This window comes from Streptomyces sp. NPDC000075 (assembly GCF_040301925.1).
GTDB lineage: Bacteria > Actinomycetota > Actinomycetes > Streptomycetales > Streptomycetaceae > Streptomyces > Streptomyces polychromogenes.
On the sequence record NZ_JBEPFL010000003.1, the window covers coordinates 166,692 to 281,578 of the forward strand.

Sequence of the window (114,887 nt, forward strand, 5' to 3'; positions counted from 1 at the left end):
CTTCACTCGCAGGGCGCCGCGCCAAGATCGTCTACCGGTTGACGGCAGCGGGTAAGGAGCACTTCGAAGAGCTCCTCTCCCACACCGGCCCCGACACCTGGGAGGACGAGTCCTTCGCCGCCCGCTTCGCCTTCTTCGGCCAGACCGAACGAGAAGTGCGGATGCGCGTGCTGGAGGGCCGTCGCAGCCGGCTGGAGGAGCGCCTGGAGAAGATGCGCGCCTCGCTCGCCCGCACACGGGAGCGCCTGGACGACTACACGCTCGAGCTGCAGCGGCACGGAATGGAATCCGTCGAGCGTGAAGTGCGCTGGCTGAACGAGCTCATCGAGAGCGAGAGGGCGGGACGGGACCAGAGACGACCCGGTCCGTCCGACGAAACAAAGTGAGACCTGCATCTCGCAGGCCTCGTTCCGAGAACAAACAGGGAGCAACCGGAATGGGTTCGGTTCGCGTAGCCATCGTCGGCGTGGGCAACTGCGCCGCCTCGCTGGTGCAGGGCGTCGAGTACTACAAGGACGCCGACCCGGCCAGCAAGGTCCCGGGTCTGATGCACGTCCAGTTCGGCGACTACCACGTCGGTGACGTCGAGTTCGTCGCCGCGTTCGACGTCGACGCGAAGAAGGTCGGCCTGGACCTCTCGGACGCCATCGGCGCCAGCGAGAACAACACCATCAAGATCTGCGACGTTCCGAACAAGGGCGTCACGGTCCAGCGCGGCCACACCCACGACGGTCTCGGCAAGTACTACCGCATGACGATCGAGGAGTCCTCCGAGGCCCCGGTCGACGTGGTCCAGGTCCTCAAGGACCGCCAGGTCGACGTCCTCGTCTGCTACCTCCCGGTCGGTTCCGAGGAAGCGGCGAAGTTCTACGCCCAGTGCGCCATCGACGCCAAGGTCGCGTTCGTCAACGCCCTCCCGGTCTTCATCGCCGGCACCAAGGAGTGGGCCGACAAGTTCACCGAGGCCGGTGTCCCGATCGTCGGCGACGACATCAAGTCGCAGGTCGGCGCGACCATCACGCACCGCGTGATGGCCAAGCTGTTCGAAGACCGCGGCGTCCGCCTCGAGCGCACCATGCAGCTCAACGTCGGCGGCAACATGGACTTCAAGAACATGCTCGAGCGCGACCGCCTCGAGTCGAAGAAGATCTCCAAGACCCAGGCCGTCACCTCGCAGATCCCCGACCGCGAGCTCGGCGAGAAGAACGTCCACATCGGCCCGTCCGACTACGTCGCGTGGCTCGACGACCGCAAGTGGGCCTACGTCCGCCTCGAGGGCCGCGCCTTCGGCGACGTCCCGCTGAACCTCGAGTACAAGCTCGAGGTGTGGGACTCCCCGAACTCCGCCGGTGTCATCATCGACGCCGTGCGCGCCGCGAAGATCGCCAAGGACCGCGGCATCGGCGGCCCGATCCTGTCGGCCTCCAGCTACTTCATGAAGTCCCCGCCGGTCCAGTACTTCGACGACGAGGCCCTGGCCAACGTCGAGAAGTTCATCAAGGGCGAGGTCGAGCGCTAGTCAGCGCCCCGGTCGGGTCCAGGGTCCCCCGGGACACCTGCACTTCGACGCTTCTTCCACCGAGGGTCTCCGGACTATGTGTCCGGAGACCCTCGGTGTATGTGACCCTTGCCCACATGCCTGTCGTACGTGATCTGCGCGTACTCCTGCGCCGGAGGGACTTCCGCAACCTGCTCGCCGTACGGCTGCTGTGCCAGGCGGCCGACGGGACGTACCAGGTCGCGCTGGCCACCTATGTGGTCTTCTCGCCGGAGAAGCAGACCTCGCCCGCCGCCATCGCCTCGGCCATGGCCGTACTCCTGCTGCCCTACTCCGCCATCGGCCCCTTCGCCGGGGTACTGCTGGACCGCTGGCGCCGCCGCCAGGTCTTCCTCTACGGCAACCTGCTCCGCGCGCTCCTCGCCTGCGTCACCGCCGTGCTGATCGTCGCGCACGTACCCGACTGGCTCTTCTACGCCTCGGCGCTGTCCGTGACCGCCGTCAACCGCTTCGTCCTCGCCGGTCTCGCCGCCTCCCTGCCCCATGTCGTGGAGGCCGAGCAACTGGTGACCGCCAACGCCCTCTCACCCACTGCCGGAACCCTCGCGGCCGTCGCCGGCGGCGGCCTGGCCTTCCTCGTACGGCTGCTGGCCTCGGGATCCAACGCCCTCGTCGTCCTGGTCGGCGCCGGCCTCTATCTGTGCGCGGGGCTGGTGGCCCTGCGGCTGGCCGCCGGCCTCCTGGGGCCCGATCACCCTCCCGGCGGGACCCGCCCGTCGGTCGCCGAAGGGGTCGTGCTCACCGTCCGGGGCATGGCCGAGGGGCTGCGGCACCTGGCCGAGCGACGGGAGGCCGCCCGGGCCCTCACCGCCATGACGCTGATGCGGTTCGCCTACGGGGCCCTGACCGTGATGCTGCTGATGCTCTGCCGCTACTCCTGGTCGGACGACGAGGCCGGCGGCCTGGCCCTGCTGGGGATCGCCGTCGGGGTCTCCGGAGCCGGGTTCTTCGCGGCCGCCGTGGTGACCCCCTGGCTCGTGGGCCGGCTCGGGCCCCTGGGCTGGATCACCGCCTGCGCGGCCGGAGCGGCCGTCCTCGTACCGGCCCTCGGCCTCTTCTTCGCCCCCGGTCCGATGCTCGTCACCGCCTTCGCCCTGGGCGTCGCCACCCAGGGGGCGAAGATCTCCACCGACACGGTGGTGCAGTCCCGGGTGGACGACGACTACCGGGGCCGGGTCTTCTCCGTCTACGACGTGCTGTTCAACGTGGCCTTCGTCGGGGCGGCCGCGGTCTCCTCGCTGATGCTCCCCGCCGACGGCCGGTCCGTGGCCCTGCTGATGACCACGGCCCTGATCTACGCCGGTGCGGCCGTGTTCCTGCGCCGCAGGAGTCGGCGGGAGCGATGTTTCACGTGAAACACGGGCACCGTTTCACGTGAAACATCGACGGGTCAGCCCTGGGAGGCCTGCTCGGCCCACCACTGCTTGAGGGCCGCCACCGCGGCCTCGCGCTCCATCGGGCCGTTCTCCAGCCGCTGCTCCAGCAGGAAGGCGTAGGCCTTGCCCACCGCCGGCCCCGGACCGATCTCCAGGACCTGCTGGATCTCGTTGCCGTTCAGGTCGGGGCGGATCGCGTCCAGCTCCTCCTGCTCCTGGAGCTGCGCGATCCGCTCCTCCAGGCCGTCGTAGGTCCGGGAGAGCGCGTTGGCCTTGCGCTTGTTGCGGGTGGTGCAGTCGGACCGGGTCAGCTTGTGCAGCCGGTCCAGGAGCGGACCCGCGTCGCGCACGTAGCGCCGCACCGCGGAGTCGGTCCACTCGCCGTCCCCGTAGCCGTGGAACCGCAGGTGCAGCTCCACCAGCCGGGACACGTCCTTGATCATGTCGTTCGAGTACTTCAGCGCCGTCATGCGCTTCTTGGTCATCTTCGCGCCCACCACCTCGTGATGGTGGAAGGAGACCCGGCCGTCGCTCTCGAAGCGGCGCGTACGCGGCTTGCCGATGTCGTGCAGCAGGGCCGCGAGCCGCAGGACCAGGTCCGGGCCGTCCTCCTCCAGCGCGATCGCCTGCTCCAGGACGATCAGCGAGTGGTCGTAGACGTCCTTGTGGCGGTGGTGCTCGTCACTCTCCAGCCGCAGCGCGGGCAGCTCCGGCAGGACCCGGTCGGCGAGACCGGTGTCGACCAGGAGCGCCAGACCCTTGCGCGGGTGGTCGGAGAGCAGCAGCTTGTTCAGCTCGGCCTGTACCCGCTCCGCCGAGACGATCTCGATTCGGTCGGCCATCGCCTTCATGGCCGCCACCACCTCGGGGGCGACCTCGAAGTCCAGCTGCGCGGCGAACCGGGCCGCGCGCAGCATGCGCAGCGGGTCGTCGGAGAAGGAGTCCTCCGGGGTTCCGGGCGTCCGCAGCACGCCGGCGGCCAGGTCCTCCAGACCGCCGTGCGGGTCGACGAACCGCTGCTCCGGCAGGGCCAGGGCCATGGCGTTGACGGTGAAGTCCCGGCGGACCAGGTCCTCCTCGATCGAGTCGCCGTAGGAGACCTCGGGCTTGCGGGAGGTGCGGTCGTACGCCTCGGAGCGGTACGTCGTGACCTCGATCTGGAAGTTCCGGGAAGCGTCCCCGACGCCGGCGGCCTTCTGGGCGCCGACCGTGCCGAAGGCGATGCCGACGTCCCAGACGGAGTCCGCCCACGGACGCATGATCTTCAGCACGTCCTGGGGACGCGCGTCGGTGGTGAAGTCGAGGTCGTTGCCGAGACGCCCGAGCAGCGCGTCGCGTACGGACCCGCCGACCAGGGCGAGGCGGAAGCCCGCCTCCTGGAACCGGCGGCCGAGCTCGTCGGCGACGGGTGCGACCCGCAGCAGTTCACTGACCGCGCGGCGCTGCACCTGACTCAGGGCACTGGGGTTGTCTTCATTGGCGTTCGGCACAACAGAAAAGGGTACGTGCCCCGCCCGCCGGGGGCCGCCCGGTTTCTCCCGGGCGGGACCGCGCCGGAGCCGGGAACCGGAACCGATCCGGAACGGATCTTGTGGAGCAAGGCGCGGCACTCGCGCACAGCGCGCCTCGTTACCATGCGTGGACGCAGAACCGACGACCACTGACACTTCGAGGGACTGGTGAGCGCGTGGCCGAGGCGGCAGAAATCCAGGGGGCGGCCTCCGTCCCTGCCCGGCGCCGATGGCTGCGGCGGGCGGTCGTCCTGCTGAGCGGGACGCCGGTACTGGCCGCTCTGATCTACGCCCCCGCCCCCGTGGCCCAGGCCGCCGAGTCCACCGTGGACGTCCAGCTGTCCGAGGTCTCGCCCAGTGCACCGGTCAAGAGCGACACGCTGACCATCCAGGGGACCGTGGTCAACAACGGCCGCGAGACGGTCAAGGGGGCCCACGTCGGACTGCGGGTCGGCCCCATGGTGGGCGACCGCTCGGCCATCGACGAGGTCGCGGACCGCAAGGGCTTCCGGCCGGGGGCGGACCCGGGCGAGATCGACCCGGCCTTCGCCGTGAAGATCGACTCCCTCCCCTCGAAGGTCGGCCAGCCCTTCACGATCAAGGTGCCGGTGAACAAGCTGGACCTGGGTGCCGACGGCGTCTACCAGCTGGGCGTCTCCGTCTCCGGGTCGACCGAGAGCCGCCCGTCCGAGCAGGTGCTCGGCATCCAGCGGACCTTCCTGCCCTGGCAGCCGGACCCGGCCGCCAAGCGGTCCTCCCTCACCTACGTGTGGCCGCTGATCTCCACGACCCGCGTCACCGCCGAGACCGGCTCGGACGAGGTCCAGACCCCCGTCTTCATGGACGACTCCCTCGCCGAGGAGCTGCGGCCGGGCGGCCGGCTGGAGCGGATGGTCTCGCTCGGCAAGGACCTGCCCGTCACCTGGGTCATCGACCCGGACCTGCTGGCCACCGTCGACGCGATGACCAAGGGCTACCGGGTGCGCGGCGCCGACGGCGCGAAGCCCGTCCAGGGCCGCAGCAAGGCCGTCGCCGAGCAGTGGCTGAGCTCCCTGGAGCAGGCCGTCCAGGGCAAGAAGGTCGTCGCCCTGCCGTTCGCGGACCCCGACATCGCCTCCCTCGCCCACCGCGGCAAGGACGTCTCCGGCACCCTGGGCCAGCTGCGGCCCGCCACAGACAAGGCGAAGCAGGCCGTCGAGACGGTGCTGCACGTGCCCGCCTCCACCGACTTCTCCTGGCCCGTCGACGGCGCGATCGACCCGTCGATCGTGAACGTCGCCACCTCAGCCGGCGCCCACAACGTCCTGACCCGCAGCGACAGCCTCCAGGAGACAGGCTCCCTCGGCTACACGCCGAGCGCCGCCCGCCCCATCGGCGCGGGCACCACCGCCGTGGTCGCCGACGCCTCCCTGTCCACGGCCTTCGAGGGCGACATGGCCAGCGCCGGGAACTCCACGCTCGCCGTGCAGCGGTTCCTCGCCCACAGCCTGGCGCTGAACCTGCAGAACGGCGACGAGCCGCGCAGCTACGTCGTCGCGCCCCAGCGCCGCCCCTCCGCCAGCCAGGCCGATTCGATGGCCATCGCCCTGCGCGGGCTCCAGGCGGCGCGCTGGACCCAGCCCTCCGACCTGGAGGCGGCCGCCGCCGCCAAGCCCGACCCCGGCGCCGCGACCCAGGTCCCCGGCGCGGGCCAGTACCCGGAAGCCCTGAGCAGGCAGGAGCTCCCGGTGTCGGCGTTCGAGAAGATCCGCACCACCCAGAGCACCCTGGACCACTTCAAGGTCATCCTCACGGCGCCGGACCGGGTCGAGATCCCCTTCGGCAACACCACCAACCGCGAGATGTCCACGTCCTGGCGCGGCCGCCCCGAGGAGGCCGACCGCTACCGCGACGAGGTGCAGTCCTACCTGGTGGGGCTGACCGACAAGGTCAAGGTCATCCCCAAGTCCGACGCCACCTTGTCCGGACATAGCGCGACGATCCCGGTCAGCGTCCAGAACAGCCTCGTCCAGGACGTACACAACCTGGTACTGAGGGTGAAGTCCGCCAACCCGACCCGTCTGATGGTCGGCGACGGCGGCGAATCGGAACAGGAAGTCACCGTTCAGGGCGGCCACAGCCAGACGGTAAAGTTCACCGCCAACGCCACCGCGAGTGGTCCGGTCGAGGTCACCGCACGCCTGTTCACGAAGGACGGCGTGCCGTACGGCAAGGAACGCAGGTTCACCGTCGAGGCCACCGAGATCACCCCCACCGTCATGCTCGTCATCGCGGGCGGCGTGCTCCTCCTCGTCCTGGCCGGCATCAAGATGTACGCCAGCCGCAAGCGGGTCGCCGCCCGGGCGGCCGCCGAGGAGAGCACGCAGCCGAGTGACGAGAGCACGGACACCGGACCGCAAAGCACAGAGGGGTCCGGAACGGGTGAGACAGTGGACCGTTGAGCGATGCCGTGGCCGGTCGGCCTGGGGACGATGAGGTGGGGTTGCGATGAACGCGCCGTACGACGGTGACCGCGCGCAGGGCGCTGGCGGGCCTGGGCCCTCCCAGGGCACTGCCCCCGGCACTCCGGTGCCCGGGCAGGTTCCGCCGCCCGCGCCCGCGCCGGACCACGACCCGTACGTCCAGGACGCCTACGACCGCGACCCGTACCGGTCGCAGGACCTGTCGGCCCAGGACCCGGTGGCCGAGGTCCTCTACGACCGGGCCTCGCACCCCCCGCCGCCGCCCGGCACCTTCCAGGAGCCCGGCCCGCTCTACGCGGCCCCGCAGGCGCCCTCGCACGGCCCCGACCCGCGCGTCTGGGCCCAGACCCCGCCGCCCGAGCCGGACGGCCCCTCCCGCCACCTGCCCTACGGCGACCACGCGGCGACCACGCAGTTCGTCGGGGTGGACTCGCTCGTGACGGCCGCCTCGGACGAGCAGCCCGAGCCCGACGCCTTCACCCACCTCTACCGCGACCAGCAGGCGGCCCCCGGCGCTCCGGCCGAGGAGGCCCCCGTCGCCGCGCCGGCCCCGAGCAAGCCCGCCGGCAAGGCGGCCAGCCTGCTCAAGTCCAGCGCGCTGATGGCGGCGGGCACGATCGTCTCCCGCATCACCGGCTTCGCCCGCACCCTGGTCATCGCGGGTGCCATCGGCGTCGCCACCCTCAACGACTCCTACCAGGTCGCCAACACCCTGCCGACGATGATCTACGTCCTCGTCGGCGGCGGCGCCCTGAACGCGGTCTTCATCCCGCAGCTCGTCCGCGCCATGAAGAACGACGACGACGGCGGCGAGGCCTACGCCAACCGCCTGCTCACCCTCGTCATCACGCTCCTGGGCGCGGTGACCACCGTCTGCGTCCTCGCCGCCCCGCTCTTCATCCGCATGATGTCCCCGACGATCGCCGGCGATCCGAAGCGCCTCGACGTCGCGGTGGCGTTCGCCCACTACTGCCTGCCCACGATGTTCTTCATGGGCGTCCACGTGGTGCTCGGTCAGATCCTCAACGCCCGGGGCCGGTTCGGCGCGATGATGTGGACCCCGGTCCTCAACAACATCGTCGTCATCGCCACGTTCGGCGCCTTCATCTGGGCCTTCGGCGGCTTCACCGCCTCCGGGGTCTCGGAGGCGACCATCACCCCCGAGGGCGTCCGCCTCCTGGGCATCGGCACCCTGCTCGGCCTCGCCGTCCAGTCCCTCGCGATGCTGCCCTACCTGCGCGACGCCGGCTTCAAGCCGCGCCTGCGCTTCGACTGGAAGGGCCACGGCCTCGGGAAGGCGGCCGGGCTGGCCAAGTGGACGTTCTTCTTCGTCCTCGCCAACCAGATCGGCCTCGTCGTCGTCACCCAGCTGGCCACCGCGGCCGGCACCGCCGCCGAGAAGGCCGGCCACGGCGGTACCGGCATCACCGCCTACAACTACGCCCTGCTGCTGTGGCAGATGCCGCAGGCCATCATCACCGTCTCCGTCATGACGGCCGTCCTGCCGCGCATCTCCCGCTCCGCCCACGACGGCGACGCCGCCGCCGTCCGCGACGACATCTCCTACGGCCTGCGCACCTCGGCCGTCGCCATCGTGCCCTGCGCCTTCGCCTTCCTCGCGCTCGGCGTCCCGATGGCCACCCTGCTCTACGCCAGCGCCGGCAAGGACGCCGTCAACATCGGTTACGTCCTGATGGCCTTCGGCCTCGGCCTGATCCCGTACTCGGTCCAGTACGTGGTCCTGCGCGGGTTCTACGCCTACGAGGACACCCGGACCCCCTTCTACAACACGGTCATCGTCGCGGCGGTCAACGCCGGCGTCTCGGCCCTCGCCTACTTCGTCCTGCCCGCGCGCTGGGCGGTCGTCGGCATGGCCGCCGCCTACGGCCTCGGTTACGTGGTCGGCGTCGGCGTGGCCTGGCGCCGCCTCAAGTCCCGTCTCGGCGGCGACCTCGACGGCGCCCACGTGATGCGCACCTACACCCGCCTGATCGGCGCGTGCGTCCCGGCCGCCGCGGCCGGCGGCGCCGCCGCCTACGGGGTCATGCACGTCCTGGGCAGCGGGGCCCTCGGCTCCCTCGCGGCCCTCGTCGCCGGCGGCATCGTGCTGGGGGCCGTGTTCCTCATCGCCGCCAAGCGCATGCGGATCGAAGAGCTCAACTCCATGGTCGGAATGGTCCGCGGCCGACTGGGACGCTGATGCGCACAACCGTCGGGCCCCATCGCGTGTCGTGCATAGCGCCGGACTGTGGGCACAATTGGCATGGCTTCGCAGACTGGCCGACAGCGCGCAACGGATGGGGAGGCAGGGACGACGGTGGCGGAACGTAGCACAGCTGCCGTCGACGTGGCCGACAACAGCGGCGACCAGCCGCTGGCCGCAGATGCGGCCAAGGCCACGGCCGACGGGGTGGACACCCAGAACGGACGAGCCGCGGACGAGCCCATGCCCGAGAAGGACGGCGAACGCAGAAGCGCGGCACCCGCGGCCGCGCCCGAACTCCACAGCGGCCACAAGCTCGCGCGGCGCTACCGCCTCGAGGAGTGCGTCACCCGTCTGGACGGATTCAGCAGCTGGCGTGCCATGGACGAGAAGCTGCGCCGGGCCGTCGGGGTCCACCTGCTTCCCGCCGACCACCCCCGGGCCCGCACCGTCCTGGCGGCGGCCCGCTCCTCCGCGCTGCTCGGCGACCCCCGCTTCGTCCAGGTCCTCGACGCCGTCGAGGAGAACGACCTCGTCTACGTCGTCCACGAGTGGCTGCCCGACGCCACCGAACTCACCGCCGTCCTCGCCGACGGCACGCTGGAGCCCCACGAGGCCTACCAGCTGGTCAGCCAGGTCTCCCAGGCTATGGCCGCAGCCCACCGCGAGGGCCTGGCCCACCTGCGCCTGACGCCGAGCGCGATACTCCGTACCTCCACCGGCCAGTACCGCATCCGCGGCCTCGCCGTGAACGCCGCCCTGCGCGGCATCACCAGCGACACCCCGCAGCGGGCCGACACCGAGGCCATCGGCGCGCTGCTGTACGCCGCCCTCACCCAGCGCTGGCCGTACGAGAACGACGCCTACGGCCTGCGCGGCCTGCCCAAGGGCGTCGGCCTGCTCGCCCCCGACCAGGTCCGGGCCGGCGTCCACCGGGGTCTCGGCGAGCTCGCCATGCGCGCCCTCGCCAACGACGGGGCCACCGCGTCCCGCCAGGAGCCCGCCTGCACCACCCCGGAGGAGCTGGCCAAGGCCGTCGCCGCGATGCCCCGCATCCGGCCGCCGGAGCCCGCCTTCACGGCTCCGCCGGAGTACCAGCACACCACCTACCAGCAGGGCAGCTACGGCCGGCCGGCTCCCGTCGGCATGCCGACGACGAAGATCGCCGCACCCGTCCCCCCGCCGCCCCCGCTGCAGAGCCGTACCGGCCGTGCCCTCAAGTGGGGCGTCGCCGCCCTGCTGATCGCCGCCCTGGGCCTGGGCAGCTGGCAGCTGGCCGACGCCCTCCTGGACCACGGCAAGCAGAACAACAGCGAGACCACCCAGCCCCAGCAGCAGGGCCCCGCCCCGGAGAAGAAGGCTCCTGCCTCCGCCCTCCCCATCAAGGACGCGAAGGAATACGCCCCCGACGGCACCCCGCAGAACGCCGCCGACGTCGGCAAGACCTACGACGGGGACACCTCCAGCTACTGGCGGACCAAGAGCTTCTCCGACGGCCCGAAGATCGTGATCAAGCCCGGCGTCGGAATCATCTACGACCTCGGCTCCGAGCAGGAGGTCAGCGAGGCCTCGATAGGGCTCAGGCACGGGGGCGACCACACCACGCTGACGCTCTACGCCGTCGACTCGACGTCGCCGTCGCTCAAGAACGCCACCGACTCGAAGAAGAAGATCGCGGGCACGACCACCAAGGACAACAGCGCCAAGCTGAGCACGGACAAGCCGGTCAAAACCCGCTACGTGCTGCTGTGGATCACCGAGATGCCCTACGCGGGCTACGACGACTACAGCGGCGCCGGCTACAAGCAGGGCATCACGGACGTGAAGTTCAAGGGCTGACGCACGGCAGGGGAGGGGCTCACCGTTGGACGAAGCCGCAGCCGGCGACCGCAGCGACCAGGAACTCCTGGCCCTGCACGTCGCCGGGGACCCGGAGGCCTTCGGCGAGCTGGTGCGGCGGCACCGCGACCGGCTGTGGGCCGTCGCACTGCGGACCCTCGGCGACCGGGAGGAGGCGGCCGACGCCGTCCAGGACGCCCTGGTCTCCGCCTACCGGGCCGCCCACACCTTCCGCGGGGACTCCGCGGTGACCACCTGGCTGCACCGGATCACCGTCAACGCCTGCCTGGACCGTGCCCGCAAGGCCGCCTCCCGCCGGACCGCGCCCCTCGACGACACGGACCGCCTGGAACGCCTCCTGGAGCCCCACGAGTCCGCCGAGGCCCCCGCGGAACGCCGGGACCTCCACCGCCAGCTCCTGGCCGCCCTCGCCACCCTCCCCGCCGACCAGCGGGCCGCCCTCGTCCTCGTCGACATGCAGGGGTACCCCGTCGCCGAAGCCGCCGCCGTGCTCGACGTACCCGTCGGGACCGTGAAGAGCCGGTGCGCCCGCGGCCGGGCCAAACTCCTCCCGCTCCTCACTCATCTGCGCACGAATGCCGGGGATAACACCGCCACCGAGCGGGGAAGGAACCGGACGCCGGGGGCACCCGTCCCATCTGCGGCAGACCCCAGGCATCCAGAACCAGACCCAGACCCTGTGAAGGGCGGAGGTGGACGACCGTGACCCCCACGACCGGAACTGCCGGCACGATCCGGCACCCGGAGGTCTCGGAGATCTCCGACCTGACCGAAGGGCTCCTGTCCCCCTCCCGCGCCGCCGAGGTCCGCCGCCATCTCGCGGACTGCGCCCTGTGCGCCGACGTCCTCGCCTCCCTGGAGGAGATCCGCTCCCTGCTGGGCACCCTGCCCGGACCGCCGCGGATGCCCTCAGACATCGCCGGGCGCATCGACGCGGCCCTCGCCGCCGAGGCGCTGCTCGACTCCACCGCCTCCCGGGCCGAGGCCCTGCCCGCTCCCGGGCCGCGCGCCACGGCGGACGTTCCTCCTGCCGCCGCCGGGGGCGCCCCCGACGGGACCGTCCCGGTCCGGGCCGGGCGCCGGCCCGCCGGTCACCCGTCCGGCGCAACCGGCCCCGGCCGTCGCCGCGCCCGCCGCCGGATCGCCGTCCTCACCGGCCTCGCCGGGGCGGCCGCCTGCGTCCTCGGCGTCCTCCTCTTCAACGGACTGACCGGACCCGGCGCCCACGACACCACGACGAGCAGCAACACCGTCCGGGCCGCCGGCTCCGCCGCCCCCGGCGAGTACACCGCTCAGGGGCTCCAGCAGAACGTCCGCCGGCTGCTGGCCGCCGGGCCCGCCGCGAACACCCCCAAGACCACGCCCGGGGACTCGAACCGGACCATGGAGCTGGAGAACGCCTCCCCCGGTCTGGCCCCCGCCGAGCGGCCTGGCTCGCCCGAGCCGGCCCCGGCCTCCGTGCCCCCCTGCGTGCAGCGGGCCACGGGCCGCACCGAGACCCCCCTCGCCGCGGAACCGGGCCGCTACGAGGGCACGCCCGTCTATCTCGTCGTCCTGCCGCACGCGGAGGACCCCGCACTGGTGGACGCCTACCTCGTGGCCTCCGGCTGCACGGACAGCCCTTCCGGAACCCCGGGAAAGCCCCTCGTCACCCGGACGTATCCGCGCGGCTGAAGGAAGGCGGGTGCGTCTCCCGGCACATTCGGAGGCAGAGGGTGACGGCCGGGGAATGCGGGCGCCGTAGGATCCGTTGGGTGGGGTGAGAGTCCGCACCGGCCCCCGGTAGGCACCACGAAGTCCGCAGAGACGAGGAAAGAACCCGTGAGCGACGTACGAAACGTGATCATCATCGGCTCCGGGCCGGCCGGTTACACGGCCGCCCTGTACACCGCACGCGCTTCGCTCAACCCCCTGGTCTTCGAGGGTGCCGTGACCGCGGGCGGCGCGCTGATGAACACCACCGAGGTCGAGAACTTCCCGGGCTTCCGGGACGGCATCATGGGCCCGGACCTCATGGACAACATGCGTGCGCAGGCCGAGCGCTTCGGCGCGGAGCTCGTGCCGGACGACATCGTCTCCGTGGACCTCACCGGTGAGATCAAGACCGTCACCGACACCGCCGGCACGGTGCACCGCGCCAAGGCCGTCATCGTCACCACCGGCTCCCAGCACCGCAAGCTCGGTCTGCCCAACGAGGACGCGCTCTCCGGACGCGGCGTCTCCTGGTGCGCGACCTGCGACGGGTTCTTCTTCAAGGACCAGGACATCGCCGTGGTCGGCGGCGGCGACACCGCGATGGAGGAGGCGACCTTCCTCTCCCGCTTCGCCAAGTCCGTCACGATCGTCCACCGCCGTGACTCCCTCCGCGCCTCCAAGGCCATGCAGGACCGCGCCTTCGCCGACCCGAAGATCAGCTTCGCCTGGGACAGCGAGGTCGCCGAGATCCACGGCGAGCAGAAGCTCTCCGGCCTGACGCTGCGCAACACCAAGACCGGTGAGACCTCCGAGCTGCCCGTGACCGGCCTGTTCATCGCCGTCGGCCACGACCCGCGCACCGAGCTGTTCACCGGTCAGCTCGACCTGGACGACGAGGGCTACCTCAAGGTCGACGCCCCCTCGACGCGCACCAACGTCCCCGGTGTCTTCGGCGCCGGCGACGTCGTGGACCACACCTACCGTCAGGCGATCACCGCCTCCGGCACCGGTTGCTCCGCCGCTCTCGACGCGGAGCGCTTCCTCGCGGCCCTCTCGGACGCCGAGCCCGCCGCCGCGACCGTCTGACCCGCTCCACCCCTACACCCCACCCCGCAGGAAAGAAGGAGGCCGCTGTGGCCGGCACCCTCAAGAACGTGACTGACGCCGACTTCGACGCCGAGGTCCTCGGCAGCGACAAGCCCGTGCTCGTGGACTTCTGGGCCGAGTGGTGCGGTCCGTGCCGCCAGATCGCCCCGTCGCTGGAGGCGATCGCGGCCGAGTACGGCGACCAGATCGAGATCGTCAAGCTCAACATCGACCAGAACCCGGCCACGGCCGCCCGGTACGGCGTCATGTCCATCCCGACCCTGAACGTCTACCGGGGCGGCGAGGTCGCCAAGACCATCGTCGGCGCCAAGCCGAAGGCCGCCATCCTGCGCGACCTGGACGGCTTCATCCAGGTCAAGGCCTAAGGCCCGCCCCCGGCTACGGCCGGGGATGTTTCACGTGAAACGGGGCCGCCCCCTCCCGGGGGGCGGCCCCGTTCGCATACCCGGGGGCCGTCACAGCGGCCGCAGTGCCGGTTCCTTCCGCGCCCTCGCCCCGCCCAGCAGCCGGTCCAGGGCCAGCTCCACGTCTTCCTTCCACGACAGCGTCGAGCGCAGCTCCAGCCGCAGCCGCGGATACACCGGATGGGGGCGTACGGTCTTGAAGCCCACCGACAGCAGGTGATCGGCGGGCAGCAGGCAGGCGGGCCTCTCCCAACGGGCGTCGCCGAAGGCCTCGATCGCCTTGAACCCCCGGCGCAGCAGGTCCTTGGCGACCGTCTGCACCATCACCCGTCCCAGGCCCTGCCCCTGATAGCCCGGCATGATCCAGGCCGTGATCAGCTGCACCGCGTCCGGGGAGACGGGGCTCGTCGGGAAGGATGCGGCGCGCGGCACATAGGCGGGCGGGGCGTAGAGGACGAAGCCCACCGGGACCTCGTCCACGTAGACCACCCGGCCGCAGGAACCCCAGTCCAGCAGGACGGCGGAGATCCAGGCCTCCTTCTCCAGCTCCGCGGTTCCCGCTTTCACGGCGGCCTCGCCGGTGACGGGATCGAGCTCCCAGAACACACAGCTCCGGCAACGCCTGGGCAGGTCCTGGAGATTGTCCAGAGTGAGCGGTACGAGCCGACGACCCATGACCGCATCGTAACCACTGCCCCCTGCTTCTTCGAGGGTGGACATCTCGAGAAACAGGGGGCAGTGGGAAAGCGGGAGGGGACGGGCTACTCCCCGGAGAGGCCCTGCTCCAGCACCCGGCCCTCGCCCGGCGCCAGGGTCCCCAGGATCCGCTCAAGGTCCTCCATCGACGCGAACTCGACGGTGATCTTGCCCTTCTTCTGGCCCAGATCCACCTTCACCCGCGTCTCGAACCGGTCCGACAGCCGCGTCGCCAGCTCGCTCAGCGCCGGAGACACCCGGCCCCCGGCCCGCGGACCCTTGGGCTTCACCGTGCCCGACGGCTCCGAGCCCAGCAGGGCGACGATCTCCTCGATCGCACGGACCGAGAGCCCCTCGGCCACGATCCGGTGCGCCAGACGGTCCTGCTCCTCGGTGTCCTCCACCGCCAGCAGGGCCCGCGCGTGACCCGCCGAGAGCACCCCGGCCGCCACCCGGCGCTGCACCTGGGGCGAGAGCTTCAGCAGTCGGAGGGTGTTGGAGACCTGGGGCCGCGAGCGCCCGATCCGGTCCGCCAGCTGGTCGTGGGTGCAGTTGAACTCCCGGAGGAGCTGGTCGTAGGCGGCCGCCTCCTCCAGCGGGTTCAGCTGCGCCCGGTGCAGGTTCTCCAGGAGGGCGTCGAGAAGGAGCTTCTCGTCGTCCGTCGCCCGGATGATCGCGGGGATGCTCTCCAGTCCCGCCTCACGGCAGGCGCGCCAGCGCCGCTCGCCCATGACGAGTTCGTAGCGTCCGGGGGCCCCTGCCTGCCGGACCACCACCGGCTGGAGCAGACCCACCGTCCGGATCGAGGTCACCAGCTCCGCGAGGGCGTCCTCGTCGAACACCTCACGCGGCTGCTTCGGGTTCGGGGTGATGGCGTCCAGCGGAAGCTCCGCGAAGGTCGCCCCGGCCACCTCCTCCGGCGCCGGCACGTTGACCGACTCGCCCGGCACCGATGTTTCACGTGAAACATCCCCGGCTACCGCTGGGGGTGTCCCCGTGCTCTGGCTCAGAGCGGCGAGCTTCGCCGCGGCGATGCCCCGCTCCGACGTCAGTACCGGTACGGCCGACGGGGACGTCGACCCCGCGCCCACCACCGGCGCCTTCTCCTGGGGAGCGGCCGGGATCAGCGCGCCGAGCCCCCGCCCCAGACCCCTACGTCGCTCACTCACTGGATCCCCTCCGCCATGCTCTGCGTGCTGTTCATGCCCGCGCCCATGTGGGCGTTCTGGGCGTCGTAATGGATTCCGGCTCCCCGGAGCGCGATCTCCCGCGCCGCCTCCATGTAGGAGAGGGCACCACTGGAACCCGGGTCGTACGTGAGGACCGTCTGCCCATAGCTCGGGGCCTCCGAGATACGCACCGACCTCGGGATGCTGGTGCGCAGCACCTCCTTGCCGAAGTGGGTGCGCACCTCCTCCGCCACCTGCGAGGCCAGCCTGGTCCTGCCGTCGTACATGGTCAGCAGGATGGTGGACACGTGCAGGGTCGGGTTCAGGTGGGCCCGCACCAGGTCGACGTTGCGCAGGAGCTGGCCCAGCCCCTCCAGCGCGTAGTACTCGCACTGGATCGGGATCAGTACCTCCGCGCCCGCCACCAGGGCGTTCACGGTCAGCAGGCCCAGGGAGGGCGGGCAGTCGATCAGGATGTAGTCGAGCGGCTGCTCGTACGCCTGGATCGCGCGCTGGAGCCGGCTCTCGCGGGCCACCAGGGAGACCAGCTCGATCTCGGCACCCGCCAGGTCGATGGTGGCCGGGGCGCAGAAGAGGCCCTCCACGTCCACCACCGGCTGGACGACCTCCAGCAGGGGCCGGCTGTCGACGAGCACGTCGTAGATGGAGGGCACGTCCGCGTGGTGGTCGATCCCCAGCGCCGTGGAGGCGTTGCCCTGCGGGTCGAGGTCGATCACGAGGACCCGCGCACCGTGCTGGGCCAGGGAGGCCGCCAGGTTCACGGTCGTCGTGGTCTTGCCCACGCCGCCCTTCTGGTTGGCGACCACCATGATCCGGGTCTCCGCAGGCCGGGGCAGGGGGACACCGGAACGGCCGATGCTGTCCACCGCCAGCTGTGCGGCACGGACGAGGGGGGTGTCCTCGTCGTTGTCGACGAGGGGTGAGGGCGCTTCCGCCCCGGCCATCGCCGGGGGTGCGCCCAGCGAAACATCGTCGCCTGGGGGTTCAGAGCGGGGACCGGGGACCGGATCGGCCATCGGCCCCGCGAGGTTGGCGTCGGACCGCACGGTGTCACTCTCCTCGGCAGCGGGCTCGCGATGAACAGAGCCTGCCATGCCACCCGGCTCGCGAACCAGCGGGGCCCGTGCTCCTGTGGATGAATCCACCGTTGTGGACAACTCCGTCACCCCCGCGTCGCGGCGGGGACGGGGGGCCGAGGCAGCCCGGCCGCGGCTGATGATTCCGTGCAGCAGAGAGCGACGTTTCACGTGAAACACGATGCCGGGACGGAGTCTTCAGCCCACTACGACACTCCGAAATCCATACCTATAGGGCGCAACCCACCTCGGATCGCGCCCCCGGCCCGGGCGTCAGCGGCGTCGGCGCGTCCGTCCGACCCGCGCCGCCTTGGCCCGCTTGGCCGCGAAGCGCACCCCGCCGGGGCTCTCGCCGACCTCCACCCGGACCACCGTGGACATGGGATCGACCACGCCCTCGCCGACCTGGAGCACTGAGGTCTTCACCACACCGAGCCGGCTGAGGGCGGCCTTCGCCGACACCAGCTCCTCCTCGGCGGTATCGCCCTTGAGCGCCAGCATCTCGCCGTAGGGCCGCAGCAGGGGCACGCCCCAGCCCGCCAGCCGGTCCAGCGGGGCGACCGCGCGGGCGGTGACCACGTGCACGGGCTGGACCTTGCCCAGCACTTCCTCGGCCCGGCCGCGCACCACGGTGACGTGGTCCAGCCCCAGCAGCTCGACGGCCTCCTGGAGGAAGGTCGTCCGGCGCAGCAGCGGCTCCAGCAGGGTGATCTTCAGGTCCCGCCGGACCAGGGCGAGCGGGATGCCGGGCAGACCGGCGCCCGAGCCCACGTCGCACACGGTGACGCCGGCGGGCACCACCTCGGAGAGCACCGCGCAGTTCAGCAGGTGCCGCTCCCACAGCCGGGGAACCTCACGAGGACCGATGAGGCCTCGTTTGACACCCGCGTCCGCGAGCAGCTCCGCATACCGCACAGCTTCCGGGAAAAACTCACCGAACACCGCGCGCGCCTCTTCAGGCGCCGGGGGAAGCTCTGCTGCCTCCGTCACGGGGACCGTCCTTCCGTACAGAACCGCTCACGCTGAAACCGTGGTCGTTCAACTGCCAGGCTTACAAACATCGGCCCCGCCTGCGACACAGGCGGGGCCGACTCACAACATTCCGGTCAGGCCGGAAGCACAACGACGAAGCGCTGCGGCTCCTCGCCCTCGGACTCGCTCTTGAGACCGGCGGCCGCCACGGCGTCGTGGACGACCTTGCGCTCGAACGGGGTCATCGGAGCCAGCTTCAGCGGCTCGCCCGAGGCCTTCACGTCTGCGGCGGCCTTGGCGCCCACGGCCGCGAGCTCCGCGCGCTTCTTCGCCCGGAAGCCGGCGATGTCGAGCATCAGCCGGCTGCGGTCCCCGGTCTCCCGGTGCACCGCGAGGCGGGTCAGCTCCTGAAGGGCCTCCAGGACCTCACCGTCGCGGCCCACAAGCTTCTGCAGGTCGCGGCCGCCCGCGTCACTGACGATCGACACCGAGGCGCGGTCGGCCTCGACGTCCATGTCGATGTCGCCGTCCAGGTCGGCGATGTCCAGCAGCCCCTCGAGATAGTCGGCCGCGATCTCGCCCTCCTGCTCGAGGCGGGTGAGGGTGTCGCCACTCTCAGCGGCGGCGGTGGTGGTGCCTTCCGTCACGGGAGGGACTCCTTCTACTTCTTGGAGGGCTTGCTGGGGGGCGTCTGACGCTTCGACTTCGTCTGCCGCTTCGGCTGCTGCCGCTTCGTCGCGACACCGCCGCTCGCCGCGTCGGCGTCCGCCGTGGCCTCAGAACTCTTGATCACGGAGCCGTCCGCCTGGGCGGCCATGCCCTGCTTCGACAGCGCGGTGATGAACTTGCGCTCGTTGTCGTTGCGGTCCGGGCCCTTGGCCACGATCGCCGCGACGATCTTCTTCTTGCCCCGGCCCTTGACGTTCCCGTGGGTGGAGACGTGCTTCAGGAGACGGGTCAGGTACTGGTCCTGCGCCTTGCTGCCCGGCGTCGGGTTCTGGTTGATCACGTACATCTGCTGGCCCATGGTCCACACGTTGGTGGTCAGCCAGTAGACGAGGACGCCGACGGGGAAGTTGATGCCCATGAAGGCGAAGATCAGCGGGAAGATGTACATCAGCATCTTCTGCTGCTGCATGAACGGCGTCTTGACCGAGAGGTCGACGTTCTTCTGCATCAGCTGGCGCTGCGTGTAGAACTGCGACAGCGACATCAGGACGATCATGACGGCGGTCACGATGCGCACGTCGGTGATCGAGGCGTTGAGGCTCGCGACCTTCTCGCTGCTGTCCATGAACTTGGCGGCCAGCGGGGCGCCGAAGATGTGCGCCTGACGGGCGCTCTCCAGCAGCGACTGGTTGATCACGCCGATGGTCTTGCCGTTGGCGATGGCCGCGAGCACGTGGTACAGCGCGAAGAAGAACGGGGACTGCGCCAGGATGGGAAGGCACGAGGAGAGCGGGTTGGTGCCCGTCTCCTTGTACAGCTTCATCATCTCTTCGGACTGACGCTGCTTGTCGTTCTTGTAGCGCTCCTGGATCGCCTTCATCTTCGGCTGGAGCGCCTGCATGCCGCGCGTCGCCTTGATCTGCTTGACGAAGAGCGGGATCAGGCAGATGCGGATCAGGACCACCAGGGACACGATGGACAGGCCCCAGGCCCACCCACTGTCCGCACCGAAGATCGCCCCGTACAGCTTGTGGAACTGGACGATGATCCACGACACGGGTGTGGTGATAAAGCTGAACAGACTGGCAATCGTGTCCACTAATCAGGCTCCTTGAGCATTGCGAGATCTACGCAACGCACTGCGCAGCTGCTCGTGCCAACGCGGGCGTTTACGGGGTGGGACGTGGTCCACACCACCGGGGGACCACGGGTTGCACCGCAGGATCCGCCAGGCGGTCAGGACCGTCCCCTTCACCGCACCATGCCGGTCGATGGCCGTGAACCCGTAGTGCGAGCACGACGGGTAATAGCGGCACACCGGCCCGAGCAGCGGACTGATCGTCCACTGGTACAGCTTGATCAAAACGAGCAGCGGGTACTTCATCGAGCCGCGCCTCCCAGCAGCCGCGCCAGAGCGGCGTCCAGGTCGCGGGCCAGCTCGTCGACGCCGGCGTCACCCGCTCCGGGCAGGGCCCGCACCACTACCAGGCTACCGGCGGGCAGCTGGGCCAGCCGGTCGCGCACGAGGTGGCGCAGGCGGCGCTTGACCCGGTTCCGGACGACGGCGACGCCGACGGCCTTGCTGACGACGAAACCCGCACGCGGCGAGGGATCAGTCTCCCCCGGCTCGTGCGGGTCCGTGGCACCGCTGGTACGTAGGTGGACGACGAGGAGCGGGCGACCGGCCCGGCGTCCTCGGCGTACCGCGCTCGCGAAGTCCTCGCGCCGCCTCAGCCGATTTTCGGGAGACAGCACGACGTCACGACCTGCGCGTTGTTACGCGGAGAGGGCGGCGCGGCCCTTGCTGCGGCGGTTCGCCAGGATGGCGCGGCCGGCGCGGGTACGCATACGCAGACGGAAGCCGTGGGTCTTGGCACGACGGCGGTTGTTCGGCTGGAAGGTGCGCTTGCTCACTCGGGGGCTCCAGAGAATGAATCGTTGTGGCGGTACATCGCCTGGCTGTCACCGTGCGCCCACGAGGAACTCGCGTGTTCGCCCGAGTGGACACCGCTAATTGATCACAATTAGTGATCTTCGCCCATCGGTAGGCAGGCGGCAGCAGCCATCGACAACTCGACCTCGCTACGGTACGCGGGGCTACGCCATCCGGTCAAACCGAGCGCCCTCTGCCCCACACTGTGCACAGGCTGTGGACAACGACTTGAACCGCAGCCACCGGGCTGACTACCGTTGCCTGATCCCTGATTTTTTGTCCCGACCGTCCCAAAGAACCACACATTCGTGGGACGCGGGACCTGTGAGAGAGCGTGCTCTGTGGCTGACGTACCTGCCGATCTTGCCGCAGTGTGGCCACGCGTGCTCGAGAAGCTGCTCGGGGAGGGTCAGCAGGGGATCGAGCCGAAGGACAAGCAGTGGGTGGAACGCTGCCAGCCACTGGCCCTCGTCGCCGACACCGCCCTGCTCGCCGTCCCCAATGAATGGGGCAAGCGGGTCCTCGAGGGCCGCCTCGCCCCGCTGATCAGCGACGCCCTCAGCCGCGAGTGCGGCCGCCCGATCCGGATCGCCATCACCGTGGACGACTCCGCCGGCGAGCCCGCGCCCCCCGCCCCGCCCGCCCCCTCCCGCGACTCCTACGAGCCGTACGGCGGCCCGCGCCCCGGCGCCGGCCCCGGCGAGGAGCAGCTGCCCACCGCCCGCCCCGCCTACCCGGAGTACCAGCAGCCGCGCCCTGAGCCCGGCGCCTGGCCGCGCGGCGGACAGGACGACTACGGCTGGCAGCAGCAGCGCTTCCCCGAGCGCGACCCGTACGCCTCCCCGCAGCCCGGCTACCTCCAGCAGCCGGAGCCCGGCGGCTACGACCAGGGCGGCTACGAGCAGCAGAAGTACGAGCCCTCCTCCTACGAGCAGCCGCAGTACGAGCCCCAGAAGTACGAGCAGCCGTCGTACGAGCAGCAGTCCTACGAGCAGCCCGCGCCGCGCCCGGCCCGGCCGACGCCCGCGCCGCCGCCGTCGGCCCCGTCCGGCGGCTCCACCTCGGGCCCGCTGGAGCCGACCGCCCGGCTGAACCCGAAGTACCTCTTCGACACCTTCGTCATCGGTGCATCGAACCGCTTCGCGCACGCCGCCGCGGTGGCCGTGGCCGAGGCGCCGGCGAAGGCGTACAACCCCCTCTTCATCTACGGGGAGTCGGGTCTCGGCAAGACGCACCTGCTGCACGCCATCGGGCACTACGCGCGGAGCCTCTACCCCGGCACCCGGGTGCGGTACGTGAGCTCGGAGGAGTTCACCAACGAGTTCATCAACTCCATCCGCGACGGCAAGGGCGACGCCTTCCGCAAGCGTTACCGCGAGATGGACATCCTCCTCGTCGACGACATCCAGTTCCTCGCGAGCAAGGAGTCGACGCAGGAGGAGTTCTTCCACACCTTCAACACGCTCCACAACGCCAACAAGCAGATCGTGCTCTCCTCCGACCGGCCGCCCAAGCAGCTCGTCACCCTGGAGGACCGGCTCCGCAACCGCTTCGAGTGGGGCCTGATCACCGACGTCCAGCCGCCCGAGCTGGAGACCCGGATCGCGATCCTGCGCAAGAAGGCCGTCCAGGAGCAGCTCAACGCCCCGCCGGAGGTGCTGGAGTTCATCGCCTCCCGGATCTCGCGCAACATCCGCGAGCTGGAGGGGGCGCTGATCCGGGTGACGGCGTTCGCGAGCCTCAACCGGCAGCCGGTGGACCTGGGCCTGACCGAGGACGTCCTGAAGAACCTGATCCCCGGCGGCGAGGACAGCGCGCCGGAGATCACCGCCGCCGACATCATGGCGGCCACCGCGGACTACTTCGGGCTGACCGTGGACGACCTGTGCGGATCCTCGCGCAGCCGGGTGCTGGTGACGGCGCGGCAGATCGCCATGTACCTGTGCCGGGAGCTCACCGACCTGTCCCTGCCGAAGATCGGGGCCCAGTTCGGCGGCCGCGACCACACGACCGTCATGCACGCGGACCGCAAGATCCGCGCCCTGATGGCCGAACGCCGGTCCATCTACAACCAGGTCACGGAGCTCACCAACCGCATCAAGAACGGCTGACGACGGCCCCCGGCAGGCGTGTCAGGGGGCTCCGCGACCGCAGGGAAACCTCCTGTCAGGGCGCTCCCGGATCGAACCGGGGGCGCCCTTCGTCGTTCGTGCGCCCCTGCTCTGTTCGAATACGCCCCCAGGAGGGGAGGTTGTCCACAGATTCCCCAACTTTCTTCCGTCCACAGCCTGAGGACAGCGGTCCTCACCCACAATCTGTCCACAGGAGTGCTGGTTGAGGGATCATCAGCCCAGGTCAGGCCGCTGTGGAATTGTGCGCAAGCGCCATCCACAGCCTGTGGACAGAAAAATCATCCACAGGCTCATCCACTCCTCTGTCCACCGCCGACTCACAGGTTGGTGCATCCTGTGCACAGGTTCCCGACGGTTCTCCACACGGTTGTCCACTGTTCGGCAACCGGCCCCCTTCCCTCACCGTCAAGAGTGAAAGCCGTCACACGGATGTCGACGTTTGGGCTGTGGACTTCTGGGGAAAAACTGGGGACACACCTGTGGAGTAGTGGGGGTCCCCTGGGGACGACCTGTGCAGAACTTTCCTTTCTCCACAGAGACACCGTGTTGTCCACCGGTGCCACCCACAGGGTGTGGGGATAAAAAACTGGGTCTGACCTGCGAGAACGAGCTTTTCCACCGTTTCCACAGGCCCTACTACTACCCCCATAGACAGTTAGCGCGGATTCGGTTTTCAAGCAGGTCCTGTGCACAACTCGTCGGACGGCCGCCCCGGCGCCTCGCTCCCGACTTGACCGCCAGCCGCAACGACTGTCGGCGCCGTACGTCAGACTGGTCCCCGGCATCGGTCGAGGCATCGACGACCGACGACGAAGGCCGGCAGACGAGCGAGCAACAGCAGGAGGCGGTTCCGGTGAAGATCCGGGTGGAGCGCGACGTACTCGCGGAGGCGGTGGCCTGGGCCGCACGCAGCCTCCCGGCCCGGCCGCCGGTCCCCGTCCTCGCGGGCCTGCTGCTCAAGGCCGAGGACGGCACCCTGTCCCTCTCCGGCTTCGACTACGAGGTCTCGGCCCGCGTCTCCGTCGAGGCCGACGTGGAGGAGGACGGCACGGTCCTCGTCTCCGGCCGGCTCCTCGCCGACATCTGCCGCGCCCTCCCCAACCGCCCGGTGGAGATTTCCACAGACGGTGTACGGGCGACCGTGGTCTGCGGCTCCTCGCGGTTCACACTCCACACCCTGCCTGTGGAGGAATACCCGGCGCTCCCGCAGATGCCCACCGCCACCGGCACCGTCCCGGGTGAGGTCTTCGCCTCCGCCGCCGCCCAGGTGGCCATCGCCGCCGGCCGCGACGACACGCTGCCCGTGCTGACCGGTGTCCGCATCGAGATCGAGGGCGACCGCGTCACCCTGGCCTCCACCGACCGCTACCGCTTCGCGGTCCGCGAGTTCCTGTGGAAGCCGGAGAACCCGGACGCCTCGGCCGTGGCCCTGGTGCCCGCCAAGACCCTCCTCGACACCGCCAAGTCCCTCACCAGCGGCGACACCGTCACCCTGGCGCTCTCCGGCTCCGGCCAGGGCGAGGGCCTCATCGGCTTCGAGGGCGCCGGCCGCCGCACCACCACCCGTCTGCTCGAGGGTGACCTGCCGAAGTACCGCACGCTCTTCCCGACGGAGTTCAACTCGGTCGCCGTGATCGAGACCGCCCCGTTCGTCGAGGCCGTCAAGCGCGTGGCGCTGGTCGCCGAGCGCAACACCCCGGTCCGCCTCAGCTTCGAGCAGGGCGTCCTCATCCTGGAGGCCGGGTCCAGCGACGATGCACAGGCTGTGGAGCGCGTCGACGCCACGCTCGAGGGTGACGACATCTCGATCGCCTTCAACCCGACCTTCCTGCTCGACGGCCTGAGCGCGATCGACTCGCCGGCCGCCCAGCTCAGCTTCACCACCTCGACCAAGCCCGCCCTGCTCAGCGGCCGTCCCGCGGTCGACGCCGAGGCGGACGAGGCCTACAAGTACCTGATCATGCCGGTCCGCCTCTCCGGCTGACGTCCGTCCCGTACGCCGCCGCCGGGCCCGGAACCGCGACAGCGGGTTCCGGGCCCGGCGCCGTGCGGAGCGGCCCCGCGCCACGCCCCGGCGTAGGCTCGGACCCGGCGGGCGACCCAGGAGAAAACGGCCGGAAACCACCGGTCCCCGGGGAGCCCCGATACAGACGGCCCCAACGCTTAAGGAACCCACCTGATGGAGCTCGGTCTCGTCGGACTCGGCAAGATGGGCGGCAACATGCGCGAGCGCATCCGCCGCGCAGGCCACACCGTCATCGGATACGACCGCAACCCGGACCTCGCCGATGTCCACAGCCTGCGGGAGCTTGTGGACAGCCTCCAGGCCCCCCGCGTGGTGTGGGTCATGGTCCCGGCAGGCGCCGCGACGCAGTCCACCGTGGACGAGCTGGCGGAGCTGCTCTCCCCCGGCGACATCGTCGTCGACGGCGGCAACTCCCGCTGGACGGACGACGAGAAGCACGCCGCGGAGCTCGAGGCCAAGGGCATCGGCTTCGTCGACTGCGGTGTCTCCGGCGGCGTCTGGGGCCTGGAGAACGGCTACGCGCTGATGTACGGCGGCGACGAGAAGAACGTCGCGGCCGTCCAGCCGGTCTTCGACGCCCTCAAGCCCGAGGGTGACTTCGGCGCCGTGCACGCCGGCAAGGTCGGCGCGGGCCACTTCGCGAAGATGGTCCACAACGGCATCGAGTACGCCATGATGCAGGCCTACGCCGAGGGCTGGGAGCTCCTGGAGAAGGTGGACTCGGTCACCGACGTCCGCGAGGTCTTCCGGTCCTGGCAGGAGGGCACGGTCATCCGTTCCTGGCTGCTGGACCTGGCCGTCAACGCGCTGGACGAGGACGAGCACCTCGACCAGCTCAAGGGCTTCGCCCAGGACTCGGGCGAGGGCCGCTGGACCGTCGAGGCGGCGATCGACAACGCGGTGCCGCTGCCGGCGATCACCGCGTCGCTCTTCGCCCGCTTCGCGTCCCGCCAGGACGACTCCCCGCAGATGAAGATGATCGCGGCGCTGCGCAACCAGTTCGGCGGCCACGCGGTCGAGAAGAAGTAACCGCACCACAGCACCACAGCACCACAGAGCACAGCAGCAGGAAGCCGGGGGAGGTCGGCGCCGTATGCACGTTTCGCATCTCTCGTTGGCCGACTTCCGCTCGTACGCCCGGGCCGAGGTCCCCCTCGCCCCGGGCGTCACGGCTTTCGTGGGCCCCAACGGCCAGGGCAAGACCAACCTCGTCGAGGCCGTCGGGTATCTGGCCACCCTGGGCAGCCACCGTGTCTCCTCCGACGCCCCGCTCGTGCGGATGGGCGCCGACCGCGCCGTCATCCGGGCCGCCGTGACCCAGGGCGAACGGCAGCAGCTGGTCGAGCTGGAGCTTAACCCGGGCCGCGCCAACCGGGCCCGTATCAACAGGTCCTCGCAGGTCAGGCCCCGGGACGTGCTGGGGATCGTCCGGACCGTGCTGTTCGCCCCCGAGGACCTGGCCCTGGTCAAGGGCGACCCGGGCGAGCGGCGCCGGTTCCTGGACGAACTCGTCACCGCCCGCTCCCCGCGCATGGCCGCCGTCCGCTCCGACTACGAGCGGGTGCTCAAGCAGCGCAACACCCTGCTGAAGTCCGCGGCCATGGCCCGCCGGCACGGCGGCCGCTCCATGGACATGTCCACGCTCGACGTGTGGGACCAGCACCTCGCGCGCGCGGGCGCCGAGCTCCTCGCCCACCGCCTCGACCTGCTCACCACCCTGCTGCCGCTGGCCGACAAGGCCTACGAACAGCTCGCCCCCGGCGGCGGCCCGCTCGGGCTCGCCTACAAGTCCTCCGCCGGCGAGAACGCCGACGGCGGCGGGGCCCGCACCCGCGAGGCGCTCTACGAGGTACTGCTCGAAGGCCTCGCCGGGGTGCGCAAGCAGGAGATCGAGCGCGGGGTCACCCTGGTCGGGCCGCACCGCGACGACGTGCTCCTGAGCCTCGGCGCGCTCCCCGCCAAGGGGTACGCCAGCCACGGCGAGTCCTGGTCGTACGCGCTGGCGCTGCGGCTGGCCTCGTACGAGCTGCTGCGCTCGGAGGGGAACGAGCCCGTCCTGATCCTCGACGACGTCTTCGCGGAACTGGACGCCCGCCGCCGGGAGCGGCTCGCGGAACTGGTGGCCCCGGGCGAGCAGGTCCTGGTGACGGCGGCGGTGGACGACGACGTTCCGGACGTACTGACGGGGACGCGCTTCGCGGTGTCCGGCGGTGAGGTGACCCGGCTGTGAGCGACGACGGACAGCAGAAGCGGAAGGCCGCCGAGCCCTCCGGCGTGGACCTCGCCCGGCAGGCCCTGGCCGCCGCCCGCGAGCAGGCCCGGGCCCGCGGCAACGCGGCGGGAGGCCGCAGGCGCCAGCAGCAGCCAGGGCTGCGCTCGGGCGCGCGGGCCGACGGCCGGGACCCGATGCCGCTGATGGCGGCGCTGGACCGGCTGCGCACCGAACGCGGCTGGGAGATGCCGATCGCGGTGGCCGGGGTGATGGAGCGGTGGGCGGAGATCGTCGGCCCGGAGATCGCCGCGCACTGCGAACCGGAACGGTACGAGGACCGGGAGCTCCTGGTCCGCTGCGACTCCTCCGCCTGGGCGGCCCAGCTGAAGCTGCTCGCGCCGCAGCTGGTGGCGCGGCTGAACGCGGAGCTGGGGCAGGGGACCGTGCGGATGATCAAGGTGCAGGGGCCGGGCGGGCGGCCGAAGCGGTACGGGCCCTTGCGGGCGCCGGGTGGCTCGGGGCCTGGGGACACCTGGGGCTGAGCCCCCCTGCGGGATGAGCCCGGCTGCGCCGGGACCTGGGGCTCCGCCCCAGACCCCGCGCCTCAAACGCCGGCGGGGCTGGATTCGAAGGCCGGCGATGCGGCGTCCCTCACCGTAGCCGTGGGTTGACAGGCCGAAGCGCTGGACGCCCGTGTGAGCCTCTTGGAGCCCCTCCCCGGATATGGGGAGTCGGAGAGAGGAGGTTCAGGGCGGCACATGCGGACTCAGGTACCGGCAAACCCCCATTCATGTCAGTGGTACCGGTAGACTGGAGACAATCCCGCCGGATTCGCGGGGTGACACCGAACAAACGCAGACGACGCAGATCGACGCGGCCGCTCCCGCCGGCGCACATGCTGGTCCGGAGTACGGGCTGCGCTGTGCCAGAAAGGGCGCTTCGTGGCCGATTCCGGCGACTCCAACGAGAAGAATTACGACGCCAGTGCGATCCAGGTCCTCGAGGGCCTGGACGCGGTCCGCAAGCGGCCGGGCATGTACATCGGCTCCACGGGCGAGCGTGGTCTGCACCACCTCGTCTACGAGGTCGTGGACAACTCGGTCGACGAGGCGCTGGCCGGGCACGCGGACACCATCGACGTGACGATCCTCGCCGACGGCGGCGTGCGCGTGGTGGACAACGGCCGAGGCATCCCGGTCGGCATCGTGCCGTCCGAGGGCAAGCCCGCGGTCGAGGTCGTCCTGACCGTCCTGCACGCGGGCGGCAAGTTCGGCGGCGGCGGCTACGCCGTCTCCGGCGGTCTGCACGGCGTCGGTGTCTCCGTCGTGAACGCCCTGTCGACCAAGGTCGCGGTCGAGGTCAAGACGGACGGCCACCGCTGGACCCAGGACTACAAGCTGGGCGTCCCGACGGCCCCGCTGGCCAAGAACGAGGAGACCGACGAGACCGGCACGTCGGTGACGTTCTGGGCCGACGGCGACATCTTCGAGACCACCGAGTACTCCTTCGAGACGCTGTCGCGGCGCTTCCAGGAGATGGCCTTCCTCAACAAGGGCCTGACCCTGACGCTGACCGACGAGCGTGAGTCCGCGAAGGCCACCGTCGGCGCGGACGACCCCGACGCGGACGCGACCGAGCCCAGCGCCCGCACGGTGAAGTACTTCTACGAGGGCGGCATCGTCGACTTCGTGAAGTACCTCAACTCGCGCAAGGGCGAGCTGATCCACCCGACCGTCATCGACGTCGAGGCCGAGGACAAGGAGCGCATGCTCTCGGTCGAGATCGCGATGCAGTGGAACTCGCAGTACACCGAGGGCGTGTACTCCTTCGCGAACACGATCCACACGCACGAGGGCGGCACGCACGAAGAGGGCTTCCGCGCGGCGCTGACCGGCCTGGTCAACCGCTACGCGCGTGACAAGAAGCTGCTCCGCGAGAAGGACGACAACCTCGCCGGCGAGGACATCCGCGAGGGTCTGACGGCCATCATCTCGGTCAAGCTGGGCGAGCCCCAGTTCGAGGGCCAGACCAAGACCAAGCTGGGCAACACGGAGGCCAAGACCTTCGTGCAGAAGGTGGTCCACGAGCACCTGAACGACTGGTTCGACCGCAACCCGGTCGAGGCCGCGGACATCGTCCGCAAGGCCATCCAGGCGGCCACGGCCCGCGTCGCGGCCCGCAAGGCCCGCGACCTGACCCGCCGCAAGGGCCTGCTGGAGAGCGCCTCGCTGCCGGGCAAGCTGTCGGACTGCCAGTCGAACGACCCGACCAAGTGCGAGATCTTCATCGTCGAGGGTGACTCCGCCGGCGGCTCCGCGAAGTCCGGCCGCAACCCGATGTACCAGGCCATCCTGCCCATCCGCGGCAAGATCCTGAACGTCGAGAAGGCCCGCATCGACAAGATCCTCCAGAACACCGAGGTCCAGGCGCTGATCAGCGCCTTCGGCACCGGTGTGCACGAGGACTTCGACATCGAGAAGCTCCGCTATCACAAGATCATCCTGATGGCGGACGCCGACGTCGACGGCCAGCACATCAACACCCTGCTGCTGACCTTCCTCTTCCGCTTCATGCGTCCGCTGGTCGAGGCCGGGCACGTCTACCTGTCCCGCCCGCCGCTGTACAAGATCAAGTGGGGCCGCGACGACTTCGAGTACGCGTACTCGGACCGCGAGCGCGACGCCCTGGTCGAGCTCGGCAAGCAGAACGGCAAGCGCATCAAGGAAGACTCGATCCAGCGCTTCAAGGGTCTGGGCGAGATGAACGCCGAGGAGCTGCGCGTCACCACCATGGACGTGGACCACCGCGTGCTCGGCCAGGTCACGCTGGACGACGCGGCGCAGGCCGACGACCTGTTCTCGGTGCTGATGGGTGAGGACGTCGAGGCGCGGCGTTCCTTCATCCAGCGCAACGCCAAGGACGTCCGCTTCCTCGACATCTGAGTCGGCCTCCGCTGACCGCCCGAAAGGACTTCTGACCGGCAATGGCCGACGAAACCACCCCCACCGCAGAGAATCCCGCGGAGGAGCAGCCCGTGCTGCGCATCGAGCCCGTCGGGCTCGAGACGGAGATGCAGCGCTCCTACCTCGACTACGCGATGTCCGTCATCGTCTCCCGCGCGCTGCCCGACGTCCGGGACGGCCTCAAGCCCGTCCACCGTCGTGTGCTGTACGCGATGTACGACGGCGGCTACCGGCCCGAGAAGGGCTTCTACAAGTGCGCCCGCGTCGTCGGCGACGTCATGGGCACCTACCACCCGCACGGTGACAGCTCCATCTACGACGCCCTGGTCCGCCTGGCCCAGCCGTGGTCGATGCGCATGCCGCTGGTGGACTCCAACGGCAACTTCGGCTCCCCGGGCAACGACCCGGCCGCCGCCATGCGGTACACCGAGTGCAAGCTCATGCCGCTGGCCATGGAGATGCTCCGGGACATCGACGAGGAGACCGTCGACTTCCAGGACAACTACGACGGCCGCAACCAGGAGCCCACCGTCCTGCCGGCGCGGTTCCCGAACCTGCTGGTCAACGGCTCCGCCGGTATCGCCGTCGGTATGGCCACCAACATCCCGCCGCACAACCTGCGCGAGGTCGCGGCCGGCGCCCAGTGGGCGCTGGAGCACCCGGACGCCTCGCACGAGGAGCTCCAGGACGCGCTCATCGAGCGCATCAAGGGCCCGGACTTCCCGACCGGCGCCCTCGTCGTGGGCCGCAAGGGCATCGAGGAGGCGTACCGGACCGGCCGCGGCTCCATCACGATGCGCGCGGTGGTCGAGGTCGAGGAGATCCAGAACCGCCAGTGCCTGGTGGTCACCGAGCTCCCGTACCAGACCAACCCCGACAACCTGGCGCAGAAGATCGCCGACCTGGTCAAGGACGGCAAGATCGGCGGCATCGCCGACGTCCGCGACGAGACCTCGTCCCGGACCGGCCAGCGCCTGGTGATCGTGCTCAAGCGCGACGCCGTCGCCAAGGTCGTGCTGAACAACCTGTACAAGCACACCGACCTCCAGACGAACTTCGGCGCGAACATGCTGGCGCTGGTGGACGGGGTGCCGCGCACCCTGTCGATCGACGCGTTCATCCGCCACTGGGTGCAGCACCAGATCGAGGTCATCGTCCGCCGTACGCGCTTCCGCCTGCGCAAGGCGGAGGAGCGGGCCCACATCCTGCGCGGCCTGCTCAAGGCGCTGGACGCCATCGACGAGGTCATCGCGCTCATCCGGCGCAGCAACACCGTCGAGATCGCGCGCGAGGGCCTGATGGGCCTCCTGGAGATCGACGAGATCCAGGCGAACGCGATCCTGGAGATGCAGCTGCGCCGCCTGGCGGCCCTGGAGCGCCAGAAGATCGTCGCCGAGCACGACGAGCTCCAGGCGAAGATCAACGAGTACAACGCGATCCTGGCCTCGCCGGAGAAGCAGCGCTCGATCGTCAGCGAGGAACTGGCCGCGATCGTCGAGAAGTACGGCGACGACCGGCGCTCCAAGCTGGTGCCCTTCGACGGTGACATGTCCATCGAGGACCTGATCGCCGAAGAGGACATCGTCGTCACCATCACGCACGGCGGTTACGTCAAGCGCACCAAGACCGAGGACTACCGCTCGCAGAAGCGCGGCGGCAAGGGCGTGCGCGGCACGAAGCTGAAGCAGGACGACCTGGTCGACCACTTCTTCGTCTCCACCACGCACCACTGGCTGCTGTTCTTCACGAACAAGGGCCGCGTCTACCGCTCCAAGGCCTACGAGCTCCCGGACGCCGGCCGCGACGCCCGCGGGCAGCACGTGGCGAACCTGCTGGCCTTCCAGCCGGACGAGAAGATCGCCCAGATCCTCGCGATCCGCGACTACGAGGCGGCGCCCTACCTGATCCTGGCCACCAAGGCCGGCCTGGTGAAGAAGACGGCGCTGAAGGACTACGACTCGCCCCGCTCGGGCGGTGTCATCGCCATCAACCTCCGTGAGACCGAGGACGGCGGCGATGACGAGCTGATCGGCGCCGAGCTGGTGTCCGCCGAGGACGACCTGCTGCTCATCAGCAAGAAGGCGCAGTCCATCCGCTTCACGGCGACGGACGACGCGCTGCGCCCGATGGGCCGCGCCACCTCCGGTGTGAAGGGCATGAGCTTCCGCGAGGGTGACGAACTGCTCTCGATGAGCGTTGTCCGGCCGGGTACGTTCGTGTTCACCGCGACCGACGGCGGCTACGCCAAGAGGACCGCGGTGGACGAGTACCGCGTCCAGGGCCGTGGCGGTCTGGGCATCAAGGCAGCCAAGATCGTGGAGGACCGCGGATCGCTCGTCGGCGCGCTGGTGGTGGACGAATCGGACGAGATCCTCGCCATCACGCTCGGCGGCGGTGTGATCCGTACGCGAGTCAACGAAGTCAGGGAGACGGGCCGTGACACCATGGGCGTCCAGCTGATCAACCTGGGCAAGCGGGATGCCGTGGTGGGTATCGCCCGCAACGCCGAGGCCGGTCAGGAAGCTGACGAGGTCGACGAGATCGAGACAGGGATCGAGGCCGCGGCAGCCGAGGGAACGGCCGCCGAGGCCGCCGGGGGCGAAGCGTCCCCGGATCGGGAGCACGAGGAGTAAGTCGTGAGTGGAGCCACGGGCGCCGGACCGGCCAAGACTGGAGCGAACGGTGCCCGTGGCCCCGCCGCGGAATCCCAGGGCGGGGGTACCGCCGGTACCCCCGCCGAAGGCAGGGGGGGAACCGTGACGGACACCCGGGGGCCGCAGTCGGAGCCGCAGGCCGAGGCGCAGTCCCAGTCCAAGCAGAAGCAGAAGCCGGCCGCCGCCGCGAAGAAGAAGGACGCGGCCGAGCAGCCCTACCACCCGCCGCAGGCGTACGCGGCCCCCCAGGGCCCGGGTACGCAGCGGGCACCCCGTCCGGCGGTCCGTACGACGCCCAGGACGCGCAAGGCACGGCTGCGGGTGGCCAAGGCCGACCCGTGGTCGGTGATGAAGGTCAGCTTCCTGCTGTCCATCGCGCTCGGCGTCTGCACGATCGTGGCGTCGGCGGTGCTGTGGATGGTCATGGACGCCATGGGCATCTTCTCGACGGTCGGCGGGACGATCAGCGAGGCCACCGGATCGAACGAGGGCAACGGGTTCGACCTCCAGTCGTTCCTGTCGCTGCCGCGCGTGCTGATCTTCACCTCGGTGATCGCGGTGATCGACGTCGTGCTGATGACCGCCCTGGCGACGCTGGGCGCGTTCATCTACAACCTGTCGGCGGGCTTCGTGGGCGGCGTGGAGCTCACGCTCGCCGAGGACGAATGACCCGCTGACTGACCTGCGGGAAGCCCGCCGGGAACGGATTTGGGTTCCACTGCGTCTGTGCGCTAATCTTCAGGAGTCAGCGCGCAGGCGCGGAGGGGCTATAGCTCAGTTGGTTAGAGCGCATCCCTGATAAGGATGAGGCCACAGGTTCAAATCCTGTTAGCCCCACAGTGAAGAAGACCCCCAGGCCCCCGGGCCCGGGGGTCTTCTTCGTTGGGCCGTCCGGGGGGCTCCCAGATAACCGATCGGTATCGGTCGGTGTGTATTGTTGGCGCCCAGAAGTCCCCAACGTCAACGAAAGACGAGGTCGCGCGGTGAAGAAGCTGCTCCTGGTCGCACTGGCCGCCATCGGCGGGCTCCTCGTGTACCGCCAGATCCAGGCGGACCGCGCCGAGCAGGACCTGTGGACGGAGGCTACCGACTCCGTGCCTTCCGGTTCCGGCGTGTGAGCCCCACGTTTGATCTCATGAAGCCCCGGCTGCCGCTGCAGCCGGGGCTTCGTGCTGTTCCGGGGCCCTCCGCGCCGCCGCCGGAGGTCCGCTCGGGGTGAGGGGATCAACTGGGCGGCCTCGGCAAGGGCCTTGCGTGCCCCTGTGGCGGTCCGGAAGCGGTTTCGGGGGTCCGGGTGCGGGAGATCGGCGACGACGTCCCACAGCGGCGCCGGGACGCCCTCCGGGGGCCTCGGGGATGCCGTGGGCGGGGAAGTGTTCGACCAGTGCCCCCGGAATCGGGCCGGGAAGTCCGGCCGGGCGCCGCGCAGTTGCCGCGGGACGAGCCGGCCCGGGGCGGCGACGACGTAGCGGTGGACGGCGTCCTCCGCCCGCGCACGCACCTCAGGAGCAGGGGCCGCGCCCCGCAGGAGCGCTTCGGCCGCGACGTACCGCCCCGTGCCCCGTACCGCCCCGTCCCCCGCCCCCCGTCACCCCGGTGGGTCAGTTCTGGTGGGCCTCGTAGTGGGCCACCGCCTCCGCCGTGCGACCCGCGCCGTACACCCGGAGGAACTCCGCCAGTTCGGGGTGGCTGGGGGCCAGGGCGTTCGCCGCGTCGATGATGTCGCCGGCCGCGGAGACCGACCGCAGCAGCGACTGGATCTCCCGGACGACCCGCTTGACCGTGGGGGCGCCGGAACTCGTCGTGGTCTGGGTGCTGTTGCTGAGGACGGACCCTCCCTGGGTGTTCTTGATCTCGTCCATCCGGTCGGTGGCCTCGCCGGCGCTGACGCTGCCGTCCGCCACCTGTCCGGCGAGGTCCTGGAGGGCCTGGACCCGCTGGACCACGGCCGGGTTGCCGATCTTGGCGCGCTGCCCGCTCATCAGCTGGGACAGCATGGGCGCCGACAGTCCGAGGACAGCAGCGAGGCGAGCCTGGTTCAGGCCGAGGTCGTCTATGAGCCGTCGGAAGAGGGCGCCGAGCGGCTCCCCGTACCAACTGCGCTGAAGCTCCCGGGCTCTGGCGGTGGCCTCTTGCTGTACTGCGTCCACTCTTACTACTCCCCTTCGCTGGTGCGAACCTCGCGAGCATCTTACGGAGCGTGGTCGCGGGGCGGGAGTCCCCATCATTTTGCGGGATGAGGGGGTGCACCGGGTACTCTGTCCTGCGGAACGGACACTCCCTCCCGGGGAGGGCCCGCGTCCGGACGCACGGGGCCTTAGCTCAGTTGGTAGAGCGCTGCTTTTGCAAGGCAGATGTCAGGAGTTCGAATCTCCTAGGCTCCACTCTAGAAAACCCCCTGACCTGCGGAAACGCCGGTCAGGGGGTTTTGTTTTGGCTCCCCTCCGTCAGCGCTTCGCCGGCCCCCGCCGTCCTTTGGCCGTCCTCCCGCCCGGTCCCGATCGGTTCCCCCTGGAGGAACCCCGGAAGGCGGATGGAGCGGTGCTGGACGGGCTGCGGACCCCGGCCGGTACGTAACCGGACAGTCCGGAAAAGACGTCGGCCGTCCAGGACCGCCGAGGGATCTGATCGGGAAGGCGGGGCGTCACTATCTCCCGGGAAGTCCGAGAAGGGGGACACGGTGAGTGACAGCCAGACGGCACAGCGGGCGCGACGGGCCCTGCTGGTGATGCCCGGACCGGGGCTCGTACGCGCGGCCCGCGCGGCGGGTCTGGAGGTCTGGGCGGCCCTGGACCACAGGCTGGAGGTGGAGCGGGGCGTCCGCGAGGAGCTGCCCCCCGAGCGGATCCTGCGCGTGGACTTCGCGGACGCGGCCGCGCTGCGCGCCGTCCTGACGGACACGGCCCGTCACCACGGGATCGGGCACGTCCTCTACCTCCCCGGAGCCCTGACGGGCGGGGCCCCGGACGCCGCCGAGGCGGTGGCCCGGGAGCTCGCGCGGGAGCGCCGGGAACGGGAGGGGGCGGTGCCCGGCCTGCCCGACGCGGCGGCGATGCGGCGGGTCCTGAACGCCAGCGGGATCTCGGCCGTGCGCGCCGAGGAGGCGGCCACCGTCGCGGAGGCCCGGGCCCTCGCGGAGGCCTTCCCGCTGCCGGTGGTGATCAAGTCCGCCGACGCGTCGGGTGCCTGGCACACGACCCCGGTACGGGACCACGAGGCCCTCGCGGACTGGGCCGGGCGGGCCGTCGTGGGCCGGTACCCCGGACCGCACCTCGTCGAGGAGCTGCTGACCGGGCCGCGCTTCAGCGTGGAGACCTTCTCCGTGGGCGGGATGCACCTGGTCGCCGGCATCACGGCCGAGGGCCACGCGCAGCCCCTCTCCGAGGAGGACCGGGCCGGGGTGCGGGCGACCGTCCGGGCCCTGCTGGACCTGGCCGGGTACGAGTCAGGGACCACTCGTACGGACGTACTGATCACCGCCCGCGGATCGCGGATCGCGGCCGCGCGGGAACCGTACGGGAACCCCGCGCGCCGGCCGGAGGAAGAAGTGGAACCCGTCTGACGGGTGGTTACCGGACAGCGGTAACCGGCCATCCCGATAAGGGAGTTGGACAGGTATCGGGAAGGGAACGGTTCGGGATCGCCCTGGCCCAGTCTCAGTGATGTCGAAAGCGGCACCGGCCCACACCGGGGACCGCACACCGCACACATCAGGGGGATGGGCAATGAACGGCAAGCTGACGGGCCTGGTCGGGATCTTCGCGGCGGCCCTGGTCCTCGGACTCGGGGTCACGGTCCACTCCTCGGAGACGGGCGCCCCGGCCGGTCACGAGGTCCTCGCCGAGGGGCGTGGCCCGGCAGCCCCCTCCCCGGCCCCCTCCCCGGCTGTCGCCCCCTGACGACGGGCCGAACCGCATCCCGTACGCGGATGTGCCCCGCACCGGTATCCGGTGCGGGGCACATCCGCGTTCCGGCTCAGTGCGCGCGGCGCTGCTCGGGTATCCCCATGGCGTCGAACAGCTCCGCGGCCTCCGCCCGGTGTGCGGAGGCGGTCGCCGGGTCGCCGGCGGCCTCGGCGACCAGGGCCAGGCCGGTCAGCGCACGGGCCTCCTCGGACCGCAGGCGGATCGCCGACGCGATCTTGTGGGCGTGGGCGTGCAGGACCCGCGCCGCCTCGTGGTCCCGCCGGCGGACGTACAGCCGGCCCAGGAGGTTCTCCACCTTCGCCAGCCGGATCGGCGCACCGCTCGAGCGGGCGAGCGCCAGGGCCTGCTCCGCGTACCCGGAGGCCTCCTCGTACGCGCCGAGGCGGTCCGAGACCTCGGCGGACAGGGCGAGCACGAGGGCGACGTCCGCCTGTTCCCGGCTCCGCGCGCACAGCGCGCGGGCGGTCCTCAGGGACTCCTCCGCCGCCCGGTACTCACCCAGTCCTGCCTGGGCGAAGGCCAGGTCGGTCACGGCTATGAGCTCGCCGACCTCATAGCCGAGCCCGCGGCTGATCCCGATCGCCCGCCGCGCGGTCTCCGCGGCCTCCTCGTAGAGGCCGCAGCGCTCGTACAGCGAGCTGAGCATGGTCAGGCCCTCCGCCTCCTCGCGCCGGATCCCCAGCTCCGAGGCGAGGTTGATGGCCCGCTCGATCAGGGGAACGGCCGCCGCGTACTGGCCGAGCATCGACAGCAGCAGGCCGATGGTCGACTCGCTGTGCGCCTCGATGTGCCGGTCGCCGAGGCGTACGGCGGTGTCCCTTCCCTCCGCCGCGACCTCCAGCCCCTCCTCGAACCGGCCGAGCTTCCAGCAGGCGGCGCCCAGGTTGGCCAGGCTGACGCTCAGCAGGTGCGGGTCGTCGAGCCGGCGGGCGGCGGCGACGGCGAGGCGGCCGAGGTTCCAGAACTCGTCGAAGCGGCCGCGCGCGTGCAGGTGGAAGGAGAGGTTGCGGCTCAGGCAGGCCGTGTAGCGGTCGTGGCCGCGCCGGTCCGCGAGGGCGACCGCGGCCAGCAGGCCGTCGTGCTCCTGGTCGAACCAGCGGCCCGCCAGCTCCGCCCGCCCGAGGGCCGGGAGCTCGCCCTCGTACGGCTGGATGCCGGTGGGCCGGTGCTCACGGCCCGGGAACAGCACCTCGCAGGCCGCGTCCGTCGCCGTCAGGTAGTAGCCGAGCAGCCGCTCGACCGCCGCCGCGTCGGCGGCCTCCGTCGCCGGGACCCGCAGGCTCTGGGCGAAGCTGCGGACCAGGTCGTGGAAGGTGTAGAGGCCGATGTCGGGCTGCTGGACGAGGTGCACGTCGAGCAGGAACTCCAGGGTGTCCTCGGCGTCGCGGACGGACGCGCCGAGGAGCGCGGCCGCCGTGTGGACGTCGATGTCGGCGCCCGGGTGCAGGCTCAGGATGCGGAAGGCCGTGCGGTGCTTCTCGTCCATCGCCAGGTACGACAGCCGCAGCGTCGCCGCGACGCTGCGCTCGCCCGAGCTGAGCTCGTCCATCCGGCGGGTCTCGTCCCGCAGCCGCTCGACCAGGTAACGGACCGTCCACCGCGGCCTGTTGCGCAGCCGGGCGGTGGCGATGCGCAGGGCCAGCGGGAGGTGCCCGCACAGCTCCGCCAGTTCGGCGGCGGCCTCCGGCTCGGCGGCCACGCGGGCCGCGCCGAGCGTCTGCGTCATCAGGTCGGTGCTCTCCTCGGGCTTCATCAGGTCGATGGAGACCCACTCGACCCCGTCGAGGTCCAGCAGCCGGGCCCGGCTCGTGACCAGCACCAGGCAGCCCGGCGAGGCCGGGAGCAGGGGCCGGATCTGGGCGGCGTCGACGGCGTTGTCGAGCAGCAGCAGGATCCGCCGGCCGTCCAGGGTGGCCCGCCACAGCGCGGCGCGGCCCTCCAGGTCCTCGGGGATGCGGTCGCCGGGCGTGCCGAGGGTGCGCAGCAGGCCGTCCAGCGCGGACGCCGGCGTCACGGGCGTCTCGCCCGGGGTGAAGCCGCGCAGGTCGATCAGCAGCTGGCCGTCCGGGTAGCGGTCGGCCAGCCGGTGGGCGGCGCGGACCGCGAGGGAGGTCTTGCCCATGCCGCCCATGCCGTCGATGGCGACGATGCGGGAGTAGCGCTCCTGCCCCGGGCCGCCCTCCCCGCCCTCCCGGACGGAGGCGAAGAGCTCGTTCAGCTCCTTGGCGCGGCCGGTGAAGTCGGGCAGGTCGTAGGGGAGCGTGCAGGGGGCCTCGGCGGCGGGCGCCGCCGGGACCGGGGCGGGCGGCGCCTCCTGCACGGCTACGGCTGCGGCGACGGGTACCGGGGCGGGCGCGGGCTCCGGGTCCGGGGCGCGGGCCTCGGGCGCCGGGCGCTCGGGGCCGGCCAGTTCCGGGGCGTCGCGCAGGATCGACTCGTACAGCCTGGCCAGCTGGGGCCCCGGGTCGATGCCGAGCTCCTCCACGAGCAGCTCGCGCACCCGCCCGTACTCCTGGAGCGCCTCGGCCTGCCGCCCCGTGCGGTAGAGGGCGAGCATCAGCTGCCCGCGCAGGGTCTCCCGCAGCGGGTGCTCGGTGATCAGCGCGCGCAGCCCCGACACCAGCTCGCCGCTCTCCCCGAGCGTGAGCCGCAGGCCGAAGTACTGTTCGGCGGCGGACAGCCGCCGCTCCTCCAGCGCGGTCGCGGCGCCGTCGATCACCGACCCGCCGGCGCCGGACAGCACGGGGCCGCGCCACAGGGCCAGGGCGGAGGCCAGCCGCTCGGCGGCCGTGGTCAGGCGGCCCTCCTTGGCGGCCTGGCCGGCGGCCTGGACGAGTGCGTCGAACTCCAGCAGGTCCAGCTGGCCGGCCGTGACGGCGGCCCGGTACCCGGGGCCGTCGGTGACGATCACCGCGCCGCCGTCCGGGATGCGCCGGCGCAGGTCGGCGACGGCTTTGCGGACCTGGTGCGCGGCCGTTGCAGGTGGGTCCTGTTCCCACGCGGCCTCGACCAGCCGGGCGACGGTCACCACCCGGCCGGATTCCAGCAACAGCATGGACAGGACCCGTTCCTGGATCGCCCCGCCCAGCCTCAGCCGCCCCCCGGCGGCCCAACTCTCAAGGGATCCGAGCACGTTGAAACGGAGCGGATTCCTCTGCGGAACCGCCTCGCGTCTTCCTCCGGACCCCGGTTCTGTCGTGGTCATCGACAGCTGATACCCCCCCAGGCCAACAAATCCCCAGGTAGGGGCCTTTGCCAACGGGATCATAGGCGGTTCCCCTGTGACGCGGTAAGGCTCCGGGAAGGGAACGGGAAGGGGAACGCGGAGCCTGTGTGGGCCGACAGGACCGGGCCGGACGGCCGGTCCCGCAGGCGCATTCCACACACCGAGCGGCAAAGGAGCAGAAGGTGGGCAGACTGGAGAGACCCCTCGCCCCGGACGCGGGACCCGTCACCGCGTTCGCCCGGGAGCTGCGCCGGCTGCGGACCGCCGCGGGCAGCCCCGGCTACCGCGACATGGCCAACCGGGCGATGTTCTCCGCGTCGGTGCTCTCCGACGCGGCCGCCGGATACCGGCTCCCCACCCTCCAGGTGGCCCTCGCCTTCGCGGAGGCCTGCGGCGGTGACCGGGCGACCTGGGAACGCCGCTGGCGGGAGGCCGCCGGCGCCGAGGGCGGCGAAGGGGTCTCGCGGCCGGCCGCCAAGAGCGTGCAGCAGCACCAGGAGGCCGAACTGCGCGCCGCCGCCGTACGGGCCGTGCTGCCGCCGCCCGCGCAGCTGCCGATGGAGCCGCACCGGCTGGTGGGGCGCGGTCATCTGCTCCAGCGGGCCCGGGTGCTGACCGCGTCCCGGGACGGCGACGGGAGCGCGCCCCGGCCGCTGGTGATCAGCGGTCAGGTCGGCGTCGGCACCTCGGCGTTCGCCCTGCGGCTGGCGCACGAGCTGGCGGCGGACCTGCCCGACGGGCAGCTGTACGCGGACCTGGACGCGGCCGCCGACGGCCGCAAGGACGCCCACGGGATCGTGGGCGGGTTCCTGGAGGCGCTCGGCGTGCCCGCCGAGCGGATCCCGAACGACACCGGCCCGCGCTTCGGCCTGTACCGCTCGCTGCTCGCCCGCCGCCGGGTCCTGGTGGTCCTCGACGGGGTGCGGCACGAGCGCCAGGTGCGGGAGCTGCTGGCCGCCGCGCCGGAGAGCCGGATGATCGTCACCAGCCGCTCGCGGCTGCTCGGCCTCGACGGGGTGAACCGGATGCGGCTGCCGGCCCTGGAGAGGGACGAGTCGGTGGAACTGCTGGTGGGGTTGATCGGCGAGGAGCGGGTCGGCGCCGAGCCGCGGGCCTGCCTGCGGCTGGCGGAGGCCTGCGGCGACCTGCCGGCGGCGCTGAACCTGGCCGGCCGGCGGATCGCGGCCCGGCCCGAGTGGATGCTGGAGGACTGCGTCGGCGAGCTGCTCGGCGAGGGAGCCCCGGGGCCGTTCCTGTCCCGGCTGCGGGCCGGGGACGACAGCCTCGGCCGGCGCCTGGACGCCGCCTACCGTTCGGCGGTCCCGTGGGCCCGTCCCCTGCTGCGCCGGATCGCCGCCTCCGGGAGGCTCTCCGTGGACTCGGTGGTGTACGAGTGCGCGGAGGCGCTCGTCCACTCGGTCGAGCGGTCGGCGGAGCCGGTCGAGGACCTCCTGGAGAACCTGCTGGACGCGGGCCTGCTCACCCCCTCCGACCTGCCGGGCCAGTACGGACTGCCGCCGCTGGTACGGGCGTTCGCGCTGTCGCGGCCCGACGAGGACGCGGCCCCCGCCGCCCCGGCCGCCCCCTCCCCGGCCGCCGAGGCGGCGGCCGCGCTGGTCGCCGCCGCCCGCGCGGGCACCGCACCCCTCCCGGCCCACCACGCCTGATCCGCCCGTACGACCCCTTTCCACAGGGCCGCCGCTCCTGTGGAAAGGGGGATCCCGGAGCCGGCCCCCTTCCCCCGGGGGGTCTCAGCCGCGCGCTGCCGCGTCCACCCCCTGGGCGCGCAGCGCGCGGTTCAGTTCGTCCCGGGCCTCGACGAGCAGGCGGCGCAGGGCCGGCGGGGGCGCGGCCTCGGCCAGGTAGGCGTCGGTGCGCTCCACCGTCTCCCGTTCGACGAGGAGCCTCGGGTAGAGCCCGGTCACCAGGGTGCGGGCCACCTCAGGCGAGCGCTGCGCCCAGATCGTGCCGATCTCCGCGAAGTACCGCTCCGCGTACGGGCGCAGCAGTTCCCGCTGGCAGCCCTGGGCCAGACCCAGGCCGATGGGGCTGTGGACGCCGCCGACCAGGGCGCGCCGGGTGCCGTTGCCGACGTCCTCGCGCAGGGCGGCCTCCCAGGCCTCGGCCTTGGCGTCCGCGTCGGGCCGTGCGGCCAGGGCGCCGGCGGCGTTCTCGGCGCCCGCCGTGGTGCCGTCGCGCAGTCGCTCGGCCTCGATCTCGGCCGGGCCGGCCTGGTCGCCCCGGACGAGGGCGGCGAGCAGGGCCCAGCGCAGTTCGACGTCGACGGTCAGACCCTCGACCTCCACGGTGCCGTCCCGCAGTCCGGCGATCAGGCGCAGGTCGGCGGGGGTGCTGGCGACCCGGGCGAGGAGCAGGGCCCAGGCGAGCCGGCCGTCCCCGGCGGCCGCCGGGGCGGTCAGCCGCTGCCGGGCCGCCCCGGCGACGTCCGCCCGCAGCCGCCGGCGGGACTGGGGGGCCGCGTACTGGTCGAGGCAGGTCAGCAGGGTGCCCTGCAGGGTCTGGACGACCTCGGAGTCGGTCTCGGCGGCCAGGCCGGCCAGGACGAGGTGGACGTAGTCCCCGGCGGCCAGTTCGCCGGCCCGGACCATGTCCCAGGCGGCGGCCCAGGACAGGGCGCGGGGCAGCCCGTCGGCGAAGGCGCCGATGCCGTCGGGGCTGTCGAGGAGGTGGCCCAGGGAGTGCGGGTCGAGCCGGATCAGGGCGTACGTGAGGTCCTCGTCGTTGAGCAGCACCACGTCGGGGCGGGCGGCGCCGATGAGGGCGGGGACCTCGGTGCGGGCGCCGGTGACGTCCACGCGCACCTGGCCGACCCGCCGCAGCTCCCCCTCCCGCCGGGAGTACAGGCCCACCGCCAGGCGGTGCGAGCGCAGGTGGGGGTGGTCCCCGGGGGCTTCCTGGAGGATGGAGAAGGAGGTGAAGCGGCCCTCCCCGTCCACGGTGAAGTCGGGGCGCAGGGTGTTCACGCCCGCTTGTCCGAGCCACTCCCGGGCCCAGGCGCCGAGGTCCCGGCCGGAGGCCTCCTCCAGGGCGGCGAGGAGGTCGGCGAGGGTGCTGTTGCCCCAGGCGTGGCGGGCGAAGTAGATGCGCATCCCGGCGAGGAACTCCTCGTCGCCGACCAGGGTGACCAGCTGTTTGATGACCGAGGCGCCCTTGTAGTAGGTGATCTGGTCGAAGTTCTCCAGGGCCTGCTCGATGTCGGCGGCCGGCCCTGCGACGGGGTGGGTGGAGGGCAGCTGGTCCTGCCGGTAGGCGTTGGCCTTGTCGGCGTTGGCGAAGCCCGTCCAGGAGTCGTGCCAGCGGGTCGTGGCGACCTGGGCGCGCACCGACATGTAGGTCGCGAAGGTCTCCTTCAGCCAGATGTCGTCCCACCAGCGCATGGTGACCAGGTCGCCGAACCACATGTGGGCCAGCTCGTGGAGGATCGTCGCGGCCCTGCGGTGGCGGACCGCGTCGGTGACCTCGGAGCGGAAGACGAAGTTCTCGCGGAGGATGACGGTGGCCGCGTTCTCCATGCCGCTGAGGTTGTACTCGGGTACGAAGACCTGGTCGTACTTGGCGAAGGGGAAGTCGGTGCCGAAGACCTCCAGGTAGAAGTCGAGGCCGCGCTTGGTGGTCTCGAAGAGCTCCTCGGCGTCCAGGTCCGGGGCGACCGAGGCGCGGGCGGCGAGCCGTAGCGGGACCTCCTGCCCGGACTTGGCCGTGTAGTGGTCGGACACCAGGTGGTACTCGCCGGCGACGATCGAGGTCAGGTAGGTGGGCAGCGGGGGCGTCGGGGCGAACCGCCAGACGGCGGCGCCGTCCGGGGCGGGTTCGGGCTCGGGGGTGGGCGAGGCGGAGAGGACGGTCCAGGAGTCGGGGGCGGTCACGGTGAAGGTGAACGGGGCCTTCAGGTCGGGCTGTTCGAAGGTGGTGAAGACCCGGCGGGCCTCCTGCACCTCGAAGTGGGTGAACAGGTAGACCTTCCCGTCCACCGGGTCCACCGAGCGGTGGAGGCCCGCGCCGGTATTGGAGTAGGCGCAGTCCGCGACGACGCGGAGCTCGTTCTCGGCGGCCAGCCCGTCCAGGTGGATCCGCTCGTCGCGGTGGACGGTGTCCGGGTCGAGGGCGCGTCCGTTGAGGGTGATCTCGTGGACCCGTTCGGCCGCCAGCTCGGCGAAGGTGGACGCGGGTCCGGCGGGGTCCGCCGTGAAGCGGACGAGGGTGGTCGAACGGAACGTGTCCGGGCCCCGGGTGAGGTCGAGGCCGATCTCGTAGGAGGTGACCGAGAGCAGGGCGCTCCGGGCGGCCGCTTCCTCGTGGGTCAGGTTCGAGCCGCTCATGGTGGTGCTCCTTTTCTCGGTGGGGCGGAAGGGGGTGGACGGAAGGGGGTGGACGGAGGCGGTCAGACGGCGGCGGGGACGGGCGTGCGGGCGTCCAGCGGGTGGTCCAGGGCGGCGATGCCGATCGGCGAGGGGTCGGTGCCGGTCAGCCGGTCGGCCAGGGACCGGGCGATGAGCGGGGCGAACTTGAAGGAGGTCCCGCCGCAGGCCGCGTACGCGTACCCGGTGCCGCCGAGGGCCACCAGCAGCGGGCCGCCGGTGTCGGCGAAGGACATGTAGTAGGCGTCCTTGGCGTCCGTGATCCAGGCGGGTCCGATGCCGGGGATCAGGTCGGCGAACTCCGCCTCCAGCTGCCGCCGGAAGACGTCCTCGGTGCCGTAGTCGGTGATCTCGTCCACCGTCCGGCAGACCGAGGCCGAGGTGATCTTGAGGGCGGTTCCCGCGACCGGCGGGATCAGCCAGGCTCCGCGCCGGGTGCCGAGGGAGGGCACGGCGGGGGTGGCCGCCCAGGCGGCGGCCTGCTGCCGGGGCACCCGGCAGTACAGCAGGGACTGCCGGGACAGGACCAGCCGTTCGGCGATCCCGGGCGGCAGCAGCCCGCGCGACCAGGGGCCCACCGCGACCAGGACCGCGTCGCCGCGCAGCACCCGCCCGTCGGTCAGCCGGACGGCGGCGCCGTCGCCGTGCACCTCGGTCGCCGCCCGGTGCTCGATCAGCTCGATGCCGGGCTGCCACTTGAGCCAGGCGACGCAGGCGTTCAGGACGCGGTCGGCGAGCAGCACGCCCGCCTCGTCCTCCAGGACGCCGCCCAGGGCACCGTCCAGGTAGAGGTGCGGGTAGCGGTCGGCGAGGGAGGCCGGGGTCAGTTCCCGGGCGTCGCCCCCGGCGTCGCCGAGGAGCAGGGCTCCGGCGGCGGCCGCCTCGGGGGGCAGGACGGTGAGGGCACCGACCTGCTCGTAGAAGCGGGTCGAGAGGAGTTCCTCCAGTTCGAGCCAGCGGCGGTGCGCCCGCAGCGCGGCGGCCGTGGCCGGCGGGTCGGCGGGGTGCAGGGCCCGCAGGATCCGGTGCTGGTCGAAGGAGGTGGCCCGGCTGAAGGGGATGGGTCCCTGGTCCACGACCGTGACCTGGTGTCCGCCGAGTACGCACTCGACGGCCGTGAGCAGGGCGATCACGCCGCCGCCCACCACTGTCACCCTCATCGCACACCTCGCTTTCTTTGTCGGCGGGTCTTGTCGGTACTGGGCCCGGGGCCGGTGGGGCCGCCGGTCAGCTGTCGAGGACGAGCGTGGTGAGGGCGGCCGCCTTGTCGAGGGCCTCCGCGACGCCGTCGGGGTCCTCGCCCGCGCAGATCACGTAGGCGTAGCGGGCCAGGTAGCCCTCCGGGGGGAGCAGCAGCGTGGTGCCGGGCTCCACCATGGGGACGGCTTCCAGCAGGCCGGGGCTGTCCCCGGGCGCCGGTACGTCGACCGAGCGGACGGTGCCGTTGGCGTGCGGGTAGAGGAAGCGGATGCCGACGGTCCGGTGGTGGTCCGGGGTCCACTCGGGGCGTACGCCCGTGGCCGCGTCCACGGCCAGCGCGGCCGGGTCGACGCCGGTGGCGAGCTTGCCGAGGTAGGGGATGAGGTCGCCGCCCAGCCGGGCGTTCACCTCGATGATCACCGGGCCGCGGGCGGTCAGCTTCACCTCGGTGTGGGTGATGCCGTACGCGATCCCCAGCTCGCGGTGGGCGGTGCGCAGGACGTGCAGCAGCTCCTCGTCGGCCAGCAGTGGGTCGGCGGCGTCGAGGGTGTGGCCCGTCTCCTCGAAGTAGGGGGCGGGGCCCAGTTCCTTGTGGGCGAGGAACAGCGGGGTGTAGCCGCCGTCGAAGTTCACCCCGTCGATGCTGATCTCGGGCCCGGTGACGCACTCCTCGACCAGCACCCCGCCCTCGTAGGAGAGGGAGCCGCCGCGGCTGGCGGAGTCGGCGACGTCGAAGGCGGTGAGCACCTCGTCCGGGCCGTCGACGCGGATGACGCCGATGCTGGCGCCCATGCCGCGCGGCTTGAGGACGACCGGGTAGCCGAAGGAGTCGGCGGTGGCGAGGGCCTCGTCGGCCTCGGTGACGTACGCGAACCGGGGCTGGGGCAGTCCGGCGGCGGTGAGCACCTGCCGGGTGTTGTGCTTGTTGCGGCAGTTCTCCACGCCGGCCACGGTCAGGCCGGGCAGGCCGAGCCGCTCGGCGATGTGGGCGGTGGCCACGACGAGGGTCTCGTCGTAGCTGAACACGCCCGCCACGCGGTGGGTGCGGGCCACCTCCTCGGCGGCGGCGACCAGGGCCTCCTGGTCGGGGACCAGGCGTTCGGCGTCCAGCAGGGGGACCGTGGTGGATCCGCGTACGTAGGGCTCCTGCCAGGTGGGGTCCACCGCGTCCAGGATCCAGACCGGGTGGCGGCGGGCCGCGCCCGCGAGCAGGTACTCGCGGTAGGGGCGGCCTCCGCTGCCGACCAGGATCACCACCGCGTCGTCCGTCATGTCCGTCATGTCCTTCACCTCGTCCTTCGTGGGTCGTGCGTTCGTCGTCGGGTCGTTCATCGGTGTGCCGTCCCCCGCCTCAGCCCGCCGCCGTGGCGAGGACCCGGTCGCCGGCCGTCGATATCGCCGCGACGCGCGGTGCGGCGATGCGGAGGTAGTCGGCGGTGGCCAGGCCCACGGAGCGGTCCAGGCGGGCGGCGTTGAAGTAGATCTCGTCGTGGTCGAGCAGCCGCTCGTCGACGATCAGGTGGAGGTCGGGGTGGAAGCTGAACGGCATCACCGTGCCGCTGACGCTGCCGGCGAGGCGTTCGGCGATCTCCCGGGTGGCGAAGGCGGTGCGGCCGCAGCCGCCGACCAGGTCCGCCAGGGCGTCCATGTCGACCTGGCGGTCGCCGGGCACCACGGCCAGGACGTACATGCCGGTCCGCTTGGTGATGCTCACCCGGACGACCATGCACTTGGCGGCCTCTTCGAGCCGGTGGCCGCGCAGCAGGCTCGCGAGGTCCGTACGGCCCTCGGCGGGGTGGTCGATCAGCCGGTAGCGGGCCTGGTGGGAGTCGAGGAGGTCGATCAGCTTCCCGTACATCACAGCTCCTGTTCCGCGTAGTACCAGTCCTCGGGGCTGATGAGCCCGAAGGGGTTGACGGGGGCCACGCCCCGGAGGCCCTTGGCGACCTCCAGCAGCCGGAACGGGAAGTTCGGCATCCAGATCACCGGGACCTGCTCGGCGATGTAGTCCTGGTAGGCGTGCAGGTCGGCCGGGTCGTCGCTCTTGACGGTCCGCGCGATCAGGGCGTCGGCCACCGGGTCGCTGTAGCTGCCGAAGTTGACGGAGGATCCGGTCGAGTACAGGGCCTCGCCGGTCGGGTAGAAGCCGGGTCCGTAGCCCCAGCCGCCGTTCCAGTCGCTGAACTCCCACAGGCAGGGGCTGTCGGGGCCCGGGGTGCAGGTGGTGTCCTCCAGGACCAGCACGCTCGCCTCGACCTCGGTCAGCTCGATCTCGATGCCGGCCCGCGCCGCGTCGGCGGCGAACTTCCGCATGACCTCGGTGAGGGTCTCGTGGCCCTGGGCGTAGCGCATCGAGAACCGCAGCGGGGTGCCGGCGGGGATGCCCTCCCCGGCTTCGCCGGGACCGGTGCCCTCGCGGACGCAGAGCGCCGGTGTGGTGGAGGTGTCCCAGCCGTTGGCCTCCAGCAGGGCGCGGGCCCGGTCGACGTCGAAGGGGTGCGGGTCGTGCCGGCGGGCGGGGGAGAGCAGGGGGCTGTCCGGGAGGGACGGGACGGGGCCGGTGGTCGGGTAGCCGTAGCCCTTGTAGACGTCGCGGATGGCGCCGTTCGAGTCCAGGCAGGACTGGAGGGCCTGGCGGAAGTAGAGCTCCTTGAAGATCCGGCCCTTGACGGTCGGGTTGTTGAAGTTGATCGGGAAGTAGTGGATCTTGTAGGTGAGTTGGGGCAGCAGGTCGTAGTGCTCGCCCAGCGGGTTGGGGCCGCCGGTCAGCGGGTCCTCGGCCGGCTCGGTGATCTCGTCGAACGGCAGGAAGCCGATCTGTACGCCGTCCGGGGCGTCCGGTCCCTTCAGGAGCCGCTCGTACTGGTCGCCGTCCGAACCGGTCGGGATCAGCCGGAACTCGTCGAGGTAGGGCTTGTCCGCCCCCGAGTAGCTCTCGTTCGGGACGAGCACGCACTCGCCGGAGACCCCGTCGATGGTGTAGCGGTCCAGCTTCCAGGGGCCGTTGACCACGCTCCACACCGGGCTGGTGTCCCAGCCCTCGCGGTCGTCGTTGCGGGCGCGCAGGTAGGCGTAGACGGCGGAGGCCTGCGCGGGGTCGTGGGTGGCGTCGGCCGGCACGTCGTCGGCGGTGCGGTCCCAGGCCTTCGGCAGCGGGGTGATGGTGCTGAACTGGTTCATCAGCACCCAGTTGTGCGAGTACGCGTCGTCGAAGGTGAAGCTGACCTTGTCCTCGGCGACCTTCCCGTAGGAGACCAGGTTGTCGGGGAAGAAGCCCGGGGTGTAGCCGCCGAACCGTTCCTTCTCCGCCTCCAGCAGGTGCATCCACAGCATCACGCCGTCGGCGTTCACCGTCTCGCCGTTCGACCACTTGTACGGCTTGAGGGTGATCGTCGCCGTCCGCCCGTCGGCGTCCCAGACGGGGGGCTCGGCGAGGCTGCGCTCGTAGTCGACGGTGGGCTGGCCGCCGCTGCCGTACCAGTACAGCGGCCGGTACATCAGCGTCTGGAACTCGTGCAGGTTGGCGACCCCGTAGTAGTCGCCGGGGGTGAACGGGAAGATGAACACCGGGCTGAACCCGCTGGTGCAGGCCCAGGTGACGCTCCCCCCGCGACGCGGGGCGGGCTGGGTCCTCGTCATGTCAGTACCTCTTCCAGGGCGGACTCGCCGCTGCTCGCGCCGGCGCCGTAGCGCTCCCAGCGCTCGTTGAGCCGGATGCGTCCGTCGGCGAGGATCTCGGGGGTGCTCCAGCACCGGCCGGCCACCACCTCGCCGTCCGCGAGCACCATCGTGTAGGTGAATTCGAGCTTCCCGTCGGCCGCGACCAGGCCGTTGAGGGAGCCCCTGCGGACCGGGCCGCCGTCGAAACGGGCCCACAGCAGGTCGCCTTCGTGGCGGTAGTGGCCGACGGGGGCGTCCTCGCCGGGCGGGTAGCCGGTGTTGCGGAAGCTGCGGCCGTCGTAGTCGATGCTCACCGGCGGATCTCCAGCGTGCAGCACTTCACCGATCCGCCGGCCTTCAGCAGCTCCGAGGTGTCCACCCCGTGCGGGACGAACCCGCGCTCGCGCAGCTCGTCGATCAGGCCGGTGGCCGTCTCCGGCAGGACCACGTTGAGCCCGTCGCTGACCGCGTTCAGCCCGAAGGCCTCCGCGTCCTCGCGGGAGGCGATGACCGCCTCCGGATACAGGGCCCGCAGCACCGCCAGGCTCTCCGTGGAGAACGCGGCCGGGTAGTACATCACCGTGTCGTCGTCCAGGACGCACAGCGCCGTGTCCAGGTGGTAGAACCGCGGGTCGACCAGGGTCAGGACGACCACGTGCAGCCCGAAGAAGGCCTTGAGCCCCTCGTGCGCCGCCGGGTCGCTGCGGAACCCGGTGCCGGCCAGGATGCGCCGGCCCGCCGGGGCGAAGTCGCCCTCGCCCTCGTTGACGTACTCCGGGACGTGGACCTCGGGGTAGCCGCGCTCGGCGAACCAGGCCCGGTACGCCTCGGCCTCCGCGGCCCGCTCCTCGTGGCGGAAGCGGGCCACCAGCACCTTCCCGTCGACGACGGTGGCCCCGTTGGCCGCGAACACCATGTCCGGCAGGCCCTCCACCGGGTCGATCCGCTCGACCTCGTGGCCCAGCTCCACGTACAGGTCGTGGATCCGCTCCCACTGCGCCATCGCCAGCTCCGCGTCCACCGGCTTGTCCGGCCGCATCCACGGGTTGATGGCGTAGCGGACGTCGAAGTGGGCGGGCGGGCACATCAGGTAGTGCCGCCGGGTCGCCTCACGCATGCTCCGGCCTCATCTCGGTGCGGATGCGGCTCGCCATCACGTGGGCGGTGCTCAGGGCCTCCTCCAGCGAGGCGCCCCGGGCGCCGAGGAAGCCGAGGATGTTGTTGCCGGCCGGCGGCCGCTTGATGACCGTGCCGGGCGTGGCCGTGATCTTGAGGAAGAAGACCGAGGGGTCCTCGGCGGCCCCCTCCGGCACCTCGACCGAGGCCACCGTTCCGGAGCCGCTGATCAGGCACATCGCGGCCGTGTGCACCTCCTTCGGGGAGTACGCGGAGACCTCCGGGCGGGCGCCGCGCGCGACGTCCGCCACGCACCGGATCGGGTCGTGGCCGGCGCTGATCCGGGCCATGTGGTCCAGGCCGCCGCCGCCGGGGCGGACGGCGATCTCCAGGACGAAGGGCTTGCCCTGGTGGAAGCGGATCTCGGCGTGGAGCACGGCCCGGCGCAGCCCCTGCGCGTGGGCGGCCGTCCTGACCACCCGGTGGACCTCCTCGACCTGTTCGGGCGTCAGGGAGGTCGGCGCGTGGTGCACGTCGTCGTCGAAGGTGCCGCTCTCGACCGTGATCCGGTCGACGATGGAGCCCAGGTAGACCTCGTCGTCCCAGGCCACGGCCTCGATGAGGTGCTCGTGGCCGTCGAGGTAGCCCTCGATGATGACCCCGTTCGGGCCCAGGTCCAGGCCGTCCGCCTCCATCAGGGCCCAGGTCATCGTCTCGATGCCGGTCATCACGTCGGCGAACCGGACCCGCATCTCCTCGGGGTCGTCCACCTTGAAGACGAAGTTGCTCGCCGCGCCCAGGGTCGGCTTGAGGATCAGCGGGTAGCCGAGCTCGGCGCCGGCGGCGACGGCCGTCTCCACGTCCGCGGCGAAGCGGAAGGCGGGGTGCGCGGCGCCGCCGCGCTCGTGGGCCTGGCGCATCAGGTACTTGTTGCGGCTGGTGCGGGCGGCCTCCACCCCGATGCCGGGCAGGCCCAGGGCCTCGGCGACGGCGGCGACGGCGACCACACCCGACTCGGAGAAGGTCAGGACCCCCTCGAAGTCCTCCTCGGCGTGCCATTCCTTGGCCGCCGTGATGATGTCCTCGATCTGCTGGGACCCCGCGATCCGGTAGCGGGAGGACTCCCAGAAGTCGTCCGTGCCCAGGCCGTTGAGGACGTACAGCTCGGCGCCGAGCGCCTCGACCTGCTGGTAGCGCGATACGTAGTAGGTGGCGTTCTGGCTGGCTTCCAGGGCGAGCAGCTTCATCCCGGTCACCCCTCTCAGGCCTTGGCCGCGGCGGCCACGAGGACCTCGGCGTCGGCGTCGTCGTCGGCGGGCAGGGCGGCGGGGGCCGGGGCCGCGCCGGCCTCGGCCTCGGCGGCGGGGGCCGCGAGGAAGGACTTCGGCAGGGCCAGGACGGTGGCGGTGGCGACGACCACGACCAGGGCGGAGAGGGCGTAGAAGCCGTACTGCACCTTGGTGGCGTCGACCAGCAGCGAGATCCCCGTCACGGCGGCGGTGCCGGCCGCGAGGCCGAAGGCGTTGGTGGCGCCGAAGACGAAGCCGGTGCGCTCCTCGGGAGCGGCCTTCATCAGGGCGGTGCGGGCCGCGATGCGGGCCACGCAGAAGGTGATGCCGGCGAACGGGATGGCCGCCATCATCGCGTACAGGTGCAGCGACTCGGTGACCAGGATGACGGCCCAGACGAGGTAGCCGATGAGGGCCGTCTTCACGAGCCCGGACTTGGCGCTGAGCTTGCCGAAGGTCCACGGGGCGGCCAGGGCGCCGATGCCGAACAGGGCGTCGACCACGCCCAGGTAGCCGGTGTTGCTGTGGAAGGCGTCGAGGACCAGGACCAGCATGATGCTGTTGCCGGTGATGATGACGATGTTGCCGATGGCGTAGAGCAGGGCGAGGCGGGCCAGCGGCGGGCGGGGCCCGGAGGCCTTGGCGGCGGTGGCGGCGGCCTTGGCGGCCGTGGCGGCGGAGGAGCCCGCGGAGCCCGCCGGGCGGCGGCCGATCGCGAAGAGCATCAGCGCGGAGACGAAGAAGGTCGCGGAGTTGAAGTAGAAGAGCGCGTCCACGCCCGTCCAGACGATGACCCAGCCGCCGAGCGCCGCCGAGGCCAGCGAGCCGGCCTGGATGGCCACCTCGGAGTTGCCGTTGAACTTGGCGAGGCGGGCCTCCGGGATCCGCTCCTTGATCAGGGCGTTGCTGGCCGGGAAGAAGAGGGCCGCGGAGATCGACAGCACGAAGCTGGCGACGTAGCTGACCGTGGACGGCTCGCCGCCCAGCGCCAGCCACAGCGGCAGGCCGATCGCCGCCACGCCGCTGACCAGGTCGGAGATCACCGCGAGGGTCCGGCGGTCGAAGCGGTCGACGAGCTTGCCGAAGTACACGGACAGCGCGACCTGCGGGATGGTCACGGCGATCATCAGCCAGCTGACCGCGAGCATGGTGTTCTGGGCGGTGAAGACCAGGTAGGAGGCGGCCGTCAGCTGGATGCCGTTGCCGAGGTTGGTGATGAACGTCGCGGGGACGAGCAGCCGTTCGGCCTTGTTGGCCTTCGGCGGGGCGGTCGTGGACACGGGGGCTCCTCGGGGGTCAGACTCGGACGTCGACCGGCTCGGCGGGGGCGGCGAAGGCCCCCACGGCGGTGGACAGGGTGGGCAGTCGCAGGGCCGCGACGGGGGTGGCCGTGGTGAAGCGGCCCGGGAGGCTCAGCTCCATACCCGCCGCACCGGCGCGCTCGGCCAGGTCGACGAGCAGCGGGGCGGCGCAGGCGAGCAGCGCGCGGACGGACAGCAGCAGGTCGCCGACGGCCGGCAGGTCGCCCGCCGTGGTGCGCCCGGCCTGCTTCACCAGCCGGTCCAGGTAGACGACGACCAGGTCGGCCGCCCGGTGCAGGCTGAAGCTCTCCAGCTCGTAGTGGGCGCGGAAGCGGTCGACGACCGTCCCGGCGTGCTCGGCGCCGGCGGCCGACACCGGCAGCGCCGTGCCGTCGGCCACCCCGTCGAGCAGCTCCGCCACCCGGCCCGCGAGCCGGTTCCACGGCTCGACCAGCCGGGAGGAGGACAGGGCGTCGAGGGCCGCGCGGCTGAAGTTCGTCCGGGAGTGCTCGGGCGCGGTCAGGGCCAGGTAGAAGCGGACCAGGTCGCGGGGGACCTCGGCCACCAGGTCGGCGGCCCAGACCACGTGGCCCTTGCTGGTGGAGAACTTCTGGTTCTCCAGCTCGTAGAACTCGTTCGAGACGATGGCGTGCGGTTCGACGTACCGGCCGCCGTGCGCCATCAGCAGGGCCAGGTGCGTCATTCCCCAGAAGTAGACGTTGTCGAATCCGAGGAAGTAGACGAGCTCGATGTCGTTCTCGGCGATCCAGTGCTCGTCGAGGCCGTCGGTGCGGTCGCCCTGCTGCGCGGCCGCCCACCAGGTGCAGTACATCGACGCGGCCATGCCCTCGGCCCACGCGTTGAGGACCTGCCCGGGCGTCTCGGCGAACGGCGCCGCGATGCCCCAGGAGAGCGGGTAGGTGATCGGGAAGTCGGGCAGCGGCCGGGCCAGCGCCTCCCGCACCAGCTGCTCGGTGTGCGGGCGCAGGACGTCCCGGTGCGAGGCGTAGTAGGCGATGAGCCGGTCGCGGTACTCCTCCATCGGCAGGACGAGCACCGTCGCCTCGCGGTGGGTGACCACGGCGTCCGGGTCGGTGGTGGAGCGCGGGTTCAGCAGCTCGTCGAAGTTGTTCGGGTGGCCGCAGGACTCGCACAGGCCGCCCCGGCTCTCCAGCAGGCAGACCGGGCAGTCGCCCGCGACCAGGCCCTCCACGAGGTACTCGCCGGTGGCCTCCACGTACGGGAAGCGGACCGTCTTCAGCCGGAACGCCCCCGCGGCGTGCAGGTCGGTGACGAAGTCGAGGACGGTCGTGCGGTACCCCTGGTCGAACGGGGCGAAGCCGTCCACGGAGACGCCCGCCGCCTCCAGCGTGGCGGTGATCTGCGCGGCGGAGCGGTCGGCCAGCTCCTGCGGCTCCAGCCCGGCCCGGCGGGCGCTGGCGACCACGTAGGTCTGGCTGTCGTCGGTGCCGCTGGTGTACGTCACCGGGCGGCCGGAGGCGCGCAGGTAGCGCGCGTACACGTCGCCCGCCAGGAAGGGGCCCGCCAGGTGCCCGGTGTGCAGGTCCCCGTTGGGGGTCGGCGGGGGCGCGATGATGACCGTACGGCGGCTCACTTGGCGCCCTCCGGGTGACGGGCCGAGAAGCGCTCGGACATCTCCAGGTCCCACCAGACGCTGTACATCTCGAAGTCCGCGCCGGACTCGTTGACCACCCGGTGCTCGGTGCCCGGGGTGAAGTGGACGATGTCCCCCGTCTCGAAGGGCACGCGGGTGCCCTCGGACTCCAGGAACGCGGAGCCGGAGACGGCGATGAAGATCTCGTACTCGTGGTGCGCGTGCGGGGTGGACGCGGTGCCGGGCGCGATCACGCACCACGAGCCCTCGAAGGGGGCGTTCAGTTCGGGCCAGGGCAGCAGCCGCTGGGCGTCCAGTCCGTTCTCGTGGACCAGACCGGGGCGGTCCAGGTGCTTGATGAGCATCGGGTGGTCTCTCTCGTGGGGTGGCGGGGCTCGTACGGGGCCGCGCGGCCGTCAGGCGGCGGCGCCGGCGAGGCTGAGCTCGCGGGCCTGGGCGGGGATGGCCGCCGGGGCGGTGGAGCGGTGCGCGAGGATGTCGAGCGTGATCTCGGCGGAGCGGCCGGCGAGGACGCTGAGCAGCGAGTCGGCGATGCCGTGCGTGGCCTCGTTGACGCCCTGCAGGTAGCAGGCGGCGCTCGCCGGGCGGCCCAGGTCGAGCCGGTAGTGGCGGCTGACCTCGATCCGCTCCAGACCGATCGAGTCGCCCAGGGCGCGGACCGCGCGCGGCATGTCCCGGACGAAGCCGGTGCCGAGCAGGACCAGGTCGGTGCGCATCTCGCGCTCGGCGCCGGTCTTGCGGTCGGCGAGGGTCAGGACGACCTCGTCCCCGTCCATGCGCGCGTCGCGCACGTCGGTCATCGGCTGCATGCCGAGGCGGGCCTCGCCGCTGCGACGGTCCTGGTAGAACTGCCGGTAGAGGGCGTCGAGGGTGGCCGGGGCCAGACCGCCGTAGTTGGAGCGGTACATCTCGTTCAGCAGCTGGCGGCGGGCCTCGGGGGCCGAGTCGTAGAACTCGTCGATGAAGGACGAGTAGTAGAGCTCGTTGGTGAACTTGCTGCTCTCGTAGCCGTTGAGGCCGATGGAGCGCATGATCAGCGTCGGGCGGCACTCGGGCAGGTCCCGCAGGGCCTGGCCGAACAGCTCGGCCGCGCTCTGCGCGCCGCCGATGACGGCGACCCGGTGCGGGAGGGCGGCGTTCACCTCGCGGATGCGCTGCGTGTACTGCGTGCTGTGGATGACGCGTTCGGCGGGCAGGCCGGCGAAGACCTCGGGGACGTGGGCGTCGCGGCCCGCGCCGACCACCAGGTAGCGGCACTCGATGGTGTCGCCGTTCGCCAGGGTGACCACCCAGCCGGTGATCTCGCCGTCCTCCGCGCTCAGTGCGCTGACGGAGACGCACTCGCGGCCGTACTCGATGCGGACCGCGGTGAGTTCGTCCGCGACCCACTGGAGGTACTCGGAGATCTCGCTGCGGTACGGGACCCAGCTGCCCAGGTTGACGAAGGCGTCGAGACGGTCGTTGGCGTGCAGGAAGTTGACGAAGGAGAAGCGGCTCTGCGGATTGCGCAGCGTCACCAGGTCCTTGAGGAAGGACACCTGGCTGAGCGCGTCGGGCAGCAGCATGCCGCGCTGCCAGACGATGTCCTCGTCGCGCTCGATCAGCAGGGTGTCGCCGGCCAGCTCGGGGGCGAGCTCCTCGATCGCTACGGCCAGGGCCAGGTTCGCCGGTCCTGCGCCGACCGCGAGCAGTTCGACCTTGCGGTGTGCCATGGAAGTTACCTCCGGGTGGGGGAGCGATAACCGGATTCCACGCCGCGCCGCGATTGCCCGGAAGCCGTGGACGGCACGGACAATCAACTCCGCCGAGACGGGGCCCGGAGCGTTGATTGACCGGTCCTCCAGAGCGCTTCCGGTCAACGTGTGGCCCGATTTCGATGGGTTCCCTCACACCCATGAGAAGGAGTGCTCGTGCCGATCACCGACACCATCACGCCCGCCGGCGCGTACTACCGGCCGGCCGCTCCCGCCCGGGTGGCCACCCGCCGCCGCCTGCTGATGTGCCGACCCCGGCACTACGACGTCACGTACTCGATCAACCCGTGGATGAACCCGCAGCTCGCCACCGACAACGCCCTCGCGGTGCGCCAGTGGGAGGCGCTGCGCGACCTCTACCTGGAGCTCGGGCACGTGGTGGAGGAGATCGACCCCCTCGACGGCCTGCCCGACATGGTGTTCGCCGCCAACGGGGCGACCGTCGTCGACGGCCGCGTCTACGGCGCCCGCTTCCGGCACGCCGAGCGCACCGCGGAGGGGCCCGCGTACCTGCGCTGGCTGGAGGGGCGCGGCTACAAGGACGTGCTCTGGCCCGAGTTCGTCAACGAGGGGGAGGGCGACTTCCTCACCGTGGGCCGCCGCATCCTGGCGGGCACCGGCTTCCGCACCGACCCGCGCTCGCACCTGGAGGCCCAGGAGTTCCTCGGCCTGCCGGTCACCTCGCTGACGCTGGTCAACCCGGACTACTACCACCTGGACACCGCGCTGGCCGTGCTCTCGGACGACGAGGTCATGTACTACCCGGCGGCCTTCTCCCCGGGCAGTCAGGCCGTCCTGCGCGCCATGTTCCCGGGCGCGGTGCTGGCGAGCGCCGAGGACGCGGCCGTCTTCGGGCTCAACGCCTTCTCCGACGGCCGCCACGTGCTCCTGCCCGCCGCGGCCACCGGGCTCCACGCCCAGCTGCGGGCGCGCGGGTTCGAGCCGGTGGGCGTCGAGCTCTCCGAGCTCCTCAAGGCCGGCGGCAGCGTGAAGTGCTGCACGCTGGAACTCCGGGACCGCTGAGCCGCTCCCGGTACCGGATCCGGCCCTGTGACCGGGTGCTCCGGGGGTCTGTGGGGTCCCCCGGATGGCCCCGTCACAGGGCCGCCGCGCGTCCCGTGGCCGACAGTGGGGACAGGCCCGCACCCGGGGCCGCCCCGGGCCCGCCCGGCGGCGCGCCGCCCGGGGGCACACCCACACCACGCCGGAGGCGCACGCAGATGGGACTCTTCGATTTCCTGAAGCACGACAAGAAGAAGCAGGCGGAGCAGACCGAGCAGCAGGCCGCCGCTCCGGGCGGGGGCGCCGCCCCGCCCACTCCGTCCGACATGGGGTCGAAGTACACCGACGCGGCGGCGGCCACCAAGGCGGCGGCCGAGCGGATGGCGGCCTCGGCGCCGAAGTCCGCCATGCCGCCCAAGACCCCGATGCCGCCCAAGGCGGCGCATCCCGCGCCGGCCGCGCCCAGCGACCTGTCGGCCGCGCACAAGGCCGTCCCGGTGCCGCCCAAGCCGGCGCCGGCCGCCAAGAAGCGCACGTACACCGTCAAGCCGGGTGACTCGCTCTCCGCGATCGCCCGCCGCGAGCTCGGCAACGAGGCCCGCTGGCGCGAGCTGTACGCCCTGAACCGGGGCGTGATCGGCGCCAACCCCGACCTCATCCACCCCGGACAGGTGCTGACGCTCCCCAGCTGAGCGCGTACGCACGGCAGGGGCCCGGATCCTCGACGGATCCGGGCCCCTGCCGTGTGGACGGGTCCGCTCAGTGCGCCCCGTTCTCCCTCTCCTTCTCCGCCAGCTCGTCGTCGAAGCTCGCCGGCGCCGCGTCCCGGTCCGACAGCTCGGTGGCGGCCGGGGGCTCCACCAGCCAGTCCGGGTTCGACTGCCGGTCCCACCACTTCCAGGCCGCGTACGCCCCCGTGGCGAGGACGCCGGCCAGTGCGAGCCCCTTGAACATCCGGCCGCACTTGGCGCGCCGCTCATGGCGCCGCACCAGCCGCTGCACCTCCTGGGCGGTCACCTGGCCGCGCAGCGCGGCCAGGGCGGCCATGGACCGGTTCGAGGCCTCCTCGGCGACGGGCCGGCCCGCGGCGATGGCGCTCTCCAGCCGGGGCGCGGTGTAGTCGACCGCGTGCCGGCAGGCGAGCTTCGTCTGGTGGACGGCCTTGGTGGCGGCCCGGTCCACGTTCGGGGGCAGGTGGGTGCGCGCGGCGTGCATCCTGGGATGCAGATGGTTGTCGTAGGCGGCGCGGGCCTGATGGGAAGCCTGGGCGGCCGCGTACGAGACCTTCGGCGCCAGCCGTGCGTTCGCCTCGTGGGCGTACTGGACGGCCGCGTCCCTGGCGGTCCCCGCGTAGGGTGCCACCACTTCCGCCGCGTGCCTCATGGCGTCCCTGGCGTTCTCGGCGGCCAGGCTCACGCTGTCCTTGCGGGTCACGGGATCCTCCTCCTCGGTGGCGGACACGGTTCACCTTTCCACCCTTTGTCGGATCATGCCTGCCATAGCGGCGCGGGGCGCGCGTGACAGGGCATCCGGGTGGAGGAATTTCCGCCGCGTACCGCCCTCCGTGGGAGGATCGGGGCCGACAGTGATGACTATGGAAGGCAGACCCGTGGCCGAGAAGCTCTACGCCACCCTGAAGACCAACCACGGCGACATCGAGATCGAGCTGCTGGAGAACTTCGCGCCGAAGACCGTCCGCAACTTCGTGGAGCTCGCCACGGGCGCCCGCGAGTGGACCCGCCCCACGGACGGCCAGAAGACCACGGCCCCGCTCTACGACGGCACCGTCTTCCACCGCGTCATCAGCGGCTTCATGATCCAGGGGGGCGACCCGCTCGGCAACGGCACCGGCGGCCCCGGCTACCGGTTCGCCGACGAGTTCCACCCCGACCTCGCGTTCACCAAGCCCTACCTGCTGGCCATGGCCAACGCCGGCCCGGGCACCAACGGCTCGCAGTTCTTCATCACCGTCGCACCCACCGCCTGGCTGACCCGCAAGCACACCATCTTCGGCGAGGTCACCGACAAGGACAGCCGGAAGGTCGTGGACGCCATCGCCTCCGGCCCGACCAACCCGCGCACGGAGCGCCCGCTGGACGACGTGATCATCCAGTCCGTGACCGTCGAGCGGCGCGAGTCCAAGCGCTGACGGGAACGCGCTGACGGGAACCAACGCGGCCCGTCCGTCCGTACTGCATGTGTACGCACCGCACGGGCACGGACTGGACGTGCACGGACCGGCAGGGGCGCGCACCCTGCCCCGCCGCTGACCGAGGGGACCGATGGACACCGAGCGTCTGCCGGGCTGCTACCGCCACCCGGACCGGGACACGGGCATCAGCTGTGCCCGCTGCGACCGGCCCATCTGCCCGGACTGCATGATCAGCGCCTCGGTGGGCTACCAGTGCCCCGAGTGCGTCCGGGGCGGCTCCGGCACCGGGCACGCGCCGGCGGCCAACGCCCCGCGCACGGTCGCGGGCGGGCTGGTCTCCGCCGATCCCCAGCTCCTGACCAAGATCCTGATCGGGATCAACGCGGCGGTCTTCCTCGCCGCGTACGCCGTACCGGGACTGGCGGTCCAGCTGGAGCTGCTGGGCCGGTACGTGGAGTACTACGGGGCGCCGGTGGAGGGGGTCTCCACCGGGCAGTACCACCGGCTGCTGACCTCGGTGTTCCTGCATGTGGAGTGGTGGCACGTCTTCGGCAACATAGTAGCCCTGTGGGTGATCGGCGGCCCGCTGGAGGCGGCCCTGGGCCGCGCCCGCTACCTGGCCCTCTACCTGCTCTCGGGGCTGGGCGGCAGCGCCCTGGTCTACCTGCTGACCGCGCCGAACACCCCGACGCTCGGCGCGTCCGGCGCCATCTGCGGACTGCTCGGCGCCACCGTCGTCCTCGCCCGCCGGCTGCGGTACGAGATGCGGCCCGTGCTGATCACCCTCGGGCTGATGCTGCTGGTGACCTTCGTGCCGCTGGGCGGCGGCTGGTCGGTCTCCTGGCAGGCCCACATCGGCGGCCTGGTCACGGGCGCGCTGGTCGCCCTGGGGCTGCTGGCCCCCGTCACGGGCAGGAAGCGCACGCTCGTCCAGGGGGGCGCCTGTGTGGCGGTCTTCCTGCTGGCGGCGGCCGTGATCGTGGTGCGGACGGCCGCACTCACCTGATCACACCGGCGTCAACTCTCCACAGAGTTATCCACAGATCTTCTGTCTTTTCCTCAGGTGTGGATGACGCTGTGGATAACTCATGGGGAGAGGTTGCGCCGCTCGGCTATCCGTGTACTACTTCCACTGAGTGGAAACGCCGAATCCGGCTGCGATGAATCCGAAACCGACCACGATGTTCCAATTGCCCAGCGCCTCGATCGGCAGCTGGGTGTCGGTCACGTAGAAGACGACGATCCACGCGAGCCCGATCAGGAAGAAGGCCAGCATGACCGGGGCGACCCAGCCGCGGCTTCCCAGCCTGATCTGCTGCGCCTGCTGCTTCGCCGGCGGCGGCGTGTAGTCGTCCTTCTTGCGGATACGTGACTTCGGCACGAGGGGCTCTCCTGTCGATGCGCTGGGGGACCTTGCCTGCCCCGGGCGTCCGTTAGCGTAGTGGACCTGTGGCGTTGAAGGAGAAGGGTACGTTGACCAATTCCGGCGACTCCTCCGCGGGTCCCCGCCGCCGCCACCGTCCGGTGCGGCTGCTGACGGCCGCCGTGTTCGCCCTGGCGGGCCTCATCTTCGTCACCAGCTTCAACACGTCCAAGGGTACGAACATCCGCACGGACGCCTCCCTGCTCAAGCTCTCGGACCTGATCCACGAGCGCAGCGCCAACAACGCCGAGCTGGAGAAGAGCGCCGCGGCCGTCCGGGCCCAGGTCGACGCCCTCGCCGACCGCGACAACGGCAGCACCCGGGCCGAGGACGCCAAGCTCGCCGCCCTGCGCAAGGCCTCCGGCACCGAGGAGCTCAGCGGCAAGGGCCTCAGTGTCACCCTCAACGACGCCCCGCCGAACGCCACCGCGCGCGTCCCCGGCGTCCCCGACCCGCAGCCCAACGACCTCGTCATCCACCAGCAGGACCTCCAGGCCGTGGTGAACGCCCTGTGGCTGGGCGGCGCCGAGGGCATCGAGGTCATGGGCCAGCGGCTGATCGCCACCAGCGCCGTGCGCTGCGTCGGCAACACCCTGATCCTCCAGGGCCGCGTCTACTCGCCCCCGTACAAGGTCTCGGCGGTCGGCGACCCGGGCGCGCTGCGCAAGGCCCTGAACAACTCCCCCGCCATCCAGAACTACCAGCTGTACGTCAACGCCTACGGGCTCGGCTGGAAAGTCGAGGAGGACAAGCGGCTGACACTTCCCGGCTACTCCGGCACAGTGGACCTCCACTATGCGAAGCCGCTGGAGTCCGCCTCGCCCTGACGCCGTACTGCGCCTGACGGTACGGACGTTCAGCGAGCTGTGCCTGACCGCCGGAACGCTGATCGTGCTCTTCGTCGTCTACGTCCTGCTGTGGACCGGGGTCAAGGCCGACCGGGCCATGGACGGGGAACGGGCCCGGCTGCGCGACCGCTGGGCCGCGGCGGCCCCCGCCGCCGTACCCCCGCCGGCCTCCCCCGCGCCGCAGGCCCCGGCGCCCCCGGCCCCCGCGCCCCCTCCCTACCCCGCCGGACAGGCCTTCGCCGAGATGTACGTCCCCCGCTTCGGCGCGGACTGGAGCAAGCCGGTCCTGGAGGGCACGGACACCGACCTGCTCAAGAAGGGCCTCGGCCACTACACCGGCACCGCCCGCCCCGGCGGCGAGGGCAACTTCGCCGTCGCCGGCCACCGGCGCACCTACGGGGACCCCTTCAAGGACCTCGACGAACTCCGCCCCGGCGACACCGTGATCATCCGGGACGCCGTGAACCGGTACACCTACACCGTCCGCGGCGAACCCCTGCGCACCCTGCCCACCGAGACCGGCGTGGTCGACCCCGTCCCGCGCCGCTCCCCCTTCGCCACCCCCGGCAGGTACCTCACCCTCACCACCTGCGATCCCGAGTGGGGCCACAGCCACCGCCTGATCGTCTGGGCCGAGCTCACCGGCACCCGGGCCGCCGGTACCGGGGGATTGCCCGGGTGACCCCCGCCACGGGGGCCCCGGCCCGTAGTCTGGTGCGGTACCGCCCCCGCGGTGCGTGAGTGAATCGTGGACGACGAAGGAAACGGACGGAATGTACGGCTGGATCTGGCGGCATCTGCCGGGCAACGCGTGGGTGCGGGCGCTGATCTGTCTCGTACTGGTCCTCGCGGTGGTGTTCGTGCTCTTCCAGTACGTCTTCCCGTGGGCCGAGCCGCTCCTTCCCTTCAACGACGTGACGGTGGACGAGGGATCGGGAGCCACTCCGTGAGCGCGCGCATTCTGGTTGTCGACAACTACGACAGCTTTGTCTTCAATCTGGTCCAGTACCTCTATCAGCTTGGCGCCGAATGCGAGGTGCTGCGCAACGACCAGGTCGAGCTCGCCCACGCTCAGGACGGCTTCGACGGCGTCCTCCTCTCCCCCGGCCCCGGCACGCCCGAGGAGGCCGGCGTCTGCGTCGACATGGTCCGGCACTGCGCCGACACCGGCGTCCCGGTCTTCGGCGTCTGCCTCGGCATGCAGTCCATGGCCGTCGCCTACGGCGGCGTCGTGGACCGCGCCCCCGAGCTGCTGCACGGCAAGACCTCCCCCGTGGTCCACGAGGGCCTCGGCGTCTTCTCCGGACTCCCCTCGCCCTTCACCGCCACCCGCTACCACTCCCTCGCCGCCGAGCCGGGGACCCTGCCCGACGTGCTGGAGGTCACCGCCCGCACCGAGGACGGGATCATCATGGGCCTGCGGCACCGGGAGCACGACGTGGAGGGCGTCCAGTTCCACCCCGAGTCGGTGCTCACCGAGTGGGGCCACCGGATGCTCGCCAACTGGCTCGTGCGCTGCGGTGACGCCGGCGCCGTCGCCCGGTCGGAGGGCCTGGCCCCGGTGGTGGGCAAGGCCGTCGCGTGACGACGGTCGCGCCGTCCGCGCCCAGCGAGGGCCGGGCCGCGCGGCGCAGGGCAGCGCAGCAGGCCGCGAAACGCTCGCACGCGCGGGCCCGTAAACGGGGCGGGCGGGGCCGCAGGCGGGCCCGTGCCCCGCGCTCCGGCGGGCCGGTGGTGGTGCTCAGCCGGGTCGTCGGCGAGCTGTTCATCACCGTCGGCGTGGTGATGCTGCTGTTCGTCGCCTACCAGCTCTGGTACACGAACCTGCTGGCGGAGCGTACGGCGAGCGGGGCCGCCGGCTCGCTGCGGCAGAACTGGGAGCACCCCCCGGCGGCCGCCGCGCCGCCCGTGGCCGCCTTCGAGCCCGGACAGGGCTTCGCGATCCTGCACATCCCCAAGCTGGACCTCAAGGTTCCGGTGGCCGAGGGGGTCAGCAAGGCGAAGGTGCTCGACAAGGGGATGGTCGGCCACTACGCGGAGGGTGCGCTGAAGACGGCCATGCCGGCCGACCCCCAGGGGAACTTCGCGCTCGCCGGGCACCGCAACACCCACGGTGAACCGTTCCGGTACATCAACCAGCTGGTGGCGGGCGACCCCATCGTGGTCGAGACACGGGACGCGTACTACACCTACAAGATGACCTCGGCCCTGCCGCAGACCTCCCCGGCGAACGTGTCCGTCATCAAGCCGGTGCCGGAGGGTTCCGGGTTCACCGGACCCGGCCGGTACATCACGCTGACGACCTGCACCCCGGAGTTCACCAGCACCTACCGGATGATCGTATGGGGCAGGATGGTCGACGAACGCCCGCGCAGCCAGGGTGCTCCGCCCGCGCTGAACAGCCGCTGAACAGCCCGTAAGGACGAATCCGCAGTGTCTCGTGCCCGCCGCCGCTCCGCTCCGCCGCCCGCCGACCGCAGTGTGCTCGCGGGGGCCCTGAGCCTGCTGGGGGAGCTCCTGATCACGGTGGGGCTGATCCTGGGGCTCTTCGTGGCGTACTCGCTGTGGTGGACCAACGTCCTCGCCGACCGCGACGCCTCGGCCCGGGGCGACCAGGTCCGCCGGCAGTGGCAGGCGCCCGCCTCCCCCGGGACCGCGGCCCAGCCCGGAGCCCTCGACACCCAGGACGGGATCGGCTTCCTGCACGTGCCCTCGATGAAGAACGGCGAGGTGCTGGTCAAGCCCGGCACCTCCCCGGACGTCCTCAACGACGGCGTGGCCGGCTACTACACGGACCCGGTGAAGTCGGCCCTGCCCTGGGACGACAAGGGCAACTTCGCGCTGGCGGCGCACCGCGACGGGCACGGGGCGAAGTTCCACAACATCGACAAGGTGCGGAAGGGCGACGCGATCGTCTTCGAGACTAAGGACACCTGGTACGTCTACAAGGTCTTCGCGGAGCTCAGCCAGACCTCGAAGTACAACACCGACGTGATCAACCCGGTCCCGAAGGAGTCGGGCAAGACCACCCCCGGCCGCTACATCACGCTGACGACCTGCACCCCGGTCTACACCTCGAAGTACCGCTACATCGTCTGGGGCGAACTGATCCGCACGGAAAAGGTCAACGCGAACCGCACCCCACCGGCCGAGCTGCGCTAGTTTCACGTGAAACGGGCCCGGCCCCTCCCCGATCGGGGAGGGGCCGGGCCCGTTCTCGGTCCGGTTCCTAGCGGCGACCGCCGGTCAGGCCGCCGAAGAAGCCTCCGCCGCCCTGCTGGCCGCCGTCCTGCGGTTTGGCCACCGTGCGGACGTTGACCACCGTGCCGCCCGGCACCTGGCTGCCGGCGCCGGGGATGGAGTCGACGATCACAGCGCTGTCGTCGGTCGGGCCTGCCAGGGCCGAGCCGAACACCAGGTTGCTCCCTTGGAGGGTCAGCTTGGCCTGGGCTACGGTCTGGCCCGTCAGCGGCGGCACCACCGTCAGCGTCGCCGGGGCGCCCTTGGAGATGCTGACGTTGACCGGGGTGTCCTTGGGAAGCTGCTTACCGGGCTCGTACTGCTGCGCCACGATCGTCTTCGGCGCGGCTCCCGGCTGGTCGACCTCGGTGGTGCTGCCGAGCTTGAGCTTGGCGTCCTGGAGGGCCTTGACCGCCGCCTCCTTGGTCAGACCGGTGAGGTCCGGGACGACGCCCTTCGCGACCTCCTTGGCGACCTGGAGGGTGACCACCGAACCCTGCTCGGCCTGGGTGCCGGCCTTGGGGTTCTGGTCGATGACGGTGCCGGGGTTGGCGCCGTCGGACTCGACGAGCTTCTTCTCGACCTGGAAGTTGCTCTTCTTCAGCAGGGTCTCGGCGTCCTCGAACTTCAGCCGTGCGACGTCGGGGACGGCCGCCTTGGGCGCGCCCGAGGAGACCTTGACCTTGACCGAGGTGCCCTTGTCGACCTTGGTGCCCTCGGCCGGGTTCTGCGAGCAGACGTTGCCCTTGGGCTGGTCCGCGCAGGGCTCCTCGGCCTCCTTCTCCACCGTGAGGCCCATGTTCTTGCCGCTGCTCTGCGCCTGCTCGAAGGTCTGGCCGACGAGTCTGGGCACGGCGGGCCGGTTGTCCGTCCCGCTGAAGAGGGTCCGCCCGATCAGGATCGCGCCGACCAGGACGAGCACCGCGGCCACGGCCAGCAGGATCGTCGAGGCCCGGCTCTTCTTCTGCTGGCGGCGGCCGTGACCCTGGTCGTAGCCGCCGTGGCCCTGGTCCTGGTACCCGTATCCGCCGTCGCCCCCGGGGGGCATCGGCGGCATCATCGAGGTCTGGCCCGCGTCCGGGGAGCGCAGGGCGGTGGTGGGCTGGTCGTAGCCCTGGTGCCCGTAGCCGCCCTGGTCGGGGTAGCCGTAGCCGGCGCCGCCCATGGTGGCGGTCGCGGCGACGGGCTGGCCCTCGAGGCAGGCCTCGATGTCGGCCCGCATCTCGTCCGCCGACTGGTAGCGGTAGTCGGGGTCCTTGACCAGCGCCTTGAGGACGATGGCGTCCATCACGGGCGTGATCTCGGGGTCGAAGTTCGACGGCGGCTGCGGCTCTTCCCGCACGTGCTGGTAGGCGACCGCCACGGGGGAGTCACCGACGAACGGGGGCCGCACGCAGAGCAGCTCGTAGAGCAGGCAGCCCGCGGAGTACAGGTCGGAGCGCGCGTCGACCTGCTCGCCCTTGGCCTGCTCCGGGGAGAGGTACTGGGCGGTGCCGATCACGGCGGCCGTCTGCGTCATGGTCATCCCGGAGTCGCCCATGGCGCGGGCGATGCCGAAGTCCATGACCTTGACCTGGCCGGTCCGGGTGAGCATGACGTTGGCGGGCTTGATGTCACGGTGGACGATGCCCGCGCGGTGCGAGTACTCCAGGGCCTGGAGGATGCCGATGCACATCTCCAGGGTCCGCTCGGGCAGCAGCTTGCGGCCCGAGTGCAGCAGCTCGCGCAGGGTGGAGCCGTCGACGTACTCCATCACGATGTACGGGATGGAGATGTTGTCGACGTAGTCCTCGCCGGTGTCGTAGACCGCGACGATGGCCGGGTGGTTGAGCGACGCGGCCGACTGGGCCTCGCGGCGGAACCGGGCCTGGAAGGACGGGTCACGGGCGAGGTCGGCGCGCAGGGTCTTGACGGCTACGGTACGGCCGAGCCGGGTGTCGTGCCCGAGGTAGACCTCGGCCATGCCACCGCGGCCGAGCACGTGGCTCAGCTCGTACCGGCCGCCGAGGCGACGCGGCTCTTCCATAACGTTCCAGCCCTCTCCGTCAGTCCCGACCGCACCCGTGTGTGGTCCGGCGGTGTGCTGTTCGCGGCAAGGCTACCGGCCGATCGTCGGTGATCGGTTCGTGACCACAGGCTGATATCGGACCGGTACCGAGCGCTCGGATCCCGTCTACGGGTGTCATCCCTTGTTCTTCAGGACGGCTTCCATGACGGCCTTCGCGACCGGCGCGGCCAGGCCGCCGCCGGTGATGTCCTCGCGGTCCTGGACGGCGCTGTCCTCGATGACGACGGCCACGGCCACGGGGGAGGAGCCGTCGGGCAGCTCGGCGTAGGAGATGAACCAGGCGTAGGGGCGCTTGGCGTTCTTCTCGCCGTGCTGGGCGGTACCGGTCTTGCCGCCGACCTTGACGTTCTTGATCTTGGCCGAGGTGCCCGTGCCGTTCTCGACGACGTTCACCATCATCTGCTGGACCTTCTGCGCGTTCGCCGCGCTGAGGGGCCGGCTCATCTCCTGCGGCTCGTGCTTCTCGATGGTGTCGAGGTTCGGGGCGGTGAGCTGCTCGACCATGTACGGCTTCATCAGCTTGCCGTCGTTGGCGATGGCCGCGGTGACCATGGCCATCTGGAGCGGGGTGGCCGCCGTGTTGAACTGGCCGATCGAGCTCAGCGCGTTGCCGTCCTTGCCCATCGTCTTGTCGTAGACGCTGGCGAAGGCGCGGACCGGGGTGTCGATGGTGCTGTTGAAGCCGAACTTCTGGGCCGTCTCGACCATGCCGTCACGGCCGACCTTGTCGCCGATGTGCGCGAAGACCGAGTTGCAGGAGACCTGGAGCGCGTAGTTCAGGGTCGCCTTCTCGCAGCCCGTGGCGTGGTTGACCATCGGGGTCTTCGTGCCGGGCAGGATGTACGGCTCGGGGGTGTCGGTCGGCAGGTTGATGTCGCTGACGACGTTGTGCTCCAGCGCGGCCGCGGTGGTGACCACCTTGAAGGTGGAGCCCGGCGGGTAGGTCTCGCGCAGGGCGCGGTTGACCAGGTTCTTGTCGGCGCTGTCGTTCAGCGTGCGCCAGGCCTTCTCGTCGTTCTTGGAGTTGCCCGCGAAGGTCGAGGGGTCGTACGACGGGGTGCTGGCCAGGGCCAGGATGGCGCCGGTGCGCGGGTCGATCGCCGCGACCGCGCCCTTCTTGTCGCCGAGCGAGCTGAAGGCGGCCTTCTGGGCGTCGGCGTTCAGGGTGGTGATGACGTTGCCGCCCTGCTTCTTCTCACCGGTGAACATGCCGATCGTCCGGTCGAAGAAGAGCCGGTCGTCGTTGCCGGTCAGGATGCCGTCGTCGATCTTCTCCAGCTGGGTGGAGCCGAAGGCCTGGGAGGCGTAGCCGGTGACCGGCGCCCACAGCGGGCCGTCGATGTAGGTCCGCTTGAACTTGAAGTCGCTGCCGTCGGTGACCGCGGACCCGGTGACGGGCTGGCCGCCGACGATGATGTTGCCGCGCTCGGTGGCGTACTGGGCGATCTGGACCCGCCGGTTCTCCTTGCGGGTGCTGAGGTCCTCGGCCTGCACGTACTGCAGCCAGTTGGTGCGGATCAGCAGGGCGAGGACGAGGAGCCCGCAGAACAGCGAGATGCGGCGCAGGGGCTTGTTCATGACGGGCGGACCACCTGGGTCATCTCGGAGTCGGGGGACGGGGCGGGGGCCGGGGCGGGGCGGCGTGCGGTGTCGCTGATCCGGATGAGGATGGCGATGAGCACCCAGTTCGCCAGGACGGAGGAACCGCCGGAGGCGAGGAAGGGCATGGTCATGCCGGTGAGGGGGATGAGGCCCATGACTCCGCCGGCGACGACGAAGATCTGGAGGGCGAAGGCGCCGGAGAGCCCGATGGCGAAGAGCTTGCCGAAGGGGTCGCGGGCGGCGAGGGCGGTGCGCACGCCCCGCTCGATGATCAGGCCGTAGAGCAGGAGGAAGGCCATGACGCCGGTGAGGCCGAGTTCCTCGCCGACGGTGGAGAAGATGAAGTCGGAGTTGGCGGCGAAGCCGATGAGGTCCGAGTTGCCCTGGCCCCAGCCGGTGCCGAGGACGCCGCCGGAACCGAAGCTCATGATCGACTGGCCGACCTGCTCGCAGGCGCCGGAGGTGGTGTAGCAGGCGAAGGGGTCGAGCCAGGCGGTGACGCGGACCTTCACGTGGCTGGCGGTCATGCCGACGACGGTGGCGCCGCCGACCGACATCAGCAGGCCGATGACGATCCAGCTGGTCCGCTCGGTGGCCACGTACAGCATGATCACGAACATGCCGAAGAACAGCAGCGAGGTGCCGAGGTCGTTCTCGAAGACGAGGACGAGCAGGCTCATCGCCCAGATCATCAGGATCGGGCCGAGGTCGCGCCCGCGCGGCAGGTAGAGGCCCATGAAGCGGCGGCTGGCCAGGGCCAGGGCGTCGCGTTTCACCATCAGGTAGCCGGCGAAGAAGATCGCGATGACGATCTTGGCGAACTCACCGGGCTGGATGGAGAAGCCGCCGACGCTGATCCAGATCTTCGCGCCGAAGACGTCCGCGCCCAGACCCGGGACCACGGGCAGGATCAGCAGGACCAGGGCGCCGGCCATCGAGATGTACGTGAACCGCTGGAGCACGCGGTGGTCCTTGAGGACCAGCAGGACGACGGAGAACAGGGCGATGGCGAGCCCCGTGTACATCATCTGGCGCGGCGCGGACTCCGAGAAGGTGCCGAAGCTGCGCTTGGCGAGGTTCCGCAGCCGCTCGGACTGGTCGAGCCGCCAGATCAGGACGACGCCGAGGCCGTTGAGCAGGGTCGCGATCGGCAGCAGCAGCGGGTCGGCGTACTTGGCGTAGCGGCGTACGACGAGGTGCGCGATGCCGGAGAGCACGGCGAAGCCGAGCCCGTAGACCAGCATGCCCGGGGGCAGCTCGCCGTGGATCGAGAGGCCCACGTTGGCGTAGGCGAAGATCGGGATGACCACGGCGAAGGCGAGCAGCAGGAGCTCGGTGTTCCGCCGGCTCGGCGCCTCGATGGCGCCGATGGTGGTCGTGTTGGTGACAACGCTCATGGTGTGGCGGGCCCCCTGTGCCCGCGTATGTCTACTGCTTCTCGCACTGGCCGACGACAGCCTGCTCCGCGGGAGTCAGGTTGGGGCCGGGCGTCTGGTTGCCCTGCGCTTCGGCGGCGCGGCGGGCCTCTTCCTGCTTGCAGGCGGAGACCTGGGTGCCGAGCTCGTCGATCTTCTTGCGCGCCCCGTCGAGGCTGTCTTCGCTGATGTTGGCCTCGACCTGCTTCCGCTTGAAGGACGGCAGGTACTTCAGTTCGATCTCGGGATGATCCGTCTCGACCTGAGAGAGGTGGATCCAGGCCAGGTTCTGGCTGATGCCGCGGTACAGCGCGACGTGGTCACCCTTGACGCCCACGTAGTACTGGGTCTGCGTCCACCGGTGCGCGGCGTACAGGCCGCCGCCGACGACACCGGCGACGAGCAGCAGGATCAGGGTGCGGGTGGTCCACTTGCGCCCTTTGCCGCGCCGCCGGCGCGGGTGGTCGTACGAGTCGTCGTACTGGCCGTCCGCGTCGTACGCCTCGGGTTCGCCGAAGGTTCCGTACGGGGCGCCGCCGCCCTGGCTCTGGTCGGGGTATCCGTAGCCGGCGGCGTCACCGCTGCCCGGGGGGCCGAAGGCACCGGGGGGCGGCGGGGTCTGGCGGCCGAGGCCCGAGGCCCGGCCGGCCGGGGTCTGCATGGCGTTGCCGTCGAAGAGCTGGTGCGGGTTCTCGGCGACCGCGCCGACGACGACCGGGGTGTCGTTCGGCTGGGCGGCCATGGTGTCGCCGCTGTCGGTGTCGAGGACGTCCGCGACGATGCAGGTGATGTTGTCCGGTCCGCCGCCGCGCAGGGCGAGCTGGATGAGGGACTGCACCGTCTCGTGCGGGCCGTGGTAGTCGGCGAGGGTCTCCTCCAGGGTCTGGTGGGAGACCACGCCGGAGAGGCCGTCGGAGCAGATCAGGTAGCGGTCGCCGGCCCGGACCTCACGGATGGAGAGGTCGGGCTCCACCACGTCGCCGCTGCCGAGCGCCCGCATCAGGAGGGAGCGCTGCGGGTGGGTCGTGGCCTCTTCCTCGGTGATCCGGCCCTCGTCGACGAGCCGCTGCACCCAGGTGTGGTCCTGGGTGATCTGAGTGAGGACGCCGTCGCGGAGCAGGTAGGCGCGGGAGTCGCCGACGTGGACGAGACCGAGCCGCTGACCGGTCCACAGCAGGGCGGTGAGCGTGGTGCCCATGCCCTCGAGCTGGGCGTCCTCCTCGACCATCACGCGCAGCTGGTCGTTGGCGCGCTGCACGGCCACGCCCAGCGCGGTGAGGATGTCGGAGCCCGGGATGTCGTCGTCGAGCTGGACGAGCGAGGAGATGACCTCGGAGCTGGCCACCTCGCCGGCGGCCTGGCCTCCCATGCCGTCGGCGACGGCGAGGAGCCGGGGACCGGCGTAGCCGGAGTCCTCGTTGCCCTCGCGGATCATCCCCTTGTGCGATCCGGCGGCGAAACGCAGGGTCAGACTCATGCGCACCTGCCCTGTCGACGACGCCTCGGGGTACAACCGGTCTCGAGCCACACTGCCCACCCTCCGGTCGGGAGCGCGCTCGGGTCCGCGTCCCCGGTGGGACGGACCGCTGCGGCTCGCTCGCTCCGCTCGCTCATTCTCGTACTACTTCCGCAGCTCGATGACGGTCTTGCCGATGCGGATCGGGGCGCCCGGCGGAATGGGCGTCGGGGTGGTGAGACGGGTCCGGTCGAGATACGTGCCGTTGGTGGACCCGAGATCCTCGACGATCCACTGGCCGTCACGGTCGGGGTAGATCCTGGCATGGCGGCTGGAGGCGTAGTCGTCGTCCAGCACGATCGTGGAGTCGTGGGCGCGGCCCAGCGTGATCGTCTGCCCGGCGAGGGTCACGGTGGTGCCCGTGAGGGTCCCCTCGGAGACGACGAGCTTGGTCGGCGCGCCCCGGCGCTGGCGCTGCTGCGGGGGAGCGGCCTGCCGCCCCGTCTGCTGCGGTGCGGCGGCCGCGCCGCCGCCGCGGCGCGAGCCGCGCTGCGTGACGCGCGTACCGAAGAGGTCGCTGCGGATGACCTGAACGGCCACGATGACGAACAGCCACAGAACGGCCAGGAAACCCAACCGCATGACCGTCAGGGTCAGCTCTGACATTGCCCCCGCTTCACCCTTCGGCTTGCCGGTAAATGATGGTGGTGCTGCCCACGACGATCCGCGAGCCGTCGCGGAGCGTAGCGCGGGTGGTGTGCTGTCCGTCCACCACGATGCCGTTGGTGGACCCGAGATCCTGGATCGTCGGGGGTGTTCCGGTCCGGATCTCACAGTGCCGGCGGGATACGCCGGGGTCGTCGATCCGCACATCGGCCTCGGTGCTGCGGCCGAGTACGAGCGTGGGACGCGAGATCTGGTGGCGGGTGCCGTTGATCTCGATCCAGCGGCGCATGGTGCCCGGGGCGCCGGAAGACGTGGGGGCGCCGCCGGGGCGGCCGCCGGGAGCGCCCGGGGGCGGACCCGCGGGCATGGGAGGGGCGGCGACCGGCGGGTAGCCGTAACCGCCCTGCTGGCCCTGGGGGGCCTGCGCGGGGTCCTGGGAGGTGCTGGAGGCCAGGGTGCGGCTGCGGACCCGGTAGAGGCCCGTGTCCAGGTCCTCCGCCTTCTCCAGGTGGACCTTGATGGGGCCCATGAAGCTGTAGCGCTGCTGCTTGGCGTAGTCGCGGACGAGGCCCGCGAGCTCGTCGCCGAGCTGCCCGGAGTAGGGGCTCAGGCGCTCGTAGTCGCCGGCGCTCAGCTCCACGATGAAGTCGTTGGGGACGACGGTCCGCTCGCGGTTCCAGATGGTGGCGTTGTTGTCGCACTCCCGCTGGAGGGCTCCGGCGATCTCCACCGGCTGGACCTCGGACTTGAACACCTTGGCGAAGGTGCCGTTCACCAGACCTTCGAGACGCTGCTCGAACCGCTTCAGGACTCCCATCGGGCACCTCCTCCGTCGCTGTCGCCCTGTACTGCTTACTGATCGTATCCACGCGTGGCGGATTCGGGTGGTTCCCCTTCGCTCCTGTCCACAGGAGTGTTGGTCCTCACAAGGGATCGTAGGGGCGCTCCAGGGACAGTGTCCCGCACCCGGAGGGGAGTGCGGGAGGGGCCGTCGGGAGGTCCACCGGGGGTGACGGGAAAGCGATTTCAATCCACCCCGTCTGACGTGCTACTGTTTCGACGTCGCCAGGGGAACGGGCCGAAAGGCAAGATCCACTGGAGAGCTACTCGGGCGAGTGGCGGAACGGCAGACGCGCTGGCTTCAGGTGCCAGTGTCCTTCGGGACGTGGGGGTTCAAATCCCCCCTCGCCCACATCGGGGAAGCCCCGATCCGGACTCCGGATCGGGGCTTCTCGCTGTTGTCGGCACCTTCCGGTGCTCCCCGGAACCGTCCGTCCGACTTTCGTCGCGCGGGACGAGACGAAAGAGGGCGGGCGCCGGGCGGCGGTGCTGTCTAGGGTCGGTCGCGTGGATGCCGAGGCGATGATGCGTGCGGGCCGGGACTGGCTGAAGGGGCCGGAGCCCTGGTCCCGGCGGATGCTGGCGGGGGACCTGACCATCGCCGGGGTGCTGGCCCTGCTGGGCCTGGGCGTCGACGAACTCAGCAAGAGCTCGGACGTCAAGATGGTCCTGGGCGCCGTGTCCGTGTTCGCGCTGGTGCTGCTGCGCAGGCGGCTGCCGGCGGCCACGCTGGTGCTGGGGGCGGCCGCGAGCGCCTTCCTCCCCGCCGTGTTCCTCGTGACCATCGTGCTGGGCTGGTCCGGGGGCCGCCGGATCGTCGGCGTGGGCCGGGCGCTGTGCGCGTTCGTGCTGGCCTTCCTGGCCTCGGTCGCGCTCACCCTGGTCGACCAGTGGTCGCAGATGCGGCCCGTGCTGACGGTCGTGTTCACCACCCTGCTGTTCCTGGCCGCGACCGTCATGCCCGGTCTGGCCAGCCGCTACTGGCACCAGCGCCGGACCCTGCTGAGCGCCCTCCAGGAGCGCAACGACCAGCTGGTGCGGGAGCGGACGATGGTCGCCGGGCAGGCGCGGCTGCGGGAACGGCAGCGGATCGCCCAGGACATGCACGACAGCCTCGGCCACCAGCTGGCGCTGATCTCGGTGCACACCGGGGCGCTGGAGGTGGACCCCGCGCTCACCGGCCGGCAGCGCGAGGCGGTCGGGGTGCTGCGGCAGGCGTCGGTGGCTGCGATGCACGAACTGCGCGAGGTCGTCGGGATCCTGCGGGACGGGGTGGAGGCCCCGGCGCCCGTCGACGAGGCGCAGCCGGCCGCACGGGGGGTGGCCGGGATCGCGGGCATCGTGGAGGCGGCGCGGGCGGCGGGGACCGACGTCCGGCTGGGCACGGCGGGGCGGCCCCGGCCGCTGGTCGCGGCCTGCGACCACGCGGCGTACCGGATCGTGCAGGAGGCGCTGACCAACGCCTACAAGCACGCGCCGGGGTCGGCGATCGCCGTGGAACTCCGCTACGAGGACGACTCGCTGGTGGTGGAGATCGCCAACGGCCCGGCGGCCGGCCGGGGTTCCGGCGAGGTGGTCTCCGGCGGGCAGGGCCTGACGGGGCTGCGGGAGCGGGCCCGGCTGGTCGGCGGCATGGTGCACGCGGGGGCCACCGAGGACGGCGGGTTCCGGGTGGCCGGCGTCCTGCCGTACGGGACGGAGCCGGCCGGGGCGGCGGAGGAGGTCGCCGGGGGCGTCGCCGACGACTTCGGGCAGCGGTCGCAGGCGCGGATGCTGGCGCTGAGGGGCGGGACCAGGGCGGCACCGCCGATGGACTGGGCGGCCCTGGACCGCGAGCTGTCGGTGCCCGTCCGCAGCCGGGCCGGGGGCGTCGCGATGGGCTGCGGGATCGCAGTCGCGGCCCTGGTGCTGCTGGTCATCGTGCTGGGCGCCGGGGTGGCCCTGCTGGTGGGCTCCGCGAACAACGCGATGATCGGCAGGAGCGTCTACGACGGGGTGCACGTGGGCGAGTCCGAACAGGACGTCCGCAACCGGCTGCCGGACGGCGACAGCGTCCTGACGTCGGGCCTGGAGCACAAGGGACCGCCGAGGCCGGCCGGGGCGGACTGCTTCGCCCTGCTGTCGGCGGAGGACAGCGAGATGACGAGCGACACGGTTTTCCGGTTCTGCTTCCGGGACGGCAAGCTCGTCGACAAACAGGTGTACGAGGTCAAGCAGTAGGAGCGCGGGTGACAGCCAAGGTGATCCGAGTGGTGATCGCTGACGACGAGCCGCTGATCCGGGCCGGGATCAGGATGATCCTGACCTCGGCGCCGGACATCGTGGTCGTCGCGGAGGGGGCCGATGGCCGGGAGGCCGTCGAACTGGCCCGTTCCCATGCCCCGGACGTGGTGCTGCTGGACATCCAGATGCCGGTGATGGACGGGCTGACCGCCCTGGGCGAGCTGGGGCGGGCGGTGCCGGGCGCGCGGGTGCTGATCCTGACCACGTTCGGGGAGCGGGAGAACGTGCTGCGGGCCCTGAGCCGGGGCGGGGCCGGGTTCCTGCTGAAGGACTCGGCGCCCGGGGAGCTGATCGGCGCGGTCCGGGCGGCCGCCGTCGGCGACGCCTACCTCTCCCCCGCCGCGACCCGGCACGTGGTGGACCAGCTGGCCACCGGGCAGGCCGCCGGCCGGGGCGAGGAGGCACGGCGCCGGGTGGAGGGGCTGAGCGAGCGGGAGCGCGGCGTGCTGGCCCTCCTCGGGGAGGGCCTGTCCAACGCGGACGCCGGCCGCAGGCTCCACATGAGCGAGGCGACGGTGAAGACGTACGTGAGCCGGATCCTCGCGAAGCTGGAGTGCGAGAACCGCGTCCAGGCGGCGCTGCTGGCCCGGGACGCGGGTTTGTAGCAGGGCTGTGGCGGCCCTGTGGCGGTGCCGTGTACGGGACTTGGGGTACGGTCGGGCCCACCTGACCGGCGGAGAAGCCGCCGGTGGGACGCGACGAGGTGCGGGGGCAGCGCAGATGGTGACGGCTTCGGGACAGTACGCGACGGACGCGGCGCACTCCGCCGGCGCGGCACGGGCCGGGGGACGGATCCCGCGCGTCCCGGGCTTCGCCCCGAGGGCCGTGACCGGCTCCCCCAGGGAGGCCGGCAAGGCCCTGCGGCTGCGCGTGCCGCGCTCGGCCCACGCCGCCTTCGAGATGCCCGCCGACCGTCCGGACGCCGTGCGCGCCGTGGAGGAGTCCAACGTCGGGCGGGTCGCCGAGCTGACCCCGATACGCGTCGGCCGGATGGCCGCCAACCCCTTCGCCTTCCTGCGCGGAGCGGCCGGCCTGATGGCGCACGACCTGTCCGGCGGGCCGGTGACCGGGGTGGGCGCGCAGATCTGCGGCGACGCGCACGCGGCCAACTTCGGCCTCTACGGTGACGCGCGCGGCCGGCTGGTGATCGACCTCAACGACTTCGACGAGACCGTCTTCGGCCCGTGGGAGTGGGACGTCAAGCGCCTCGCCACCTCGCTGGTGCTGGCCGGACGGGTGGCGGGCGCCGACGAGGACACCTGCCGGGCGGCGGCGCGGGACGCCGTGGGCGCCTACCGGCGCACCATGCGGCTGCTGGCCAAGCTCCCCGCGCTCGACGCGTGGAACGCCATCGCCGACGAGGAGCTCGTCTCCCACACCGACGCCCGCGATCTGCTGGGCACGCTGGAGCGGGTCTCGCAGAAGGCCCGCAACAACACCTCCGCCCGGTTCGCCGCCAAGTCGACCGAGGCGTCCGAGGACGGCGGCCGCCGCTTCGTGGACGCGCTGCCCGTGCTGCGCCGGGTCGGCGACGGGGAGGCCGCCGCCGTGGCCGCCTCGCTGGGCCCCTACCTCCAGACCCTCTCGGGTGACCGGCTGCCGCTGCTGGCCCGCTACTCGATCCACGACGTGGCCTTCCGCGTCGTCGGCACCGGCAGCGTCGGCACCCGCTCGTACGTGGTGCTGCTGCTGGACCACCGGGGCGAGCCGCTGGTGCTCCAGGTCAAGGAGGCCCGGCCCTCGGTGCTGCTGCCGCACCTGCCCGCGCTGGGCTTCCACTCCCCGGAGGAGGAGCACGAGGGCCGCCGCGTGGTGGCCGGGCAGAAGCGGATGCAGGTGGTCTCCGACATCCTGCTGGGCTGGACCACCGTCGAGGGGCGTCCGTACCAGGTCCGCCAGTTCCGCAACCGCAAGGGCAGCGTGGACCCGGCGGCGCTGACCCCCGACCAGATCGACGACTACGGCCGGATGACCGGCGCCCTGCTGGCCCGGGCGCACGCGCACAGCGCCGACCCGCGGCTGCTGGCCGGGTACTGCGGCAAGAACGAGGAGCTGGACGAGGCGGTGGCCGCCTTCGCCGTGGCCTACGCCGACCGCAGCGAGGCCGACCACGCCGACCTGGTGGCGGCGGTGCGCTCCGGCCGGATCGCGGCCGAGTTCGGGGTCTGACCGGACCGTCCGCCGGGGCCGGGAGATGTTTCACGTGAAACACGGGCCGTAGGCTGGCCGGGTGAGCGAGCAGAGCGAACAGACGGCACAAGAGCCCACCGCGTCCGGTGACGAGCGGCCCGAGGCACGCCTGGAGCGGGCCGTGCGGGCCGCCGAGCAGGCACTGATCGAGTTCGAGATCGCGGTGGAGACCTTCCGGGTGGAGGTGGAGAACTTCTCCCGGCTCCACCACCAGAAGCTCGGCCCGATGTACGCGCGGCTCGACGAGCTGGACGCGCTGATCGCGGAGGCGAAGGCCGCCCGCAGCGGGGACCCCGAGGACCTGCGGCGGGCCCGGGAGGCCCGTTCGCTGGTCATGCCGATGCCCGGGGTGGACGAGCTGTTCCACGACTGGCTGGACTCGGACGGGATCTCCGACGACGCGGCCGCCATGCTCACCGACCGGCCCGTACGCCCGCCGCAGCGGGTGCGGCCCACGGAGGAGGTCCGCCGGCTCTACCGCGAGCTGGTCCGCCGGGCGCACCCGGACCTCGCCCAGGACGAGGCCGAGCGGGAGCGGCGCGACGCCTTCATCGCGCGTGTGAACGCCGCCTACGGCCGCGGTGAGGAGCAGCTGCTGCGCGAGCTGGCCGAGGAGTGGGACGCCGGCCCGGTGCGGGAGGCCGCGGCGCCGAGCGAGAGCGAGGAGCTGTACGCCCGGCTGGAGTGGCTGTCCCAGCGCAAGGAGCTGCTGTCGATGGTGGCCAAGGAGCTGGAGGACAGCGCGATCGGCGCGATGCTGCGGATGGCCCCCGACGACCCGGACCGGCTGCTGGAGGAGATCGTCGAGCAGCTGCTGGCCCAGGTCTCCGAGCGCGAGGCGGAACTGGAGGCCCTCGCGACTCCGTGAGCCGCGCCGTCGGGGTCGGATAGGTTGGCAGGGCAGATCCGTGAAGAGAGAAGGCGACAGTCATGAACTTCGGACCGCTCCCCTCGGTGGAGGCCGCCGCGGTGCCCGCCGACGGTCTCGTCCTGGACGTCCGTGAGGACGACGAATGGGCGGCCGGTCACGTCGAGGGCGCGCTGCACGTCCCGATGAGCGATTTCGTCGCGCGCTTCGGCGAGGTGACGGAGGCGGTCGCGGACGGCCGCACGGCGTACGTGATGTGCCGCGTGGGCGGACGCAGCGCCCAGGTCACCCAGTACCTGATGGGCCAGGGCATCGACGCCGTCAACGTGACGGGCGGGATGCAGGCCTGGGACGGTGCCGGGCGCCCGATGGTGGCGGACAACGGGAACCCGGCCTTCGTCCTCTAGTCCGGGCGGAGAGCCCGGGCGGACGTCCCGGGCGGACGGCCCGGGCGTGCGGTTCCGGGTCAGCCGAGGGGGTGGGCGGCCAGCAGGTCGCCCAGGGCCTCCTCGTGCGCGGCGGCCGGGCCGAGCTGGAGCTCCAGCTGCTTGGCCCAGGCGTGGTAGCGGTGGAGCGGGTAGTCCGTGTCGGCGCCGAAGCCGCCGTGCAGGTGCTGCGCGGTCTGCACGACCCGCCGTACGCCCTCGGAGGCCCAGATCTTGGCCACGGCCACGTCCCCGGAGGCCGGCAGCGGGCCGCCCGCGGCCCCGGTCGCGGCGTCGAGCCGCCAGGCCGCCTGCCAGAGGGTGACCTCCATGGCGCGCAGGTCGATGTAGCGGTCGGCGGCCTGGACCGCGACGGCCTGGAAGGTGGCCACGGGGAAGCCGAACTGCTCGCGCTTGCTCGTGTAGCCGCTGGTCATGGCGAGGACGCGCTCGCCGAGGCCGAGCGCGAGGGCGCAGGTCCCGGTGGCCAGGACCTGGTGCAGCCGCTCCCAGGCCCCGGGGGCGTCGATCACGTGGGCGGCGGGGGCCCGGACCCCGTCCAGGGTGAGTTCCGCGAGCTTCTCCCCGCTGGTGGAGTACTGGGCGGCGAGGGTGAGGCCCCCGGTGGTCCTCGGGAGCAGTGCGAGGACGGCCTCGCCGTCGCCCGCGTGCGCGGGTACGGCGATCCAGTCGCAGGTGTGCGCCCAGGGGACGGCCGTCTGCACCCCGTCCAGGATCCAGTCGGAGCCCTCGCGGCGTGCGGTGACGGCGAGTTCGGCCGGGTCGTGTCCGGTGCGGCCGTGTGCGGCGACGGTGAGGACGAGCGTGCCGCGCGCGGCGCCGGGCAGCAGGGCGGAGGCCAGTCCGGGCCCGCCGTGGGCCTGGACGGCCATGGCGGTGGCGCAGTGCTCCAGGAGCGGCACCCGGGCCAGTACCCGGGCCGCCTCGCGCAGCACCAGGCAGAGCGCGATGGTGTCCAGGCCCGCCCCGCCGTACTCCTCGGCGAGGCCGAGGCCCAGCAGGTCGGAGCCGGCGAGGGTGGCCCACAGGGGCCGGTCGAAGTCCTCCGCGACGGCTCCCGGGGTGAGCGCGGGGCTGGGCACGCCGTCGGGAGCGACGCCGGCGAAGACGGCCTTCGCCGCCTCTACGGCCGCCTGCTGTTCCTCGGTGAAGGTGAAGTCCACTGCCTGTCCTCCCGCGTGCACCGGTTCCGATCCGGGTCATGGATCTGACGGGCCGTCAAGATAGAGCAGGCGGCGGCAAAAACACAGCCCGCCGGGAGGCTCAGCGGTCGAAGTCGATCTCCACTTCCTCCGTCACCGGGTGGGACTGGCAGGCCAGCACGAACCCGGCCTCCGTCTCCTCCTCCTCCAGCGCGAAGTTGCGGTCCATCCGCACCTCGCCCGACACCACGAACGCCCGGCAGGTACCGCACACCCCGCCCTTGCAGGCGTACGGGGCGTCCGCGCGGTTGCGGAGCACGGCGTCGAGCAGCGACTCCCCGTCCCGCACCGGCCAGGTGCCCGAGCGGCCGTCGAGCCGGGCCGTGACCCGCCCGTGGGCCGCGACCGGCGCGGAGGGCCGTACGGGGTCCTGCGGGGCGGTCTCCTCGACGTGGAAGATCTCCTCGTGCACCCGGGTCCGGACGACGCCCAGCGCGCCCAGCGCCCGCTCCGCACCCGTCACCAGCCCGTACGGGCCGCACAGGAACCAGCCGGTGACCTCGTCGACCGGCAGCAGCGCGGGCAGCAGGGCCGTGAGGCGGGCCTCGTCGAGCCGCCCGGAGGGCAGCCCGGCCTCCTGCTCCTCGCGCGAGAGGACCGTCACCAGCTGGAAGCGGTCGGGGTAGCGGTCCTTGAGGTCCGCCACCTCCTCCAGGAACATCGTGGAGGCCGCCGTACGGTCGCTGCGCACCAGGCAGAACCGGGCGTCGGGGCGGGCCGCGAGCAGCGTCGACGCGATCGACAGGACCGGGGTGATGCCGCTGCCGCCGACGATCGCCGCGTAGTGCGCGCCGGCCGGGGCGGCCGCCGGGTCCAGCGTGAACCGCCCGGCCGGGACCATCACGTCCAGGACGTCACCGGCGCCGATCTCCTTGTGGGCGAAGGTGGAGAACTCGCCGCCCTCCACCAGGCGCACCCCCACGCGCAGCTCGGCCGGGCCCGGGCCGCCGGCGGCCGGGGCGGGGGAGCAGATCGAGTAGGTCCGGCGGACCTCGGGGCCCTCGGCGGGGGTCCGGCGCAGCGTCAGGTGCTGGCCGGGGGCGTGCCGGTACTCGGCGCGCAGTTCCTCGGGCACCGACAGGGTCAGCGCCACCGAGTCGTCGGTGAGCCGGTCGACCGCCGCCACCGTCAGGGGGTGGAACGCGCCGTGGCGGGGTGCGGCCATCTACAGCTCCTTGAAGTGGTCGAACGGTTCGCGGCAGGCGACGCACCGGCGCAGCGCCTTGCAGGCGGTGGAGGAGAACCGGCTGAGCAGCTCGGTGTCGGTCGAGCCGCAGTGGGGGCAGCGCACCGAGAGGGTGAGCGGGACCGGACCGCCGGCGGAGTGCGGGCGCGGCGGGGCGATGCCGAACTCGGCGAGCTTGCGGCGGCCTTCGGCGCTGATGTCGTCGGTGGACCAGGCGGGGGACAGCACCGTGGTGACCCGCACGTCCGGTATGCCGTGCCCGGTGAGGACCCGCTCGATGTCGGCGGACATGGCCTCGATGGCCGGGCAGCCGGTGTAGGTGGGGGTCAGGAGCACCTCGGCGTGCCCGTCGTCATGCATCCGCACGCCGCGCAGGACGCCCAGCTCGGCCAGGGTCAGGACGGGCAGCTCCGGGTCGGGGACGGTGCCGGCCAGCTCGGCCAGCTCCGTCTCCAGGCGGGTCGCCCCGGCCGGGGCGGTCACCACGACGCTCCCGGGTGGCTGCGGTGCAGGTGCTGCATCTCGGCGAGGAGCCGGCCGAACGGCTCGGTGTGCAGGCCCTCACGGCCCGCTCCGGCGGCCCAGGCGCCCGTACGGGGCCCCTCGGGCAGGGCGAGGCCGGCCCGCTCCAGTACGTCGCCCAGGGCGGCCAGCCAGCGGGCCTCCAGGGCGGCCGCGTCCACGTCGAGGCCCTCGACCGGCCGGAACATCTCGCCGGTGTACTTCCAGAGCGCGTCCAGCGCCGTGCGCATCCGCCGCCGGCTCTCCTCCGTGCCGTCGCCGAGCCGCAGCGTCCACTGCTCTGCGTGGTCGCGGTGGTAGGCGGTCTCCTTGACGGCCTTGGCCGCCAACGGGGCGAACGGGCCGTCCCCGGAGGCCAGCTCCGCGTACAGCTCGTGCTGGTACAGGGAGAAGTACAGCTGGCGGGCGATGGTGTGGGCGAAGTCCCCGTTGGGCTGCTCCACCAGCTGCACGTTGCGGAAGGCCCGCTCCTCGCGCAGGAAGGCCAGCTCGTCCTCGTCGCCCGCCATGGACAGCAGGACGCGAGCCTGGCCGAGGAGGTCGAGCGCGATGTTCGCGAGGGCGACCTCCTCCTCCAGGACCGGGGCGTGGCCGGCCCATTCGCCGAGGCGGTGGGAGAGGATCAGCGCGTCGTCGGCGAGGGCGAGGACGGCGGCCGTGGCCGCGGCCGGGGTGGCGGTTTCGGCGCTCACAGGTGGCGCACCCCCTCGGGGATCTCGTAGAAGGTGGGGTGCCGGTAGGGCTTGTCGGCGGACGGGGCGAAGAACGGGTCCCGCTCGTCCGGCGAGGAGGCGGTGATCTCGGCCGAGGGCACGACCCAGATGGAGACGCCTTCGTTGCGCCGGGTGTAGAGGTCGCGCGCGTTGCGCAGGGCCATCTCGGCGTCGGGGGCGTGCAGGCTGCCCGCGTGCGTGTGCGAGAGGCCGCGGCGCGAGCGCACGAACACCTCCCACAGGGGCCAGTTCTGCGTCATGCCTGTACCTCTCGTCCGGTGCCGGTGTGCTTGCGCGCGTACGCCGTGGCCGCTTCGCGGACCCAGGCGCCTTCCTCGTGGGCCTTGCGCCGCTGGTTGATGCGCTGTTCGTTGCAGGGGCCGTTGCCCTTGAGCACGTCCCAGAACTCCGCCCAGTCGATGGCGCCGAAGTCGTGGTGCCCGCGCTCCTCGTTCCACCGGATGTCCGGGTCGGGCAGGGTCAGGCCGAGCGACTCGGCCTGGGGAACGGCGATGTCGACGAAGCGCTGGCGCAGCTCGTCGTTGGAGTGCCGCTTGATCCGCCAGGCCATCGCCTGGGCGCTGTGGACCGACTCGTCGTCCGGCGGCCCGAACATCATCAGGGAGGGCCACCACCAGCGGTTCACGGCGTCCTGGGCCATCGCGTGCTGGGCCTCGGTGCCCTGGGAGAGGGCGAGGAGCAGCTCGTACCCCTGGCGCTGGTGGAAGGACTCCTCCTTGCAGATCCGGACCATCGCGCGGGCGTAGGGGCCGTAGGAGCAGCGGCAGATCGGGACCTGGTTGGTGATCGCCGCGCCGTCCACGAGCCAGCCGATGGCGCCGACGTCCGCCCAGGTCAGGGTGGGGTAGTTGAAGATCGAGGAGTACTTCTGCTTGCCGGAGTGGAGCTTGTCGAGGAGCTCGTCGCGGCTGGTGCCGAGGGTCTCGGCGGCGCTGTAGAGGTAGAGGCCGTGCCCCGCCTCGTCCTGCACCTTGGCCATCAGGATCGCCTTGCGGCGCAGGGAGGGCGCGCGGGTGATCCAGTTGGCCTCGGGCTGCATGCCGATGATCTCGGAGTGGGCGTGCTGTGCCATCTGGCGGACCAGCGAGGCGCGGTACTCCTCGGGCATCCAGTCGCGCGGCTCCACGCGCTCCTCCGCCGCGACGGCGGCGTCGAAGTCCGCCCTCAGCTGCGCGCCGAGGTCGGCGGATCCTCCGTCCACCCCGCCCGACGTCCCCGTCTCCGGAGTCACTGCGACCATCACGGCTCCCTGTCCGAATCTGCGTCCGAGCCCGCCCGTCCGCCCGACCGACCGATCGTTCGGTTCATGCTCTTCAATGGTGAGACGGCGGCCCGTAGGGTGTCAACCTCTGTGGGCAACCCTGTGGACGCCGGATGATCGGGGCGGGATGGATTCGAACGAGCGCGAGCGCGAGGACGAGCCCGCCACCGCACCGTCCCGGGCGCCCGGGATCGCCGGCCTGTCCCTCCCGTACCGGGTCCTGGCGGCCCTGGCCCTGGCGGTGCTGGCCGTCGGCGCCTGCCTGCACCTGGGGCTGGTCTTCCTGCACGTCGCCCCGTCCAACACGCTGAGCAAGCGGCACGCGGGCCTGGTCGACGGCTGGGTCTACCCCGAGTTCGAACAGAACTGGAAGCTCTTCGCCCCCAACCCCCTCCAGCAGAACATCGCCGTGGAGGCCCGCGCCCAGGTCCGCGACGGGGCCGGGATCCTCGTCACCACCGACTGGCGCGACCTGTCCGCCGAGGACGCGGCGGCCATCCGGCACAGCCCGCTGCCCAGCCACACCCGGCAGAACGAGCTCCGCCGGGCCTGGGACTTCTTCACCGGCTCCCACGACGAGAACGACAAGGCCACCGACGCCGAGCGCGGGGAGCTCTCCGAGGCCTACCTCAAGCGGATCGCGGGCGCCCGGCTGGGGGCGGGACTGCCCGAGGGCGACCGGATCGTACGGGTCCAGCTGCGCTCGGCGACCCGGTCCGTGGCCGCGCCGGCCTGGAGCGACGAGAAGACCGACACCCAGACGTACTACCGGGAGCTGCCGTGGTGGACCGTCTGAGACGGGCGCTCGGAGCGGTCAGCGGGCAGGCGCTCGGCCCCTACCAGAGCGCCGTCGTCCGCATCGGCTTCGCCGTGACCTGGCTGTTCTTCCTGCTGCGCGAGTTCCCGAACCGGCACGAGCTGTACGGCCCGGACGGGCCGTGGAGCTGGCAGCTCGCCGAGCGGCTGGTCACCGGCAACCACGCCTTCACGGTGCTGCTGTGGTCGGCGTCCGGCTGGTGGTTCGAGCTCGTCTACGGCCTCGCCGTGGCCGCGAGCGCCCTGCTGGCGCTGGGCTGGCGGACGCGGGCGACCTCGGTGCTGTTCATGGCCGGGGTGCTGTCACTCCAGAACCGCAGCGTGTTCATGGGGGACGGCGGGGACAACGTCATCCACCTGATGGCGGTCTACCTGGTGCTGACCCGCTGCGCGCGGGTGTGGTCGCTGGACGCCCGGCGCGCGCGGCTGCGCGGCAGCGCCTCGGCGGGGGCGGCGGGGCCGGTGCTGTGGGGCGCGCTGGGCGTGGTCTTCGCGTACGGGGCGGTGAGCGGGCGGCTGAGCGACGGGTGGACGGCCGCCTTCGCGGCGCTGTGGGCGGGGGCGGCGCTGTGGTGGCTGCTCGAGCGGTACGAGCCGGAGGGGGAGCGGCGGGCCGCGCTGGACGTGCTCGCCAACCTGCTCCACAACGCGGGCATGCTCGTGATCATGGCCGAGGTCTGCCTGATCTACGCGACGGCGGGCTGGTACAAGATCCAGGGCTCGCGGTGGCAGGACGGGACCGCGCTGTACTACCCGTTGCGGCTGGACTACTTCACCCCGTGGCCGGGGCTGTCGGGGACGCTGGCCGGGAGCGGGGTGCTGGTGATGCTGCTGACCTACGGGACGGTGGCGGTGCAGGTCGCCTTCCCGTTCACGCTGTTCAACCGGCGGGTCAAGAACGTCCTGCTGGCGGTGATGATGCTGGAGCACGCCGGGATCGCGGTGCTGCTGGGGCTGCCGTTCTTCTCACTGGCGATGATCGCCGCCGATGCGGTGTTCCTGCCGACGGGACTGCTGGTGTGGGTGGGGGCGCGGGCCGGTGCCCTGCGGGTACGGGCGCCGCTGCGCGGAGCCTCTCCCCGCCCCGCCCTTTCCCCGTATCCCGGGGCTGCGCCCCGGACCCCCAGCGCCTCGAACGCCGGCGAGGCCGGATAGGCGCCGGGCAGGCCGGTGGGGCGCCGTAGGGTCGGATCATGAGTGATGTGATGCGGGAGTGGGCGGAGTGCGCCGGGCGGGACGACGTCGTGTTGCTGGACGGGTTCCATGCGCTGAAGCACGCCCTGCGGTTCGGGGCCGAGGTGCTGCTCGTCGTGGCCGAGGAGCCCGAGGGCGTACGGGCCCTCGCCGCCGGGCTCGCGCCCGACGTGGAGGAGGCGGTGGCGCGGCTCGTCCGCCCCGGGTCGCTGAAGGAGCTGCTCCCCCGCGTGCACCCCACCGGCGTCGCGGCCCTCGCCGTACGCCCCGGCCGGGACGCCGGGCGGGCCGCCCTCGCGCGGACGCCCCGCCCCGCCCCGATCGTCCTGCTCGACAACCCCCGCAACCTCGGCAACGTCGGCGCCGTCGTCCGCCTCGCGGCGGGCTTCGGCGCCACCGGCGTGGTGACCCGGGGCGATCTGGACCCCTGGCACCCCAACGTGGTCCGCGCCGGGGCCGGGCTGCACTACGCGACCACCGTGGACCGGCTGGAGCTGGAGGAGCTCCCGCCCGGGCCCGTGTACGCGCTGGACCCGGAGGGCGAGGACATCCGTGCCCTCACCCTCCCGGACGACGCCCTGCTCGCCTTCGGCTCCGAGCGGCACGGGATCTCGCCCGAGCTCCGCGCCCGCGCCGACCACCTGGTGTCGCTGCCGATGCGCCCGCAGGTCTCCAGCTACAACCTGGCCACCAGCGTGGCCATGACCCTCTTCCACTGGGGCGGGCCCAGGCCCTGAGGCCCGGGCTCCCCCTGGGGGCTACGCCTGGCGGCGGACCTCCACCACGCGGAAGCGGTTCGAGACGAACGCGCCGTCGCACAGGGCGGCGTTCGCCGCCGGGTTGCCGCCCGAGCCGTGGAAGTCGGAGAAGGCCGCGGTCTGGTTCACGTAGACCCCGCCCGTCAGGTTCAGCGACAGCTGCGCCGACTCCTCCAGGCAGACCTCCTCGATCGCCCGCTCGGTGTCCGCCGAGGTGGTGTACGCGCCCACCGTCATCGCGCCCTTCTCCCGCACCGTGCGGCGCAGCAGCTCCAGGGCGTCGGCCGTGGAGTCCACGGCCACCGCGAAGGAGACCGGGCCGAAGCACTCCGACAGGTAGGCGGCCTCCGGGTCCGGCTTGCCGGCGTCCAGCTTCACGATCACCGGGGTGCGCACGACCGCGTCGGGGAACTCGGGGTTGGCCACCTCGCGCGAGGCGAGGGCGACCTCGCCCAGTCCGGCCGCCGCCTCCAGGCGCGCCTTGACGTCCGGGTTGACCAGCGCGCCGAGCAGCGCGTTGGCCCGGGCGTCGTCGCCCAGCAGGCCGCCGACGGAGGCGGCGAGGTCGGCGACGACCTCGTCGTACGTCTTGTGGCCGGCGTCCGTCTCGATGCCGTCGCGGGGGATCAGCAGGTTCTGCGGGGTGGTGCACATCTGGCCGCTGTAGAGGGAGAGCGAGAAGGCCAGGTTGGACAGCATGCCCTTGTAGTCGGAGGTCGAGTCGACGACGACCGTGTTGACGCCGGCCTTCTCCGTGTAGACCTGTGCCTGGCGGGCGTTGGTCTCCAGCCAGTCGCCGAACTCCGTCGAGCCCGTGTAGTCGATCAGCTTGATCTCGGGCCGGACCGCGAGGGTCTTGGCGATGCCCTCACCCGGCCGCTCGACCGCCAGCGCCACCAGGTTCGGGTCGAAGCCGGCCTCGGCGAGGACCTCGCGGGCCACCTTGACGGTCAGCGCCAGCGGGAGGACGGCGCGCGGGTGCGGCTTGACCAGGACGGCGTTGCCGGTGGCGAGGGAGGCGAACAGGCCGGGGTAGCCGTTCCACGTGGGGAAGGTGTTGCAGCCGATCATCAGGGCGATGCCGCGCGGCACCGCCGTGAAGGTCTTGCCGAGCTCCAGCGGGTCCCGCTTGCCCTGCGGCTTCGACCAGTCGGCCTGTCCGGGGACCCGGGTCTGCTCCTCGTACGCGTAGGCGACGGCCTCCAGGCCGCGGTCCTGCGCGTGGGGGCCGCCCGCCTGGAACGCCATCATGAAGGCCTGGCCGCTGGTGTGCATCACCGCGTGCGCGAACTCGTGCGTGCGGGCGGAGATGCGGGCGAGGATCTCGATGGAGACCAGGGCGCGGGTTTCGGGGCCGGCGTCGCGCCAGGCGGGGATGCCGGCCTTCATCGCGGGCAGCAGCACGTCCGCGTCGGCGTGCGGGTACTCCACGCCCAGCTCCGGACCGTACGGGGAGACCTCGCCACCGGTCCAGCCGTCGGTGCCGGGCTGGCCGAGGTCGAAGCGGGTGCCGCGCAGGGCCTCGAAGGCGGCGAGCCCGTCGGCCGGGGCGGTCTCCCCGTAGGCCTTGGGGTGCTCGGGGTGCGGGGACCAGTAGGCGCGGCTGCGGATCGCGGCCAGCGCCTGGTCCAGGGTGGTCCGGTGCTTCTCGGTGAGCTGGGAGGGGGTGAGCGCGGCGGCCATCAGGGACCAACTCCTCGTTGAGCCGGGCAGGATCGGGCTGGTTCTCAGCGCGGGATCAGGCAGGGGCGGGTGAAGAAGAGCAGACTGGAGTTAGAGTAACCGAACGATCGGTCGGGACAAGAGGGCCCGGCAGGACCTGTGGACAACCCGGTGCGGGAGGATCAGGACATGACAGCAATCGAGCGGTCCCGCACTGTGGCGGTCGTCGGCGCCGGAACCATGGGGCAGGGCATCGCCCAGGTGGCCCTCCTCGCAGGTCACCGCGTGCTGATCCACGACATCGACCCCGCCCTCGCGGCCACCGGCGCCGGCCTCGTCCGCGACCGCGTCGAGCGGATGGCCGCCAAGGGCCGCCTCGACCGCGCCGAGGCCGAGGACGCGGCCGCCCGGATCGAAGCCGCCGCCGGCCTCGCCGACCTCGCCGGAGCCGCCCTCGTCATCGAGGCGGTCGTCGAGGACGTCACCGTCAAGCACGCCCTCTTCGCGGCACTCGAAGAGGTGGTTTCGCGGGACACCCTGCTGGCGACCAACACCTCCTCCCTCTCCGTCACCGAGCTCGCCGCCGGCCTCGCTCACCCCGGCCGCTTCCTCGGCCTGCACTTCTTCAACCCGGCCCCGCTGCTCCCCCTCGTCGAGGTGGTCAGCGGCTTCGCGACCGACCCGGCCGCCGCCGAGCGCGCGTACCGCACCGTCCTGGGCTGGGGGAAGACGCCGGTCCGCTGCGCCGACACCCCCGGCTTCATCGTCAACCGGATCGCCCGCCCCTTCTACGCGGAAGCCTTCGCGGTGTACGAGGAGCAGGGCGCCGACCCCGCCACCATCGACGCCGTGCTCCGCGAGAGCGGCGGCTTCAAGATGGGCCCCTTCGCGCTGACCGACCTGATCGGCCAGGACGTCAACGAGGCCGTCACCCGCTCGGTCTGGGAATCCTTCTTCCGCAGTCCCAAGTTCACCCCCTCGCTCGCCCAGCGCAGGCTGGTCCAGTCGGGCCGCCTGGGCCGCAAGTCCGGGCACGGCTGGTTCCCCTACGGCGAGGGCGCGCAGCCGCCCGTCCCGAGCACCGCCGGGCCCGAGGAGGCGCCGGAGAAGGTGACCGTCGTCGGCGACCTCGGACCGGCCGCCGCCCTGGCGGAGCTGATCGAGGAGGCCGGGATCGCGGTGACCTCCACCGCGCACGGCGGCCCCTACATCCAGCTGCCCGGCGAGGGCCAGCTGGTGCTCGCCGACGGCAAGACCGCGGTCGAGTTCACCGACGTCGTCTACTTCGACCTCGCGCTGGACTACCGCGCCGCCACCCGCATCGCCCTGTCGGTCAGCGCGGACACCAGCGAGCGCACCCTCGCCGAGGCCGTCGGCCTCTTCCAGCGGCTCGGCAAGCAGGTCTCCGTCATCGGCGACGTCCCCGGCATGATCGTCGCCCGGACCGTGGCCATGCTGATCGACCTCACCGCCGACGCCGTGGCCCGCGGGGTGGCCTCCGCCGAGGACGTCGACACCGCGATGCGGCTCGGCGTCAACTACCCGCTGGGCCCCTCCGAATGGCACGCCCGCGTCGGCCGCGACTGGGCGTACGACCTCCTGCACCACCTGGACGAGCGCTGTCCCGGCGGCCGCTACGCCCCCTCCCTCGCCCTCTTCAAGCTGGGCTACGCGGACGACGGCGGAGCGGACGGGGACGAGGGCGCGGACGAGGCGGAGGAGGGCACCGGATGACCACGGCCAGGCGGGACACCTACACGCCCGAGACGCTCCTGTCGGTGGCCGTGCGGGTCTTCAACGAGCGCGGTTACGACGGCACGTCCATGGAGCACCTCTCCAAGGCCGCCGGCATCTCCAAGTCCTCGATCTACCACCACGTGGCGGGCAAGGAGGAGCTGCTGCACCGGGCCGTCAGCCGGGCGCTGGACGAGCTCTTCGCCGTGCTCGGGGAGCCGGGCGCCCTGCGCGGCCGCGCGGTCGCGCGCGTCGAGTACGTCACCCGCCGCACGGTCGAGGTCCTGGTCGCGGAACTCCCCTACGTCACCCTGCTGCTGCGGGTGCGCGGCAACACCCGCACCGAGCGCTGGGCGCTGGAGCGCCGCCGCGAGTTCGACCACCAGGTCGCCGAGCTGCTCAAGGCCGCCGCCGCGGAGGGGGACCTGCGCACGGACGTGGACACCCGGCTGGCCACCCGCCTCCTCTTCGGCATGGTCAACTCGCTGGTCGAGTGGTACCGCCCGCACCCGGGCACGACCCCCGACCAGCTCGCCGACGCGGTGGTCGGCATGGCCCTGGACGGCCTGCGCGCGAAGTCCTAGCGGGAGTGGGGACGGGGCAGGGGGCCGGAATCCGGCCCCCTCCCCCTTCTCACTCCTCCGTGAGCGCCGGGCCGCCGCCCGGGCCCGGGTCCAGCAGGTCCGTCTCCTCGAACACCAGCAGGGTGCGGGTGGAGAGCACCTCCGGGATGGACTGGAGGCGGGTCAGCACCAGCTCCCGCAGGGTGCGGTTGTCCGCCGTGTGGACCAGCAGGAGGACGTCGAAATCCCCGCTGACGAGGGCGATGTGCGCGGCCCCCGGCAGCTCGCGCAGCTTCTCCCGCACGGTCCGCCACGAGTTCTGGACGATCTTCAGGGTGATATAGGCGGAAGCCCCCTGACCTGCACGTTCGTGGTTCACCCGGGCCGTGAACCCGCGGATCACCCCGTCGTCGATCAGCCGGTTGATCCGCGCGTACGCGTTCGCCCGCGAGACGTGCACCTGCTCGGCCACCGACCGTATCGACGCGCGGCCGTCCGCCTGGAGCAGCCGCATGATCGACCGGTCGATCGGGTCGAGGGGGCGCGGCGGCACGGGCGGCGCCGGCGGGGCGGGAACCGGCGGCGCGGGCGGGGCGGCCGAGGCTGCGGGGGCCGCCGGGGCACCTCCCGCCGAAGCCGGTACGGAGCCCGTTCCGGCCATTTGTTCATCCGGCATTGCCCACTGCCTCCCTCTCCTGGACGTCCTGCACCCATCCCAGGGCCCCGTCGCCAGTTTGTCCACAGCCTGGAGCCGCCTGTAGCCAAATTGCGCCGACGACCGAACAATCGGTAGGTGAGGCACCCCACAACCGGGGACTCCTTCTGCCCGCTTCCCACGAGGAGGTGTACGCCGCCATGACGGTCCAAGAGCTGCCCGGTGCCGGTGCGTCCCACCGTGTCACCCCGCCGCCCGCCTGGAGGCCCCGTCCGGACGCCGCTCCGCTGCTTCCGGACCCGGAGCCCTACCGGGTCCTGGGCACCGCGGCCGCCGAACACCTCGACCCCGCGCTGATGCGCCGCTACTACGCGGAGCTGGTCCGGGGCCGCCGCTACAACGCCCAGGCCACCGCGCTGACCCGGCAGGGCCGTCTCGCCGTGTACCCCTCCACCGTCGGGCAGGAGGCCGCCGAGATCGCGGCCGCGCTGGTCCTGGAGGAGCAGGACTGGCTCTTCCCCAGCTACCGCGACACCCTCGCGGCCGTGGCGCGCGGACTGGACCCCGTGGAGGCCCTCACCCTCCTGCGCGGCGACTGGCACACCGGCTACGACCCGCGCGAGCACCGCATAGCCCCCCTCTGCACCCCCCTCGCCACCCAGCTGCCGCACGCGGTCGGCGTCGCGCACGCCGCCCGGCTGCGCGGGGACGAGGTCGTCGCGCTCGCCATGGTCGGCGACGGCGGCACCAGCGAGGGCGACTTCCACGAGGCGCTGAACTTCGCGGCCGTCTGGCAGGCCCCGGTGGTCTTCCTGGTCCAGAACAACGGCTTCGCCATCTCCGTCCCGCTCGCCAAGCAGACGGCCGCCCCCAGCCTGGCCCACAAGGCCGTGGGCTACGGGATGCCCGGCCGCCTCGTCGACGGCAACGACGTCGCGGCCCTCCACGAGGTCCTCACCGAGGCCGTGAAGCGGGCGCGCTCGGGCGGCGGCCCCACCCTGATCGAGGCCGTCACCTACCGGATGGAGGCCCACACGAACGCCGACGACGCGACCCGCTACCGGACCGACTCCGAGGTCGAGGCCTGGAAGGCGCACGACCCGGTCGGGCTGCTGGAGCGCGAGCTGACCGGCCGCGGCTGGCTCGACGAGTCCGGTGTCCAGGAGGCGCGCGACGCGGCCGAGGCGATGGCGGCGGACCTGCGCGAGCGGATGAACGCCGATCCCGTGACCGACCCGATGGACCTCTTCGCGCACGTCTACGCGGAGCAGACCGGCAGGCTGCGCGAGCAGGCCGCCATGCTGCGCGCCGAGCTGGAAGCGGAGGGCGAGTGATGACGACCGTTGCCGCGAAGCCGGCGACCATGGCGCAGGCCCTCACCCGGGCCATGCGCGACGCGATGGCCGAGGACCCGACCGTCCACGTGATGGGCGAGGACGTCGGCACGCTCGGCGGGGTCTTCCGGATCACCGACGGCCTCGCGAAGGAGTTCGGCGAGGACCGGGTCACGGACACCCCGCTCGCGGAGGCCGGCATCCTCGGCACCGCGGTCGGCATGGCCATGTACGGGCTGCGGCCGGTCGTGGAGATGCAGTTCGACGCGTTCGCCTACCCGGCGTTCGAGCAGCTCATCTCGCACGTGGCGAAGATGCGCAACCGCACCCGGGGCAAGATGCCGCTGCCGATCACCATCCGGGTGCCGTACGGCGGCGGCATCGGCGGCGTCGAGCACCACTGCGACTCCTCCGAGGCCTACTACACGGCCACGCCCGGGCTGACCGTCGTGACCCCGGCGACGGTCGAGGACGCGTACGGGCTGCTGCGCGAGTCGATCGCGAGCGACGACCCGGTGGTCTTCCTGGAGCCCAAGCGGCTCTACTGGTCCAAGTCGCAGTGGTCGCCGGAGGCCCCCGCGGCCGTCCCGGGCATCGGCAAGGCCCTGGTCCGCCGGGCCGGTACGAGCGCCACCCTGATCACGTACGGCCCCTCGCTGCCGGTCTGCCTGGAGGCCGCCGAGGCGGCCCGCGAGGAGGGCTGGGACCTGGAGGTCGTCGACCTGCGCTCCCTCGTCCCCTTCGACGAGGAGACGGTCGTCGCCGCGGTCCGCCGGACCGGCCGCGCGGTCGTGGTCCACGAGGCCGGCGGCTTCGGCGGCCCGGGAGCGGAGATCGCCGCCCGGGTGATGGAGCGCTGCTTCCACCACCTGGAGGCGCCCGTGCTGCGCGTGACGGGCTTCGACATCCCGTACCCGCCGCCGATGCTGGAGAAGCACCACCTGCCCGGTGTGGAGCGGATCCTGGACGCGGTGGCCCGCCTGCAGTGGGAGAACTGATGCCGCAGGTCATGGAATTCAAGCTGCCGGACCTCGGCGAGGGGCTGACCGAGGCCGAGATCGTGCGGTGGCTGGTGGCGGTGGGCGACGTCGTCGCCATCGACCAGCCGGTCGTCGAGGTCGAGACGGCCAAGGCGATGGTGGAGGTGCCCTGCCCGTACGGCGGCGTGGTCACCGCCCGGTTCGGTGAGGAGGGCGAGGAGCTGCCGGTCGGCGCCCCGCTGATCACCGTGGCGGTGGGCGCGGAGACGGCGCCCGCCGGGGCCGTGCAGGCCCCGGCCGCCGAGGCGGACGGCGAAGGCGCCGCCAACGCGCCCCGGCCGCTGATCGGGTACGGCTCGGACCACTCGCGCCCGGCGCGCCGTCGGCGGGTGCGGCCCGTCACCGCGGCGGTGTCGGCGCCCGTCGCGGCCCCGGTACCGGTCCCTGCCGCGCCGGTGGCTCCGGTGGCTCCGGTGGCTCCCGGCGGGCCGGTGCCCGTCATCTCGCCGCTGGTGCGCAAGCTGGCCCGGGACAACGGGGTCGACCTGCGGGCGCTGCGCGGATCCGGGCCGGAGGGCCTGATCCTGCGGGCCGACGTGGAAGCCGCGCTCCGGGCCCCCGAGCCCGTGGCCGCGCCCGTGGCGGTGGCCGCGCAGGGCGAGCGCATCCCGCTCAAGGGGCTGCGCGGCGCCGTGGCGGAGAAGCTCTCGCGCAGCCGGCGCGAGATCCCCGAAGCCACCTGCTGGGTGGACGCGGACGCCACCGAGCTGATGGCCGCGCGGGCCGCGATGAACGCCGTGGACGGCCCGAAGATCTCGGTGCTCGCGCTGCTGGCCCGGATCTGCACGGCCGCGCTGGCCCGGTACCCGGAGCTCAACTCCACGGTGGACCTCGCGGCGAACGAGATCGTCCGCCTCCCGGCCGTCCACCTGGGCTTCGCCGCACAGACCGAGCGCGGGCTGATGGTCCCGGTCGTCCGGGACGCCCACACGCGCAGCCCGGAGTCCCTGTCGGCGGAGTTCGCCCGGCTGACGGAGCTGGCCCGGGCGGGGAAGCTGGCGCCGTCGGACCTGACGGGCGGGACGTTCACGCTGAACAACTACGGGGTGTTCGGGGTGGACGGCTCCACGCCGATCATCAACCACCCGGAGGCGGCGATGCTCGGGGTGGGCCGGATCATCCCGAAGCCCTGGGTGTACCGCGGCGAGCTGGCGGTGCGCCAGGTCGTGCAGCTGTCGCTGACGTTCGACCACCGGGTGTGTGACGGGGGAGCCGCAGGGGGGTTCCTCCGGTACGTGGCCGACTGCGTGGAGAACCCGGCGGTGCTGCTGCGGTCCCTGTAGGGGGGAGGGCGCGGACGGTGGCCCCGGAAGGGGCCGGGCGGAGGGCGGTGTGGCGGGCCGCCCCCGCGGGCGGCCGCGTCGGCGCGTGACCCAGGCGACCGGCCCGGCGGGCCGCTCGTGCGACCGCCTGGGTCCGCGCCCGCCGCGGTCCGGCGCGCCCGCCGCGGTCCGGCGCGCCCTGCGCCGAGCCGCGCCGGGAGGCCGCGACGCGGGGGCGCCGGAAGGTCAGAACGTCAGGAGGAGCTTGCCCACGTGGGCGCTGGACTCCAGGACCCGGTGGGCCTCCGCCGCCTCCGTGACGGGGTAGGAGGCGTGGACCACCGGCCGGACCCGGCCCGAGCCGATCAGGGGCCACACGTGCTCGCGTACGGCCGCGATGATGGCCGCCTTCTCCTCCAGCGGACGGGCCCGCAGCGAGGTCGCCGTGATCGCGCCCCGCTTCGCCAGCAGCATGCGCAGGTCCAGCTCCGCCTTCACACCGCCCTGGAAGCCGATGACCGCCAGCCGGCCGTTCATGGCCAGCGCATCCAGGTTCCGCGCCAGGTACTTGGCGCCCATGATGTCCAGGATCACATCGGCCCCGGCCCCGTCGGTCGCGGCCTTCAGCTCCTCCACGAAGTCCTGCTCGCGGTAGTCGATGAGGACGTCCGCGCCCAGCTCCGCGCAGCGTTCCAGCTTCTCCTTGCCGCCGGCCGTCACCGCCACCCGCGCGCCCACGGCCTTGCCCAGCTGCACCGCCATGGTGCCGATGCCGCTCGAACCGCCGTGCACCAGGAGGGTCTCGCCCGGCCGCAGCCCCGCGACCATGAACACGTTGGACCACACCGTCGCGACGACCTCCGGCAGCGCGGCCGCCGCCACCAGGTCCACGCCCTCCGGGACCGGCAGCAGCTGGCCCGCCGGGACGGCCACCTTCTGCGCGTACCCGCCGCCCGACAGCAGCGCGCACACCTCGTCACCCACCGCCCAGCCGGACACCCCGGGCCCCAGCGCGGCGATGCGTCCGGAGCACTCCAGGCCGGGATAGGGCGAGGCCCCGGGCGGCGGATCGTAGAAGCCCTGTCGTTGCAGGACGTCGGCGCGGTTCACGGCGCTCGCCGCGACCTCGACGAGCACCTCGCCCTCGCCCGCCACCGGATCGGGTACGTCGGCCCAGACGAGGGCCTCGGGGCCGCCCGGCTGCTCGATGGTGATCGCATGCATGGCCCGGAATCTACCGCGCCCGCTACTCCGCCGGGCCGAGCGTGACCTGAGGGGTCGTCGGAGGGGTCGCGCGCACGATGGTGATCAGCCGGTCCGTCAGCTGGAGGGGGCCGGCGTGCGGGTCGTCGTACGGGAGCAGCCGGTGCCCGCGCACCACGCTGACCACCAGGTCGTCGGTCTCCCGCACCCCCCGCCCGACCTCGGAGCGGTTCACCGGCCGCTCGATCAGGTCCAGCCCGCTGCCCTGCTGGATCAGGTCCTCCATCACCGCGCCCGCCCTGGGGCTGAGCACCGAGAGTCCCAGCAGCCGTCCGGCCGCGCTCGCGCTCGTGATGACGGCGTCCGCGCCGGACTGCCTCAGCAGCGGCGCGTTCTCCTCCTCGCGGACGGCCGTCACGATCTTCGCGCCCCGGTTGAGCTGCCGGGCCGTCAGCGTGACCAGGACCGCGGTGTCGTCGCGCTGGGTGGCGATGATGACCTGACGGGCCTTCTGGAGCTCGGCGCGCAGCAGCACGTCCGAACGGGTGGCGTCGCCGACGACCCCCGTGAACCCCTCCGCGTTGGCCATGTCGATGACCTTGGCGCTGGGGTCGACGATGACGACCTGCTCCTTCTGGAGGCCGGTCGCCAGCAGCGTCTGGAGCGCCGAGCGGCCCTTGGTGCCGAAGCCGACGACCACCGTGTGCTCGCGCAAGTTCTTCCTCCAGCGGTTCAACCGCCACTCTTCCCTGGTGCGTTCGGTCAGGACCTCCAGGGTGGTCCCGACCAGGATGATCAGGAACAGCACGCGCAGCGGGGTGATCAGCAGGACGTTCACCAGCCGCGCGCTGTCGCTGTACGGGACGATGTCGCCGTAGCCCGTCGTCGACAGGGTGACGGTCGCGTAGTAGACGCAGTCGAGGAAGTCGACCTTGTCGTTGGCGTTGTCGTGGTAGCCCTCCCGGTCGAGCCACACGATCAGGACGGTCAGGCACAGCACGAGAAGGGCCATCAGCAGCCGGCGCGTGACCTGGCGCAGCGGCCTCTCCACCACCCGCTTGGGGAGTTTGATCCGCCGTGCGACGAGCCTCTCGTCGGCGCCGCGCGCCATCGCGTCCTGGCCGTGGAGTTTCACGTGAAACATCCCCCCGCGGCCCACGGCAGGTCGAGGACCTCCAGCTCCTGCCCGGAGCGCGCGCCGTGCGGCGGTACGACGGCCAGCGCGTCGGCGGCGGCCACCCCGCGCAGCATCGCCGGGCCGTTGTAGCGCAGCGGTACGGCGTGCTCGTCGGTCAGCAGGACGGGCACGAGCCGGGTGTCGTGCGGGTGCCCCGGCACGTCGCCCTGGACCGGCACGGCGTAACGGGGGCGCTGGCGGCGGCCGGCGAGGGCGCGCAGCAGTGGCTCGGCGAGGGTCAGCAGGCCGGACACGGCGGCGAGGGGGTTTCCGGGCAGGCCGACGACGTGGCGGCCGTCGGTCCGGTCGCCGAGCCGGGCCAGCAGCATCGGGTGGCCGGGGCGCACGGCGACCCCGTCCACGAGCAGTTCGGCTCCGGCCCGTTCCAGGACCGGGTGGACGTGGTCGACGGGGCCGGAGGCGGTGCCGCCGGTGGTGACGACCACGTCGGCGGTGGAACCGGTGATCGCCTGGAAGAGGGCCTCGGCCCCGGCCGGGTCGTCGCCGAGCCGCCGGGTGGACAGGACCTCGGCGCCGATGCGGGTGAGCCAGGGGCCCAGCATGGGGCTCAGGGCGTCGCGGATCAGCCCGTCGTGCGGGCGGCCCTCGGTGAGCAGTTCGTCGCCGAGCACGAGGATCTCCACGCGCGGCCGGGGCCGGGTGGAGAGCTCGTCGTACCCGGCGGCCGCGGCCAGCCCGAGGACGGCCGGGGTGACGAGGGAGCCGGCCGGGAGCAGCGGATCGCCGGAGCGGCACTCCTGGCCGCGCGGGCGGATGTCCTGGCCGGTGCTCACGGTGCGGGTGGCGTACAGCTGGCCGCCGGCCTCGCGGGCGTGCTCGCTGCGGATCACGGCGGTGGTGTCGGCGGGGATCCGGGCGCCGGTGGCGATCCGGACGGCCTCGCCGTCGGCGAGGGGCGCGGGGGAGCCCTCGGCGGTGCCCCCGGCGAGGATCCCGTCGCCGGGCCGGACGGTCCAGGGGCCGGGTCCGGCGACCGCCCAGCCGTCCATGGCCGAGGTGTCGAAGGACGGCAGGTCGCCGAGGGCGTCCAGGGAGGTGGTCAGCACCTCGCCGAGCGCGTCCGCGAGGGGCACGCGGTGGCCGCGCGCGCGGACGGTCGTACCGGCCAGGGCGGCGGTCTCCCGGGCACGTTGCCAGGCGGAGGCCCGGTGGGCCCCGTCCTCGGGGGTCGCACGGCTGACGAGGGCGAGGGCCTCGTCCAGGGCGCCGTCGGCGTCGGTCCGGGTCACGGCGAACCGTTCCCCTCGGGGCTTGCGGGCCCGGGGTCGAGGGACTCGGCCTCGGCCGCCCAGCGCAGGGCCAGGGCGGCGGCCTTCCGGGAGGCCTCGGCGACGGCCTGCGCGGGGTCGGCGCCGGCCGCCTCGGCGCGGGCGGCCGCGTAGCCGACGAGGAAGGTCGTCAGCGGCGCGGCGGGCCGGGCGACACCGTGGGCGGCGTCACGGGCGAGGTCGAGCAGGGTCTTCACGTCGACGTCGAGGTCGATGCCGAGCTCGTTCTTGGCGGCGTTGATCCATTGATCCAGCACGGTCCCATGCTCTCTGATACGGGCGCGCGCCGTCGCCAGGTCCTCCCAGGTGTCGCAGTCGAAGGAGGCGAGTGGCGCAGCGGGGGTGATCCTGGTCAGGTCCAGCTCGGCGGTGAGGGCGCGGAGGGGGAGGCCGTGGAGGGTGCCGTGCTCGGTCGCGAGCAGGGCGATCTCCCGGCGCAGGGGTTCGGCGCGGTAGGCGGCGACGAGGGGCTGGTCACGGCCCTCGGGGTCCCTGACCAGGGCCCCGTCGCCCGGGCCGGCGGCGGCCGCGGTGAGGAGGGCACGGACGGTGTCCCGGTCGAGGAAGGGCAGGTCGGCGGAGAGTACGAGGACCAGCCCGGCGGCCGTGTGCCGCAGCCCGGCGTGCAGTGCGGCCACGGGGCCGCCGCCGGGCGGGGTCTCCAGGGTCCACTCGACGGGGCGGGCGGTGGGCCTGCGGGCGCCGACGACCACGGTGGCGGCGGCGTCCGGGCAGGCGGCCAGGACGCGGTCGAGGAGGGTGCGGGTGCCTACCGGGAGGGTGGGCTTGTCGGCCCCGCCGAGGCGCCGGGCGGCGCCGCCGGCGAGGACGATGGCGTCGTAGCTCATGCCCTTGAGTATGCGGGGGGCTTGGCCACTGCGTGGGGGCCACTTACCCGCCGCTTACGTCCGGCCCCGCGGTGGTGGTGGCCGCTGCGCGGAGCGGTTCCCCTACCCACCCTTCCCCCGTTCCCCAGGACCTCCGCCCCCCGGGCCCCGGCGCCTCAAACGCCGGCGGGGCTGGAAGACCCCGGGGCTCCGCCCCCGGACCCGCGCCTCAGGCGCCGGCGGGGCTGGACGGGCCGGGCTTCGCCCCCGGACCCGCGCGCCTCAGAGGCCGGCGAGGCTGGACGGGCCCGGGGGCTCCGCCCCCGGAACCCGGCGCCGACGCGGCTGGAATGGCCAGGGCCTCCGCCCCCGGACCCCGGCGCCGACGCGGCTGGAATGGCCAGGGCCTCCGCCCCCGGACCCCGGCGCCGCAGGCGCCGGCAGGGCTGGAAGGACCCGGCTCCGCCCCCCCGGAACCCGGCGCCGGCGGGGCTGGAAGGGTCTGGGGCTTCGCCCCCGGGCCCGTGCCTCAGGCGCTGGCAGGGGTGTACTGGCCCGGGGCTCCGCCCGGACCCCGTGCTCAGACGCCGGCGGGGCTGGAAGAGCCCCGCCGGCGTTTGAGGCGGACAGGCGGGGTACCGCCGGAGGCTAGAGGTACGGGCCCGAGCGGATTGCGCCGTGGGGGCCGTCCTCGTCCTCGTCGTCGTGGGCTCCGCCCGGCGGCAACGCGCGGCGCATCTGTTCCAGTTGGGCCCGGGCCGCCATCTGCTGGGCGAACAGGGCCGTCTGGATGCCGTGGAAGAGGCCTTCCAGCCAGCCCACCAACTGGGCCTGGGCGATCCGCAGTTCCGCCTCGGACGGCACCGCCTCCTCCGTGAACGGAAGGGAGAGGCGCTCCAGTTCCTCGACCAGCTCGGGGGCCAGGCCGTCTTCGAGTTCCTTCACCGACGCCGCGTGGATGTCCTTGAGACGGACCCGGCTGGCCTCGTCCAGAGGTGCGGCGCGGACCTCTTCCAGAAGTTGCTTGATCATGCTGCCGATCCGCATGACCTTGGCGGGCTGTTCGACCATCTCCGTCACCGGGACCTCGCGCGACTCGTCATCGGCGCCGCCGACCGCCTTCCCGTCCTGTCCCACGATCAGGACGTGCGGGGGACTGTCCTGCGACCGTTCACTCCTCGGCATCTCCATGCCGTCATTCTCTCGCACACCGTCGTTCTCACACGGTGTGCCCCCGCACGGGCGTGATCCACCCTGTGCGGGGGCGGCAACGTCAGGCGACGTCAGGCAACCTCAAGGCGACGTCATCCGGTCGCCCGGCGGGCCAGGGCTCCGCTCGACCTCGTGACCACCGCGGCCAGTACCGCCGCGCCCAGCGGGACGAGGACCAGGAGGCCGGCCAGGGTGTCCCAGGGAATGGCGATGGGGACGTAGAGCGACTCGTCCGGGGTGGAGTAGCCCGCCTCGACGGCCCGTTCCAGCAGGCTCCGCTGCTCGCGCTCCTGGGTGAGGCGCAGGCCGACCGCCGGGAGGATGCCCGCCGCCGAGCCGAGGACGACGCCCATCAGGGCGACCACCCCGCACTGGAAGCCGCTGAGCGTGCGCCGCACGCGCGGGGCCGCGCCGACCGCCGCCAGGGTCTTCAGGTCGGCCTCGGAGTCCGCCTGGGCCAGGCCGGTCGCGATGCCCGCCGCGCCGATGGTGACCAGGCCGGCGAAGACGGCCAGGGCCAGCACGCCGATGGTGCTGTCGCTCTGGTAGCCGCGCTCGATCGTGACGCGGACGTCGGCGCCCGTCCGGTCGATCTCCCCGTCCAGCCGCTGGCGCTGTTCGGTGGTGGCGGCGGTCTCCAGGCTGAAGAACGACCCGACCGGGGCCGTGGCGATGCCCGCGGCCTTCGCGGCGGAGGGCGGGAGGACGACGCCCACGCCCCAGGATTCGGTGCCCGGGGGCGCCTGGTGAACGGTGAGCACCTTGTCCTGGCCGGGCAGTTCGGCGTGGACCGAGGCGGCCTTCTGGGCGGCGACCGGGTCCGTGACGAGCCGGAGGGTGATCTTCCCGTCCTTCACGGCACGGTGGTCGAAGGCGACCGGCCGTCCCGCCTTGAGGGCGGCCACCGAGCCCGGGTCCGTCACGGCCAGGACCTGGAGGAGCTTCTCGTCCGCGACGATCGTCGAGAAGGAGGAGCCCATCCGGCGCGGCATCGCGCAGCGCGGGTCCTGGCGCAGCCTCTTCGCCTCTTCCTTCGGGAAGTCGGCGGGGCCGTGCTCGGACTCGTAGAGCGGGCAGCGCTGCTCCTTCGGGACGATGAGCTCGACCCGTCCGCAGCCCGGGGAGGTCGCGTACGTATCGCAGTTGGGGTTGCCGACCGACAGGCGTTCCACGTCCGCCCGTACCGCGACGGGCAGGTTCCGGCTGAGGGTCTCGCGGGCCGCCGGGACCTCCTTGTGGGCGCTGTGCTCGTTGGCGGTGAGCAGACCGGTGCCGGCGGGGAGTTCCGCGACGTACTCGTGGCGGGCCTGCACGTCCCGGCTGTGCTGGTACGTGGACACCGCCACGGTTCCGGCGACGGCGGCCAGTACGGCGGCCACGGCCGGGGCCGTACGCCCCCGGTTGCGGACGGCGTCGCGCAGCGCGAGCCGGGGCGACAGGGGCAGCCACCGCCCCAGCCGTCCGAACAGGCCGACGAGCACCGGGGTGAGGGCGACGACGCCCAGCTCGGCGAGGGCGCTGCCGCCCGCGACGACCGTGGGGCTGACCCGGTAGCGGGTGCCGTAGAGGGCGATCGCGGCGCCGCCGGCGACGGCGAGCAGCCCGATCAGGGGCAGGATCCGGTTGGCGCGCCGGATGCCCCGGCGGCCGGTGAGGGAGGCCAGGACGGTCTGCCGGGAGGCGGTGACGGCCGGGACGAACGCGGCGAGCAGGCCGGTCAGGACGGCGAGCAGGCCGATGCCGAGGAGTTCCAGGGGGCGGAAGTCCAGGGCACCGAAGCGGCTGCCGATCTTCTCCTCCAGGAACGGCCGTAGTCCGACGGTGAGTCCCACGCCGATCGCGCAGCCGGTGACGGCGGCCACGGCGCCGATGACCAGGCCGCCCGAGAGGACGATGGCCCGGATGTGCCGCCGGTCGCCGCCGTTGGCGCCGACCAGCCCCAGCTGGCGGCGCGAGCGGCGGGCGCCGACCGCGAAGGCGGGCCCGGCGAGCAGGCAGACCTCCAGCAGGGCCAGGCCCACGACGGTGGCCATGACGGCCTTCTCGGTGATCCGGCCGCCGTCCAGGCCCGGACGGGCGAAGCGCTGGCCGGGCTCCTGGGCGTAGAGCGGCACCGCCGCGTCGGCGGGCGGGTGCTCGGCGACGGCGCGGGAGCGGACGAGCCCGCCCTTGGCGTTGGCCTCCTTGACCATGTTCCACGTGAAACCATCGCCGCCGACCTTCACGAGGAAGGAGTCGGTGACGTCCAGCCCGGGTGCCCCGGTCGCCGTGAGGGCCCGGTCGAGGGGCAGGAGCAGGGCGCCGGGCAGTGCCAGCAGTTCGTCGCGGGCCAGCTCGGAGGGCCGCTCGTAGGAGCCCACGATCCGGTAGGGGGTCGTGGCTCCGCGCGGGGTGACCGAGGAGCCCACGTACAGCCCGGAGTGCTCCAGGAAGGCGGCGGTGGCGATGACCTCGCCGGGTCCCTGGGGCAGGTGGCCGCGCAGGGGGGTGAACAGGCCCTTGGTGAGCGGATGGTGGACGTCCAGCTCGCGCAGCTGGGTGTCGAGCAGGCCGTGCCGGGTGTGCACCTTGACGCCGGCACGGCTGTCCTGGACGGCTTCGGCGCCCGCCGGGACCGCCGTCTTGAGCGTGCGGTCCTGTTTGTCCGGGTCGGGCCGGTACTTCTCGAACCCGCCGACGGGCGCGTAACGCTCCGCGTCGGGGCTCTGGAGGATCGGGCTGTCCAGGCCGGGTGATTCGATCAGGGCGTCGGCCGCGCCGATCCGGCGGGACAGGGACTGTCCGGGGGTGAGTTCGGCGCTGCGCAGGGTGAGGTCGACGGCGCTGACCCCGACGACCGGCAGGGCGATCATCGCGAGGACCATGGCGCTGCGGCCCTTGGCGCGCCAGGCGTCGCGGCGGGCGATGCGCAGGGCCGCGACCCAGGAGTGGTACCAGGAGGCGAGCGGGGAGGTCACAGGCCGGCCGCCCGCCCGGAGAGCAGCGAGTCGGCCTGGCTGCGCAGGGTCTCGTCGACGACGCTGCCGTCGCGCAGGAACACGACCCGGTCCGCCCAGGCGGCGAAGCGGGGTTCGTGCGTCACCAGGACCCCGGCCGCGCCGGCGTCGCAGCGCAGGCGCAGCAGCGCGAGGACGGATTCGCCGGTCTCGGAGTCGAGGGCGCCGGTGGGTTCGTCGGCCAGGACCAGGCGGCGTTCCCCGACCAGGGCGCGGGCGATGGCCACGCGCTGCTGCTGGCCGCCGGACATCTCGTCGGGGAAGCGGTCCGCGAGGGCGCGCAGGCCGATCTCCTCCAGGGAGGCGAGGGCGGCGGCGCGGGCCTTGCGGGCGGAGGTGCCGTCGAGTTCCAGGGGGAGGGCCACGTTCTCGGCGGCGGTGAGGGCCGGTATGAGGTTGTAGTCCTGGAAGACGTAGCCGATGCTGCGGCGGCGCAGCGCGGCCAGCTTGCGGCGGCCGGCGGCGGTGATGTCGACGCCCTCGACGAGCACCCGGCCGCTGCTCGGGGTGTCGAGCCCGCCCGCCAGGGTGAGCAGGGTGGACTTGCCGGAGCCGGAGGGCCCCATCACGGCGACGAGCTCGCCGGGGTGGACGGCGAGGTTGATCCCGCGCAGGGCGTGCACCTCGGTGGCGCCGCTGCCGTGCGTGCGGACCAGGTTCTCCAGCCGCAGGACGGGCTCGCCCGGAGAGGAGGGCTCGGCGGGCCACGCGGACGGGGCGGGCGCGCCCGGCCGGGACGCCCCGGCCGGGTGGTACGGGTGGGAGCTGTGCTGCTGGTCGGGCATGAAGGGTCCCCCTTGGAAGGGTCGTTCAGCCCCGCCGCGTACGGGCGGCGGTGCCGGCGGTGCCGGTGGTCGGGCCGGTGGCGGCCGCCTGCGGCGGCGGGGGCCCGTCGGGCGCGGGCGCGGCGGGAGCCGCGGCGGCGCCCGTACCGGTCGCGGTGAGCGCGGCCAGCCGGACGAGCCGGGACTCGGAGTGGTCGAGCCAGCGGGCCTCGGCCTCGGTCTGGAAGATCAGCTGCTCCAGGACCAGCAGCCAGGCCACGTCGTCGCGCTCCCGCGCCTGACCGCTCTCGATGGCGGCCAGGGCCCGGGCCTTGAGCCGGGTGTAGTCCTGCATCGCCTTGAGCGTGGCGTGCCGCTGGGACTGGATGACGGCGCGGATGTCCACGCCGGGGGCGCCGACGGCCATGGCGAGCTTGATGGCGAGCTCGTCGCGGGGCGGGTTGGTGCGGTCCACCGGGCGCTCGTACCAGGCGCGCAGCTCGGTGCGGCCGGGGCCGGTGATGGCGTAGAGGGTGTGCCCGGCGGCGTCCTCGCCGTCGGGGGCGACGAGCCCGTCGCGCTCCAGGCGGGCCAGGGTGGTGTACACCTGCCCGACGTTGAGGGGCCAGGTGGAGCCGGTGCGGGATTCGAATTCGGTGCGCAGCTGGGAGCCGTAACGGGGGCCCCGTTCCAGCAGCGCCAGCAGGCCGTGGCGGATCGACATACTCAGTATGTATACACGGGCATACTGAGTATGTATACCGAGTATGCCCCTGGCCGGCGGTCGCCGTAGCCGCCCGCCCTTACCGTCCCCGGCGCAGCCGGACGCCCATGTACCCCAGTCCCACGCCCATCAGGGCCAGCCCGGTGCCCAGCGGGAGCAGGTGCGCGGCCAGGTCGGCGACCCGCTCGTTCGGCTCGGTGCCCAGCGCCGAGACGGGTGTGGCGCGGCTCGGCGGGGGGCTCGGCGGGGCCGAGGGGCGCTGGCGTTCGGCGCGCTCCTGGCGCGGGGCCGGCCGGACCGGGTGCAGGGGCCGGGAGACTCCGGTGACCTCGGGGTCGGCCGGAGCGTCGGCGGCCCGCCCCGGGTGCTCCCGCCCGACCCCTCCGGCACTTCCGGCGAGCTCCTCGTACGCCTCTTCCGGTACGTACGCCTCCGCGTCGGAATCGGCGCGCACCGCCGCGACGGGGGCGCGGGCGGAGGTCGCGCTCGCGGGCGCGGTGATCAGCAGCGCGACGGTCGCCAGTGCGGCTCCGGCCGTCCGGCAGGGGACTCGGAGGCGTGGGATCACGAGGTGCCCCTCCCGTTCCGAGCGGCCGGGACGCCGGAGGCCCGGGCGTCGCACTCAGATTGGCACAAGGGAACAAAACGGGCATCCCGGGACACCCGTCAGGGTGCCCCGGGATGCCCGGGCGTCAGGACGGCGTCCGCTACTGCGGATTGCCGGTCGAGACGATCAGCGTGAACTCCGTGTCGTTCTTGGGGACGTCGTCCCCGGCCGCGGGCAGCTGCTCCAGGACCGTGTCCTGGCCGTAGACGGTCTCGTCGCGCTCAGTGATCTTGTACCGCCAGCCGGCCGCCTGGAGGCACTGCTTGACCGACAGCACGTTCTTGTACCGGAGGTCCGGGGCGATGACCTTCGTCGAGTCCTTGTAGGACTTCGTCGGGCTCTTGCACTTGTCCGCCTCGATCGTGCGCGAGGTGTCCGGCCCCTTGTGTCCCGCCTTGGCGGAGGCGGACGCGGACGACGAGGCCGCCGGGCTCGCCTGGTTGCCCTCGTCCTTGCCGTCGTCCATGTTCAGCACGGCGATGAGCCCGCCGATGGCCAGCAGGGCCACCACGATCGCGCCGACCACCACCGGGGTGTTCTTCTTCCCGCCGCCCGAGGACGCCGCCGGAGCGGACGTCTGGCTCGGCGAGATGGTGAACGGCGGCGGGGTCTGGGCCTGCGGCGCGTACTGCTGCTGCGGGGCCTGCGCCGTCTGCGGGTACGCGTAGGCGCCCGGCTGCTGGTGCGTGGCCGCCGGCTGCGCGTACGGCGACGGCGCCGGGGTGTGCGGGGCCTGGTACGGCTGGTGCAGCGACTGCGGAGGCGGCGCCTGGAAGCCCGCGTCCACCGGCGGGAAGACGGTCGAGCCCACGCCCGCGCCGCTGCCGCCCGTCGCGGCGCCCGGCACGATGGCCGGGGCGCCGGTCTGGCCGGCCGAGGCGATCCGCAGGATCTCGTCCCGCATGGCCGCGGCCGTCGGGAAACGCTCGTTCGGGTTCTTCTTCAGCGCCCGCGCCACCAGAGCGTCCATCGCCGGGGTGATGGACCGGTTGATGGAGGACGGGGCCACCGGCTCCTCCTGGACGTGCGCGTACGCGATCGCCAGCGGGGAGTCGGCCTCGAACGGGATACGGCCCGTCAGCAGCTGGAACAGCATGATGCCGACCGAGTACAGGTCGGAGCGGGCGTCCACGCCGCGCCCCAGCGCCTGCTCCGGCGACAGGTACTGCGGGGTGCCGACGACCATGCCGGTCTGCGTCATCGAGGTGACCCCCGACTGCATGGCCCGGGCGATGCCGAAGTCCATGACCTTGACCACGCCGCGCTTGGTCATCATCACGTTGCCGGGCTTGATGTCGCGGTGGACCAGGCCCATCTCGTGGCTGGTCTCCAGCGCGGCCAGTACGTCGGCCGTCACCTTCAGCGCCTTGTCCGCCGGCATGGCCCCGTACTGGCGCACGTCCCCGTCGAGGACCGAGCCGAGCGGCTGGCCCTCCACGTACTCCATGACGATGTACGGCATGACCGCTTCGTCCCCGCCGCCGGAGCCGAAGGTGACGGTCCCCTCGCCCGTGTCGAAGACCGAGACGATGTTGGTGTGCGACAGTTTCGCAACAGCCTGCGCCTCACGACGGAAGCGCTCGCGGAAGGACGCCTCGCGCCCCAGCTCGCTGTGCAGCGTCTTGATGGCGACCTGGCGGTCGAGCGCGGAGTCGTACGCGAGGTAGACGGAGGCCATGCCCCCCTCGCCCAGCAAATCCCTTAGCTGGTAACGGCCACCGGCCAGGGAGCCGCCTGCGTACCGGCCCTGTGTTCCGTCCTGGCTCATGACTGTTGCTTCCCCTCGGGCTGTGTTGCTACGCGTCTGGCTGAGCGCATGTCGCGCCCAGTCTGCCGGAGGGCAAGCACACGTCAAGCCGGTGCCCGCTGCGTGACCACGGGCCTACGCGGTGTCTGTAGCCGAACGGTGACGGGTTCGGAGGCTGTAGCGTTCACCGGAGCACCCGAAGAGGCCCACCGCTAGAGCGGACGAGAGAGACGACGGCGAGGACTGATGGCACCCGAACCCGAGGGAAACGGCGCCGGGATGGCCGACGGTCCTGAGCACTGGGGCGCGGGCGGCCTCGTGGGGGACGGCCGGTACCGGCTGACCCACCGCCTGGGCCGCGGCGGCATGGCCGAGGTCTTCGCGGCCGAGGACGTCCGGCTGGGCCGCACCGTGGCCGTGAAGCTGCTGCGCCCCGACCTGGCCGAGGACCCGGTGTCCAAGGCCCGCTTCACGCGCGAGGCGCAGTCGGTCGCCGGCCTCAACCACCACGCCGTGGTCGCCGTGTACGACTCCGGCGAGGACCGGGTCGGCCCGAACGTGGTCCCGTACATCGTGATGGAGCTGGTCGAGGGCCGCACCATCCGCGACCTGCTGATCAGCGCCGAGGCCCCCGGCCCCGAGCAGGCGCTCATCATCGTGTCGGGCGTGCTGGAGGCGCTCGCCTACTCGCACCAGCACGGCATCGTGCACCGTGACATCAAGCCCGCGAACGTCATCATCACGCACACCGGCGCGGTGAAGGTGATGGACTTCGGCATCGCCCGCGCCCTGCACGGCGCGCAGTCCACGATGACCCAGACCGGCATGGTCATGGGCACCCCGCAGTACCTGTCGCCGGAACAGGCCCTCGGCAAGGCCGTGGACCACCGCAGCGACCTGTACGCGACCGGCTGCCTGCTCTACGAACTGCTCGCGCTGCGGCCCCCCTTCACCGGCGAGACCCCGCTGTCGGTGGTCTACCAGCACGTCCAGGACGCCCCCGTCCCGCCCTCGCAGCTGCCCGAGGGGCACCACATCCCGCAGGAGCTCGACGGCCTCGTCATGCGGTCGCTCGCCAAGGACCCGGACGACCGGTTCCAGAGCGCCGAGGAGATGCGCGGGCTCGTCCAGTACGCGCTCCAGATGCTCCAGGACCAGGGCCCGAACACCGGCACCTGGAACACGGGCCCGGTCGTCATGGCGCTCCCGCACGGCCAGCCGGGCGGCGGCCAGACCTCGATGATGCCCGCGGGCGGCAACGGCGGCCCCCGCGCCCCGTACCCCTCGCACGCCACGACCTCGCAGTTCCAGCAGCCGATGGTGCCGCCGCTGAACCCGGACGACGGGACGGCCTTCCCCGGCGGCGGGCACGTCCACGCCGGCGGCCCGGGCGGGTACGACGGCTATGACGGCTACGACGGGTACGACAACCGCTCCGGCGGCGGGAAGTGGAAGGTCTGGCTCTTCGCGCTGCTCGCGGTGCTGGCCATCGCCGGCGGCGTCGCGTACGCCATCAAGAGCGGCAATCTCGGCGGTGGCGGCGGCGCCAAGCCGAAGACCAGCGTGAGCAGCCCGGGCGCCGCGCAGAGCAGCCCGGGTGCGCAGGACACCCCCTCGACCGCGCAGAGCTCCGAGACGGGCCGCTCGCACGACGAGGACACCTTCACGCCCGCCCCGAGCCGCAGCAAGTTCACGCCGAGCACGACCCCGTCGGCCTCCTCGGGTTCCTCCGCGCCGGAGACGAGGAACCCGACGACCCCGCCGCCGAAGACCACCCCGGTGGAGCCGCCCACCAAGAACCCGACCCCGCCCAGCGGGGGCGGCGGCGGCACCCCGGCCGGCGCCGAGGGCGCGAACTAGCGGTACGTACGGCGGAGGCCCGGCGGAATTCCCATTCCGCCGGGCCTCTTTCCGTGTCCGCTCCCGCTTTTCCCACGTCAGAGCGCGTGCTGGTAGTGCCGGTCGGAGCGTTCCGCATTCTCGGTTCCGAGGGTGTGCACGGTGACGAGCTGCGGTTCGATGCGCATGTAGACGGGGTCGAACACCTCCCCGTCCACGAAATGCGGTCCCGGACCGAATAGTTCCAGTTCCGCGGTGGTCGGCTCGGCGAGCTGCGCCGTGCCCGTGACCTGCACGGACCAGAGACGGGACGCGCCGGAATTGAAGTTGTCGGCCCCGTAGGAGACCACGCTTCCGTTGCAGGCGTGGTGATAGCCGAAACCGGCGTGCATTCTCAGGACGACCCGGCCGCCCACCACGATGTGGCGGGCGACGGCGAGGAAGGGGAGCGCGCGCATGCTGGTGGCGACCCGGCCGTACGGGACCCGGCGCAGCATCTCCACGGCCTGTGTTTCCTCCGGTGACATGCGACCACTCTCGGCCCCCGGAAGGGGGCCGGGCCAGAGGATCCCGCCCCGACGATCGGGGACGTTGGTCCCGAATCGAACCGTGTGCGACGGGGCACCGCGCGGCCACGGACCGTCACGCGATCGGAGCCCGCTCGACGGGTGGTCCGGGCCCGGTCGGCCCGGGCTCGGTACTCACTCGAACGGACTTGCGCCCCGGTCGAGCGCGGCTAGCGCTTCTCGGCCTGGAGGCGGGCGACGTACGCGGCGGCCTGGGAGCGCCGCTCCATGCCCAGCTTCGACAGCAGGCTGGAGACGTAGTTCTTGATGGTCTTCTCGGCCAGGTGCAGCCGCTCGCCGATGACCCGGTTGGTCAGGCCCTCGCCGATCAGGTCGAGGATCTTGCGCTCCTGCTCGGTGAGGTTCGCGAGCCGGTCGTCACCCTTGCCGTTCTTGCCGTCGCGCAGCCGCTCCAGCACTCGGGCGGTCGCCACCGGGTCCAGCAGCGACCTGCCGGCCGCCACGTCGCGCACCGCGCTGAGCAGCTCGTTCCCCCGGATCGCCTTGAGCACGTAGCCCGAGGCGCCCGCCATGATGGCGTCGAACAGCGCCTCGTCGTCGGCGAACGAGGTGAGCATCAGGCACTTGATGTCCTCGTCCTGGGAGCGGACCTCGCGGCACACCTCGACCCCGCTGCCGTCCGGCAGGCGCACGTCGAGCACGGCCACGTCGGGGCGGGTCGCCGGGATGCGGACCAGGGCGTCCGCGGCGGTACCGGCCTCGCCGACGATCTCGATGTCCTCTTCGACCGACAAGAGCTCATGAACGCCGCGACGTACTACTTCGTGGTCGTCCAGGAGAAATACCTTGATTTTTCCGTTTTCGCGCACAAGCTCATCTTCACACACTCACCTCTTCCCTGCCGGAGTTACCCGGGATAACGTGCCGTTGTTCCGGCCCCCTGCAAGGCTGTGACCAGTGGTTGTTCCCGCTGCGGTCGATTTACTTGGATATCCAAGCAAAATCGCAGGTCAAACGGGGTTTCGCAGTTATGCGTCGCACTGGGTAACGTGCTGTGCGCAGGGCACTCGCCGGGGCACCTGTCACGCCTGAATCCGAAACGCGCCGTGCACCCACCCCGTGTACGGGTACGGATACAGGTGAGCCGCACTGGTCCCCGGAGAACCCGGGTGCCGGACCGACGGAGGAGCACACGTGACCGTGGAGAGCACTGCCGCGCGCAAGCCGCGACGCAGCAGCGGCACCAAGCGGGCGGCAGGCGCGGCGAGCGCCCGCAAGACCGCCGCTGCCACCGCACAGCCGCACGACGCCGAGCCTCAGCTCGTACAACTGCTGACGCCCGAGGGTGAACGGGTCGAGATCGAGGGCAACCCCGACCTCGCGGAGTTCGCGGCCTTCGCCGCGGACATCACCACCGAGGACCTGCGCGGTCTCTACCGCGACATGGTCCTGACCCGCCGCTTCGACGGTGAGGCGACCGCACTCCAGCGCCAGGGCGAGCTGGGCCTGTGGGCCTCGCTGCTCGGGCAGGAGGCGGCCCAGATCGGCTCCGGCCGGGCACTCCGCGACGACGACTACGTCTTCCCGACCTACCGCGAGCACGGCGTGGCCTGGTGCCGCGGCGTCGACCCGACGAACCTGCTCGGCATGTTCCGCGGCGTGAACCACGGCGGCTGGGACCCGAACACCAACAACTTCCACCTCTACACGATCGTCATCGGCTCGCAGACGCTGCACGCGACCGGTTACGCGATGGGCGTGGCCAAGGACGGCGCCGACTCCGCCGTCATCGCCTACTTCGGCGACGGCGCGTCCAGCCAGGGCGACGTGATGGAGGCCTTCAACTTCTCCGCCGTCTACAACTCCCCCGTGGTGTTCTTCTGCCAGAACAACCAGTGGGCGATCTCCGAGCCGACCGAGCGCCAGATGCGCGTGCCGCTCTACCAGCGTGCCCAGGGCTTCGGTTTCCCGGGCATCCGCGTCGACGGCAACGACGTCCTGGCCTGCCTCGCGGTCACCCGCTGGGCGCTGGACCGCGCCCGCCGAGGCGAGGGCCCGGCCCTGATCGAGGCGTTCACGTACCGCATGGGCGCCCACACCACCTCCGACGACCCGACGAAGTACCGCGCGGACGAGGAGACGGCCGCCTGGGAGGCGAAGGACCCGATCCTGCGCCTGAAGGCCCACCTGCTGGCCTCCGGGGGCGCCGACGAGGCGTTCTTCGAGGAGCTGGAGACCGAGAGCGAGGCCCTCGGCAAGCGGGTCCGCGAGGTCGTGCGCTCCATGCCCGACCCCGACACCATGGCGATCTTCGAGAACGTCTACGCGGACGGGCACGCGCTCGTCGACGAGGAGCGCGCCCAGTTCGCCGCCTACCTCGCTTCCTTCGAGGCCGAGGAGGGTCACTGATGGCCATCGAGAAGATGTCGATCGCGAAGGCGCTCAACGAGTCGCTCCGCAAGGCCATGGACACCGACCCCAAGGTCCTGATCATGGGCGAGGACGTCGGCAAGCTGGGCGGTGTCTTCCGCATCACCGACGGGCTCCAGAAGGACTTCGGCGAGGAGCGGGTCATCGACACCCCGCTCGCCGAGTCGGGCATCGTCGGCACCGCCATCGGCCTGGCCCTGCGCGGCTACCGGCCGGTCGTGGAGATCCAGTTCGACGGGTTCGTCTTCCCCGCGTACGACCAGATCGTCACGCAGCTCGCGAAGATGCACGCGCGCGCCCTCGGCAAGATCAAGCTGCCGGTCGTCGTCCGCATCCCCTACGGCGGCGCGATCGGCGCCGTCGAGCACCACAGCGAGTCCCCCGAGACGCTGTTCGCGCACGTCCCGGGCCTCAAGGTGGTCTCCCCGTCGAACGCCAGCGACGCGTACTGGATGCTCCAGCAGGCGATCCTCAGCGACGACCCGGTGATCTTCTTCGAGCCGAAGCGCCGCTACTGGGACAAGGGCGAGGTCGACGTCGACGCCATCCCCGGCGAGCTGCACAAGGCGCGGGTGCTCCGCGAGGGCTCCGACCTCACCCTGGCCGCGTACGGCCCGATGGTGAAGGTCTGCCTGGAGGCGGCCGCCGCGGCCGCCGAGGAGGGCAAGTCGGTCGAGGTCCTGGACCTGCGCTCGATGTCCCCGGTCGACTTCGACGGGATCCAGGCGTCGGTGGAGAAGACCCGCCGGCTGGTCGTGGTCCACGAGGCCCCGGTTTTCCTCGGCACCGGCTCCGAGATCGCCGCCCGCATCACGGAGCGGTGCTTCTACCACCTGGAGGCGCCGGTGCTGCGCGTCGGCGGCTTCCACGCCCCGTACCCGCCGGCCCGCCTGGAGGACGAGTACCTGCCCGGCCTGGACCGGGTGCTCGACGCCGTCGACCGCTCGCTGGCGTTCTGAGGAGACCCGCGCCATGACGATCCGCGAATTCAAGATGCCCGACGTGGGCGAGGGCCTGACCGAGGCCGAGATCCTCAAGTGGTACGTCCAGCCGGGTGACACGGTCACCGACGGGCAGGTCGTCTGCGAGGTCGAGACGGCGAAGGCGGCCGTCGAGCTGCCCATCCCCTTCGACGGAGTGGTGCACGCGCTGCTCTTCGAGGAGGGCGTGACGGTCGACGTCGGCCAGGTCATCATCTCGGTCCGGACGGGCGGGGACGAGGCAGCGGAGGCCCCGGCCGCCGCTGCCGCCGCCCCGGCCGCCCCGGAGGCCGCCGAGGAGGCGGCGCCCGAGGGCCGCCAGCCCGTGCTGGTGGGCTACGGGGTCTCCCAGTCCTCCTCCAAGCGCCGCCCGCGCAAGGCGGTGGCGGGCGCCCCGGCGGCCGCCGCGCCCGCGGCCCCCGCGCCCGTCGTGCCGGCGCCCGCCGCGCCCGCTCCGGCGGAGCGCAACGGCACCGCGTACGCCAACGGCAACGGCGTGGCCGCCGCCGAGCGGCCGCTCGCCAAGCCGCCCGTGCGCAAGCTCGCCAAGGACCTCGGCATCGACCTGGCCTCGGTGGTCCCCACCGGCGAGGGCGGGGTCGTGACCCGCGAGGACGTGCACGCCGCCGCCGCGGCCGCGCTCGCCCCGCAGGCCCCGGCGCCCGTCGCCCCGGCGGCTCCGGCCCCGGCCGCCGCCCCCGCGCCCGTCCAGGCCCCGGCCGAGCCGGTCCCGGCCGTCGCCGCGGCACCGGGCGCGCGGGAGACCCGTATCCCGGTCAAGGGCGTCCGCAAGGTTACCGCCCAGGCCATGGTCGGCTCCGCCTTCACCGCGCCGCACGTCACCGAGTTCATCACCCTCGACGTGACCCGGACGATGAAGCTGGTCCAGGAGCTCAAGGACGACCCGGACCTCGCGGGGCTCCGGATCAACCCGCTGCTCCTGATCGCCAAGGCGGTCCTCGTCGCCATCCGCCGCAACCCGGACGTCAACGCGTCCTGGGACGAGGCGGCCCAGGAGATCGTGCTCAAGCACTACGTCAACCTGGGCATCGCGGCGGCCACCCCGCGCGGCCTGATCGTCCCGAACATCAAGGACGCCCACGCCAAGACCCTGGCGGAGCTGTCGGCCTCGCTGTCGGACCTGGTGGCCACGGCCCGCGAGGGCAAGACCTCCCCGGCCGACATGCAGAACGGCACCATCACCATCACCAACGTCGGCGTCTTCGGCGTCGACACCGGTACGCCCATCCTGAACCCCGGCGAGTCCGCGATCCTCGCGGTCGGCGCGATCAAGCTCCAGCCGTGGGTCCACAAGGGCAAGGTCAAGCCGCGCCAGGTCACCACCCTGGCCCTGTCGTTCGACCACCGCCTGATCGACGGCGAGCTGGGCTCCAAGTTCCTCGCGGACATCGCGGCGGTCCTGGAGCACCCGCGCCGGCTGGTCACCTGGTCGTAGCGGCCGCCGCGGCAGCAGACACCCGGCGATGGCCGGTCCTCCCCTTCCGGGAGGGCCGGCCATCGGCGTCCCCGCACGAAAACCCCTGGCCGGCCCCGTACCTCCGGGGTGATCATCGGCCCGATGAGATTCCGTACCGCCCTCGACGACCCCGCCGGCATCGACCGGGCCCTGGCCTGGCAGGACGGGGACCCCGTCGCCGCGCTCCCCGCCGACCGCGTCCGCGAGGAGTTCGCCGCCCACCGCTTCCGCCCCGAGTGGACCTGGTTCGCCGAGGACGGGGACGGGCGGGTGCTGGCCCGCGCCCTGTGGTGGGGCCGCGCCGACGCCGAGCGGCCCGTCGCCCTCGACTGCCTCCAGGTCGGCTCCCGCGTCGCCGACCCGGCCGCCCTGGCCGCCGCCCTGCTGGGGGCCGGCCACGCCGCCTTCGGCATCCGCCCCGGCTACCACCTGTCCCTGCCCCGGGACTGGAGCCGGGACCCCGCCCTCGCCGGCGCCGTC

The 114,887-nt window shown here is 72.2% G+C and carries 100 protein-coding genes, 3 tRNA genes and 2 pseudogenes (2 of these 105 cut by a window edge); 53 read left to right on the forward strand and 52 right to left on the reverse strand.

The genetic code is table 11. The annotated features are described in order from the left end of the window. From ABT403_RS04975 to ABT403_RS04985, 3 genes are all read left to right on the forward strand, one after another. A protein-coding gene (locus tag ABT403_RS04975) for a PadR family transcriptional regulator (protein WP_344160356.1) crosses the window boundary here: on the forward strand, positions 1-386 show its 3' portion. 214 nt of this gene lie to the left of the window's left edge; 386 of the gene's 600 nt are visible here — the last part of the coding sequence; its start codon lies beyond the left edge, outside the window; it ends in the stop codon at positions 384-386. A gap of 50 nt (positions 387-436) precedes the next feature. Beyond that, a complete protein-coding gene (locus ABT403_RS04980; protein ID WP_344160352.1) occupies positions 437-1,519 on the forward strand; it encodes an inositol-3-phosphate synthase in 1,083 nt (360 codons plus the stop codon). A 116-nt stretch (positions 1,520-1,635) separates the two neighbouring features. After that, a complete protein-coding gene (locus ABT403_RS04985) occupies positions 1,636-2,913 on the forward strand; it encodes an MFS transporter (RefSeq protein WP_344160349.1) in 1,278 nt (425 codons plus the stop codon). 35 nt (positions 2,914-2,948) lie between these two features. Here the strand turns inward: ABT403_RS04985 and ABT403_RS04990 are convergent, their stop codons facing one another. Beyond that, a complete protein-coding gene (locus ABT403_RS04990) occupies positions 2,949-4,424 on the reverse strand; it encodes a CCA tRNA nucleotidyltransferase (RefSeq protein WP_344160346.1) in 1,476 nt (491 codons plus the stop codon). Positions 4,425-4,621: 197 nt separating this feature from the next. Between ABT403_RS04990 and ABT403_RS04995 the strand changes: the two genes are divergently transcribed. From ABT403_RS04995 to trxA, 7 genes are all read left to right on the forward strand, one after another. Continuing rightward, positions 4,622-6,886, forward strand: coding sequence for a DUF6049 family protein (locus ABT403_RS04995; protein ID WP_344160343.1), 2,265 nt, complete (start codon positions 4,622-4,624; stop codon positions 6,884-6,886). A gap of 46 nt (positions 6,887-6,932) precedes the next feature. Then, on the forward strand, positions 6,933-9,107 hold the full coding sequence (gene murJ, locus ABT403_RS05000; RefSeq protein WP_344160340.1) for a murein biosynthesis integral membrane protein MurJ: 2,175 nt from the start codon (positions 6,933-6,935) through the stop codon (positions 9,105-9,107). Between the two features lie 117 nt (positions 9,108-9,224). Next, positions 9,225-10,949, forward strand: a complete 1,725-nt coding sequence (locus tag ABT403_RS05005; protein ID WP_344160337.1) for a protein kinase family protein — start codon at positions 9,225-9,227, stop codon at positions 10,947-10,949. Positions 10,950-10,974: 25 nt separating this feature from the next. Then, on the forward strand, positions 10,975-11,676 hold the full coding sequence (gene sigM / locus ABT403_RS05010; RefSeq protein WP_344160334.1) for an RNA polymerase sigma factor SigM: 702 nt from the start codon (positions 10,975-10,977) through the stop codon (positions 11,674-11,676). Next, positions 11,673-12,644: an RsmA family anti-sigma factor gene (locus ABT403_RS05015; RefSeq protein ID WP_344160332.1), complete on the forward strand. Its 972-nt coding sequence runs from the start codon at positions 11,673-11,675 to the stop codon at positions 12,642-12,644. Before sigM ends, ABT403_RS05015 begins: the two co-directional genes overlap by 4 nt. Before the next feature lie 147 nt (positions 12,645-12,791). Beyond that, positions 12,792-13,751, forward strand: coding sequence for a thioredoxin-disulfide reductase (gene trxB / locus ABT403_RS05020; protein ID WP_344160329.1), 960 nt, complete (start codon positions 12,792-12,794; stop codon positions 13,749-13,751). Between the two features lie 47 nt (positions 13,752-13,798). Beyond that, entirely contained in the window at positions 13,799-14,137 is a 339-nt protein-coding gene (gene trxA / locus ABT403_RS05025; RefSeq protein ID WP_344160326.1) for a thioredoxin, read from the forward strand. A gap of 90 nt (positions 14,138-14,227) precedes the next feature. On the opposite strand, the gene ABT403_RS05030 is transcribed toward trxA, so the two are convergent. The 9 genes from ABT403_RS05030 to rpmH form a co-directional block, all read right to left on the reverse strand. Next, positions 14,228-14,851: a GNAT family N-acetyltransferase gene (locus ABT403_RS05030; RefSeq protein ID WP_344160323.1), complete on the reverse strand. Its 624-nt coding sequence runs from the start codon at positions 14,849-14,851 to the stop codon at positions 14,228-14,230. Between the two features lie 86 nt (positions 14,852-14,937). Beyond that, positions 14,938-16,041: a ParB/RepB/Spo0J family partition protein gene (locus tag ABT403_RS05035; protein WP_344160320.1), complete on the reverse strand. Its 1,104-nt coding sequence runs from the start codon at positions 16,039-16,041 to the stop codon at positions 14,938-14,940. Then, entirely contained in the window at positions 16,038-17,156 is a 1,119-nt protein-coding gene (locus tag ABT403_RS05040) for an AAA family ATPase (protein WP_344160317.1), read from the reverse strand. The genes ABT403_RS05035 and ABT403_RS05040 overlap by 4 nt, the downstream gene beginning before the upstream one ends. A gap of 255 nt (positions 17,157-17,411) precedes the next feature. Beyond that, a complete protein-coding gene (rsmG, locus tag ABT403_RS05045; RefSeq protein ID WP_344160314.1) occupies positions 17,412-18,128 on the reverse strand; it encodes a 16S rRNA (guanine(527)-N(7))-methyltransferase RsmG in 717 nt (238 codons plus the stop codon). A gap of 116 nt (positions 18,129-18,244) precedes the next feature. Beyond that, positions 18,245-18,757, reverse strand: coding sequence for a Jag family protein (locus tag ABT403_RS05050; RefSeq protein ID WP_344160311.1), 513 nt, complete (start codon positions 18,755-18,757; stop codon positions 18,245-18,247). A 14-nt stretch (positions 18,758-18,771) separates the two neighbouring features. After that, on the reverse strand, positions 18,772-19,878 hold the full coding sequence (gene yidC / locus ABT403_RS05055) for a membrane protein insertase YidC (protein ID WP_344160308.1): 1,107 nt from the start codon (positions 19,876-19,878) through the stop codon (positions 18,772-18,774). A 3-nt stretch (positions 19,879-19,881) separates the two neighbouring features. Continuing rightward, complete coding sequence (gene yidD / locus ABT403_RS05060) at positions 19,882-20,163, reverse strand: membrane protein insertion efficiency factor YidD (RefSeq protein WP_425580207.1); 282 nt, start codon at positions 20,161-20,163, stop codon at positions 19,882-19,884. Next, positions 20,160-20,534 carry a ribonuclease P protein component gene (gene rnpA, locus ABT403_RS05065; RefSeq protein ID WP_344160305.1) on the reverse strand — a complete coding sequence of 125 codons (375 nt, stop codon included), beginning with the start codon at positions 20,532-20,534 and terminating at the stop codon, positions 20,160-20,162. Before rnpA ends, yidD begins: the two co-directional genes overlap by 4 nt. 21 nt (positions 20,535-20,555) lie before the next feature. Continuing rightward, entirely contained in the window at positions 20,556-20,693 is a 138-nt protein-coding gene (gene rpmH / locus ABT403_RS05070; RefSeq protein WP_018547628.1) for a 50S ribosomal protein L34, read from the reverse strand. A 729-nt stretch (positions 20,694-21,422) separates the two neighbouring features. Between rpmH and dnaA the strand changes: the two are divergent. The 10 genes and pseudogenes from dnaA to ABT403_RS05120 all read left to right on the forward strand — a co-directional run. Next, positions 21,423-22,823 (forward strand): annotated as a pseudogene (gene dnaA, locus ABT403_RS05075) (chromosomal replication initiator protein DnaA); the annotation flags it as partial. A gap of 874 nt (positions 22,824-23,697) precedes the next feature. Next, positions 23,698-24,828: a DNA polymerase III subunit beta gene (gene dnaN / locus ABT403_RS05080; protein WP_344160297.1), complete on the forward strand. Its 1,131-nt coding sequence runs from the start codon at positions 23,698-23,700 to the stop codon at positions 24,826-24,828. 195 nt (positions 24,829-25,023) lie between these two features. After that, on the forward strand, positions 25,024-25,899 hold the full coding sequence (gene gnd, locus ABT403_RS05085) for a phosphogluconate dehydrogenase (NAD(+)-dependent, decarboxylating) (RefSeq protein ID WP_344160294.1): 876 nt from the start codon (positions 25,024-25,026) through the stop codon (positions 25,897-25,899). Positions 25,900-25,963: 64 nt separating this feature from the next. Further along, complete coding sequence (recF, locus tag ABT403_RS05090) at positions 25,964-27,100, forward strand: DNA replication/repair protein RecF (RefSeq protein WP_344160291.1); 1,137 nt, start codon at positions 25,964-25,966, stop codon at positions 27,098-27,100. Next, the gene (locus ABT403_RS05095) at positions 27,097-27,624 is read left to right on the forward strand and encodes a DciA family protein (RefSeq protein WP_344160288.1); all 528 of its coding nucleotides are present in this window, start codon (positions 27,097-27,099) and stop codon (positions 27,622-27,624) included. Before recF ends, ABT403_RS05095 begins: the two co-directional genes overlap by 4 nt. A 378-nt stretch (positions 27,625-28,002) precedes the next feature. Then, the gene (gene gyrB / locus ABT403_RS05100; RefSeq protein WP_344160859.1) at positions 28,003-30,024 is read left to right on the forward strand and encodes a DNA topoisomerase (ATP-hydrolyzing) subunit B; all 2,022 of its coding nucleotides are present in this window, start codon (positions 28,003-28,005) and stop codon (positions 30,022-30,024) included. 41 nt (positions 30,025-30,065) lie between these two features. Beyond that, positions 30,066-32,678, forward strand: coding sequence for a DNA gyrase subunit A (gene gyrA, locus ABT403_RS05105; protein WP_344160285.1), 2,613 nt, complete (start codon positions 30,066-30,068; stop codon positions 32,676-32,678). A gap of 3 nt (positions 32,679-32,681) precedes the next feature. Beyond that, complete coding sequence (locus ABT403_RS05110; RefSeq protein ID WP_344160282.1) at positions 32,682-33,368, forward strand: DUF3566 domain-containing protein; 687 nt, start codon at positions 32,682-32,684, stop codon at positions 33,366-33,368. A 94-nt stretch (positions 33,369-33,462) separates the two neighbouring features. Further along, a tRNA-Ile gene (locus ABT403_RS05115) sits at positions 33,463-33,536 on the forward strand. Between the two features lie 146 nt (positions 33,537-33,682). Next, complete coding sequence (locus tag ABT403_RS05120) at positions 33,683-33,817, forward strand: DLW-39 family protein (RefSeq protein ID WP_208809277.1); 135 nt, start codon at positions 33,683-33,685, stop codon at positions 33,815-33,817. A 483-nt stretch (positions 33,818-34,300) separates the two neighbouring features. Here the strand turns inward: ABT403_RS05120 and ABT403_RS05125 are convergent, their stop codons facing one another. Continuing rightward, positions 34,301-34,849 (reverse strand): helix-turn-helix domain-containing protein, encoded by a 549-nt coding sequence (locus ABT403_RS05125; RefSeq protein WP_344160279.1) that lies wholly within the window; start codon positions 34,847-34,849, stop codon positions 34,301-34,303. Between the two features lie 161 nt (positions 34,850-35,010). Between ABT403_RS05125 and ABT403_RS05130 the strand changes: the two genes are divergently transcribed. From ABT403_RS05130 to ABT403_RS05140, 3 genes are all read left to right on the forward strand, one after another. After that, positions 35,011-35,083 (forward strand) — tRNA-Ala (locus ABT403_RS05130). Positions 35,084-35,379: 296 nt separating this feature from the next. Continuing rightward, positions 35,380-36,261, forward strand: a complete 882-nt coding sequence (locus ABT403_RS05135) for an ATP-grasp domain-containing protein (RefSeq protein ID WP_344160276.1) — start codon at positions 35,380-35,382, stop codon at positions 36,259-36,261. Positions 36,262-36,424: 163 nt separating this feature from the next. Then, positions 36,425-36,598, forward strand: a complete 174-nt coding sequence (locus ABT403_RS05140) for a hypothetical protein (RefSeq protein WP_344160273.1) — start codon at positions 36,425-36,427, stop codon at positions 36,596-36,598. A gap of 76 nt (positions 36,599-36,674) precedes the next feature. Here ABT403_RS05140 and ABT403_RS05145 read toward each other — a convergent pair whose 3' ends face one another. Beyond that, positions 36,675-39,830 carry an AfsR/SARP family transcriptional regulator gene (locus ABT403_RS05145; protein ID WP_425580205.1) on the reverse strand — a complete coding sequence of 1,052 codons (3,156 nt, stop codon included), beginning with the start codon at positions 39,828-39,830 and terminating at the stop codon, positions 36,675-36,677. A 203-nt stretch (positions 39,831-40,033) separates the two neighbouring features. Here ABT403_RS05145 and ABT403_RS05150 point away from each other — a divergent pair, with 203 nt between their 5' ends. Then, on the forward strand, positions 40,034-41,518 hold the full coding sequence (locus ABT403_RS05150; protein ID WP_344160267.1) for an NB-ARC domain-containing protein: 1,485 nt from the start codon (positions 40,034-40,036) through the stop codon (positions 41,516-41,518). Between the two features lie 84 nt (positions 41,519-41,602). Here ABT403_RS05150 and pepN read toward each other — a convergent pair whose 3' ends face one another. The 12 genes from pepN to ABT403_RS05210 form a co-directional block, all read right to left on the reverse strand. Further along, the gene (gene pepN / locus ABT403_RS05155; protein ID WP_344160264.1) at positions 41,603-44,191 is read right to left on the reverse strand and encodes an aminopeptidase N; all 2,589 of its coding nucleotides are present in this window, start codon (positions 44,189-44,191) and stop codon (positions 41,603-41,605) included. A 62-nt stretch (positions 44,192-44,253) separates the two neighbouring features. After that, the gene (locus ABT403_RS05160; RefSeq protein ID WP_344160261.1) at positions 44,254-45,390 is read right to left on the reverse strand and encodes an NAD(P)/FAD-dependent oxidoreductase; all 1,137 of its coding nucleotides are present in this window, start codon (positions 45,388-45,390) and stop codon (positions 44,254-44,256) included. Between the two features lie 67 nt (positions 45,391-45,457). Then, on the reverse strand, positions 45,458-46,711 hold the full coding sequence (locus ABT403_RS05165) for an ATP-grasp domain-containing protein (RefSeq protein WP_344160258.1): 1,254 nt from the start codon (positions 46,709-46,711) through the stop codon (positions 45,458-45,460). A gap of 70 nt (positions 46,712-46,781) precedes the next feature. Next, on the reverse strand, positions 46,782-47,288 hold the full coding sequence (locus ABT403_RS05170; protein WP_344160255.1) for a YbaK/EbsC family protein: 507 nt from the start codon (positions 47,286-47,288) through the stop codon (positions 46,782-46,784). Continuing rightward, complete coding sequence (locus ABT403_RS05175) at positions 47,288-49,069, reverse strand: ABC transporter substrate-binding protein (protein ID WP_344160252.1); 1,782 nt, start codon at positions 49,067-49,069, stop codon at positions 47,288-47,290. The genes ABT403_RS05170 and ABT403_RS05175 overlap by 1 nt, the downstream gene beginning before the upstream one ends. Next, complete coding sequence (locus tag ABT403_RS05180) at positions 49,066-49,404, reverse strand: avidin-fold protein (protein ID WP_344160249.1); 339 nt, start codon at positions 49,402-49,404, stop codon at positions 49,066-49,068. The genes ABT403_RS05175 and ABT403_RS05180 overlap by 4 nt, the downstream gene beginning before the upstream one ends. Next, on the reverse strand, positions 49,401-50,207 hold the full coding sequence (ddaH, locus tag ABT403_RS05185; RefSeq protein WP_344160246.1) for a dimethylargininase: 807 nt from the start codon (positions 50,205-50,207) through the stop codon (positions 49,401-49,403). The genes ABT403_RS05180 and ddaH (ABT403_RS05185) overlap by 4 nt, the downstream gene beginning before the upstream one ends. Continuing rightward, positions 50,200-51,453, reverse strand: coding sequence for an ATP-grasp domain-containing protein (locus tag ABT403_RS05190; RefSeq protein ID WP_344160243.1), 1,254 nt, complete (start codon positions 51,451-51,453; stop codon positions 50,200-50,202). The genes ddaH (ABT403_RS05185) and ABT403_RS05190 overlap by 8 nt, the downstream gene beginning before the upstream one ends. Before the next feature lie 14 nt (positions 51,454-51,467). Continuing rightward, on the reverse strand, positions 51,468-52,775 hold the full coding sequence (locus ABT403_RS05195) for an MFS transporter (RefSeq protein WP_344160240.1): 1,308 nt from the start codon (positions 52,773-52,775) through the stop codon (positions 51,468-51,470). Positions 52,776-52,791: 16 nt separating this feature from the next. Beyond that, a complete protein-coding gene (locus ABT403_RS05200; RefSeq protein WP_344160237.1) occupies positions 52,792-54,411 on the reverse strand; it encodes a class I tRNA ligase family protein in 1,620 nt (539 codons plus the stop codon). Continuing rightward, positions 54,408-54,776, reverse strand: coding sequence for a cupin domain-containing protein (locus ABT403_RS05205; RefSeq protein WP_344160234.1), 369 nt, complete (start codon positions 54,774-54,776; stop codon positions 54,408-54,410). Before ABT403_RS05205 ends, ABT403_RS05200 begins: the two co-directional genes overlap by 4 nt. A 51-nt stretch (positions 54,777-54,827) precedes the next feature. Next, positions 54,828-56,144, reverse strand: coding sequence for a SidA/IucD/PvdA family monooxygenase (locus ABT403_RS05210; RefSeq protein WP_344160231.1), 1,317 nt, complete (start codon positions 56,142-56,144; stop codon positions 54,828-54,830). A 198-nt stretch (positions 56,145-56,342) separates the two neighbouring features. Between ABT403_RS05210 and ddaH (ABT403_RS05215) the strand changes: the two genes are divergently transcribed. Further along, the gene (gene ddaH / locus ABT403_RS05215; protein ID WP_344160228.1) at positions 56,343-57,209 is read left to right on the forward strand and encodes a dimethylargininase; all 867 of its coding nucleotides are present in this window, start codon (positions 56,343-56,345) and stop codon (positions 57,207-57,209) included. A 197-nt stretch (positions 57,210-57,406) separates the two neighbouring features. After that, the gene (locus tag ABT403_RS05220; protein ID WP_344160226.1) at positions 57,407-57,880 is read left to right on the forward strand and encodes a LysM peptidoglycan-binding domain-containing protein; all 474 of its coding nucleotides are present in this window, start codon (positions 57,407-57,409) and stop codon (positions 57,878-57,880) included. A 67-nt stretch (positions 57,881-57,947) separates the two neighbouring features. Here the strand turns inward: ABT403_RS05220 and ABT403_RS05225 are convergent, their stop codons facing one another. Beyond that, positions 57,948-58,649, reverse strand: coding sequence for a DUF5324 family protein (locus tag ABT403_RS05225; RefSeq protein WP_425580204.1), 702 nt, complete (start codon positions 58,647-58,649; stop codon positions 57,948-57,950). A gap of 148 nt (positions 58,650-58,797) precedes the next feature. Here ABT403_RS05225 and ABT403_RS05230 point away from each other — a divergent pair, with 148 nt between their 5' ends. After that, positions 58,798-59,337: a peptidylprolyl isomerase gene (locus ABT403_RS05230; RefSeq protein ID WP_344160853.1), complete on the forward strand. Its 540-nt coding sequence runs from the start codon at positions 58,798-58,800 to the stop codon at positions 59,335-59,337. A gap of 133 nt (positions 59,338-59,470) precedes the next feature. Continuing rightward, complete coding sequence (locus ABT403_RS05235) at positions 59,471-60,346, forward strand: rhomboid family intramembrane serine protease (RefSeq protein ID WP_344160224.1); 876 nt, start codon at positions 59,471-59,473, stop codon at positions 60,344-60,346. Positions 60,347-60,463: 117 nt separating this feature from the next. On the opposite strand, the gene crgA is transcribed toward ABT403_RS05235, so the two are convergent. After that, positions 60,464-60,721, reverse strand: coding sequence for a cell division protein CrgA (gene crgA / locus ABT403_RS05240; RefSeq protein ID WP_079428582.1), 258 nt, complete (start codon positions 60,719-60,721; stop codon positions 60,464-60,466). Between the two features lie 92 nt (positions 60,722-60,813). On the opposite strand from crgA, the gene ABT403_RS05245 reads away from it, so the two are divergent. The 6 genes and pseudogenes from ABT403_RS05245 to ABT403_RS05270 all read left to right on the forward strand — a co-directional run bounded on the left by ABT403_RS05245 (position 60,814) and on the right by ABT403_RS05270 (position 64,773). Next, a complete protein-coding gene (locus tag ABT403_RS05245) occupies positions 60,814-61,590 on the forward strand; it encodes a DUF881 domain-containing protein (RefSeq protein ID WP_344160219.1) in 777 nt (258 codons plus the stop codon). Further along, on the forward strand, positions 61,559-62,293 hold the full coding sequence (locus tag ABT403_RS05250) for a class E sortase (RefSeq protein WP_344160216.1): 735 nt from the start codon (positions 61,559-61,561) through the stop codon (positions 62,291-62,293). The genes ABT403_RS05245 and ABT403_RS05250 overlap by 32 nt, the downstream gene beginning before the upstream one ends. Positions 62,294-62,384: 91 nt before the next feature. Beyond that, complete coding sequence (locus tag ABT403_RS05255) at positions 62,385-62,561, forward strand: hypothetical protein (RefSeq protein WP_045945358.1); 177 nt, start codon at positions 62,385-62,387, stop codon at positions 62,559-62,561. After that, positions 62,558-63,196: an aminodeoxychorismate/anthranilate synthase component II gene (locus ABT403_RS05260; protein WP_344160210.1), complete on the forward strand. Its 639-nt coding sequence runs from the start codon at positions 62,558-62,560 to the stop codon at positions 63,194-63,196. The genes ABT403_RS05255 and ABT403_RS05260 overlap by 4 nt, the downstream gene beginning before the upstream one ends. 149 nt (positions 63,197-63,345) lie before the next feature. Continuing rightward, positions 63,346-64,020 (forward strand): annotated as a pseudogene (locus ABT403_RS05265) (class E sortase); the annotation flags it as partial. A gap of 24 nt (positions 64,021-64,044) precedes the next feature. Next, positions 64,045-64,773, forward strand: a complete 729-nt coding sequence (locus tag ABT403_RS05270; protein WP_344160207.1) for a class E sortase — start codon at positions 64,045-64,047, stop codon at positions 64,771-64,773. A gap of 67 nt (positions 64,774-64,840) precedes the next feature. Here ABT403_RS05270 and pknB read toward each other — a convergent pair whose 3' ends face one another. From pknB to ABT403_RS05300, 6 genes are all read right to left on the reverse strand, one after another. Continuing rightward, on the reverse strand, positions 64,841-66,877 hold the full coding sequence (gene pknB, locus ABT403_RS05275) for a Stk1 family PASTA domain-containing Ser/Thr kinase (protein WP_344160205.1): 2,037 nt from the start codon (positions 66,875-66,877) through the stop codon (positions 64,841-64,843). 156 nt (positions 66,878-67,033) lie between these two features. Continuing rightward, positions 67,034-68,497: a peptidoglycan D,D-transpeptidase FtsI family protein gene (locus ABT403_RS05280; RefSeq protein ID WP_344160202.1), complete on the reverse strand. Its 1,464-nt coding sequence runs from the start codon at positions 68,495-68,497 to the stop codon at positions 67,034-67,036. Next, entirely contained in the window at positions 68,494-69,918 is a 1,425-nt protein-coding gene (locus tag ABT403_RS05285) for an FtsW/RodA/SpoVE family cell cycle protein (RefSeq protein WP_344160199.1), read from the reverse strand. Before ABT403_RS05285 ends, ABT403_RS05280 begins: the two co-directional genes overlap by 4 nt. A gap of 31 nt (positions 69,919-69,949) precedes the next feature. Beyond that, the gene (locus ABT403_RS05290; protein ID WP_425580203.1) at positions 69,950-71,464 is read right to left on the reverse strand and encodes a PP2C family protein-serine/threonine phosphatase; all 1,515 of its coding nucleotides are present in this window, start codon (positions 71,462-71,464) and stop codon (positions 69,950-69,952) included. 93 nt (positions 71,465-71,557) lie between these two features. After that, positions 71,558-72,058, reverse strand: coding sequence for an FHA domain-containing protein FhaB/FipA (locus ABT403_RS05295; protein ID WP_344160193.1), 501 nt, complete (start codon positions 72,056-72,058; stop codon positions 71,558-71,560). A 10-nt stretch (positions 72,059-72,068) separates the two neighbouring features. Next, positions 72,069-72,875 (reverse strand): FHA domain-containing protein, encoded by an 807-nt coding sequence (locus ABT403_RS05300; RefSeq protein ID WP_344160191.1) that lies wholly within the window; start codon positions 72,873-72,875, stop codon positions 72,069-72,071. Positions 72,876-73,167: 292 nt separating this feature from the next. Here ABT403_RS05300 and ABT403_RS05305 point away from each other — a divergent pair. From ABT403_RS05305 to ABT403_RS05330, 6 genes are all read left to right on the forward strand, one after another. Then, positions 73,168-73,250: transfer RNA gene (locus ABT403_RS05305), tRNA-Leu, on the forward strand. 173 nt (positions 73,251-73,423) lie between these two features. Continuing rightward, complete coding sequence (locus ABT403_RS05310) at positions 73,424-75,118, forward strand: sensor histidine kinase (RefSeq protein ID WP_425580219.1); 1,695 nt, start codon at positions 73,424-73,426, stop codon at positions 75,116-75,118. A 20-nt stretch (positions 75,119-75,138) separates the two neighbouring features. Beyond that, positions 75,139-75,786, forward strand: coding sequence for a response regulator (locus tag ABT403_RS05315; protein WP_351648117.1), 648 nt, complete (start codon positions 75,139-75,141; stop codon positions 75,784-75,786). Positions 75,787-75,901: 115 nt separating this feature from the next. Then, positions 75,902-77,350 carry a DUF2252 domain-containing protein gene (locus ABT403_RS05320; RefSeq protein WP_344160182.1) on the forward strand — a complete coding sequence of 483 codons (1,449 nt, stop codon included), beginning with the start codon at positions 75,902-75,904 and terminating at the stop codon, positions 77,348-77,350. Positions 77,351-77,411: 61 nt separating this feature from the next. Beyond that, entirely contained in the window at positions 77,412-78,239 is an 828-nt protein-coding gene (locus tag ABT403_RS05325) for a J domain-containing protein (protein ID WP_344160179.1), read from the forward strand. A 62-nt stretch (positions 78,240-78,301) separates the two neighbouring features. Continuing rightward, positions 78,302-78,646, forward strand: coding sequence for a rhodanese-like domain-containing protein (locus ABT403_RS05330; protein ID WP_344160176.1), 345 nt, complete (start codon positions 78,302-78,304; stop codon positions 78,644-78,646). A 59-nt stretch (positions 78,647-78,705) separates the two neighbouring features. On the opposite strand, the gene ABT403_RS05335 is transcribed toward ABT403_RS05330, so the two are convergent. The 6 genes from ABT403_RS05335 to paaA all read right to left on the reverse strand — a co-directional run bounded on the left by ABT403_RS05335 (position 78,706) and on the right by paaA (position 83,569). Beyond that, a complete protein-coding gene (locus ABT403_RS05335; protein WP_344160173.1) occupies positions 78,706-79,848 on the reverse strand; it encodes an acyl-CoA dehydrogenase family protein in 1,143 nt (380 codons plus the stop codon). A gap of 100 nt (positions 79,849-79,948) precedes the next feature. Next, entirely contained in the window at positions 79,949-81,052 is a 1,104-nt protein-coding gene (locus ABT403_RS05340) for a 2Fe-2S iron-sulfur cluster-binding protein (RefSeq protein ID WP_344160170.1), read from the reverse strand. Next, the gene (paaD, locus tag ABT403_RS05345; protein WP_344160167.1) at positions 81,053-81,559 is read right to left on the reverse strand and encodes a 1,2-phenylacetyl-CoA epoxidase subunit PaaD; all 507 of its coding nucleotides are present in this window, start codon (positions 81,557-81,559) and stop codon (positions 81,053-81,055) included. After that, positions 81,553-82,287 carry a 1,2-phenylacetyl-CoA epoxidase subunit PaaC gene (gene paaC / locus ABT403_RS05350; RefSeq protein WP_344160164.1) on the reverse strand — a complete coding sequence of 245 codons (735 nt, stop codon included), beginning with the start codon at positions 82,285-82,287 and terminating at the stop codon, positions 81,553-81,555. Before paaC ends, paaD begins: the two co-directional genes overlap by 7 nt. Then, positions 82,284-82,568 (reverse strand): 1,2-phenylacetyl-CoA epoxidase subunit PaaB, encoded by a 285-nt coding sequence (gene paaB, locus ABT403_RS05355; RefSeq protein WP_042801229.1) that lies wholly within the window; start codon positions 82,566-82,568, stop codon positions 82,284-82,286. Before paaB ends, paaC begins: the two co-directional genes overlap by 4 nt. Further along, a complete protein-coding gene (paaA, locus tag ABT403_RS05360; RefSeq protein WP_344160159.1) occupies positions 82,565-83,569 on the reverse strand; it encodes a 1,2-phenylacetyl-CoA epoxidase subunit PaaA in 1,005 nt (334 codons plus the stop codon). Before paaA ends, paaB begins: the two co-directional genes overlap by 4 nt. A gap of 148 nt (positions 83,570-83,717) precedes the next feature. On the opposite strand from paaA, the gene ABT403_RS05365 reads away from it, so the two are divergent. Genes ABT403_RS05365 through ABT403_RS05375 form a run of 3 tightly spaced genes read left to right on the forward strand, consistent with a single transcriptional unit; the run spans position 83,718 to position 86,337 of the window. Continuing rightward, the gene (locus tag ABT403_RS05365) at positions 83,718-84,386 is read left to right on the forward strand and encodes a DUF5819 family protein (protein WP_344160156.1); all 669 of its coding nucleotides are present in this window, start codon (positions 83,718-83,720) and stop codon (positions 84,384-84,386) included. Then, the gene (locus ABT403_RS05370; RefSeq protein ID WP_344160153.1) at positions 84,374-85,561 is read left to right on the forward strand and encodes an HTTM domain-containing protein; all 1,188 of its coding nucleotides are present in this window, start codon (positions 84,374-84,376) and stop codon (positions 85,559-85,561) included. Before ABT403_RS05365 ends, ABT403_RS05370 begins: the two co-directional genes overlap by 13 nt. A gap of 38 nt (positions 85,562-85,599) precedes the next feature. Further along, positions 85,600-86,337: a TrmH family RNA methyltransferase gene (locus ABT403_RS05375; protein WP_344160150.1), complete on the forward strand. Its 738-nt coding sequence runs from the start codon at positions 85,600-85,602 to the stop codon at positions 86,335-86,337. 21 nt (positions 86,338-86,358) lie between these two features. Here ABT403_RS05375 and paaN read toward each other — a convergent pair whose 3' ends face one another. Next, positions 86,359-88,041, reverse strand: coding sequence for a phenylacetic acid degradation protein PaaN (gene paaN / locus ABT403_RS05380; protein WP_344160146.1), 1,683 nt, complete (start codon positions 88,039-88,041; stop codon positions 86,359-86,361). Between the two features lie 168 nt (positions 88,042-88,209). Here paaN and ABT403_RS05385 point away from each other — a divergent pair, with 168 nt between their 5' ends. Together ABT403_RS05385 and ABT403_RS05390 are read left to right on the forward strand one after the other, a co-directional pair. Next, a complete protein-coding gene (locus ABT403_RS05385) occupies positions 88,210-89,754 on the forward strand; it encodes a 3-hydroxyacyl-CoA dehydrogenase (protein WP_344160143.1) in 1,545 nt (514 codons plus the stop codon). Next, positions 89,751-90,338: a TetR/AcrR family transcriptional regulator gene (locus ABT403_RS05390; RefSeq protein WP_344160140.1), complete on the forward strand. Its 588-nt coding sequence runs from the start codon at positions 89,751-89,753 to the stop codon at positions 90,336-90,338. The genes ABT403_RS05385 and ABT403_RS05390 overlap by 4 nt, the downstream gene beginning before the upstream one ends. 49 nt (positions 90,339-90,387) lie before the next feature. On the opposite strand, the gene ABT403_RS05395 is transcribed toward ABT403_RS05390, so the two are convergent. After that, positions 90,388-90,993: an Lrp/AsnC family transcriptional regulator gene (locus ABT403_RS05395; protein ID WP_344160137.1), complete on the reverse strand. Its 606-nt coding sequence runs from the start codon at positions 90,991-90,993 to the stop codon at positions 90,388-90,390. 179 nt (positions 90,994-91,172) lie between these two features. Here ABT403_RS05395 and pdhA (ABT403_RS05400) point away from each other — a divergent pair, with 179 nt between their 5' ends. Genes pdhA (ABT403_RS05400) through ABT403_RS05410 form a run of 3 tightly spaced genes read left to right on the forward strand, consistent with a single transcriptional unit; the run spans position 91,173 to position 94,629 of the window. After that, the gene (gene pdhA / locus ABT403_RS05400; protein WP_344160134.1) at positions 91,173-92,306 is read left to right on the forward strand and encodes a pyruvate dehydrogenase (acetyl-transferring) E1 component subunit alpha; all 1,134 of its coding nucleotides are present in this window, start codon (positions 91,173-91,175) and stop codon (positions 92,304-92,306) included. Continuing rightward, positions 92,306-93,304, forward strand: coding sequence for an alpha-ketoacid dehydrogenase subunit beta (locus tag ABT403_RS05405; protein WP_344160131.1), 999 nt, complete (start codon positions 92,306-92,308; stop codon positions 93,302-93,304). Before pdhA (ABT403_RS05400) ends, ABT403_RS05405 begins: the two co-directional genes overlap by 1 nt. Further along, entirely contained in the window at positions 93,304-94,629 is a 1,326-nt protein-coding gene (locus ABT403_RS05410) for a dihydrolipoamide acetyltransferase family protein (RefSeq protein WP_344160128.1), read from the forward strand. Before ABT403_RS05405 ends, ABT403_RS05410 begins: the two co-directional genes overlap by 1 nt. A gap of 225 nt (positions 94,630-94,854) precedes the next feature. On the opposite strand, the gene ABT403_RS05415 is transcribed toward ABT403_RS05410, so the two are convergent. The 10 genes from ABT403_RS05415 to ABT403_RS05460 form a co-directional block, all read right to left on the reverse strand. After that, positions 94,855-95,832 (reverse strand): NAD(P)H-quinone oxidoreductase, encoded by a 978-nt coding sequence (locus ABT403_RS05415; RefSeq protein WP_344160125.1) that lies wholly within the window; start codon positions 95,830-95,832, stop codon positions 94,855-94,857. 22 nt (positions 95,833-95,854) lie between these two features. Continuing rightward, complete coding sequence (locus ABT403_RS05420) at positions 95,855-96,955, reverse strand: potassium channel family protein (protein WP_344160122.1); 1,101 nt, start codon at positions 96,953-96,955, stop codon at positions 95,855-95,857. Further along, on the reverse strand, positions 96,943-98,238 hold the full coding sequence (locus ABT403_RS05425) for a molybdopterin molybdotransferase MoeA (RefSeq protein WP_425580202.1): 1,296 nt from the start codon (positions 98,236-98,238) through the stop codon (positions 96,943-96,945). Before ABT403_RS05425 ends, ABT403_RS05420 begins: the two co-directional genes overlap by 13 nt. Then, positions 98,235-99,125 (reverse strand): NTP transferase domain-containing protein, encoded by an 891-nt coding sequence (locus tag ABT403_RS05430; RefSeq protein WP_344160119.1) that lies wholly within the window; start codon positions 99,123-99,125, stop codon positions 98,235-98,237. Before ABT403_RS05430 ends, ABT403_RS05425 begins: the two co-directional genes overlap by 4 nt. Positions 99,126-99,752: 627 nt before the next feature. Continuing rightward, on the reverse strand, positions 99,753-100,295 hold the full coding sequence (locus tag ABT403_RS05435) for a bacterial proteasome activator family protein (protein ID WP_344160116.1): 543 nt from the start codon (positions 100,293-100,295) through the stop codon (positions 99,753-99,755). 113 nt (positions 100,296-100,408) lie between these two features. After that, positions 100,409-103,168 carry an FtsX-like permease family protein gene (locus tag ABT403_RS05440; RefSeq protein WP_344160846.1) on the reverse strand — a complete coding sequence of 920 codons (2,760 nt, stop codon included), beginning with the start codon at positions 103,166-103,168 and terminating at the stop codon, positions 100,409-100,411. A gap of 101 nt (positions 103,169-103,269) precedes the next feature. Continuing rightward, positions 103,270-104,097: an ABC transporter ATP-binding protein gene (locus tag ABT403_RS05445; RefSeq protein WP_425580201.1), complete on the reverse strand. Its 828-nt coding sequence runs from the start codon at positions 104,095-104,097 to the stop codon at positions 103,270-103,272. Positions 104,098-104,122: 25 nt separating this feature from the next. Next, positions 104,123-104,800, reverse strand: coding sequence for a PadR family transcriptional regulator (locus ABT403_RS05450; protein WP_344160113.1), 678 nt, complete (start codon positions 104,798-104,800; stop codon positions 104,123-104,125). Positions 104,801-104,879: 79 nt separating this feature from the next. Then, positions 104,880-105,368, reverse strand: a complete 489-nt coding sequence (locus ABT403_RS05455; RefSeq protein WP_344160110.1) for a hypothetical protein — start codon at positions 105,366-105,368, stop codon at positions 104,880-104,882. A 139-nt stretch (positions 105,369-105,507) separates the two neighbouring features. After that, entirely contained in the window at positions 105,508-107,175 is a 1,668-nt protein-coding gene (locus tag ABT403_RS05460; protein ID WP_344160107.1) for a protein kinase domain-containing protein, read from the reverse strand. A gap of 225 nt (positions 107,176-107,400) precedes the next feature. Between ABT403_RS05460 and ABT403_RS05465 the strand changes: the two genes are divergently transcribed. Beyond that, the gene (locus tag ABT403_RS05465; RefSeq protein WP_344160104.1) at positions 107,401-109,014 is read left to right on the forward strand and encodes a protein kinase domain-containing protein; all 1,614 of its coding nucleotides are present in this window, start codon (positions 107,401-107,403) and stop codon (positions 109,012-109,014) included. Positions 109,015-109,091: 77 nt separating this feature from the next. Here the strand turns inward: ABT403_RS05465 and ABT403_RS05470 are convergent, their stop codons facing one another. Next, positions 109,092-109,520: a pyridoxamine 5'-phosphate oxidase family protein gene (locus ABT403_RS05470; RefSeq protein WP_344160101.1), complete on the reverse strand. Its 429-nt coding sequence runs from the start codon at positions 109,518-109,520 to the stop codon at positions 109,092-109,094. Between the two features lie 209 nt (positions 109,521-109,729). Beyond that, positions 109,730-110,389: a response regulator gene (locus tag ABT403_RS05475; protein WP_344160099.1), complete on the reverse strand. Its 660-nt coding sequence runs from the start codon at positions 110,387-110,389 to the stop codon at positions 109,730-109,732. A gap of 325 nt (positions 110,390-110,714) precedes the next feature. Here ABT403_RS05475 and pdhA (ABT403_RS05480) point away from each other — a divergent pair, with 325 nt between their 5' ends. From pdhA (ABT403_RS05480) to ABT403_RS05495, 4 genes are all read left to right on the forward strand, one after another. Then, complete coding sequence (pdhA, locus tag ABT403_RS05480) at positions 110,715-111,929, forward strand: pyruvate dehydrogenase (acetyl-transferring) E1 component subunit alpha (protein WP_344160096.1); 1,215 nt, start codon at positions 110,715-110,717, stop codon at positions 111,927-111,929. After that, the gene (locus ABT403_RS05485; protein WP_344160093.1) at positions 111,929-112,909 is read left to right on the forward strand and encodes an alpha-ketoacid dehydrogenase subunit beta; all 981 of its coding nucleotides are present in this window, start codon (positions 111,929-111,931) and stop codon (positions 112,907-112,909) included. The genes pdhA (ABT403_RS05480) and ABT403_RS05485 overlap by 1 nt, the downstream gene beginning before the upstream one ends. A gap of 13 nt (positions 112,910-112,922) precedes the next feature. Continuing rightward, positions 112,923-114,386 carry a dihydrolipoamide acetyltransferase family protein gene (locus ABT403_RS05490; protein ID WP_344160090.1) on the forward strand — a complete coding sequence of 488 codons (1,464 nt, stop codon included), beginning with the start codon at positions 112,923-112,925 and terminating at the stop codon, positions 114,384-114,386. 123 nt (positions 114,387-114,509) lie between these two features. Further along, positions 114,510-114,887 carry the start of a GNAT family N-acetyltransferase gene (locus ABT403_RS05495; RefSeq protein ID WP_344160087.1) on the forward strand. 588 nt of this gene lie beyond the right edge of the window, so the window shows 378 of its 966 coding nt (coding positions 1-378); it begins with the start codon at positions 114,510-114,512; its stop codon lies off the right edge, out of view.

Excerpts from the sequence above, each read along its gene's own strand:
- ABT403_RS05235 (WP_344160224.1), top strand. The coding sequence starts at position 59,471 with ATGGACACCGAGCGTCTGCCGGGCTGCTACCGCCACCCGGACCGGGAC.
- ABT403_RS04980 (WP_344160352.1), top strand. The coding sequence starts at position 437 with ATGGGTTCGGTTCGCGTAGCCATCGTCGGCGTGGGCAACTGCGCCGCC.
- paaB (WP_042801229.1), bottom strand. The coding sequence starts at position 82,568 with ATGACGCAGAACTGGCCCCTGTGGGAGGTGTTCGTGCGCTCGCGCCGC.
- paaA (WP_344160159.1), bottom strand. The coding sequence starts at position 83,569 with ATGGTCGCAGTGACTCCGGAGACGGGGACGTCGGGCGGGGTGGACGGA.
- yidD (WP_425580207.1), bottom strand. The coding sequence starts at position 20,163 with ATGAAGTACCCGCTGCTCGTTTTGATCAAGCTGTACCAGTGGACGATC.
- ABT403_RS05470 (WP_344160101.1), bottom strand. The coding sequence starts at position 109,520 with ATGTCACCGGAGGAAACACAGGCCGTGGAGATGCTGCGCCGGGTCCCG.
- gyrA (WP_344160285.1), top strand. The coding sequence starts at position 30,066 with ATGGCCGACGAAACCACCCCCACCGCAGAGAATCCCGCGGAGGAGCAG.
- pdhA (WP_344160134.1), top strand. The coding sequence starts at position 91,173 with ATGACGGTCCAAGAGCTGCCCGGTGCCGGTGCGTCCCACCGTGTCACC.
- ABT403_RS05300 (WP_344160191.1), bottom strand. The coding sequence starts at position 72,875 with ATGGGAGTCCTGAAGCGGTTCGAGCAGCGTCTCGAAGGTCTGGTGAAC.
- ABT403_RS05295 (WP_344160193.1), bottom strand. The coding sequence starts at position 72,058 with ATGTCAGAGCTGACCCTGACGGTCATGCGGTTGGGTTTCCTGGCCGTT.
- ABT403_RS05285 (WP_344160199.1), bottom strand. The coding sequence starts at position 69,918 with ATGAGCGTTGTCACCAACACGACCACCATCGGCGCCATCGAGGCGCCG.
- ABT403_RS04985 (WP_344160349.1), top strand. The coding sequence starts at position 1,636 with ATGCCTGTCGTACGTGATCTGCGCGTACTCCTGCGCCGGAGGGACTTC.
- ABT403_RS05340 (WP_344160170.1), bottom strand. The coding sequence starts at position 81,052 with ATGGCCGCACCCCGCCACGGCGCGTTCCACCCCCTGACGGTGGCGGCG.
- ABT403_RS05460 (WP_344160107.1), bottom strand. The coding sequence starts at position 107,175 with ATGAGCCAGGACGGAACACAGGGCCGGTACGCAGGCGGCTCCCTGGCC.
- ABT403_RS05415 (WP_344160125.1), bottom strand. The coding sequence starts at position 95,832 with ATGCATGCGATCACCATCGAGCAGCCGGGCGGCCCCGAGGCCCTCGTC.
- ABT403_RS05410 (WP_344160128.1), top strand. The coding sequence starts at position 93,304 with ATGCCGCAGGTCATGGAATTCAAGCTGCCGGACCTCGGCGAGGGGCTG.
- ABT403_RS05190 (WP_344160243.1), bottom strand. The coding sequence starts at position 51,453 with ATGAAGCTGCTCGCCCTGGAAGCCAGCCAGAACGCCACCTACTACGTA.
- pepN (WP_344160264.1), bottom strand. The coding sequence starts at position 44,191 with ATGAGCGGCTCGAACCTGACCCACGAGGAAGCGGCCGCCCGGAGCGCC.
- ABT403_RS05205 (WP_344160234.1), bottom strand. The coding sequence starts at position 54,776 with ATGCTCATCAAGCACCTGGACCGCCCCGGTCTGGTCCACGAGAACGGA.
- ABT403_RS05320 (WP_344160182.1), top strand. The coding sequence starts at position 75,902 with ATGGTGACGGCTTCGGGACAGTACGCGACGGACGCGGCGCACTCCGCC.
- ABT403_RS05255 (WP_045945358.1), top strand. The coding sequence starts at position 62,385 with ATGTACGGCTGGATCTGGCGGCATCTGCCGGGCAACGCGTGGGTGCGG.
- ABT403_RS05040 (WP_344160317.1), bottom strand. The coding sequence starts at position 17,156 with ATGGCAGGCTCTGTTCATCGCGAGCCCGCTGCCGAGGAGAGTGACACC.
- pknB (WP_344160205.1), bottom strand. The coding sequence starts at position 66,877 with ATGGAAGAGCCGCGTCGCCTCGGCGGCCGGTACGAGCTGAGCCACGTG.
- ABT403_RS05210 (WP_344160231.1), bottom strand. The coding sequence starts at position 56,144 with ATGGCACACCGCAAGGTCGAACTGCTCGCGGTCGGCGCAGGACCGGCG.
- murJ (WP_344160340.1), top strand. The coding sequence starts at position 6,933 with ATGAACGCGCCGTACGACGGTGACCGCGCGCAGGGCGCTGGCGGGCCT.
- ABT403_RS05310 (WP_425580219.1), top strand. The coding sequence starts at position 73,424 with ATGCGTGCGGGCCGGGACTGGCTGAAGGGGCCGGAGCCCTGGTCCCGG.
- ABT403_RS05485 (WP_344160093.1), top strand. The coding sequence starts at position 111,929 with ATGGCCATCGAGAAGATGTCGATCGCGAAGGCGCTCAACGAGTCGCTC.
- ABT403_RS05250 (WP_344160216.1), top strand. The coding sequence starts at position 61,559 with ATGCGAAGCCGCTGGAGTCCGCCTCGCCCTGACGCCGTACTGCGCCTG.
- ABT403_RS05030 (WP_344160323.1), bottom strand. The coding sequence starts at position 14,851 with ATGGGTCGTCGGCTCGTACCGCTCACTCTGGACAATCTCCAGGACCTG.
- ABT403_RS05175 (WP_344160252.1), bottom strand. The coding sequence starts at position 49,069 with ATGACGAGGACCCAGCCCGCCCCGCGTCGCGGGGGGAGCGTCACCTGG.
- ABT403_RS05390 (WP_344160140.1), top strand. The coding sequence starts at position 89,751 with ATGACCACGGCCAGGCGGGACACCTACACGCCCGAGACGCTCCTGTCG.
- ABT403_RS05490 (WP_344160090.1), top strand. The coding sequence starts at position 112,923 with ATGACGATCCGCGAATTCAAGATGCCCGACGTGGGCGAGGGCCTGACC.
- ABT403_RS05375 (WP_344160150.1), top strand. The coding sequence starts at position 85,600 with ATGAGTGATGTGATGCGGGAGTGGGCGGAGTGCGCCGGGCGGGACGAC.
- paaN (WP_344160146.1), bottom strand. The coding sequence starts at position 88,041 with ATGGCCGCCGCGCTCACCCCCTCCCAGCTCACCGAGAAGCACCGGACC.
- ABT403_RS05330 (WP_344160176.1), top strand. The coding sequence starts at position 78,302 with ATGAACTTCGGACCGCTCCCCTCGGTGGAGGCCGCCGCGGTGCCCGCC.
- ABT403_RS05450 (WP_344160113.1), bottom strand. The coding sequence starts at position 104,800 with ATGTCGATCCGCCACGGCCTGCTGGCGCTGCTGGAACGGGGCCCCCGT.
- ABT403_RS05160 (WP_344160261.1), bottom strand. The coding sequence starts at position 45,390 with ATGAGGGTGACAGTGGTGGGCGGCGGCGTGATCGCCCTGCTCACGGCC.
- ABT403_RS05445 (WP_425580201.1), bottom strand. The coding sequence starts at position 104,097 with ATGCCCGACCAGCAGCACAGCTCCCACCCGTACCACCCGGCCGGGGCG.
- ABT403_RS05365 (WP_344160156.1), top strand. The coding sequence starts at position 83,718 with ATGGATTCGAACGAGCGCGAGCGCGAGGACGAGCCCGCCACCGCACCG.
- gnd (WP_344160294.1), top strand. The coding sequence starts at position 25,024 with ATGGAGCTCGGTCTCGTCGGACTCGGCAAGATGGGCGGCAACATGCGC.
- recF (WP_344160291.1), top strand. The coding sequence starts at position 25,964 with ATGCACGTTTCGCATCTCTCGTTGGCCGACTTCCGCTCGTACGCCCGG.
- ABT403_RS05430 (WP_344160119.1), bottom strand. The coding sequence starts at position 99,125 with ATGAGCTACGACGCCATCGTCCTCGCCGGCGGCGCCGCCCGGCGCCTC.
- ABT403_RS05465 (WP_344160104.1), top strand. The coding sequence starts at position 107,401 with ATGGCACCCGAACCCGAGGGAAACGGCGCCGGGATGGCCGACGGTCCT.
- ABT403_RS05395 (WP_344160137.1), bottom strand. The coding sequence starts at position 90,993 with ATGCCGGATGAACAAATGGCCGGAACGGGCTCCGTACCGGCTTCGGCG.
- ABT403_RS05420 (WP_344160122.1), bottom strand. The coding sequence starts at position 96,955 with ATGTTTCACGTGAAACTCCACGGCCAGGACGCGATGGCGCGCGGCGCC.
- ABT403_RS05435 (WP_344160116.1), bottom strand. The coding sequence starts at position 100,295 with ATGGAGATGCCGAGGAGTGAACGGTCGCAGGACAGTCCCCCGCACGTC.
- ABT403_RS05140 (WP_344160273.1), top strand. The coding sequence starts at position 36,425 with ATGAACGGCAAGCTGACGGGCCTGGTCGGGATCTTCGCGGCGGCCCTG.
- ddaH (WP_344160246.1), bottom strand. The coding sequence starts at position 50,207 with ATGCGTGAGGCGACCCGGCGGCACTACCTGATGTGCCCGCCCGCCCAC.
- ABT403_RS05440 (WP_344160846.1), bottom strand. The coding sequence starts at position 103,168 with ATGATCGCCCTGCCGGTCGTCGGGGTCAGCGCCGTCGACCTCACCCTG.
- ABT403_RS05220 (WP_344160226.1), top strand. The coding sequence starts at position 57,407 with ATGGGACTCTTCGATTTCCTGAAGCACGACAAGAAGAAGCAGGCGGAG.
- ABT403_RS05145 (WP_425580205.1), bottom strand. The coding sequence starts at position 39,830 with ATGACCACGACAGAACCGGGGTCCGGAGGAAGACGCGAGGCGGTTCCG.
- ABT403_RS05280 (WP_344160202.1), bottom strand. The coding sequence starts at position 68,497 with ATGAACAAGCCCCTGCGCCGCATCTCGCTGTTCTGCGGGCTCCTCGTC.
- ABT403_RS05165 (WP_344160258.1), bottom strand. The coding sequence starts at position 46,711 with ATGACGGACATGACGGACGACGCGGTGGTGATCCTGGTCGGCAGCGGA.
- ABT403_RS05385 (WP_344160143.1), top strand. The coding sequence starts at position 88,210 with ATGACAGCAATCGAGCGGTCCCGCACTGTGGCGGTCGTCGGCGCCGGA.
- ABT403_RS05170 (WP_344160255.1), bottom strand. The coding sequence starts at position 47,288 with ATGTACGGGAAGCTGATCGACCTCCTCGACTCCCACCAGGCCCGCTAC.
- ABT403_RS05405 (WP_344160131.1), top strand. The coding sequence starts at position 92,306 with ATGACGACCGTTGCCGCGAAGCCGGCGACCATGGCGCAGGCCCTCACC.